This window comes from Paenibacillus jamilae (assembly GCF_050482105.1).
GTDB classification, from domain to species: domain Bacteria; phylum Bacillota; class Bacilli; order Paenibacillales; family Paenibacillaceae; genus Paenibacillus; species Paenibacillus jamilae_B.
Map to the genome: position 1 here is coordinate 346,030 of NZ_JBCNHI010000011.1, position 115,343 is coordinate 461,372.

At 47.6% G+C, this 115,343-nt stretch carries 62 protein-coding genes and 1 riboswitch (1 of these 63 running past the window's edge); of the genes, 58 read left to right on the forward strand and 4 right to left on the reverse strand.

Annotation, left to right across the window (positions count from 1 at the left end; translation table 11 throughout):
* The first annotated feature begins 62 nt into the window (after positions 1 to 62).
* Positions 63 to 509, forward strand: a complete 447-nt coding sequence (locus ABEW32_RS09010; protein ID WP_016821295.1) for a phage holin family protein — start codon at positions 63 to 65, stop codon at positions 507 to 509.
* 154 nt (positions 510 to 663) lie between these two features.
* Positions 664 to 1,626 carry a glycoside hydrolase family 25 protein gene (locus ABEW32_RS09015; protein ID WP_430186686.1) on the forward strand — a complete coding sequence of 321 codons (963 nt, stop codon included), beginning with the start codon at positions 664 to 666 and terminating at the stop codon, positions 1,624 to 1,626.
* Positions 1,627 to 1,804: 178 nt separating this feature from the next.
* Here ABEW32_RS09015 and ABEW32_RS09020 read toward each other — a convergent pair whose 3' ends face one another.
* Entirely contained in the window at positions 1,805 to 6,295 is a 4,491-nt protein-coding gene (locus tag ABEW32_RS09020; protein ID WP_430186688.1) for an amino acid adenylation domain-containing protein, read from the reverse strand.
* 588 nt (positions 6,296 to 6,883) lie between these two features.
* Here ABEW32_RS09020 and ABEW32_RS09025 point away from each other — a divergent pair.
* The 21 genes from ABEW32_RS09025 (at position 6,884) to ABEW32_RS09125 (ending at position 69,640) form a co-directional block, all read left to right on the forward strand.
* Complete coding sequence (locus tag ABEW32_RS09025) at positions 6,884 to 9,979, forward strand: cyclic peptide export ABC transporter (RefSeq protein ID WP_430186689.1); 3,096 nt, start codon at positions 6,884 to 6,886, stop codon at positions 9,977 to 9,979.
* A gap of 38 nt (positions 9,980 to 10,017) precedes the next feature.
* The gene (gene uvrA, locus ABEW32_RS09030) at positions 10,018 to 12,933 is read left to right on the forward strand and encodes an excinuclease ABC subunit UvrA (protein WP_430186691.1); all 2,916 of its coding nucleotides are present in this window, start codon (positions 10,018 to 10,020) and stop codon (positions 12,931 to 12,933) included.
* Entirely contained in the window at positions 12,930 to 13,961 is a 1,032-nt protein-coding gene (locus ABEW32_RS09035; protein WP_430186693.1) for a class I SAM-dependent methyltransferase, read from the forward strand. The genes uvrA and ABEW32_RS09035 overlap by 4 nt, the downstream gene beginning before the upstream one ends.
* Positions 13,962 to 13,973: 12 nt before the next feature.
* Positions 13,974 to 15,380: a condensation domain-containing protein gene (locus tag ABEW32_RS09040; protein ID WP_430186695.1), complete on the forward strand. Its 1,407-nt coding sequence runs from the start codon at positions 13,974 to 13,976 to the stop codon at positions 15,378 to 15,380.
* 2 nt (positions 15,381 to 15,382) lie between these two features.
* Positions 15,383 to 16,531, forward strand: a complete 1,149-nt coding sequence (locus ABEW32_RS09045) for an archaeosine biosynthesis radical SAM protein RaSEA (RefSeq protein ID WP_430186697.1) — start codon at positions 15,383 to 15,385, stop codon at positions 16,529 to 16,531.
* Between the two features lie 73 nt (positions 16,532 to 16,604).
* The gene (locus ABEW32_RS09050) at positions 16,605 to 24,227 is read left to right on the forward strand and encodes an amino acid adenylation domain-containing protein (protein WP_430186699.1); all 7,623 of its coding nucleotides are present in this window, start codon (positions 16,605 to 16,607) and stop codon (positions 24,225 to 24,227) included.
* On the forward strand, positions 24,224 to 29,146 hold the full coding sequence (locus ABEW32_RS09055; protein WP_430186701.1) for a condensation domain-containing protein: 4,923 nt from the start codon (positions 24,224 to 24,226) through the stop codon (positions 29,144 to 29,146). The genes ABEW32_RS09050 and ABEW32_RS09055 overlap by 4 nt, the downstream gene beginning before the upstream one ends.
* Positions 29,147 to 29,177: 31 nt before the next feature.
* Positions 29,178 to 30,389, forward strand: a complete 1,212-nt coding sequence (locus tag ABEW32_RS09060; protein ID WP_430186703.1) for a pyridoxal phosphate-dependent aminotransferase — start codon at positions 29,178 to 29,180, stop codon at positions 30,387 to 30,389.
* 5 nt (positions 30,390 to 30,394) lie between these two features.
* Positions 30,395 to 32,419 (forward strand): non-ribosomal peptide synthetase, encoded by a 2,025-nt coding sequence (locus ABEW32_RS09065; RefSeq protein WP_430186705.1) that lies wholly within the window; start codon positions 30,395 to 30,397, stop codon positions 32,417 to 32,419.
* A 3-nt stretch (positions 32,420 to 32,422) separates the two neighbouring features.
* On the forward strand, positions 32,423 to 36,457 hold the full coding sequence (locus ABEW32_RS09070) for an SDR family NAD(P)-dependent oxidoreductase (protein ID WP_430186707.1): 4,035 nt from the start codon (positions 32,423 to 32,425) through the stop codon (positions 36,455 to 36,457).
* A 42-nt stretch (positions 36,458 to 36,499) separates the two neighbouring features.
* A complete protein-coding gene (locus ABEW32_RS09075) occupies positions 36,500 to 38,137 on the forward strand; it encodes a carbamoyltransferase N-terminal domain-containing protein (protein WP_430186709.1) in 1,638 nt (545 codons plus the stop codon).
* Positions 38,138 to 38,174: 37 nt separating this feature from the next.
* Positions 38,175 to 45,308: an amino acid adenylation domain-containing protein gene (locus ABEW32_RS09080; protein WP_430186711.1), complete on the forward strand. Its 7,134-nt coding sequence runs from the start codon at positions 38,175 to 38,177 to the stop codon at positions 45,306 to 45,308.
* Positions 45,309 to 45,321: 13 nt separating this feature from the next.
* Positions 45,322 to 46,569: an ACP S-malonyltransferase gene (gene fabD, locus ABEW32_RS09085; RefSeq protein ID WP_019686391.1), complete on the forward strand. Its 1,248-nt coding sequence runs from the start codon at positions 45,322 to 45,324 to the stop codon at positions 46,567 to 46,569.
* Between the two features lie 33 nt (positions 46,570 to 46,602).
* Positions 46,603 to 57,918, forward strand: coding sequence for an amino acid adenylation domain-containing protein (locus ABEW32_RS09090; protein ID WP_430186713.1), 11,316 nt, complete (start codon positions 46,603 to 46,605; stop codon positions 57,916 to 57,918).
* A 4-nt stretch (positions 57,919 to 57,922) separates the two neighbouring features.
* A complete protein-coding gene (locus ABEW32_RS09095) occupies positions 57,923 to 61,792 on the forward strand; it encodes a non-ribosomal peptide synthetase (protein ID WP_430186715.1) in 3,870 nt (1,289 codons plus the stop codon).
* A 506-nt stretch (positions 61,793 to 62,298) separates the two neighbouring features.
* Positions 62,299 to 63,954, forward strand: coding sequence for an ABC transporter substrate-binding protein (locus ABEW32_RS09100; RefSeq protein ID WP_430186717.1), 1,656 nt, complete (start codon positions 62,299 to 62,301; stop codon positions 63,952 to 63,954).
* Positions 63,955 to 63,983: 29 nt separating this feature from the next.
* Positions 63,984 to 64,988, forward strand: a complete 1,005-nt coding sequence (locus tag ABEW32_RS09105; RefSeq protein WP_013369795.1) for an ABC transporter permease — start codon at positions 63,984 to 63,986, stop codon at positions 64,986 to 64,988.
* Between the two features lie 36 nt (positions 64,989 to 65,024).
* Positions 65,025 to 65,936: a nickel transporter permease gene (gene nikC / locus ABEW32_RS09110; RefSeq protein WP_430186719.1), complete on the forward strand. Its 912-nt coding sequence runs from the start codon at positions 65,025 to 65,027 to the stop codon at positions 65,934 to 65,936.
* 264 nt (positions 65,937 to 66,200) lie between these two features.
* Positions 66,201 to 67,616: a deoxyguanosinetriphosphate triphosphohydrolase family protein gene (locus ABEW32_RS09115; protein WP_430186721.1), complete on the forward strand. Its 1,416-nt coding sequence runs from the start codon at positions 66,201 to 66,203 to the stop codon at positions 67,614 to 67,616.
* 71 nt (positions 67,617 to 67,687) lie between these two features.
* Complete coding sequence (locus ABEW32_RS09120; protein WP_430186723.1) at positions 67,688 to 68,632, forward strand: MsnO8 family LLM class oxidoreductase; 945 nt, start codon at positions 67,688 to 67,690, stop codon at positions 68,630 to 68,632.
* A 21-nt stretch (positions 68,633 to 68,653) separates the two neighbouring features.
* Positions 68,654 to 69,640 (forward strand): TRM11 family SAM-dependent methyltransferase, encoded by a 987-nt coding sequence (locus tag ABEW32_RS09125; protein WP_430186725.1) that lies wholly within the window; start codon positions 68,654 to 68,656, stop codon positions 69,638 to 69,640.
* Positions 69,641 to 69,644: 4 nt separating this feature from the next.
* Here ABEW32_RS09125 and ABEW32_RS09130 read toward each other — a convergent pair whose 3' ends face one another.
* Entirely contained in the window at positions 69,645 to 70,601 is a 957-nt protein-coding gene (locus tag ABEW32_RS09130) for a D-2-hydroxyacid dehydrogenase (protein WP_430186727.1), read from the reverse strand.
* Between the two features lie 227 nt (positions 70,602 to 70,828).
* On the opposite strand from ABEW32_RS09130, the gene thpR reads away from it, so the two are divergent.
* The 24 genes from thpR (at position 70,829) to ABEW32_RS09250 (ending at position 102,497) form a co-directional block, all read left to right on the forward strand.
* The gene (gene thpR, locus ABEW32_RS09135; protein ID WP_430186729.1) at positions 70,829 to 71,395 is read left to right on the forward strand and encodes an RNA 2',3'-cyclic phosphodiesterase; all 567 of its coding nucleotides are present in this window, start codon (positions 70,829 to 70,831) and stop codon (positions 71,393 to 71,395) included.
* A 111-nt stretch (positions 71,396 to 71,506) separates the two neighbouring features.
* Positions 71,507 to 72,319, forward strand: a complete 813-nt coding sequence (locus ABEW32_RS09140; protein ID WP_430186731.1) for a cell wall hydrolase — start codon at positions 71,507 to 71,509, stop codon at positions 72,317 to 72,319.
* A 169-nt stretch (positions 72,320 to 72,488) separates the two neighbouring features.
* Entirely contained in the window at positions 72,489 to 73,172 is a 684-nt protein-coding gene (locus ABEW32_RS09145) for a metal-dependent hydrolase (protein ID WP_430186733.1), read from the forward strand.
* 468 nt (positions 73,173 to 73,640) lie between these two features.
* Entirely contained in the window at positions 73,641 to 78,239 is a 4,599-nt protein-coding gene (gltB, locus tag ABEW32_RS09150) for a glutamate synthase large subunit (protein WP_430186735.1), read from the forward strand.
* Positions 78,240 to 78,558: 319 nt separating this feature from the next.
* Positions 78,559 to 80,196 carry a sensor histidine kinase gene (locus ABEW32_RS09155; RefSeq protein ID WP_430186737.1) on the forward strand — a complete coding sequence of 546 codons (1,638 nt, stop codon included), beginning with the start codon at positions 78,559 to 78,561 and terminating at the stop codon, positions 80,194 to 80,196.
* Positions 80,197 to 80,312: 116 nt separating this feature from the next.
* Complete coding sequence (locus ABEW32_RS09160; RefSeq protein WP_430186739.1) at positions 80,313 to 80,957, forward strand: response regulator; 645 nt, start codon at positions 80,313 to 80,315, stop codon at positions 80,955 to 80,957.
* A gap of 285 nt (positions 80,958 to 81,242) precedes the next feature.
* A complete protein-coding gene (locus ABEW32_RS09165; RefSeq protein WP_013369812.1) occupies positions 81,243 to 81,986 on the forward strand; it encodes a YveK family protein in 744 nt (247 codons plus the stop codon).
* Entirely contained in the window at positions 81,970 to 82,608 is a 639-nt protein-coding gene (locus tag ABEW32_RS09170) for a CpsD/CapB family tyrosine-protein kinase (RefSeq protein WP_430186741.1), read from the forward strand. Before ABEW32_RS09165 ends, ABEW32_RS09170 begins: the two co-directional genes overlap by 17 nt.
* Positions 82,609 to 82,650: 42 nt before the next feature.
* Positions 82,651 to 83,541: a UTP--glucose-1-phosphate uridylyltransferase GalU gene (gene galU / locus ABEW32_RS09175; protein ID WP_025364257.1), complete on the forward strand. Its 891-nt coding sequence runs from the start codon at positions 82,651 to 82,653 to the stop codon at positions 83,539 to 83,541.
* A gap of 16 nt (positions 83,542 to 83,557) precedes the next feature.
* The gene (locus ABEW32_RS09180) at positions 83,558 to 84,256 is read left to right on the forward strand and encodes a sugar transferase (protein ID WP_430186743.1); all 699 of its coding nucleotides are present in this window, start codon (positions 83,558 to 83,560) and stop codon (positions 84,254 to 84,256) included.
* Positions 84,256 to 85,191, forward strand: coding sequence for a glycosyltransferase (locus ABEW32_RS09185; protein WP_430186745.1), 936 nt, complete (start codon positions 84,256 to 84,258; stop codon positions 85,189 to 85,191). The genes ABEW32_RS09180 and ABEW32_RS09185 overlap by 1 nt, the downstream gene beginning before the upstream one ends.
* A gap of 10 nt (positions 85,192 to 85,201) precedes the next feature.
* Positions 85,202 to 86,539 carry an O-antigen ligase family protein gene (locus ABEW32_RS09190; protein WP_430186747.1) on the forward strand — a complete coding sequence of 446 codons (1,338 nt, stop codon included), beginning with the start codon at positions 85,202 to 85,204 and terminating at the stop codon, positions 86,537 to 86,539.
* Between the two features lie 4 nt (positions 86,540 to 86,543).
* Positions 86,544 to 87,314, forward strand: coding sequence for a WecB/TagA/CpsF family glycosyltransferase (locus tag ABEW32_RS09195; protein WP_430186749.1), 771 nt, complete (start codon positions 86,544 to 86,546; stop codon positions 87,312 to 87,314).
* Between the two features lie 5 nt (positions 87,315 to 87,319).
* A complete protein-coding gene (locus tag ABEW32_RS09200) occupies positions 87,320 to 88,762 on the forward strand; it encodes an O-antigen ligase family protein (RefSeq protein WP_430186751.1) in 1,443 nt (480 codons plus the stop codon).
* 5 nt (positions 88,763 to 88,767) lie between these two features.
* Positions 88,768 to 90,147: a lipopolysaccharide biosynthesis protein gene (locus ABEW32_RS09205; RefSeq protein ID WP_430186753.1), complete on the forward strand. Its 1,380-nt coding sequence runs from the start codon at positions 88,768 to 88,770 to the stop codon at positions 90,145 to 90,147.
* A gap of 22 nt (positions 90,148 to 90,169) precedes the next feature.
* Complete coding sequence (locus ABEW32_RS09210; protein WP_430186755.1) at positions 90,170 to 91,009, forward strand: glycosyltransferase family 2 protein; 840 nt, start codon at positions 90,170 to 90,172, stop codon at positions 91,007 to 91,009.
* On the forward strand, positions 90,996 to 92,183 hold the full coding sequence (locus tag ABEW32_RS09215; protein ID WP_430186757.1) for a glycosyltransferase family 4 protein: 1,188 nt from the start codon (positions 90,996 to 90,998) through the stop codon (positions 92,181 to 92,183). The genes ABEW32_RS09210 and ABEW32_RS09215 overlap by 14 nt, the downstream gene beginning before the upstream one ends.
* On the forward strand, positions 92,180 to 93,328 hold the full coding sequence (locus ABEW32_RS09220) for a glycosyltransferase family 4 protein (protein ID WP_430186759.1): 1,149 nt from the start codon (positions 92,180 to 92,182) through the stop codon (positions 93,326 to 93,328). The genes ABEW32_RS09215 and ABEW32_RS09220 overlap by 4 nt, the downstream gene beginning before the upstream one ends.
* A gap of 28 nt (positions 93,329 to 93,356) precedes the next feature.
* Positions 93,357 to 94,457, forward strand: a complete 1,101-nt coding sequence (locus ABEW32_RS09225; protein WP_430186761.1) for a glycosyltransferase — start codon at positions 93,357 to 93,359, stop codon at positions 94,455 to 94,457.
* Between the two features lie 5 nt (positions 94,458 to 94,462).
* Positions 94,463 to 95,791 carry a UDP-glucose dehydrogenase family protein gene (locus ABEW32_RS09230; protein ID WP_430186763.1) on the forward strand — a complete coding sequence of 443 codons (1,329 nt, stop codon included), beginning with the start codon at positions 94,463 to 94,465 and terminating at the stop codon, positions 95,789 to 95,791.
* A 642-nt stretch (positions 95,792 to 96,433) separates the two neighbouring features.
* Positions 96,434 to 97,810, forward strand: a complete 1,377-nt coding sequence (locus ABEW32_RS09235) for a sugar phosphate nucleotidyltransferase (RefSeq protein ID WP_430186765.1) — start codon at positions 96,434 to 96,436, stop codon at positions 97,808 to 97,810.
* A gap of 156 nt (positions 97,811 to 97,966) precedes the next feature.
* Positions 97,967 to 98,048, forward strand: a riboswitch (cyclic di-GMP riboswitch).
* Between the two features lie 13 nt (positions 98,049 to 98,061).
* Complete coding sequence (locus ABEW32_RS09240; protein WP_430187037.1) at positions 98,062 to 99,663, forward strand: glycosyl hydrolase; 1,602 nt, start codon at positions 98,062 to 98,064, stop codon at positions 99,661 to 99,663.
* Positions 99,664 to 99,711: 48 nt separating this feature from the next.
* Positions 99,712 to 102,006 (forward strand): hypothetical protein, encoded by a 2,295-nt coding sequence (locus tag ABEW32_RS09245; protein WP_430187038.1) that lies wholly within the window; start codon positions 99,712 to 99,714, stop codon positions 102,004 to 102,006.
* A 308-nt stretch (positions 102,007 to 102,314) separates the two neighbouring features.
* Entirely contained in the window at positions 102,315 to 102,497 is a 183-nt protein-coding gene (locus ABEW32_RS09250) for a hypothetical protein (protein WP_430186767.1), read from the forward strand.
* 51 nt (positions 102,498 to 102,548) lie between these two features.
* On the opposite strand, the gene ABEW32_RS09255 is transcribed toward ABEW32_RS09250, so the two are convergent.
* Positions 102,549 to 102,917: a helix-turn-helix domain-containing protein gene (locus tag ABEW32_RS09255; RefSeq protein WP_430186768.1), complete on the reverse strand. Its 369-nt coding sequence runs from the start codon at positions 102,915 to 102,917 to the stop codon at positions 102,549 to 102,551.
* 327 nt (positions 102,918 to 103,244) lie between these two features.
* Between ABEW32_RS09255 and ABEW32_RS09260 the strand changes: the two genes are divergently transcribed.
* From ABEW32_RS09260 to ABEW32_RS09290, 7 genes are all read left to right on the forward strand, one after another.
* Positions 103,245 to 103,994 (forward strand): YveK family protein, encoded by a 750-nt coding sequence (locus ABEW32_RS09260; protein ID WP_430186770.1) that lies wholly within the window; start codon positions 103,245 to 103,247, stop codon positions 103,992 to 103,994.
* Positions 103,975 to 104,652, forward strand: coding sequence for a CpsD/CapB family tyrosine-protein kinase (locus tag ABEW32_RS09265; protein WP_430186772.1), 678 nt, complete (start codon positions 103,975 to 103,977; stop codon positions 104,650 to 104,652). The genes ABEW32_RS09260 and ABEW32_RS09265 overlap by 20 nt, the downstream gene beginning before the upstream one ends.
* A gap of 84 nt (positions 104,653 to 104,736) precedes the next feature.
* A complete protein-coding gene (locus tag ABEW32_RS09270; RefSeq protein WP_430186774.1) occupies positions 104,737 to 105,435 on the forward strand; it encodes a sugar transferase in 699 nt (232 codons plus the stop codon).
* A 34-nt stretch (positions 105,436 to 105,469) separates the two neighbouring features.
* Complete coding sequence (gene fcl, locus ABEW32_RS09275; RefSeq protein ID WP_430186776.1) at positions 105,470 to 106,408, forward strand: GDP-L-fucose synthase; 939 nt, start codon at positions 105,470 to 105,472, stop codon at positions 106,406 to 106,408.
* Between the two features lie 20 nt (positions 106,409 to 106,428).
* On the forward strand, positions 106,429 to 107,418 hold the full coding sequence (gene gmd / locus ABEW32_RS09280; RefSeq protein ID WP_430186778.1) for a GDP-mannose 4,6-dehydratase: 990 nt from the start codon (positions 106,429 to 106,431) through the stop codon (positions 107,416 to 107,418).
* A gap of 125 nt (positions 107,419 to 107,543) precedes the next feature.
* Entirely contained in the window at positions 107,544 to 108,887 is a 1,344-nt protein-coding gene (locus ABEW32_RS09285; RefSeq protein ID WP_430186780.1) for a flippase, read from the forward strand.
* Positions 108,874 to 110,142 (forward strand): hypothetical protein, encoded by a 1,269-nt coding sequence (locus ABEW32_RS09290; RefSeq protein WP_430186782.1) that lies wholly within the window; start codon positions 108,874 to 108,876, stop codon positions 110,140 to 110,142. Before ABEW32_RS09285 ends, ABEW32_RS09290 begins: the two co-directional genes overlap by 14 nt.
* A gap of 45 nt (positions 110,143 to 110,187) precedes the next feature.
* Here ABEW32_RS09290 and ABEW32_RS09295 read toward each other — a convergent pair whose 3' ends face one another.
* The gene (locus ABEW32_RS09295) at positions 110,188 to 110,400 is read right to left on the reverse strand and encodes a hypothetical protein (protein WP_430186784.1); all 213 of its coding nucleotides are present in this window, start codon (positions 110,398 to 110,400) and stop codon (positions 110,188 to 110,190) included.
* 445 nt (positions 110,401 to 110,845) lie between these two features.
* On the opposite strand from ABEW32_RS09295, the gene ABEW32_RS09300 reads away from it, so the two are divergent.
* The 4 genes in view from ABEW32_RS09300 to ABEW32_RS09315 are tightly spaced (at most 53 nt apart) and all read left to right on the forward strand, a layout consistent with a single transcriptional unit that may run on beyond the window.
* Positions 110,846 to 112,060 carry a glycosyltransferase family 4 protein gene (locus ABEW32_RS09300; RefSeq protein WP_430187041.1) on the forward strand — a complete coding sequence of 405 codons (1,215 nt, stop codon included), beginning with the start codon at positions 110,846 to 110,848 and terminating at the stop codon, positions 112,058 to 112,060.
* The gene (locus ABEW32_RS09305; RefSeq protein WP_430186786.1) at positions 112,057 to 113,298 is read left to right on the forward strand and encodes a glycosyltransferase family 4 protein; all 1,242 of its coding nucleotides are present in this window, start codon (positions 112,057 to 112,059) and stop codon (positions 113,296 to 113,298) included. Before ABEW32_RS09300 ends, ABEW32_RS09305 begins: the two co-directional genes overlap by 4 nt.
* Complete coding sequence (locus ABEW32_RS09310; RefSeq protein ID WP_430186788.1) at positions 113,273 to 114,085, forward strand: WecB/TagA/CpsF family glycosyltransferase; 813 nt, start codon at positions 113,273 to 113,275, stop codon at positions 114,083 to 114,085. Before ABEW32_RS09305 ends, ABEW32_RS09310 begins: the two co-directional genes overlap by 26 nt.
* Positions 114,086 to 114,138: 53 nt before the next feature.
* Positions 114,139 to 115,343, forward strand: the 5' portion of a protein-coding gene (locus tag ABEW32_RS09315; protein WP_430186790.1) for a UDP-glucose dehydrogenase family protein. The gene runs 136 nt beyond the window's last position; 1,205 of the gene's 1,341 nt are visible here — the first part of the coding sequence; the start codon lies at positions 114,139 to 114,141; its stop codon lies off the right edge, out of view.

Genomic DNA, 115,343 nt, shown 5'->3' on the forward strand with positions numbered 1-115,343 from the left:
TAATGCCCTTGGATCAACCAAGGGCATTCACTTTACACCTAGGTTCAAAAGGGGGAACAAACATGCATGAAAAAATCGATCAGATTTGGCTGGGGTTTTCCACGGGGACCTTGATCGGTTATTTTTTCGGGGGGTGGACTACAATGTTGACGTTGCTGTGGTGGATGGTCGTGATCGACTTTTTCACCGGATGGGCAGCGGCCTGGATTAATGGAGAACTGAAAAGCCGCCAAGGGTATTACGGTATTTTTCGCAAGGTTACCGTGTTTTTGCTCATTACGGTAGCCCATCTAATCGACGGTATTCTCGGGGATGCACATTACTTCCGGGATGCCGTCGTTTTCTTTTATTTAGCGAACGAGCTGTTGTCCATTATAGAAAATGTGGGCAGAATGGGAGTGCCAATGCCGGATATTTTGCGGAATGCGGTAGCCATTTTTGAGTCCAAGTCGAGTGGGGAAAAAATAAAGCCAACCGATCCTTCTGACAAGCAAAATAAAGCTCTATAAAGTGCTGACTGTTGCCATTACAAAAAAGGAAGACTACCTTTTCGCCCTTTTTCGGCATAAATGTGGAAAAGCCCAGACCGTTTCCTTGGTCCAAGCATATGGATAACAGAGACAGCGTGCTACAACATTATGAATGACAAGGAGGGAGCGCCTTATGCAAAACCGCAGCCCCAATGCTGCCGAAGGCATTGACGTGTCCCGATATCAGGGAACGATTGATTGGAAACGTGTGCGAGCCGATGGTAAATCGTTTGCATTTATTAAAGCAAGTCAAGGACAGCGGTACGTTGATCCGACATTTATTACGAATGCAAAAGGGATCAAGGCAGCCGGAATTCTACTGGGAGCGTACCATTTTGTAGATGCGACCAGTGTAAACGCAGCCAAAGCGGAAGCCAGACATTTCGCCGAGGTGCTGGATCAGGTGGGTGGTGCGAAAGCGCTGGACTTGCCAGCGGTGATGGATTATGAAAACAATCCGGGAAAGCTTAGTTCGGCTGCGATTCATGAGGTAGCGCTGGCATTTTTGACGGAATTTGAGCGAGTCAGTGGCCGTAAGCCGATGGTATATACAGGGAATGCTTTTGCTGCCCATTTTAAAGCCCCACTGGGTAGTTATAAACTGTGGATTGCGCGTTATAGTACACAGGTGCCTAATGACACTACAGCATGGAAGCGCTGGGACTTCTGGCAATACAGTGATAGTGGACGGGTTGAAGGCATTCAAGGGCCAGTTGATCTGAATGTATATGCCGGAACAGAGGCCGAGCTACGACAAGCATTTGCAGGAGAAGAGGGGGAAGAGCCGATGACAGCAGAGGAAAAAGCCGCATTTAAGGCCCTGCAGCAGCAGGTGGCCGCTCTTGAAAATAGCAAAGATGTGCTCAAGCAAACAATAAATGAACAGAGTGCTTATATTAAAAAGGTGGATCAGCGAGTAGCCGAACTAGAGGCACGTCAGGCTATGCCGGTACCGACCTGGGCCAAGGAAGCGGTGGCTGCTGCTGCAGTTAATCCGGCAAGCCCGATTGTGGATGCGAAACTGCCAAGCAGTTATGATTTTTATCGCTTACTGGTCGTGTTGAACCGTCTGGGTCTGTTTAAAACAACCAAATAACCTTCGCAAGAACTTATACACTGCCCATCCCACTTTTATATGAAACGAGTAAACAAACTACGCGCGAAGCCTAAATAGACAGGCGGTTAAATGCGGCCGCCTGCCCTTATGGTAAGTGATGTTTCTTATGACCTCCAAACAGGCTGAATCCCAAAAAGGGTAAATGCAAAGTGCACCTTTATTCGAATAGCAGTTCAATATCCTCCTGATTGATCTGAGCAGTTTCAAAGTCTGAAGGACTGAAATGGATATTCTGCTGACGAACCGTAAAATCAATGATCTGATTGATTGCTTGGACATACATATGCATAAATTCGGTTATATTTTCTGCTTCAAACATTTCCGTGCTGTACATCATATCGATTACTAATTGATCGTTAACAATCAGGCAGTTAACTTCGATGGCGGTCGTTAGATGATTGATGTTATCTACATTTTGATTGTCTATAGTATGCCTATATACATAATCTGAACTTTGACTTTCGTGATCGAACTGGCCCAGATAATTGAAGCGTATAGGACGAATGTCTGTATGCTTTTCAATAGCCCCTAGCATATATTTTAAGATGCCATAACCTATACCCTGATGGGGGACACGTCTTCGCAGTTCCTTGACATGTGCAAGGATACTGCCTATTTCTGTGCCCGGCATTTGAATACGTAAGGGATATAACGCAGTAAACCAGCCAACCGTTCTGGATACATCTATGTGATCTAGACTCCTTCCGTGATGCTCAACCTCATAAGTGAAATCGTCCAATCCGATCCATTCCTTGACACTTAGCGCCAAGGCAGCCAGCAGTAAATCTACAGGTTCGGTACGATAAGCCTGAGGCATCTCATGAAGCAGTTTGTACGTTTGGATAGGAGACAGATATTCTTCAACCACAGTGCATGAAGCATAATTTACGGCAGCGGATGGTAGGCTTGTGATGGATGCTGGAAAATGACGACTGCCTCCCTCCATTTCATGCCAAAAATCTAGCTCTTTCTGTAGATCCGCAGTCGTAGAATAGTGATATAGCTCCTTGGCAAAGGCTTGAACTGAGGCTGTTTTTCTTGGGAAATTTACCTCCTCACCTTCTTTTATAGCATGGTATGCGTTCAATAAATCCTCCAATATAATTCTCCAGGAAACTCCGTCTACAACCAGATGATGGGCAGTGATGAACAGTTCCCGAGTTTCCTGTCCGTGATCGAATAGAGTTGCACGGATAGGAAGACGGTGGGACAGATCGAAACCGGATTGTAGGTTATGCACCAGGTGATTGAATTCATGTTGCCGGGCCTCGGCTGAAATAAGCATCATATCGTAACAATCCAGCTTGAACGAGACGGTGGCGAGTTCTGGATTGTAGAATAACTTGCCATCGGGCTCCATGCTCATCCTCAAAGCATCGTGATGCTCGATCACCTTCTGAAAGGCCTTTTCCAAAGCGGAACGATCCATTTCGTTTTTCAGCAGAAGCATGATCGATTGATTATAGTGATGAGGATTGTGAAATGTCTGCGCCATAAACCAACTGGAGATAGGAGTAGGCAGAATTTCTCCGCTGGCTGGAGCTGAATCGTATAGCTGACGCTTTGGACGTGTATAATGAGCAAGCTCCGCGATATTGGGATGCGCTAAAATATCCTGTACGCCTATCTCCAGATCATAGTTATTTAATTTGGATGTCATTTGGATCGCCTTAATAGAATCTCCGCCCAGTGCGAAGAAATTATCATGGATACCTATATTAGGTACCTGAAATAGCTCTTTCCAAACCTGCACGAGAATATTTTCAACCTCATTATGAGCTTCCTCATATTGGCTGGTTAACCCGGAGGACAAGTCTGGTACAGGAAGTTTTCGCTTGTCGACCTTACCGTTTGACGTAAGTGGGACGGTATCCAGCCTGAGTATATGGTTTGGCACCATATAATGGGGAAGACAAGCATGTAAATAATGCTTAAGAAGCTCGGGAGAGACAGTAGCATCTGATACATAATAGGCATATAACATAGGCTGACTATTATCTTCATCCGATTCCACCACATTGACAACAGCATGCTGGATACCATGATATGAAGATAACGCACCTTCAATTTCGCCCAGTTCGATACGAAATCCTTTGATTTTGACTTGGTGATCTTTCCGGCCAAGGTATTCGATCAGGCCATTTTCCAGCCGTATTCCCAAGTCTCCGGTTTTATACATTCGTTCTCCAGGAATAAAGGGATTATCGAGAAATCTTTCTTTTGTGAGTTCCGGTCTATTCAAGTATCCTCTCGCCACACCATGACCGGAAATGTAAATTTCTCCTTTTACCTGCACAGGAACAGGCTTTAAGTACGCATCCAGCACATACACAGCCACGTTATCAGAAGGGACGCCAATAGGAACGGATTTTCGAATATCCCGGCTGACATCATAAATATGGATCATGCAGCCTACAACGGTTTCCGTTGGCCCGTACTCATTGTAGAGAGTAACATTACCGCCAAATATGTCATGAACGTTCCGGGCAAGACTGACTTTGAAATCTTCTCCACCTACAATGAATTTGCGGACGTTCGATATACGAATATCCGACTCTTGGAGAAGGGACAAATGCGCGGGAGTAAGCTTCACAATGGTTGTGCGCTGGTCTTTTAGAATGCGAAATAATACAAACTCGCTGGAATCATCATCCCTGTAGAGGCTCATGGCATGACCGCTAATTAATGGGGTGAATATGGAGGTGATGGTCAAGTCAAAGGCTATTGACGAATAACAGGCAAAGACCTCACGCACGCCGGAAAAGTAGGTTTTACTTGCCCACCATATATAATTAACAAGTCCCTTGTGGTGAACTGCGACTCCTTTAGGTTTGCCTGTGGAGCCTGAGGTATAAATGACATAAGCGAGTTGATCCGGTCCGGTTTGCGACTCCAAATTGGAGTCATCGCCATCATACAGGGATGCATCATCCATACGATAGGCTTCTCCGGAAAAAGAGATATTACCATCCAATGGTGCGTCGGTGAGTAGCAAGGCAGCCCCGGAATCCTCCAGCATAAAGCTAATTCGGTCAGCCGGATAGTGAGGATCTATAGGCAGATAAGCTCCGCCTGATTTCAACACAGCTAAGATCGAAATGATAAGTTCAAACGAATGCCTCGCCATGATTCCGACGATTCTCTCTTGTCCAACCCCCCTGCTTTTTAAAAACCTCGCCAGTTGGTTAGCTTGTTCGTTTAATTCACGATAGGTTAACGTTTGCTCTTCAAAGTAACAGGCAATATCATTAGCTTTTTCTACGACTTGCTGCTCAAATAATTGAGTAATGGTTAGGGACGAAGGATAAGGGGAACGAGTTTGATTCAGCTCATAGATCAGCTCATTATGTTCCTGCGCAGACAGCATTTCAATTTCCGCAATTGAAGTGTGTGGCTGCTCGATCATCTCGCGAACCATATGCATAAGATGCTCAAACATTTTGGCGATCTGCAGCTCGCTGAAAGCATTCACTTTATAATCAAAATCCAGCGTAATTCTTCCGCTCCCCTCCCAATCACGTATAACCAATTGTAAGGCATAAGGCTGTAAACCACTGAATACCTCCTGAACTTCATAGGGGCATCCATCAAATTGGGGACTAAATTTCATATTGTAATAATTAACACACATATCAAACAGACCGTCATATCCTTTTTGGGCAAGCTCCAAATCACCAGCCAGAAGATCATAGGGATATTTTTGATGAAAGTAAAAATTCATTAGCTCTGTTCCCACCTGCTTTATCCAGGAGCAGGCATCTAAAGCTTCATCCACTTGAATGCGTACCGGCATTGTGCTGGTGAACATACCAAACGTATTTTTTTGTATTTTTCCTGATCTGTTCAGGACAGGTGTCCCGATAACCACATCAGTTTCTTGAGTCGTTCGATAGATGTAAAGCAGAAGGGCGGATACGAATAACACATTTACAGAAAGTTTGGAGCTTTGGATAAAACTCTGAATGATGCGAGAGGTTTCACTGTCGATGGCAAAGGATGACCGGACGGCCGATATATCTTTACTTTTGTTGATGGGTATCATATCAGGTAAGGTTCGAAACTTTTCATTCCAGAACATTTTATTTTTGATAAAACGTTCTGATGCTAGATAGGCTTGTTCTTGATCAATGATAGGTATGTAGGAGTATTCTTCATTAACAGGGAGAGGACGGTGGTTGACTAATAGAGAATAATACTGCGAAATTCGTTCCGACACGATATGTAAAGCCCAACCGTCTGCAATAATATGATGAAATTTACCCAAATAACCAACATCATCAGGTCCCAGCCGAAAGATAACAAAAGAATATAGCTTGGAGTTCAACAGAGGCATCGCTTGTCCACTCACGACCTTTAGCCATTGTTCAAAATGCTGTAAAGGATCAGTCTCATGACTAAAATCCAGATATTCGATATTCTCCTTTTCATAGGGCTTAACGTATTGTACGGGTTCTCCATCTTGCTCTTCGATCCGGATACGGAGGCCTTCAGTTTTGGAAATGAAGAGCTGAATTGCATTCTCCAGTGCATCAAGCTCGAGTTCCTTTTGAATGCGTACTAGTCCGGTCAGATTATGCATGGCCGTCGTGCCATGTATTTTTTCGTTATACCAAATTCTTTTTTGAGCATGCGTCAATGCATAGAACATACATTAGCCTCCTTATACATGCAGATTTTGAAAAAACGTAGAGCCTACATAAAAATGATGCTATCCGACCAAATAAAAACAATCAAGCAGAAAAAATGCATTTTTATGTGGAAAATAAAACGGATTTTCGACAATTGTATACCAATTTAAACATACCAGTTCCCTTTAAAAGGTTTTTGTAGGATTACTATGGAATTTTCGAAAAAGTGTGAATTAACTCACTACATTTGAACCGGGTGAAATGTTAAGGTGTTAATACAAATTCAATTAAATTGATAATTATTAGTTTATTACGTATTTCTGGCAATTGACTCTCCGAATTAAGATTAATACTTGGTATTCTCCCGATTTTTCGTCAAATCAAACCCATTCCTAATTAATATATATTCATTATAAATTGCTTAAATATCCATAAAATAAATATAAAAATTACGCATATTTATACGCCATATTGAATGCTTCGTTTTGAACACTATTTATCCTAGTGTTTTTATATAATTACTAGATAATTAGTTTTACATATATTGGTCAAGCATGCTTTGATTACATATTACAAAGAAAGCTGGAGCGATTATGGAATGTAAAAAGATGAACATGAGCACAATGGCAGCGGTTATTCTGATTTTCGCTTTAGTGGCAGCATGTATTCTGCCCAATCGCGCTGAAGCTGCAGCAGGTTTGGATCAAGCCACAACTCAACGTCTAGAAGCATTTATTCATGAGAAAATGCAGGAGGGTCATATCCCTGGAATGACAGTAGTGGTAGTTCGGGGAAAAGAAACGGCTTACCTCAAAAGTTTTGGGTATGCAAATGTGGACAAGCAAGCACCTGTTACACCTGAGACAAGCTTTGAAATTGCCTCTTGTTCTAAAGGATTCACAGCACTTGCCGTACTGCAGCTACAGCAGCAGGGGTTGTTGAAGCTGGATGATCCTGTTTCGAAGTATTTTCCATGGTTCCAAGCCAGGTACAAACACCAAAATGTCGAGATTACTTTGCGACAGTTGCTACACCACTCCAGCGGCATTCCATGGTATACGATTACCGACATCCCGATCTCCAACCGTGTCGATTCACTCGAACAGGTCGTGAGGAATGTGAATGGCTTAGAATTACATAACCGTCCTGGCGAACGCTTTGAATATGCCACCATTAACTATGCCATCGTGGGGGCTGTCATTCAAAAGGTCACAGGGCAGCCTTATGAAGATTATATGAAGGCCCACATTTTTCAGCCATTGGGTCTGCATAAGACCACTCTTTATCCCACAGAAGCCGCACCCACACTGGCAACAGGCTACAAGAACGGCTTTTTTCAAGCACGTGAATATCAATCCCCTGTCTTTAGGGGAAATCGTCCTGCTGGTTATATCATGATGGACGGTAATGACCTCGCTACCTGGCTCAAGTATCAACTGGGCAGCCTGAAATCTCCTATGACTCCATTAATTATGGAAACGCATGCGCCTGACCGCACTGTCGCTCCGAGCAAGTTTGATATGTCGTCTTATGCTATGGGCTGGGCTGATTATCAAAGCGGAAATGGAGAGGTGTCGAAGGCTGGATTAAATCCGAATTTTTCTGCATATATGGTTTTTCGCCCTCAAGATCAGCTCGCTGTAGGGATCATGGCGAATAACGGTACCACTTTAACGTATATTACGGGTCACGGCCTGATGGATATTTTACGAGATCGTCAACCTGTGTCTCCGTATGAACCGGATCAGAAAACAGATAATGCATGGTCCGTCATTACGATTATGCTGGCATGTTATGTGCTGGCTGTAGGAGTTCTGCTGCTTACAGTTGTACGGGATATCATCCGCAAACAACGTGTTTATAAGTCTTTGAATCCAAAAAAGCTGCTCACATGGCTGGTGTTTTTACTTTGCAGTACACCGTTTTTGTATGGAGTTTATCTGGTTCCTACTGCGATGCAGGGGGTTTCCTGGACAACTGCGATCGTCTGGTCTCCGTTTAGCTTTCCGTTTGCGATTGGAGCCTTAGGATTGGGATTGCTCTTGAGTTTTGTCTACTTGGTGCTGGGTACGCTTTTCCCTAACGCAGATGAAACTAGACGTTCGCTTCCTTTGTTGGTGATGATGAGCTTGCTGAGCGGTGCGGCGAATGCCTTTGTCATTTTTATCGTCAATTTCTCGATTGGCAGCGAAATTCCGCTCAAATACCTGCTGTATTATTTCGGGCTGGCGCTGGCAGTGTATATTTTCGGACGCAAGCTGATTGAAACCAAATTAGTGAAGATCACCTACAACATGATTTATCGAAAACGGATGGAACTCATTCAACGAGTGCTGCACAGCTCTTATGACAAATTAGAGCGCATGGACAACGGCAAAATTTTAGCCACTTTAAATAATGATACGGAGATGGTCGGCTTCTCGGCTAATGTGGCGGTCGGGTTCGCAACCAGCTTGCTGACTGTCATCTGCTGCTTTGTTTATCTCGGTACGATTTCGTTTTGGGGAACAATTCTCTCGCTGGTCGTGATTGCGGTGATTGCCGCATTTTATAGCCTTGTCAGCGGTACGGCTAACCGTTATTGGGAAGAGGCGAGGGATACCCAAAACGTATATTTGGGGTTTATCGATCACATGCTCAAAGGCTTTAAAGAGCTTAGCATGCACGGACGCAAAAAGGCGGAGTTCGGGAGCGATATTCAGGATAGCTGTGAACAGTATCGGCAAAAACGCTCGGTGTCCCGTATTAAATTTACCAATGCGCTGGTACTGGGCGAAACGCTGCTGATTTTAATTTTAGGTGTAGTAACCTTCGTGTTCCCGACAATTTTCCCGAACATAAAGGATTACACATTAATTCAATTTGTTGTCGTGTTTCTTTATTTGATTGGACCGATCAACGGCTTGCTGCAGGCTGTGCCGGAGTTGTTCCAGATTCGGACCTCCTGGCGAAGAATTAAAGCCTTTATTGCGGAAATGCCAACTAATGACAGTGGAGAAGTGCATAATACTGCGAGTGTGGTGGATGAAGAGGTTGCTGTGGAACGCATTGGTTTTCACAATCTTAGCTTTGAGTACAGCAACGTGACTGGAGAGTCCAGCTTTGTGGTCGGACCTATTACGCTGGAGGCCGCTAAAGGACAGATCATTTTTATTACAGGCGGCAACGGCAGTGGTAAAACAACGCTTGCCAAGCTAATGACCGCTCTTTATCCGGCACAAACGGGATACACCACGATCAATGGAGAAGTCATTGACCCACGTACCTCGGGCGAGTATTTCTCCACCGTTTTCTCTGATTTCCATTTGTTTGAGCGTTTGTACGACATTGATTATAAGGAAAAGCAATCTGATATTGAGCGTTATCTGAAAAGGCTGGGATTGGAGGATAAAGTAACGGTTAAGGATGGATATTTTAGCACGCTCAAGCTATCTGGCGGCCAGCGGAAGCGGCTTGCATTGTTAATCTGTTATCTGGAGAATCGACCTGTATATTTGTTTGACGAATGGGCTGCGGATCAAGATCCAGAGTTCCGAAAGTTCTTTTACCATACACTTCTGCCTGAAATGAAGGCGGCAGGCAAAATTGTTTTCGCCATCACGCATGATGACCATTATTTTCACAGCGCAGACCGCCTGTTGAAGATGGAAATGGGACAGATGAAGGAACTGGAAGTACTGAGCGCTGAAGTCAGTGGCTCATAACCAATCCATTAAAATTCATAAAAAAGTGTGGGCTTAACATGCAAAACTACATTGTTGTCAAAGGCGCCAGACAGCATAACCTGAAAAATATCTCTTTGCGGATTCCGCGGGATCAATTGGTCGTCTTCACGGGAGTAAGCGGCTCAGGGAAATCGTCACTTGTCTTCAATACACTATATGCGGAAGGACGGCGACGCTTAATGGAGTCGCTGTCCGCATATGAGCGAATGGGCTTGCGAAAAACGGAAGAAGCGGATGTGGACTTGATCGAAGGGCTGTCTCCGGCAATTGCGATGGAGCAAAAGACGTTGTCGCGGAACCCAAGGTCTACGGTGGGAACATTGACCGAGCTTTCTTCTTATGTGCGGCTATTGTTTTCACGAACAAGTCAGGCAGTTTGTCCCTATTGCCAGGAAGCATTGTCTGTTCAAAGCAGAAAGAAAATCACAGAGCAGGTGCTCCAATATCCATCTGATACATCTATTGATGTATATGCGCCAATTCTTTCCATGCCACATGGCGGGCCTGTAGCGTTGCTGAAGGAAATACGAAAAAAGGGCTACACCCAATTAAATTGGAACCAAAAATTGCTGGATGTACAGCAAGCAGAAGTTTTGTTCTCCAGCATATCTCCGCAGGTAGTACACCTAGGAAAAGAGTACAACCAGCTGGAGGTACTGGTTGGTCGAGTGACGATTTCAAATTCCGTGGAGCAAGTCAAAGATATTCAAGCTCTGGTAGACAAGGCGCTGGATGTGGGAGACGGATGGATGAAAATTCGATCTATGGTTGATAAACGATCTGCAAGTAATCCAAATTCCGGGTGTTGCTGTTGCGGCATGATGGTCAGTGAAATCTCGGCAGGAGCTTTTTCATCCAATAATCCTCTGGGTGCTTGTCCGACATGTACAGGACTTGGCACACATTATGAAGTGAATCTGGAACGTGTGATTCCTGATCAATCTAAAAGTTTGGCTGAAGGAGCGATTCACCTGCTTGGCTGGCAATGCGAGAAAGAGAAATTTCATAAAAATCGAAAAATTCTAGAAGGACTGGCGAGCCGGTATCATTTTGATCTGAATACGGCGGTAAAAGACCTGCCGGATGAGGCGTTACACGCTGTCCTATACGGTACTCAAGGAGAAAAGATTGCCATTGAGAACCCTGCTACAGGTGGCAAGCCGATGCATGAAAAATTTGCAGGCATTGTAAATCTCATTTATGAGCGCTTCAACGCTAATGCCAAGGACGATATGAGTGCTATGAAGGCGGAAGATAAGGAAGTCATGAGAGAACAAGTGTGTCCCAGCTGCGGAGGAGCCCGCTTGAAGGCAGAACGTCTTCTCTATCGTGTAGGGGGTCAGACGATCCGTGATTTTTCGAATATGCCGTTAGTTGAGCTGCACGCATACTGCGATGAACTGCTGCAAGCTGCACCTCAATTTTTCCACAATCTTGCGGCTGTGGCACAGCCTATTTTACAGGAAATGAAGACTCGTCTGGCATTGCTGCTCGATATGGGGCTGGACTACTTAAGTCTGAACCGCCCGGTGACGATGCTCTCGGGTGGTGAATCGCAGCGTGTACGCTTAACGACTCAACTAAGCTCGGGACTGATGGGGATGATCTACATTTTGGATGAACCCAGTGTCGGCTTGCACCCGAAGGATACTGGAAAGATGATAGCCATGCTTCACAGGCTACGAGATTTGGGAAATACCATCTTGGTCGTCGAACATGATGAAGAGATTATGGCTCAAGCGGATTATCTTGTAGATATCGGACCTGGTGCAGGAGCGCTTGGTGGTGAAATTGTGGCACAGGGGACGGTGGAACAAGTCATGGGCAATCCCAATTCTTTGACGGGCCAATATTTGGCCGGCCGGCGAGGTATTCCATTTCTCTTAAGGCGGAGAAAGGCCCGTGACGGGAAGTATCTTGAGGTGCTGGGAGCGAGGGAGAATAATCTGCAGAATCTGAACATACGCATACCGCTCGGTTGCTTGGTTTGTGTCACAGGAGTATCCGGATCAGGAAAAACCACACTGGTTCATAACGTAATATATGAAAAATTGCGTGCCCATCTGGATGGTCAGCCAGCATATCTGAAATATGATGTGGAGCTTAAAGGAGAGACGTGGATCGACCAAGTGATTTGTATTGACCAGAAGCCGATTGGACGGACGCCGCGCTCCACTCCAGCTACCTACATAGGCGTATTTGACGCTATCCGCAAGCTGTTTGCCAGAACAGAAAGAGCTAGACAGCTGCGACGAAAGGATGCACATTTTAGCTTCAATTCACCGGGTGGACGCTGTGAAGTATGTTCAGGGCTCGGAGTGATCGTAACTGAAATGCAGTTTATGCCTGACGTTGAAATGGTGTGCGAGACGTGCCGGGGTAGACGCTACAGCGAGGATATACTGACCATTACATATCAAGAGAAAAATATCGCGGATGTATTGGAAATGAGTGTTGCAGAAGCTGTAGTTTTCTTTGCCGACCAGCCTGTTATTTACAACAAGTTGAAGCTTATGAACCAACTGGGTCTTGGTTATATGAAGCTGGGTCAGTCTGCAACGACATTATCCGGCGGGGAAGCCCAGCGTATTAAGCTGGTGGAGGAGCTAAGTCGGTTAAAAAAAGGGTGCAGCCAGTTATACATTTTGGATGAACCGACCACGGGCTTGCATCCTGACGACATCCAGCGCCTGCTAACCATCCTTCAACAACTCGTGGATGAGGGCAATACCGTCCTCATCATTGAACATAATTTGCATCTGATCAAAACGGCAGATTATGTATTGGATCTTGGTCCCGAAGGAGGGACCAGGGGGGGACAACTGGTGGTGGCTGGGACACCTGAGCAGGTTGCAGCGTGTGGGTATTCCCATACCGGCTCATTTTTGCGTAACGTCGGAATGGATTTCAACGAGGACGAGGTGAGAGCATGAGTAACAGATTGGAACATTTACGAATTCTCCCGACAGGCCCCTTAAATTATTATTTGCAAAAGCGATACAACGATCTGCCATGGGTGCAAAAGTTTGGCTTGGATCATATCAAGGTGAAAGGTGATTTTCTGCTCATTCATGCATGGAAGCCTGGATATGTGAAGCTAACACGGGAGCAGGCGAGTTATCTCAAAGCAGCCATTGAAAAAGGCGAGAATCCAGAGGACAAGCTTCCGGGGTTGCCGGAAGCCTGGTTAGTGGACGGGGAAGATGAACCTGATGTAGAAGGACTTTTGGCTAAGGTTATTGTGCCCGAGTTGTTCGAACTTCTTTCCCCGGAAAATCTTAAAGAGGACGTTACGAGTCCGCAATCCATCCGGTTAAGAGCTATTTTGGAGCATGTCGCTGAGCATGTACCTGTTTTTCCAGCCATTCAGAATCCCTATGAGCTGCGTCATTTTCTGGAGGTCGTGAAGCGCCAAAAGCCTAAAACAGTCGTTGAAATCGGAACAGCCAGCGGCGGCGTATTTTATTGCTTGAGCCAACTGGCCGATCCAGAAGCCCTGCTCGTCAGTATTGATTATCCGGGTGGGCCGTATGGAGGTGGTCAGGATGACAATGAGGTACAGCTTTACTCCAGTTTCGGCAACGCGAAACAGCAGTTTTCTTTTATTCGCGATCGTTCATTTCACTGTTCGACCAAACAGGATTTGAAAAAGGTTCTGGGAAATCGCCAGATTGACCTTCTATTTATTGATGGAGATCATTCCTACGGTGGTGTGAGTTCGGATTTCCGCATGTATCAAGAGTTGGTGGCGCCGGGCGGTATGATTGCTTTTCATGATATCAGCATGCGGCCTGAAACGTGGGGAAGAGGTTATGATGTTGGCGTTTTTTGGGATGAAGTGAAACAAAGCTATCCGTCCTTTCAGGAATTTGTAGACCCAACGGGCTGTCGAGAACCGTTTATTCGTCACCCGCAAGAGGGACTGTTCGCATATGGGATTGGCACCATCATTCAAATGTAAGGGGGAACGACCATGGCCCACCGTCCTTTGAACAAAACACATGTGGAGGATGTTATTGGTTTGACTCCCATGCAGGAAGGAATGCTCTATCACTATTTGCGGGACAAGGATACAGAAGCTTATTTTGAACAATACAGCTATACGCTACGTGGTCAGCTTGATCTATCTGTCTGCTGTGAGGCGTGGAAATGGACGATTCAACAGAATGAAGTGCTGAGAAGCGTATTCCGCTGGGAAAAGATCCAGAATCCGGTTCAGATTATCTTAAAAGGACGCGTACTATCTTTCGCGTTCCATGACCTCACAGAAATGGCAGAGATGGAGCAAGAGGTGGTATTGCAGGAGCTGCGAGAGGCGGATCGCGCCGTAGGGTTTGACCTGTCCGAGGGCCCACTATTGCGGATTACAGTGTTTAGGCTGACGCACGATCGTCATATCATGATGGTCAGCAATCATCATATTGTGATGGATGGCTGGAGTAATGGTATTGTGCTGGGTGAGTTTATCCACGCATATCGTACGCTGCGTGCAGGCCGAGAACCGGAACGGATAAGCAAGCCGCATTTTCGAGAGTACGTGAAATGGCTTGGAAAGCAGAATAAGAGCGGAAGCAAGGCATTTTGGCAAGCTTATCTGGCTGGATATGAAGCTCAGCCCCTGTACCTGCTTAATACCACTTCTGCCCCACAAATAAGCGATACGGCTTGCGAATCGTATATATTGCCGCCAGATCTGGTGAGTGAGCTGGAAGCTGTTGCGAAGGAAGAATCAGTAACAATAGGTACTCTTTTTACTACGGCTTGGGGCGTTCTGCTGCAAAAGGTTAGCGGGCGTCAAGACGTGCTTTTCGGCACAACGGTATCTGGCCGCTCCAGTAGCTTGCCTGGAATTGAACGAATGGTGGGCCTTCTGATGAACACGGTTCCTATGCGTCTACAGTCTGGGAATAGCGATACGTTACAACAAGCGCTGCTCGATGTTCAGCAAGCGAGTATAGCGAGGCAGCCTTACGAAACAACACCGCTTGTGGATATACAAACTTACGGAAATTTCAGAAGCACAGAGCCTCTATTTGATACATTGCTCGTGATTGAAAATTATCCGCTGGAGATCAATGAGCAAAGTGAATTGACCCTGGAATCCTTTGCCGGGCATAGCGTAACGGATTACTCGCTTCTGGTGAGTATTCATCAACTGGAGCAAACAGCCATTCAGATGATGTATCAGCCTTCAACATATGAACCATCGGCAATAGAACTGTTATGTGAACGTTATGTCGCTTTGCTCAGGCTGATGGTTACAGAAAGAGATTGTACTATTCAGGATATTCACTCCTTGACGGAGATGGAAAAGGGACTGCAAGAGGTCTGGGCGATTGAATTCGATTATAGCCCGGATACTTTGAAAAGGGGTGTATGAAGATGAGAAAGCCGAAAGCCTGGGAACAAATGGATTCCTATCAATGGATGACTACGAAAGAAACTGCCCACTATTACCGACTCATCGCTAATTTAATGAAGGAAATTCACGCCAAAATTCCAGATGAACAATATCATTTGGACAAAGTAGCGACAGAAACGGATATTCGTGAGGAAAACTTTCAGGGGAAAAACTATCAACGCGCAGTCATGTATTTAATGTCGAACGGATGCGAGTGGGCTCTGAAAAACGGAAACGGCTGCACTATGTGCGGTCATTTAGCCAAGCAAACACGCAAAGATGGCCCTCTATCCGCCCATTATTATTTGGAGCAATTTCGGAAGGAGTTCAATCGGATTGATTTTACCAAATATCCTTTACTCAATCTGTATAATAACGGCTCCATCCTCAACGACAATGAAGTTCCAACTGAAGCATTGTGGGAGATCATACGCATGGTTGGGGAAAAGCCAGAGATCAAAATGCTGGTTATTGAAACCAGACCCGAGTTTGTAACGAAGGAAAATATGACGGAAATTAAGCGCCTTTTACCAGATAAGCATGTGGAAGTCGCCATGGGACTTGAAATGACTGATGATTTTTTACGGTATGTATGCATAAACAAAGGTTTCTCATTAAAGCAATTTGACAAGGCCGCCCGCTTGGTGACTCAGGAGCTGAATTTACGTAGCTATGTGTTGCTGAAACCGCCTTTTATTGCGGAACAAGAGGCTATCGAGCATGCCGTACATACGATTGAACATGCTTTTGAGATCGGTACGACGACCGTTTCACTGGAAAGCTGTACCGTACAGGATTATACACTGGTGCAGTATTTAAGTGATCAAGGGGCCTATAAACCGGCATGGCTCTGGAGCATCGTTGAGGTGGTAAAACGAACGGCGCATTTGGGCAAAATCATCGTTGGGTTGTTCCAATTCTATCCTTCTCCTGTTGGGGTACCTTACAATTGCCCGCAATGCAGTGATCGAGTGATGGAGGCGTTGAAGGAGTATAATCACACTCTTGATCCAAGCGTCCTGGAGCATCTGGATTGCAGCTGCAAGGCGGAATGGGAGAAAGAATTAAAACACGTACATCCTCCTTTTGAGGAGAGACTGAGTATTTTGAGTAGTGAATTAATCAAGTAGTCCATCAAATAAAGATCATGTGGATTCGTCAGCTCATAAAGGCCGGAAGCGGTTGACAGAGAGGGGAGTGTGTATGGACAAGAGTACGCATCTGAAAGACCGGATCATTGAAGAATATTGGATGAAAAAATGGTCTCAAGATCTGCCACGGGAATTATTGCCTGTAAGCAAAAGCAAGTCTAACTATCAACCAGGAGCACGCAGGGAAACGCTAGAATTGGTTATTCCCAGGGAGACAATTCGCCAACTGGATCAAATGTCGAAAGGCTCGGAGTTGGGACGTTTTATTTTGTTCCTGACGGCGCTGTCTGGGCTGCTTCATCGCTATTGGCAGTCAGAAGATATATGTATTGGGACGACGACGCTTGTGCAGGCCCAATCCGAGCCGGGGAATCTGCTTTTTCTCAAGCAGCGGGTTCATGGAAGTCGAACGTGGCGTGAGCTAAACGAAGACATGAAGGCCGAGTTTTCCCGAACATTGAACCATCAGGCGAATTCATTGTCCCTTCTCTATGACAAGTGGACATCTCTTCATGGGAGAGAGCTGCAAGAACTGTGGCAACTGGCATGTGTCGATGAGGGATTACAAACGGCTGTTGATGACCTAGATCGATTCGATCTGATAATTAAGTTTGTACCGAACGAAGAAGAAGGTCGGATACTGCAACTGGTTTATCGACCTGAGGTGTACTCGTTGTCCTTGCTTGAATCCTTTGCTGCCAACTTGCTGTATGTTCTGGTTCAATGGCCTAAGAAATCAGCGGTTTCTCTGGAGGATGATGCGGCAAATATGCTGGCTCCACAGCAACGAGAGCTTCTAGTAAAGGGCTTAAATCAGACGGCTGTAGAACTGACGGATGTGAATATGCTGCATCAGTTGTTCGAAGAACAAGTGGTACACACGCCTGAGCAAGCTGCTGTAGTCGAAGCAGATTATTGCATTAGTTACAGAGAGCTAAATGCAAGAGCTAATCAACTAGCCCGTGCTTTACAACGTCATGGAGTGGGTCCAGATGATATTGTCGGCATCATGACTGAGCCGACGGTGGAAGTTATCGTGGCGATCCTGGCGGTACTAAAGGCAGGAGGGGCGTATTGTCCGATAGATCCGGCGTTTCCAGCAGAGCGGGTACAGCAACTTTTTACGGATAGTCGGATGGAGTTGGTGATCTCACCGCCACAGTATGTGGATGCCCATCCTTTTCAAGGAACAGTGCTTGATCTGTCCAATCCCGCCTTCTATACAGGCGAGACATCCAATCTGCCAGTTCAAGGCAGACCTGATCATATGGCGTATGTCATATATACATCAGGCTCGACTGGAACGCCCAAAGGCGTGATGATAGAGCATCAACATATTGTTAATCAATTGGCTGGGCTGAAACATAGCTATGATTTCCATGAAGAGTTGAGGCATGTTTTGATGGCTCCATTCACATTCGATCCTTCTGTGCAGCAGATTTTTTTGCCTTTAGCTACCGGAGGGACGTTGTACTTGGTTCCAAAAGAAGCCAAGACAGACCCAAGCGCCTTTTGGGGACTGATACGGAAGGAACGGATTAATGTGTTAAATACCGTTCCTTCACTAATGGAAGTGCTATTGGAGCAGGCACCGGATATTGAGCATCCCTTTGCTTTTATCATAATGGCAGGTGAGGTTTGTAGCGGGCAACTGGTACAGCAATTACGCGATAAGCTGAACATAGACAAGCTGTTTAACATTTACGGCCCGACAGAAGCGGCTATTAATACGACTTTGTATGAATGCCAACCTGTAGAGCAACGGGCAACTCTACCCATAGGCAAGCCGCTATTAAATTATCAGGTGTATGTTCTAGATCCACAGCAACGCTTGCTGCCCTTTGGGGCGACTGGAGAGCTGTTCATCGCTGGAGCTGGATTGGCGCGAGGATACTTATACAATCCACGCTTGACGGACGAACGCTTTGTGCCGAACCCGTTTGGAATCCAAACAGAGCGGATGTACAAAACAGGCGATCTGGTGAGATGGTTGCCAGACGGTAATTTGGAGTTTGTCGGCAGGTCGGACGACCAGGTTAAAATCCGAGGGATGCGTGTGGAACTGGGGGAGATTGAGACTATTCTCAGAAGTCATCCGTCCATCAAAGAGGCTGTGGTCATTCCACATGGATTAGAGCATACCAAGGAGCTTGCAGCCTTTTATACATTGAAGAGGCTGAAGATCTTGAAGGAATCTCCTTTAGGAGCCAATGATATCCAATTGTATCTGAAGCAATATGTACCGGACTATATGGTTCCGGCACATGTAGTTTGTCTGGAGTCCATGCCTGTCACGGCAAATGGCAAAGTGGATAAAAAGGCGCTGCCTTTGCATCGGATTGGAGTAGTCCATACTCGTGCATATGTGGCACCACGTAATGAGTTGGAAGAACAATTGGCAGATATCTGGAAGAAGCTGCTGTCCGTGCTTGTCGTTAGTGTGGAGGACAGTTTTTTTGAAGCAGGGGGTAACTCGCTGTCTATCGTGCGACTGCAAAGCAGAATCCACCATCTGCTAGGGATTCAGCTGACCATTCCGCAGCTTTTTACACATCATACGATCGCGATGCAGGCCCAAATCATTCAGTCCGGCGGTGTAGAGAAACCTATCGAACCCCTTCGCGAAATGGATACAAGACGGCAACATATCCACAAGACTGAGCTTGGAGACAAGGGACGACACGGTGATGTTGCTGTGATTGGTATGGCTTGTCGCTTTCCCCTGGCGGACAGTTGCGATGCCTTATGGGACAATCTGTGCCACGAGGTTGATGCTGTTCGCGACATTCCAGCTCATCGGTTACAGGATATAGTTCAAGGTTCAAATGATGCAGCAGGACAGTTAGGGCAGTTACCGCAAGGGGCATATCTGGAGCGAATTGATGGCTTTGATGCATCATTTTTTCATATAACTCCCAATGAAGCACGAATGATGGACCCGCAGCAGCGCCTGCTGTTACAGGTGGTTTGGGAAGCAATGATGAATGCGGGATACTCGGAAAAAGAGGTGTACGGGTCGAAGACGGGAGTATTTGTAGGAACAGGTACACCGCAATATTTGGACCTGATGTCACAGATTGAGCCCTCTGCTATACCGGGGAATTTACAAGCTGCGATTGCCGGACGGATTGCTTATGTTTTTAATTGGACAGGCCCGGCAGAGGTCATTAACACGGCCTGTTCCTCTTCACTCATGGCTGTGCATCATGCGGTACAGGAAATCACGTCTGGTAGCTGCGAAATGGCTGTGGCTGGCGGTGTCAATCTGTACCTGTCGATGGTAGATGAAAATCTCTTCAACATGGGAATCGCCGCACCTGATGGCAAGACGAAAGCGTACGACGCATCGGCGGACGGTACAGGTGGTGGCGAAGGAGTAGGTGCTGTTGTACTCAAGTCACTGGAGCAGGCTGTGGCTGATGGTGATTATATTTACGCAGTGATCAAAGGAAGCGCGGCCAACTCGGATGGGCGATCCAACGGGATGACCGCTCCTAATGCCGCTGCGCAGGCTGATGTGATTGAGGAAGCCTGGAAGCGCGCGGGGATTGATCCACAGACAATTTCATATATCGAGACACATGGAACAGGCACCAAGCTAGGCGATCCTATTGAAATGGAAGGCATTGCGCGGGCTTTTGGACGTTATACAAATCGTAAACAGTTCTGTGCCGTAGGCTCGGTCAAGAGCAATATCGGGCACCTGGATTCAGCAGCTGGCATTGCTGGGTTTATGAAGGCAGTGCTGGCCATGACCAAACGTCAGATTCCAGCATCCCTTCATTTTAAAATGCCTAACCCGCATATTGATTTTGTTAATTCTCCGGTTTATATCGCTCCGTCACTTCAGGAATGGATGCCTGAATGCGGGATTCGTCGTGCAGGTGTAAGCTCATTTGGTCTGAGCGGGACGAACTGCCATGTTGTATTGGAGGAATATACGCTCCAAAGGGAAGTTCCGCCTCCGGGCGAAGAATATTTGTTCACTTTGTCAGCCCGGACCGAACAAGCGCTCTACGCTTATGCCGAAAGGTTTGCGGCTTATTTGGGAAATAACCACGAAGCTTTGGCAGACATTTGTTACTGCACCAATATCAGTCGTGGAAACGATGCTTATCGTTTGGCTACCGTCGTCAGCTCGCAGGAAGAATTACAGCGTAAACTCAAGCTGTTTCCAGAGCAGGGCGAACAAAATGCGGCTTCCATATTACTAGATCGCGAACGAATATACGTAAATACGATAGCCGAGACAAGGAACAGTTCTGCGCCATACAGAGTCCAGCCTGCGGAATCATTGGAACGTATGGTGGAGGCTTATATGCAGGGCAGTGAGCTAGAGTGGGATGACTATTATCGCGGACAGAACCGGGTGCGTGTCCCTCTTCCAGGCTACCCGTTTGAAGAGAAGCGCTACTGGATCGAACCTAAAGTTCAGCAATCACCGGATGTACCGGCCAGTGCGGAATTGATTGCTGACACGCAGAAGGAAGAACCTGATTTTTGGCAGGCTACCGAGACGGTTTTTCAATTCGGTGAACGGTTATTGGAGGAGAGCGGATTCGCGGTAGTCCAGGGATATAAAGAGGCGGTTGATGAATTTGCGGCCCAGCTTATTATCGGACTATTCAGGCAATGGGGGACGCTCACGGAACCTGGAAAAGTATACAAAGAGTCTGAAATGCTGCATACGATAGGAATCACCTCCACATATCAGCGTCTCTTCCGGTTCATGCTGCGTTTCGTTGAGAAGCAAGGCTATGTCCGCTTGGACGGTGAAAATATCATGCTGACCGTTGATCTGTCAGTTCCCGACCTGTCGGTGTTATGTACCCAATACATCGAGCAATATCCGGCATTTGCTGGAACCTTCAAGGTGTTGAAGTATTGTCTGGACGCCTATCCGGCTGTATTAACGGGGAAAAGATCGCCTTTAAGTGTACTGTTTCCCGATGGCACACCGCAATTTCTGGCGGGGTTTGCCAATCAGGGACGTACCCTGGGCGATCTGTGTGAGACGATGGCGCTGGACGCATTAAAGCAGCATATTTTAGCACAAGCGGGAAAACGGCTCCGCATTCTGGAAGTCGGGGCTGGCTCGGGAACGGTGGGTAAGGTGCTTTTTCCAGCCATAGCAGGTCTCCAAGTGGAGTATTGCTATACCGATTTGGGACGAGGCATCATTTTGGAAGCACAAAAGCAGTTTGCAGCGTATCCGTTTGTTCAATATCAAACTTTTAATATTGAAGAGGATCCTTTGGCGCAAGGCTTTGTGCCAGAACAGTTTGATATCATTATTGGTCTGAATGTGATTCATGCTACGAGCCGTTTACGAACCTCCTTGTCTCAGTTGAAAAAGGTACTTGCCCCTGGTGGAGCCCTGTTTATGATCGAAAAGGTGCAGAATGAGCCTGCAGAAAATCTCGTGTGGGGAATGACAGAGGGATGGTGGCTGTTCGAGGATCAGGATATACGAAAGGATTCTCCACTGGTTCCGACGGAAACATGGGAGCAGTTGTTGAAGGAAGAGCAATTCACGGAAGTACGGACCTTCCCTGTGCGTTTGCCAAACCGGGACAAGGCAGAGACCGCATTGATTATCGGTCGAATGAGTGAACAAGCACAGGTAAGTACAATCGAAAATTTAATGTACCGTGTTCGCTGGACTCCAAAAGAACTGAAGAAGACAAGAGAAGGTGCACTGGCTCAGGGAAACTGGCTAATCTTTAAAGACAAGCTGGGGATTGGTGACGAGCTGGCGCTTCGCTTGACGCATTCTGGTCATCAGGTGGTGATCGTAGAGACGGGGCAAATGTTTGAAAAACTGAGCCATCATCAATACACCATCCGGGCAGGAGTAGAAGCAGATTACCTTCAACTCGTGAGTGAACTGAGACAACGGAATCAGCGCTTGAACGGTATCGTTCATTTCTGGACCTGCACAGATCCCCCTTCAACTCCAGTCGATATTGAAACTGTGGATGTTGCTTTGGAGTCAGGTGTTTATAGCCTTTATTTTCTGACAAAAGCATTACTGCATCAGGGCTTACATGAAACGCTCGATTTGCGAGTGGTTTCGAACTTTACACAGCGGATCTCGGATGAACAGTATATATCACCTGAAAAATCTGCGATTCACGGTTTAGTCAAAGTCATTTCTCAAGAGCATCCACAATTGCAATGTTTCGGACTGGATGTTGATACGATCCATCACACAAGGGAGCAAGTTGCGGATCTGATCATGACCGAGCTGCAAGAAAATAAAACAGACTCGTTCGTTGTCATCCGTCAGGAACGATATATCCAAGGCATGGCCCGTCTGGAATCGGACATGGTAAGCACCCCGGATACTCGGAATCATCTGAATACTCCACCTCGGCGTTCCGTCACCATTCGTCCGGGTGCGGTGTATATCGTGACTGGTGGCGCAGGAGGCTTGGGGCTGGAGGTCTGCCGGTATTTGTCCCAGCAAGCTCCGATCCATCTGGTCATTCTGAATCGGACGGAGCTGCCGGAAAAAGAGCATTGGTCACAAATCATACATGATCCGGTGGAAAGACAAGCTGATACTGCAACTTATCGTAAGTTGTCAGCCTTTGTAGAGATGGAGAAACACGGCTCACAGGTCCATTACTACACGGGAGATGTGTCTGATTTTAGGCAGATGCAGCTGGTTTTTGACGATGTACAAGCTCGTTTTGGTCCCATTAAAGGAGTGGTTCATTGCGCAGCAGCCAGCGGCGATACCAGCCGTCCACTGGAATCTCAGAATAAAGATGACTTTGAAAAGGTACTTCGACCCAAAATTCATGGCACGTTAGTATTAGACAAACTTCTTGCTGAACAAGAGATGGATTTCTTTGTTTTATTCTCTTCGGTAGCTTCGCTCTGGGGCGGAGCTGGCGGTGGTGATTATGCGGCTGCCAACACTTTTATGGATGCCTTCAGCGCACAACGGAACACGCTGGGGCAAACGACACTGGCGATCAACTGGTACGCATGGGAAGGACTTACAGGACCAGGTTGCATGGATTATATGCCTATACCGGATGCACTGGCTGCTTTCCACATGAGCTTGTCTTGTCCGCTGGATCAAGTGGCTATCGGCAAGTTTGATACACAGAAGCTCCGTGAATGGGCGCCGATGATGAAAATTCAGCTTGCACCGGATATGCTGACGGATCGGCATCGAGCTGTACCGCAATCCGCCAAGGAGGTAGGAGCTCCGTCATTCGTCAAGCCTAACCGTTTGGTGGCAGATGTGAAGGTCAGTCTGAAAGGGAAATCGACAGAACCTTACACAGAATTGGAACAGCAGATTGCTCAAATCTGGGCCGAGGTGCTGGGATACGAGGAAATTGATGTGGGTCAACATTTTTTTGAAATCGGTGGGGATTCCCTGCTTATTTTAAAAGTGCTGAGTCTTCTGAATGAACGGGTTGATTCTGAAGTGGAGGCCGGAGACCTGTTCTCATACGGTACAGTTTCACAGCTGGCGCAATTTATAGAAGGCAGGCTTGCTGCCAGTACGAGAGAAGTGATAACCCAAGGCCCGCAATCACCGGTCAAAGCTTCTGACCTTGACTATGCGGACGAGGATTTACGAAGTCTGATCAAGCGGGTAAAGGAGGACGCTATTTCAGTGGATGAGGCTATGAAAGGATATGAAAGCATATGAGGGATACGTTTGTTGAAGCCATTTTGCAACTTGTAGCCAAACAGGAATTATCCGAAGAGCATGCGTATTCTCTGATCAAGCAATATCAAATTCAGCTCAAAGCTGCGTCATCGTCTGCAGTCCGCGAGGGAATATATCGCAACAGGGATATAGCCATTATCGGCGTAGCTGGACGGTTCCCGCAAGCAGATACCAAGGAGCAATATTGGGACAATCTGGTTCATGGTCTGAATGGGATACGAATGTTTCCAAGCTCACGTTTGGAGCAGGTCCGTCCTTTTTTGGATGAACACAATCAAGGGCCGTTTATGCCAGCAGGTTATCTAGACGAAATTGATACGTTTGACGCTGCATTCTTTAATATCCTTCCAGGGGAAGCCAAATATATGGACCCGCAGCAGCGTATGTTTATGGAAACCGGTTATGAGGCCATTGAGGATGCAGGTTATGGCGGAGAACGTATCCGTGGCTCACGGGTGGGCGTATATGTCGGCTATAGTGAAGCGAGGTACAAGGAGCTGATCGAAAGTGATTCATCCACTGCTTTTGTCGGGAATTTTCCGCCTGTTATCGCAAGCCGTCTGGCTTATGCCTTGAATCTATCTGGGCCTGCGCTCAGTGTAGCGACTGCCTGCTCCTCCTCCCTTGTCGCTTTGCATCTTGCATGTGAAGGATTGCTTGCTGGAGATTGCAGCATGGCTTTGGTGGGCGGAGTAGCCATTGGCGCTTTACCCACCAGATTGGAACCGGGAGGGCTTGGGATCACCTCGTCGCAAGGACAATCACGCAGCTTCGACGCTGATGCCGATGGTACGGGATGGGGTGAAGGTTGTGGCGTTGTTCTAATCAAGCCACTGGAACAAGCTGAGAAGGATCACGATTATATTTACTCGGTGATTAAAGCAAGTGCTATCAATCAGGATGGTGCTTCCAACGGATTGGCATCCCCGAATGCCCGAGCCCAGGAAGAAGTGATTGTAGAGGCTTGGAAGCGTGCAGGCATTGATCCGTCGACGATCTCTTACATTGAGGCTCATGGAACAGGGACCAAAATTGGCGATCCGATTGAAATCAAAGGGATTACAAATGCTTTTCGCAGGTATACGCAAAAAAGACAATTTTGTGGAATCGGCTCAGTCAAAAGCAATATCGGTCATCTGGATTCGGCCTCGGGCATGGCAGGGCTAATTAAAATGATTCTGGCTTTACAGCATAAAAAACTTCCGCCTACCCTGCATTTTGCGTATCCCAATCCGTTGATGAACTTGCATAGTTCTCCGGTCTATATTCATACAAAGCTAGCTGATTGGCGAAGTGAGGACGGGATTCCGCTGAGAGCGGGTATCAGTTCATGGGGACTAAGTGGTACAAATTGTCATGTGGTGCTGGAGGAGTATCAGGGCAGCAGAGCCTCACTATCATCGTCCTCCGATGCACCCTGCGGTGAGGAACGAGTATTTACGCTTTCGGCATATAGTGAGGATTCACTGCGAAGATTGACTGCCCGATATATTGATTTTTTGGAGAGTGACGATATTCCGTCTTTGGAAAATATCTGTTATGTCCTGAACACGGGCAGAGAGCATCATGCTTATCGATTGGCAATTCCAGTTTCGGATCGGATCAGTCTTTGCTCAAAGCTGCGCCAGGCTTATAACGCATTGCTCTGTCAGGATGGAACAGGGCTGGAGCAACAGGGGATTTTTTGCACTATATATAGCGAGCCCCTGCCCCTGGCAGAAATGACACTGGATACAGATGCACGAATGATTGCCCGGCGATATGTTAACGGAGAGAACAGACGCTGGTCGGAGGATTATTCGGCAGACGGATGTGTCAAAGTTCCTTTGCCTGCATACGCCTGGGACAAGCAGCGCTACTGGGTAGAGCCGCCGATTCAACGTCGAAGTCGTGGTCGTAACGAACAGTTGCCAGCCTATAACGAAGTACGTGTTTCCTTTCGTGATGGGTATGTTCCGACGGAAACGGAAGACAGGCTGGCACGCATTTGGGGGCGGATTTTGGGTATTGACGAGCTCTCTATAGATGCTGATTTCTTCGAATTGGGTGGAGATTCACTGCTGGCTACGGATCTGATTACAGCCATCAGTCAGGTGTTCCACACGAGAATTACATTGGTTGATTTGTTTGGACACCCTTGTATTCGTGAGCTTGCCAAGCTTGTTTCAGGAGGAGAAACAACGGATTACCCGTCTATCGAACCAGTGGCTCCACAAGCATTTTACCCCGTATCCAACGCACAGCGGCGTCAGTTTATTCTGAAGCAGCTGGCAGAAGATAATTTGAGCTACAACATGCCCGGAGCGGCTATGATCACTGGGCGTTTGGATGTGGAGCGCTTAAAAGACGCATTTGCTGCGATCATTCATCGTCATGAATCCTTTCGGACGGTGTTTGATGTCGCAGAGGATGAAATTGTGCAAAGTGTTCTTCCGGAAGCTGAGCTTGCGATATCACTGGGAGTGGCTTCAGAAGAAGCCGATGTGCAAAAGCTGATGGAAGAATTTGTACAGCCGTTTTCCTTGGGAGAGGCGCCTTTACTTCGTGTGTGCTTGCTGCGATTGACGGATCAGCGTAATGAAGAGGACAAGCATTTGCTGATGTTTGACATGCATCATATTGTTTCAGATGGTGTTTCCATGGAAATCCTCATTCGGGAATTTACCAGTCTTTATAGCGGGCAGAGCTTGCCACCGCTACGTATTCAGTATAAGGACTATGCAGTATGGCAAAATGCTTTTCTGCACAGCGAGGAGATGCTGAAACAGGAGAAATTTTGGCTGAAGACGTTAACGGAAGGGCGGGAGGCAGGACTACCGATTCTGAATCTGCCCAGTGATTATCCACGGCCGCCTGTGATGTCTTTTGAAGGGGGCATGTATTCGTTCACGATTGACAAGGTAGCTGCTGACCGCTTGCGAGCCCTGGGACAAGAACACGGGGCTACACTATATATGACGCTTCTGGCTGTATACAATGTGCTGCTGTATCAATACACAGGGCAGGAGGATGTCATTGTAGGTTCTCTCATTGCTGGAAGACGTTATACGGGGGTAGAGCATACGATAGGTCTTTTTACGAACTATTTGCCTATTCGTAATACTCCGGCAGGAGAGCGCTGCTTTACAGACTTTTTAAAGGAGGTGGCTCATCGGACTATAGCTGCGTATGATCATCAGGATTATCCATTTGAAAAGATGGTGGAGCACCTGGATCAGAAACGTGATCTTTCACGCAACCCTATTTTTGACACCATGCTTATTTTACATAATCAGGGGATGCAGAGGACCCAATTTACGATGGGAGATGTGACGCTGGACATGGTGGACTGGGCCAAACACAGCTCAACCATGGATTTGAAGCTCGACATTTTTCAAGGGATGCAGGGAGAGCTAAATTGCACCTTTGAGTATTATTCCCGGTTGTTTCACCAACAGACAGTCACTACACTTGCAGGACACTTGCTCAGCCTGATCGACCAGATTCTGGACCAGCCTGAACAAGCTTTGGCGGAGTACCGGATTTTTTCACCTGAGGAAGCGGACAACATGAAGCGGAAACGACGAGCAAAGGATTCCACTTTTGCGATTCCTCCGATTTGCCCGGCACCAGAGACTGAGTGGCATCCTTTATCTTTTTACCAAAAACAGTTATGGCGACATCGTGGGTCCGCTCCTTATATGATCGTTCGTGCAGCGTGGACAGGTAAGGTGGATCAGGCGTTATTTGTTAGAGTGCTAGAAGAACTGCAAGCCGAACACAGCACACTCCGAATAACCTTTCACGAAGAGGAGCAAGGACCAGTTCAGCAGGTACAGGGACACTTACCGTTGGATTACAAATTCACGGATGTCATAGAGGAGGATGCAGCTTTTTGGGCGGACTGTAGTGTAGCTTCCGAGTATCGGAACCCGTTTGAGCTACAACAAGGACCGCTGTACCGGGTGCGCTTGGGGTGTGACACCAATGAACAGTGCCAATTGATCGTCGCTATTCATCCATTACTAATGGAATGCCTGGACATGAAAGGGTGGTTGGAACGACTGTTTATTCGATACTCCGCCGCTGTTACGGATTCAGTAGTGGATGCAGTCTACACGTTTCAATCAATCCCGCAGATTGACTTTACCTATTGGCAGCACCAGTTGTTGCAGTCGGGATATTTGGAGCCGCAAAAGGCGTACTGGACAGAAGCTTTACGAAATCCGCTTCCTCAAATCGGATTGCCGTTCAAACGGGGAGAAGATGCTTCTGCAACGTCTGAGTGGGATTCCATCAAGTTGACCCTCGCCACACAGGAGGCCGAAGCTCTGCACGCTTTTGCCTCCAGTCATGATAGTAGTGTTACAGACATTTTATTCGCCTGTTATTTCCTGCTGCTGCGGCAATTGACGCAAGCGGAGGAGCTTTTGATCCATGTCGTTCATCCCGAGGGACATCCGGTGCAGGGGAGCGAAACACCTTTACGTATTCAGCATCCTGTGCCAGTCAGAGTTTCAATGGAGGGGCTTTCGTCGTTTAATCCTTTGCTAGACAAAGTGAAAGACAGTCGTCAAGCTGCACTTCAAGCTGTTTTATATCCGTTTCATTTGCTGCTGGACCCTAATGTGTCGAAGAGCGGGGCGGAGGGTTCATCCCGTTTTAACGTCATATTTTGCGAAGAGGACTGCACGAGCTCTTTACCGATGGTAGGGGAAGTGAGATTGCGTGTATATCCTGCAGAACCAGCAGCACTGCAACTGTCAGTCGTGAGATTAACAACCGGACTGACCTGTTCCCTGAGGTGGAATACCACTTTGCTGGAATCTTCCTATGTTCACTCTATGTTGGAGAGGTATCACAAAATAATCAAGACCATTGCGGGTAGTGTGTCCAACCTGTCCAAAGTATCCCATTAACGTGCGTTTCATTCAAAGGAGGCAATTACAAATGGAATTGAGATCATCTATTGAATTTTATGACAATCGGTTTTTAATGTTCGTTCTGGATCAAATGGCTTATGAATTTGAGAAAAACGGCTCCAAGGAGGTCATTCGAATGACCTTGGGAAAATCCGAGCTACCTTTGCACGAGGATATTATTCAGTCGATGAAGGATGCATTAGATACCTTTGAAAAAAGCTCACTTGTATTCCCACCGGGCTTGCCGGAATTAAAGGAAGCATTGGCGGAGGAATACAAGAAAACCTACGATCTGGACATTAACCCCAACAATATCTTGATTAATGTGGGCACCAGTGCCTTGTTCCGGAATTTATTTTATTTATTAGCGAAAGAGGGGGATGAGGTACTGCTGCCGCGTCCGTATTATTCCCTGTATCATTTCTGCGCTCAATTGGTGGGGGCGAACGTTCGCTACTATGATATTAATCTGGATACGCTGGCACTGGATCTGGATTCCTTCAGGGAAAACTTCACGGATAAAACCAAAATTGTGGTGATTAATTCGCCCGGCAACCCGTTAGGCAATATTTTAACGAAAGAAGAACTGTATGCCATTGATGAAATCATCGACGGTCAGGCTGTGGTCATTAATGATGAGATTTATGCCAATGTTTGCTTCGATGAACGAAGCACCTCGGTGCTGGAGTTGACGGATACCAAATCAGCTTTTATTACGACGAACGCTTTCTCCAAAGGATACCGTATGTATAGTCGGCGCGTTGGCTACTGTATCGTCCCTGACGAGCTGGTCACACCGCTTACGGTCATACAGCATCATACCTTGTTGACAGCTGACCCTGTCGTGCAGTTTGGCGCGCTCGAAGCATTGGCGCATCCCGAAGAGATTGAGCAACTGGTCAGCCTGTACAGAGCAAGACGGGATTATACGGTGGACCGATTCAATGAGGTTCCACTCGTACGTGCCATTCCTGCTCAAGGTAGCTTTTACTTCACACTTGATTGTGAGAAATACATGGACGAGCACGGCATTGAGACAAGTTTGGAGCTGGCGGAACAAATAATGAGAGCCAAACAAGTGGCGACAGTGCCGGGTTCTGATTTTGGATTACCGAAAATGCTGCGTCTGTCCTACTCTACAACGCGATACAACGAAGGCATAGACCGATTAGTGGACTTTTTCACAAATAGCTTGGTAGGTCAATCGGCTGGATCTGCTGCAATTCCGGTTCAGGAGTAGCTCCTATGGATCTGGATTTTGATGCATTTGAAATTCTATCGGCAGATGAGGAACGCGTCATTGCGGAGATGAATCAGACCAGCAAGGCTTATGAGGAACAGCTGACGATTCCTGATTTGTTTGTCCGTCAGGTCGCGAAAACCCCTCAGCATACTGCTATCGAAGAATATGGTTCTTCCATCACATATGCCGAATTGGAGGAACAAGCGAACCGAATGGCCCGCCTGCTGTACGCAGTAGGAGTGCGGCCTAATCAGCGGGTAGCGGTGGTAGCGGAGCGGGGGATTGAGCTTTTGGTAGCTGTTTTCGGTGTATTAAAGGCAGGTGCAGCCTATGTACCTATTGACCCGGATTATCCGAAAAAACGGATTCAATACATGCTGCGCGATAGTGCCTGTAGTGTGCTGATTACCGAGTCTGCCAAGCTGCAGGCGATGCTGGAAGATTTGCCAGAGAGTATGACGACCGCTGTCTGCCTCGACGAAACAAAGGTGCAAACAGATAAGCTGACTGTGTATCAACGGTCGGATTGGGAGCGCCAGGGAAAGGCTTCATGGCACTGTCCTGCCTGTGAAAATGATTTGGCATATCTGATTTACACCTCAGGCTCCACGGGAGATCCCAAAGGAGTCATGATGACGCACAAGGCAGTGCTGAACACGCTTTTTTGGTTGCAGGATACCTTCTGTCTGACCGCAGCAGATGTGATTGCGCAGAAGACTTCCGCCAGCTTCACCGATTCGGTATGGGAGTTCTTCTGGCCCTTGATTTACGGAGCCAAGCTGTCCATTTTCAGTTCGGATACGGTCAAAGATCCACAAAGGCTCTATGAACAGCTGCGAGATGACAAGGTTACCATTACCCAGTTTGTTCCAGCCCAGATGAGTCTCTTTTTGGATGCGATTCCGATCGATGAGACAGACCATCCGCTGCCAGAACTAAAGTGGGTATTCAATGGAGGAGAAGCCTTGCTCGTCAATGGGGTGCGAGACTGGTACAGCACGTTCCGTGAAGCCAAGATTGCCAACATTTACGGCATGACCGAGTCGGCTATTTATGCAACCTGTTACCTGATTGACGCATCTCCGGCTGAAGGAGAGTTGAGTATTCCATTGGGCAGGCCGCTTGCGAATACGAATGTCTATATTTTGGACAAGGAGGGGCAGTTGTGCCCCTTTGAGGTCAAAGGCGAAATCTGTATCGGCGGCATTGGTCTGACGTCGGGGTACTGGAATAAGCCGGAAGCCACCGACAAGGCTTTTACCCAGCATCCCAAAACTGGTGAAAGATTATATCGTACGGGAGATCTGGGCTTGTTACGGCCAGATGGCATCCTGGAGTACAGCGGACGTAAGGACGATCAGGTTCAGGTGCGAGGATATCGCGTAGAGCTGAAAGAAGTGGAACGGGCTGTATCTGTCTTTCCAGGGATTAAGGAAACGGCTGTAGTTGCCCAAACTGATGAGTTTGGTGTAACCAATCTTTTATGTTATTTTACATCGCTGGAAAAAGGGCTTGAAGTGGATGATCTGACAACTCACCTGCGTGAATTATTACCTGAGTATATGATTCCGGGATTTTTCATGGAATTGCTAGAGATGCCACTTACTCCTAACGGAAAGATTGATCGCAAAAATCTGCCACAGCCGGAGGGGCGAGTTCATCGTTCAACCGCATATGTGGCGCCCCGTAACGAGAGAGAACATATGCTGGCCAAAATCTGGGCCGGAATTTTAAATATAAGTCCGGAGGACGTCGGCATCCATGACAGTTTTTTTGAAATCGGCGGCAACTCCATCTCGATTGTTCGACTGCATCGTAAGATGCAACACGCGCTGGGCAGCAAGGCGACGGTCGCTGAGCTATTCTCCTATCCTACGATTGCGGCGTATATGAATCATTTTGAAAATCAGTCCAAGGATGACGAACAACTGGATCAGGATCTCATGAGCCTGCTGGATCAAATTGAAGATGGCTCACTGGATGTAAGCCAGTCTATACGGGCGCTGGACCATCTGAAGGAGGGATAACATATGAAACGGGTTCAGAATTACTTGCTAGGCCAGGTGGCTGCAAAACATCTCTCCAAAACAGAAGCTCTGCCGATGCTAAAAGAGCTATTCGAAAATGAATCCAAAACGGTAAAAGTCGATGATATTGCTGTTGTGGGGATGGCTTGCCGTTTTCCAGGGGCGAACGGAACGGATGAATTTTGGAATAATCTCGTAAACGGCATGGATGCTGTAAGAGAATTCCCGGAAAGTCGCAGAGCAGATGTAGATCGGCCTATTCGAGATTATTTTAAAGGCAAACGATATGCGCCTGAGATTAAGTATCGCAGAGGAGCGTATTTGGACCATATTGACCGTTTTGATGCGGAATATTTTAATATTACGCCAGCGGAAGCCCGTTGTATGGACCCTTTGCAGCGCATTTTCCTCGAAGTTACCTGGGAAGCACTGGAGGATGCTGGATACGCCGAAAAGGAATTGTATGGCTCACGGACCGGGGTGTACGTAGGGGATACGGATGCTGACTACTTGCAGTTGATACAGAACATGGAGCCTTATGCTTTACCCGGCAATACCATTTCGGTCGTAGCCAGTCGGGTGGCCTACTTGCTGAATCTCGCCAGCGGCAGTCATCTGATTGATACTGCTTGCTCGGCATCTTTGGCCGCTGTACATCATGCGGTTAAAGGGCTGATGACTGGAGATTGCGACATGGCTGTAGCTGGAGGACTAAACCTAACCTTGTTTCCTGTAGATGAGGGGCTGGTGGATATCGGCATTGCTTCTCCTGATTCTGTCGCTCGTACCTTCGATGCTGCAGCGAATGGAACCGTCTGGGGCGAGGGATTTGGAGTCATTGTACTGAAAACGCTGGAAAAGGCCAAGAAGGATCGGGATCATATCTACGCCGTTATCAAAGGGAGTTCCATGAATTCAGATGGAAAGTCCAACGGTATTACCGCCCCAAGTGCCTTGGCTCAGACGGAGCTGATGAAGGAAGCTTGGCGCAATGCGGGCATCCCCCCTGAAACGGTAACCTACATTGAGGCTCACGGTACAGGAACTCGTCTAGGTGATCCGATTGAGATCGAAGGCATTACCAATGCCTTCCGCAGCTACACGGACAAGCGGCATTTTTGTGCTCTGGGTGCGGTAAAAACAAACATCGGTCATTTGGACACCGCAGCTGGTATTGCGGGTCTGATCAAAACGGTGCTGCTATTGCAAAAGAAGGAGATACCGGCAACGCTTCATTTTAACGAGCCGAATCCGCACATTAATTTCATCGAATCGCCTGTGTATGTGAATACAGAGCTGATTCCATGGGAGACGGAGACAGGAGTACCACGGCGGGCGGGGGTCAGTGCTTTTGGTCTGGCAGGGACCAACTGCCATGTCATTTTAGAAGAATATGAGCAGGACGAGCAGAGCCAAATCACCAGTGGGGTAGACGTGCCGTACGTATTTACGTTGTCTGCCAAGAGCAAAGCTTCCTTCAATGCTTTGGTTGACCGTTACCGTACATTTTTGGACTGTACAACTTATACACTGCCAGATATTTGTTTTACAAGCAATCAGGGACGCGGGCACTATGCCTATCGGCTTGCAATTGTAGCTTCAAGTCTTGAAGAGCTGAAGGGGGGCCTGGAGCGTTTTGCAAATACAGATGAAGCTGTGCGTTCAGCTTTGGCAGGAGAGAGAATTCATTATAACCGTCTGACAACCCGTGAAGAGAAAAGCTTCAAGGTGCAGCCTGATACCAGTCTGGACAGGGTTGTAGATGAATATATGCAAGGTAGCGAGATCAATTGGCCTGCCCTGCATGATTTGGAGCAAAGGCGCCGTGTTCCTTTGCCTGTATATCCATTCTCAGGCAAGCGGCATTGGGTGGAGTATATTCCCGAGCATGCGCTAGAGCACGAAGTGACTTCTCCAGCCATGAAATCTGAACCGGAGAAACAGGTAGATCATTGGTTTTATGAACTGAATTGGATAGCCAGTCCTCTCCCGGCTTCTACCCTCCCAGAACGCCGTACTACCGGAAAGTCATGGCTTATTCTGGCGGATGAAGAAGGGATAGCTGATTCACTTGGCGAGTTCATGAAGGCCCAGGGAGAAACGCCGATCTTTGTAGAGGCTGCATCTGATTTTTCGGCCGTAGACCCGGGACATTACCGGATTCGTCCCGGCTTTGCGGAGGATTATACCAAGCTGCTTGCAGCCGTGGCAGAGTCCGAAACGCAAGGTGGAGCAGAGCTTACCGGGATCGTGCATCTGTGGACATGTACCGAAATTCGCAGTCGCATGCGGAAACTTGATGATTTGAATGAAAGTCAGCAGCAAGGAGCTTTAAGTCTTTTTTATTTAATGAAGGCGGTGCAAGCAAGTTCGATTCATCGCTCGTTAGAAATCAAAGCCGTCTCAAACTACGCACAGCTGGTCGTAGCGGAGGATACATATGTGTTCCCGGAAAAAGCGCCTCTGTGGGGATTGATGAAGGTCATTTCACAGGAATATAGCCAGCACCGTTGTAGCTGTATGGATGTAGAAACGATTGGACGGGAGAACTCTGACATTGCTCGGGGAATCATGTTGGAATTGAATCAGGACGAAGCAGATCAAGGTTCAGCATGGCGTGGCGGTCAGCGGTATACGCAGCAGCTGGAACGGATGCGGCTTGCAGCCCTTCCACACCGCAAAATTACGCTACGCGAGGGCGGTGTCTATTTGATAGCCGGGGGAGCCGGTTCGGTAGGACTGGAGACTTGCCGCTATTTTGCCCGCCAGGCCAATGTAAAGCTAGTGCTGGTCAATCGGACAGAGCTTCCAGACCGGGAAACTTGGCAGGAACGAGCTGTGGGACCGGACACTTCTGCGGTTGCGAAGAAAATCCGCCAAATGTTGGAGATTGAAAGCCTTGGCTCCAAGGTTAGCTACTACGCAGCTGATATCACGAACCTGGCTTCCATGAAGAAGGTCGTTGAGGATATACATGCACGTTACGGTCCAATTCATGGGGTTATTAATGCCGCGATGCATTTGGAGGAGGTTCGTCTGGAACAGATGGATACCGCCGCATTTCAGCGAACCATGGAAGCCAAGGTGACCGGAACATGGGTGTTGAACGAGGTGACCAAGGAGCAGACGCTGGACTTTTGCATACTGTTCTCGTCAGTAGCTTCGCAACTGGGAGGCGCAGGTTTGGGCAGCTACGCAGCTGCGAATGCATTTCTGGATCAGTATGCCCACTATCAGAGCCGTCGCGGCATGGAGATGATGGCGATCAACTGGTCGGATCTGGAGATGGGGGATATACCGGACGAGCTGATGGATCAACGGAAGTTATCGCAGCCGATTTCGTCCGAGGACTATGGAAAGCTGTTTGATCGGCTTTTGCAATATAAGCTGACCCAAGCGGTCATCGCCAACATTCGCAGCCAGGAGCTGGCTCAAGTGCTGACGCTGCTCAAGGTTCGCTTTTCCCCAGACTTAACAAAGGAAATTACAGAGCAAGCACAGGGACATGACGAGCAAAAGCCAGAAGCCTACAGCCATCTGCTGGAGTCCTATCAGGAACTGAAGCAATTCATTACTTCTAATGAAGATCTGAACGATATGATTCAGCGAAATGTGAAGCTGGGTGCTAAATTTGTCTCCTTTGAAGAAGAGCTATTTCATACACTACAGCCGAACTCAAAGCTTGCCAACACTGGAGTGCATATGCGGCCTCACATCCAAGTGACCTTGATCGGTCGTGACGGAGAGGTCTATTCGGAAACGGAACGGCAGCTAGGTCAGATTTGGGGCGAGGTGTTAGGACATGAGGAAATTAGCATACACCAGGACTTTTTTGAAAATGGAGATTCACTGATGCTGATGAGTGTCATTGCTAAAATCAAAGACCAGCTGGCCATAGATGTGCCGATTCAGGTCTTTTTTCAGGAGCCGACGGTGGCCGGGCTGGGAAGTTGGATCGATGAATCCAATCGCAGCAGTTCTGAAGAGGAAGATATCATTCCGGTATTACCACGTCATTTTGCTGAGGCTGAACAATAAAACGGATTTGTGTTGGGCTAACAGGTGAGGAGTGAAAGGAACATGTTATTCTGCGGACTGAAATTAACGCATGATGGTAGTGTAGCCTTGATTGAGGATAACAAGCTTATTTTTAGCTATGAAGTTGAAAAATTCAATAACAACAAACGCTACAGCGAAATTCCTGATTTGGATTTTGTTGAAGAAGCACTTAACCTGCATGGCTATACCTCGGCAGATGTGGATCGGTTTGTTATTGACGGCTGGGCCGGATTGAAGGAAAGCAGGGTGGATACGCGTTCTCATGGGCAGGAGTTGTCCCTTTCGGTTGCGCCTTACCGCGAAGTATCGCTTTCAGCGGACGCACTCCAAGCCTATTCGGGCAGTGGACTTGTTATTGGAGAGAAACCCTTCAATTATACCAGCTATATGCATGCAACCACACATATCGCCAGCACCTATTGTGCGAGCCCTTATGCGGTGAACAAGGAGCCGTCTTACGCGCTTGTATACGATGGAGGTATGTACCCTCGTTTTTATTACTTTGATCCAGCGAACGGAAAATTGGAAAACCTGGGCCCTCTCTTCATGTACATCGGCAACATTTATTCACTGTTTTCGCTGCATTTTGAGCCTTTCCTTCGCGGAGGGCAAGGACCACGTGTGGATGATCTTTCGGTAGCGGGCAAGGTTATGGCCTATATAGCCAAGGGACGGGTACGTCCAGAGCTGCTCGAACAGTTTGAGTTGACGTATGCGCGGCATTTTTCACCCTCCATGGAGTTTAACTGGACCTTTTCCCAGGAAATCAAGCGATATGTAGATGAGCATCATATTCCGCATGCAGACGCTTTGGCGTCTTTCCATCAGTATTTGGAGCAGCTTCTCGTAACCTCGCTGGAGGCGAGTGTGGCCAAGCATGGGCGCAAAACAAAGAACTTTTGCTTTATAGGAGGCTGTTCTCTGAATATTAAATGGAACAGTGCGATTCGAGAAAGCGGGTTATTTGATGATGTGTTTGTTTCTCCATTTACGAATGACACAGGCTCGGCCATTGGTGCTGCTTGTTGTGAGATGATTCATCAGACAGGTCATCCCCATTTGAATTGGTCTGTATACAGCGGGCCGATGGTCATTCAAAATGATCCAGCGGAAGGCTGGGAATCACGTGCTTGTACGGTGTCACAGCTCGCAGAGCTGCTGCATACGACAGATGAGCCGGTTGTCGTGCTGAATGATCGGGCGGAACTGGGACCACGTGCGCTGGGGAATCGCAGTATACTGGCAGCTGCCGTTCGACCGGATATGAAAGACCGCCTGAATGCCATTAAGCAACGGGAGGACTATCGTCCGGTCTCACCAATCTGTATAGAGGAGCATGCGCCTGCTATTTTTTCGCCAGGAACCCGCGATCCGTATATGCTGTTTGACCATATGCTGAATGACGAATGGGTGGAACGCATTCCGGCAATCCGTCATCTGGATGGCACAGCACGCTTGCAAACAGTAAGTCGGGAGGACAATCCGCTAATTTATGATTTGCTGCATGCGTACGAAAAATTAAGCGGCATTCCAGTTCTGTGCAATACCAGTGCCAATCTGCTCGGCAGCGGCTTTTTCCCGGATGTGCGCTCTGCAACGGAGTGGAACGGAACCCGGTATGTCTGGTGCAATGAAACGTTATATGAAAAGCAGCAGTAGCCTATCCTCAGATAATGTACAAGATGGAGGTTTAGACATGGGAGAGAAGCAGGCCTATGATCTGTCTCATGGGCAGAAGCGGTTCTGGGTTCAGTCCCAACTGGACGCTCAGAGCAGCGCCTTTAACCAATCGGTAGCCGTTCGGATCAGACAAGCCGTGAATACCGCGTACTTACAGCAGGCCCTCCATATCATCGTTGAAAGGCATTTTATCCTTCGTACGGTGATTACAGTGGTCGAGGGTGTACCGAAGCAAGTGGTGCTGGAGCAAATGACCTTAAACGTGCCTGTCTCGGATGTGTCGGACATAGGGGAAGAAACAGCGTGGTCAGAGGTGCAAAAAGAAATACAGACCGTGATGAATCAGCCTTTTGATCTGGAGCAAAGTCCGTTATGGCGGGCACAGATCTATAAGCTGGCGGAAGACGACTATATTTTTCATATTTGTATGCATCACATGATTGAAGACGGTTGGTCTATGGATCTGTTTTTTCAGGAACTATTCCATATTTATCAGGCGTTGGAGCAAGAAACAAGCCTCCGTTTGCCAGATTTGCCAATTCAGTATATTGATTATGCACACTGGCAAAATCAGCAGGTGCTTACCGGAAAATTAAACTCACAGGAGCAATACTGGAAATCCCGATTGGACGGCGAATTACCAAGCCTTCAATTACCACTGGATTTCCCGCGTCCAACCGTCCGGAATGCACCGGCAGCAGTAGAAAAGGTCACTCTGGATACGGATTTATGCACGGGCTTGGAGCAGTTGAACCGCAGGTACGGAACCACCATGTTTATGTCGATCGTGGCCAGTCTGAATGTGTTATTGGCTCGACTAACTCAGCAGGAGGACATTATTATCGGTACTCCTGTGGCGGGGCGTAATCAAAAGCAGGTGCGCAATCTGATTGGTTTTTTTGTAAACACACTTGTGCTTCGGAATCGAATTTCACGTGATATTACTTTTTCCCAATTGTTACAGCAAGTCAAAGATGAATGCGCAGGAGCATATGCCCATCAGGACTATCCTTTTGATCAGCTATTGCAGGTATTGAACCGTCCGCGTCGCTTGAATCGTGCTCCGCTGTTTGATGTTCTGATTAATTTTGCAGCTGGGTCTAAAAGTGAAGAGAACTTCGGGGGAATCCCGATGGAACGAATCAAGCTAGGGAATGGTGCGGAAGCGAATGAATTTGACTGGACTGTGATTGTGGAGTCGGTGAACGACCAAATGGTCATTTCACTCAGCTATGGAACGGATCTGTTTACACCTTCAACGATGCGCAGGATTGGAGCATACCTCCGTAATATTATTGCAGGTGTCATTCAGGAGCCGGAGCAGCCCGTTTGGAAAATGGACTATATCGGGATAGAGGAACGGAGTGAAATGAATCGCATTAATGATACGCAGAAGACGTATCCGGCTGGAGTCACGATTACATCCTGCATCCAGGAGCAGGCTGCCCGTACCCCTTATGCAGTTAGTGTCGTGGACGGTAGCAAAGCGGTGACCTATGAGGAAGTGCATCTTCGTTCCAACCAATTGGGCCAATTGTTTAGCCGTTATGGAGTTCGTCCCAACTCGCTGGTTGCCGTTATGGGAGATCGGGATGTTCCATTGCTCACCGCTATTTTAGGGATTATGAAGGCAGGCGGGGCCTATGTCCCAATCGATCCCGATTATCCGCAATCACGAATAGAGTATATGCTCAACGACAGCTCGTGCCGCGTGCTTGTTACGGATTCACGCTATTTCGGGCAGATGTTAAGCCATTTGCCCGCCAGCATTGAAACCGTCATTTGTCTGGATGAAACGGTATGGGGAGAATCGGAGTGGATCGTTAGGCTGCGTGAGGTGCGAGGACAGGAAGCTTCATTTGTTCCTGTTAAGGTACAAGACATTCCCGTTCATGAGCTAGATTCGGAAAACATTCCAGGTGAGGATAATCTCGCTTATATCATGTACACTTCCGGCTCGACGGGACAGCCCAAAGGGGTGATGATGACCCATAAAGCTGTGCTGAATACATTATTTTGGCTGCAGGATACCTTTGCGCTGGGTGCAGACGATGTCATTGCGCAGAAGACGTCTACCAGCTTCACAGACTCGGTGTGGGAATGGTTCTGGCCGCTGATGGTGGGAGCCAAATTAACCATTGTACCCACCGATATCGTCAAGGACCCTGCACAGCTATATCCATTTATGAAGCGGGAAAAGGTAACAGTCACTCAATTTGTTCCTGCGCTTATGAGTGTTTTCTTAAGTGCTGTCCGCAGTGCGGGAGAAGCTCATCCATTGCCCAATTTAAAGTGGATTTTTAACGGGGGCGAAGCACTTCCGGTGAACGTCGTGCAGGAATGGTATTCCCTTTTTCGTACAGCTAAAATTGCCAATCTGTACGGCATGACGGAATCGGCTATCTATGCGACCCAGCATATCATTCAGCGCAAGCCAGATGAAGGTACATTACGTATTCCGCTGGGATTTCCGATTGCGAATACTCGTGTGTATGTGCTGGATCAGGACGGACAGCTTGCTGGGTACCATGTTCAAGGCGAAATTTGTATCGGCGGAACAGGACTCGCGAGCGGATATTGGGGCAAGCCGGATTTGACAGCCAAGGCCTTTACTACGCATCCTTTGACTGGAGAACGGCTCTATCGGACAGGAGACTTGGGCTGTCAGACGCCGGACGGACAATTCCAGTATTTTGGGCGTAAGGACGACCAGGTTCAGGTACGTGGCTTTCGCGTCGAAATGAAAGAGGTTGAGCAGGCGCTGGTCAGACTTCCGTGTATACGCGAGGCAGCGGTAATTGCACATATCGAGGAAACGGGATTAACCGGGTTAATCGGCTATTACACATTGCAGTCGCCCGAAATAACGGCAGAAGAGGTGCGCGAATATCTAAAGGAACGGCTTCCGGACTATATGGTTCCCGGTCTGTTGGTCCCGCTCGAAGCTATGCCTTTGACCCCTCACGGTAAAATCGACCGTAAGCATATGCCAGAGCCTGAGGGAAGAAGTCTCGCAGGAACAGAATATGTACCCCCAAGGGACGATATGGAGCAAGAATTGTCCGCTATTTGGGGAGAAATTTTGGACATAGCGCAAGTGGGTGTGCAGGACCCCTTTTTTGCATTGGGTGGACATTCGCTCAAGATGGCAAAAATGATTTACCGGATTCAGGAGCGCTTGCAAGTGAATGTGACGTTCAAAGAACTTTTTGACCATCAAACGATTCGTGAACTGGCAGATTTACTTCGTCAGAAGACTTCTGTTCATGCAGCTTCTATCGAACCGTTGCCTGAGCAGGAATATTACCCCGTTTCTGCCGCTCAAAGACGATTATATGTACTGCATCAGCTGGAAGGAGAAAGCTTGAGTAATCACGTGTTCACTGCCTGGCAATTGGAGGGTGTGATCCAACGAGAGCAGCTTGAGCGTATTATTCATACATTACTACTCCGCCATGAGGTATTTCGGACAGGTTTTACCTTGCTGGAGGGTGAGGTAGTACAACGGATTCATTCAGACGTGGCTTGGAAAATGGAATATACCGAAGGGTCGGCGGCTGATATGCCGCGAATTCAGCAATCGTTTTTACGTCCGTTTGATTTGCAACAGCCCCCGCTTTTACGTGTAATGCTTGTTCGACTCGCAGAGCAGAGCCATGTGCTGTTGCTGGATGTACATCATATTATTTTTGACGGTATATCTGCGACAGTACTTATTGATGAGTTCATCTCCCTAATGGAAGGAAGCCATCTGGAGGTACCGCGCATTCAGTATAAAGATTTTACTGCATGGCAGCATACACAGCTCAGCGGGGAACATTTGAAAGAACAGGAAGCATACTGGGTGGGATTGTTCGATGAGCAGCACACTGGACAGGAAGTCCCGCTTCTGAATCTGCCAGGAGATTATCCAAGACCAAGGCAACGGAGCTTTGCCGGAGGCTCGTTGGAATTTAGCCTTCCTTCAGCAAGTGCAACAAGCTTGCGAGAGCTGGCCATGGAGAGTGGCGCCACGTTATTTATGGTTTTGCTTGCAGCATACAATGTATTTTTGTCCCGCTACAGTGGACAGGAGGACATCGTGGTGGGTACGCCAGTAGCCGGGAGATCACATGTTCAGCTGGAACGGATGCTCGGTATGTTTGTGAATACACTTGCGTTACGAAATGCTCCCGTACAGGAGAAGACCTTCCGGCAGTTTTTGAACGAGGTTAAAGACAATGCATTGAATGCGTTTGAACATCAGGACTATCCCTTTGATATGCTTGTCAATCGCTTGCATCTTCAGCGGGATTTAAGCAGAAATCCGCTGTTTGACACCATGTTTCGGCTGCAAAACTTTATGGATGTCAGCAGGGAGATACCAGGGCTACAAGTAAAGCCTTATCCGCTGGAAAGCTCTTTTGCTTCATTTGATTTGATGCTGACTGTCGTGGAGCCAATCGCCCAGAATGAAGGCAATGATGGACAGGCTGGACTACATTGTACCTTTGAATACAGCTCGGAACTGTTCAGCGAGCAGACTGTTCGCCAGATGGCGCAGCATTTCATTGAATTGGCGGCTCAACTGGCTTCACAGCCAGACCGTCCTCTATATGCTGCCAGCCTGCTGACTTCTGCGGAGGAATCGCATATTCTTGTCGCTCGCAATGCGACTGAGTTTGCGTTTCCGGCTGACAAGCTGATGCATCATCTGTTTGAAGAGCAGGCTGCACGGATACCGGATGCCATAGCGGTAGAATGTGGGGACCGCCGTATAACCTATGGTGAGCTCGATATGCTGTCCAATCAGATGGCGAGAACCTTGCGTAGCAAAGGAGCGGGCGTGAATAGGGTGGTTGCCTTGCTGCTGGAACGATCAGTAGATTTGCTGATAGGGATGCTCGGGATCTTAAAGGCAGGAGCCGCCTATTTGCCGATCGACCCCGATTATCCTGCAGCGCGCATTGCCTACATGCTGGAAGAGAGCGGAGCGCAATGGCTTATAAGTCGGGACACGTTACTGAAAGGACTTGATTTTAGAGGCGAAGTCATTTCATTGAATGATGAGAATATATACCGACAGGATGGAAAAAAACTAGAGATTGCACAGCCGAGTCCGAACGATTTGGCGTACATGATTTTCACCTCAGGCTCGACCGGAAATCCGAAGGGCGTAATGATTCGTCAGGAAGCTATCGTTAACTTGATCTATGGGATTACCGAGCGTATTCCGTTTGCTGAAGGGCAGACCTTCTTTTCGGTAACGACGGCCGCGTTTGATATTTTTGTATTGGAAACGTTGCTGCCTTTGGCAAAAGGGCTAAGGGTAGTGCTATCTACAGCAGAAGAGCAGGCTAATGCTGAACTGCTCCTGGAAGCTATTCGCCGAACAGGCCCGCATTTGCTGCAAATGACACCTTCGCGGCTCCAGCTTTTGCTTATGCACCCGGCAGCCCAAGAGGGTCTGCACACATTGCAGATCATGATGGTGGGAGGCGAGGCTTTACCACAGTCGCTGCTACGTCAGACACAGGATATGACGACTGCACGCATATTTAACATGTACGGCCCAACTGAAACTACAGTCTGGTCAACTGTGCAGGAGCTTACCCAGTTGGAGCGAGTGACCGTAGGTACGCCGATAGCGAACACACAAGTATATATCCTGAATAGTCAGTTCCAGCCCGTGCCTGATCTTGTAGCGGGTGATCTCTGGATTGGAGGCAAAGGGCTGTCAGCCGGTTATGACAAGCGTCCTGAACTGACAGCGGAGAAGTTCAAAGCTAATCCGTTCCGATTCGGTGAGCGACTGTTTAAGACTGGAGATCTGGCGCGGTGGCTGCACCATGGCGAGCTTGAAGTATTGGGCCGCATGGATGACCAGGTCAAAGTCCGTGGTTACCGGGTAGAGCTAGGGGAAATTGAACAAGCGCTGCTGACTCATCCCAGCATTCGGGAAGCTGTAGTCATTCAGGACAAATCGGATGAACAGGGGAGCAGTCCTCTTAGTGCCTATTGGATAGGTGAACAGACTTTATCGGTGAGTGAGCTGCGTAATCATTTGCTTGCCCGACTGCCGGAATATATGATTCCGTCGCATTTTATTATGTTGTCGGAGATGCCTTTAACGCCGAATGGAAAAATAAACCGTCGAATGCTGCCTAAGCCGGATCATAACCGTCCTCTTCTCGAAGTGGAATATGCGTCACCTGCTACAGAGGTGGAATTGCAGGTCAGCCGGATTTGGGAAGAAGTATTGCACAGAAGCGAACTTGGCATCCACGATAATTTCTTTGAGCTGGGGGGCAATTCGGTGTTGCTCATTCAAATGAATGCTCGTCTCCAGCAAATCTATCCAGGGAAAATCAATGTGGCGGACTGCTTCGCCTATCCGACGATTGCAAGACTTTCCGATTTTCTGGAACAGCAGCAAAAAGAACAAGCATGGACGGATGCAGAACAAGAACGCTATGAGCGTCAGGAGCACTACTGGCGTCGTTATTTGGTCGAACCGTTACCTTCTATTCCGTGGAATGAAGCGATGCGAGCTGCTGGAGGGGCAGATGGTCAGGCTACGTTCACTTTTACCTTACCTACTGACCTGCTGACCGTGTTACAGAAAGCCGTTTGGCGTCAGGATTTTGCCCTATCAGACTTGCTACTGACCGTTTACACGTATGTATTGTCACAAATGACAGGCCAGTCTGAGCTTATAGTGCTTATCGGGGAAGGACACCCATATCCCAATAAAAAACCATCAATGCAACGTGAACCTTCTGTTTATACGGCTGTACAGCCTACCGGGGAGAGCTTGTATCCACTGCGTGTACGATTGATGGAAAATGATGATTTTAGCGTCCTGTGCAAAGAGGTTGCGAGTCATCGCCAAAAAGCGAAAGAGACAGACCTTTACCCGATCCCTGTCATGTTGCCGAATGGAGAAGGAAACGCCGATCCATCTGCTTTTCACCCTTGTGTGTTTTTGAATCACACGCCAGCGGGACATGAAGTGACCCGACAATTGGACTGGGTGATTTATATGGATGTGCGTGCGGAGCAGGTACGGTTCCTGTGCGAATATCAAGCTGGAAAACTAAACAAGACTTGGGCGGAACAATTGATGAAGGCCTATGTCCACGTCCTGCACAAGATTGCTGACCTACTATAAGGAGGATGGAACGATGAAAAAATTAGGTTTTTTATTCCCGGGACAAGGCTCCCAATATGTAGGCATGGGTCAAAGCTTATACGATGAATATTCAGTAGCGAGAGAGACCTTTGAAGAGGCCGAAGAAGCACTGGGGTTTGATCTGAAGTCCCTATGTTTCACAGGTTCCATGGATGAGTTGACTCAGACCGCTAATGCGCAGCCCGCCATTTTGACCGTGAGCATTGCTGCTTATCGGGTATTGATGCAGGAATTGAAGCTTGCGCCATCCCTGGTAGCGGGTCACAGTCTGGGAGAATTTTCGGCATTGGTCAGTACAGGGGCGCTTGCTTTTTCGGATGCGGTGAAAATAGTACGTCAGCGAGGTATTCTGATGCAGGAAGCCGTCGCCCCTGGTGCAGGAGCGATGCTGGCGGTAGTCGGGAGTCATGAGCGTGAGGTGGAGGAGGTGTGCCAGCAAGCCTCTTCAGGTGGTGTGTCGGTCGGCATTGCAAATTATAATTCCTCCGAGCAGCTTGTTATTTCGGGCCATACTCCCGCGCTGGAGAAGGCCGAAGAGGAATTAAACCGTAGAGGAATCAAAACGGTTCGTCTTAAGGTGGGCTTTCCGTTCCATACGAATTTAATGCGGAGCGCTGCGGGCAAGTTTCGGGATGAGCTGGAGAGATATGATTATGGCCGTTTTCAATGGCCTGTGCTCTCTAATGTTACAGCGACACCCTATACAGATCGTCGTTATATCATATCTAACCTAACGTCGCAGATGGCCCAGCCTGTGCAATGGTATAAAAGCGTTCAATACATGTTGAATCAGGGCGTGAATCATTTTATAGAAATCGGTCCCAAAACTGTGCTGAGAAATTTAATGACAGGTATCACTTCCACAGCTCAATCCTTTGCCTTTGAGCATCCCTCCGGTCTGGAATTGCTACGGAATGCTGATATGGAGTGCAAGCCGGATGGGTTGGGGCTTGTGACCTCCTGCATCGCGATTGCTGTTTCAACCCAAAATCGGAACTGGAACAATGACGAATATGAGCAGGGTGTAGTTGTTCCATATAAAGAATTGCAAAATATGCGTGAACAATTGATTGCGACCGGGACCGAGCCGACGATTGAACAAATGCAGCAAGCTCTGGACAAGCTAAAGTCCATTTTTGAAACTAAATTAACGCCTGCGGAACAACGGGCTGAGCGGTTTGAGCAAATTTTCAGCAATACGCATACACGCGAATTATTTCCCGCGTTTCAGGTCAGCTAATTGCAGCGAACATGAGGAACGGAAGGGGGTACGATGATGACAAAAACAGGATTCAATCTGGCGGCTCTTCAATTTAGTGAACAGGATTTTCTGGATGCAGGTCCGATCGCGGTCAATGAGCTGCGAGATTCGGATATTGCAGTCATCGGAATGAGCTGCAAAATTGCCGAAAGTGAAAATGCAGCTCAGTTTTGGGAGCTTCTGCGGGCGGGGCAGGACGCTATACGTCCTTTTCCTGCCAGTCGCAAAAAGGAGCTGGAGAGTCTCTTCCAAGTCGGACTGTTGAATGAACAAACGGCACTAAATGAAGGTGGGTTTTTGGAGGAGATCGACAAGTTTGATTATCCCTTTTTTCAACTTTCTCCAGCAGAAGCACGGTTAATGGACCCGAACCAGCGCTTATTTTTGGAGTCTGCTTGGACTGCACTGGAAGATGCAGGATATGGTGGCAACAAGCTTTCCGGTAGCCGGACGGGAGTCTATGTCGGCTTCAGTAGTGATTTTGGCGAGGAGTACAAGCGTTTTGTTGCAGAAATGGCACCTTCCTTAGCTTCCTCAGCGATTCCAGGCAATATCCATTCCATGATTGCCAGTCGAATCGCCTATCTATTGGACTTAAAAGGACCCAGTCTGTTGGTGGATACAGCGTGTTCTTCTTCTTTGGTGGCTATTCACCTGGCCTGTCGGGATTTGCGGCACGGGGATTGCGATACGGCGATTGCTGGGGGAGTAAAAATTACACTTGTACCTGTAAAAGAGGGAAAAGGCGGGGGGCTCGGTGTAGGCTCCTCGGATGATCGAACGAGAACATTCGACAGCATTTCGGATGGCACAGGTGGGGGAGAAGGTGTGGCCGCAGTTTTGCTCAAGCCCTTGAAGCGGGCCATTCAGGATCACGATCATATTTATGCTGTCATTAAAGGAAGTGCTGTGAACAATGACGGAACTTCCGCCGGGATTACGGCGCCCAATTCGCTGGCCGGAGAGGATGTCATTGTACAGGCCTGGAAGGATGCTGGGATTGACCCAGATACCATTACATATATTGAAGCTCACGGGACAGGCACCAAACTGGGTGACCCAGTAGAGATTGATGGTATACGGAGAGCCTTTCGGCAGTATACCGACCGGAAGCAATTTTGTGCTATAGGCTCAGTCAAAACTAATGTGGGTCACTTGGATAACAGTGCGGGAATCACGGGCTTTTTAAAAGCAGTGCTCGCTTTGAAGCATGCAGAAATCCCGGCGAGCCTGCATTTTACCTGTCCGAACCCGGACATCAGCTTTATTGATTCACCTGTATATGTGAACGATAAGCTGCAATCTTGGCCCAAGGAGGATTTTCCGCGGCGCTGCGGAGTAAGCTCGTTCGGCCTGAGTGGTACGAACTGTCATGTCGTTCTGGAGGAAGCTCCGGCATGGGCTGACATGCAGGACGGTGGTCAGTTGGGGCAGGGAACCGCAGAGACGATTCAGCTTTTTACGTTGTCTGCCAAAAATGAAACCGTGCTTGCAGCCTATGTGAAGCAATATCAGCAATATGTCACAGAACCCCAAGCCTATCCGTTACGCGATCTTTGTTACACCGCCAATACGGGACGGGGGCACCATAGTTATCGTTTGGCGATTTTATGCCGGGACTGGGATGATCTGGGGGCAAAACTGGCTCAGATTCAGATCTCAGCCTTTGGCTCCAGCGGACAAGCACAACAAGGAGAGCTGGTACCGGGCGTATATTTTGGACGTCATAAGGTGATATCTGCACAAAAGGAAAAAGAAGCGGGTGAGCTTACGCTGGAGGAAGCCAGAAATCTGACAGCTTCAGCCCAAGAGAAACTGACCCAGTCCCCAATCGAACTTCACACCCTGGATTCTCTGTGCCGTATGTATGTTGAGGGGGCAGATGTGGAATGGGGGAGGATATATGAAGACAAAGCTTGCCACAGACGAAGCATTCCCACCTATCCTTTTGAACCTAAACGATGCTGGGTGGAAGTAGAGGAAAAGGCTATAGTCTCGCAAGCTTCCCAAGTTCGTAAATTCACAGAGTTGGAAAAAATGCACCCGCTTTTGGATCGTTGTTTGGCAGAAACCGAGGGACAGGATATTTATCTGACACGCTTCTCTGTGGGGAGTCATTGGGTACTAAGCGAGCACAAGATAATGGAAAGCTGTATTGTACCGGGAACCACTTATCTGGAAATGGTTAGAGCAGGGCTGGAAAAATACAAGCGTCCAGGCAAGGTGCTGGAACTGTATGACGTTCAGTTTATTTCTCCGCTCATTTTGGAAGTGGAGGAAGAAAGAGAAGTACACACCATTTTGCAGCAGGAAGGTGAGACGTTTTCGTTTAAGGTGATAAGCCGAACGGGACTCTCAACTCAGCCGTGGGAACAGAATTGGGTAAGGCATGCACAGGGGCGGGCGATGTTTGTACAGGCTAGCCACCCTGTTATGAATCTGGACGATATTCGGACTGAATGTAACGATCAGGAAGTAGTAGTGGGCGAGAATCATGCTGAAGCAGCAGATGCCTTTTCATTCGGTCCGCGATGGGAGACATTGCAGACGATTGCAATTGGAACAGACCAAGTGCTGGCTAGACTGGAGCTGCCCGCAGCCTATCATATGGACTTGAGACAATACGTGCTCCATCCGGCTTTGTTGGATGTGGCAGTCGGGGTAGCAAGCCAGAGCTTGGGAAATGGTCTGTTCTTGCCATTTTCATATCAAAAGCTGCGTATTTACGACTCACTCCCACAGCATTTTTACAGCTATCTGCGTAAAAAAAGCAAGGTTAGAGAAAGTGGAGAAATTTTAACGGTAGATGTGCTCATTTTGGATGCTGAAGGTCAGGTACTGGTGGAAATTGAAGACTATGCTGTCAAACGTGTACACGAGGCGGATTTCAAACGAAATCGGTACACAGAACATCATAAATATCATCAGCTTGTATGGAAAAAGAAAGAAGAAGCACACGCCAGGCAAGAAGCAGATACAGTAACCCGGACCACAAATGATTCGGTATTCCCCACGCCGCTGGAAACGATTTTATTATTCACAGATAACCGTCCGATCGGTGTAACGCTGCGTGGACAGTTGGCCCAAGAAGGGTATGATGTGGTCGAAGTAAAGCGGGGAGCCAGCTTTGCTAAACTGTCAGACCATGCTTACTTTTCTAATGGTACCGAGGAAGATCATATACACCTGTTGACAGAGGTGCGATGCCGGAACGCTAAGAAACTGATATATCTCTGGAGCGGGCAGTCTATGGTTCAGCTATTTCATCTGGCCAAGGCAATCACACAGATCAAGCCTGCTGTTCAGGAACTGACAGTGATCGCTGAGCAGGCTTATAAAGTGAACGGATTGGAAAATGAATTAAAGCCGGAACATGCGGGCTTGTTTGGACTGGCCCGGGTCATCGGTCAGGAATATCCCGATTTGACTTGCCGTTGTCTTGATATAGATACGAGCACCCGGATTTCCGACATCACTCACTCCTTATGGCACGGAGATAATGATACATTTCTGGCCGCTTGGCGTAACGGAGAACGTTATGTAGAGCAAATTGAGCCCGTGGATTTGACGGAAAGTGAGGCTGACCCGATTACGATCAGACCGCAGGGAGTCTATGTTATTACTGGTGGTACTGGCGGGCTGGGGTTGGCAGTCGGCCAATGGCTTGCTGCTAAAGGGAAGATCACACTGGGATTACTGGGCCGCACTCAATTGCCGCCCAAAGAGCAATGGGAAATCATTGCAAACCCAGACTCGAACATCAGTCCAAGCTTTAGGCAGAGTTCAAAGCCGAATATGGATACAAGAATGCTGAATACGATTACCGTCTTACTGGAATTGGAACGGCAGGGAGCTCAGGTAGAATACTATGCCGTCGATGTAGCTGACGAGGCGGCAATGAAGCAAGCTGTGAATGAACTTCGCCACAAGTATGGGGCTATTCACGGTATTATCCATGCTGCGGGTGTGGCTGGAGACGGTTTTATAGCGCGCAAGAGCCAGGATCGCTTCAACGAGGTATTGGCTCCAAAGATCACAGGTACACATGTGCTTGACCGAATTACGGCTGCGGATACACTGGACTTTTTTATTGTATTTTCATCCGTCACTTCACTGATGGGTGGACCAGGGCAAAGCGACTATACGGCGGCCAACGCCTATCTGGATGCCTTTGCCGAATGGCGGAATCAGTCTGGTCGTCGCACACTTTCTATCAACTGGGCTCCTTGGCGGGAAATCGGGATGGCTTTTGAGCACAAGGTTGATTTCCAGGAGAGCCTATTTCGTGCTCTGTCTACGCAGGAAGGACTGGCTGCTCTTGAGCAATTATTGCTTCATCCCGTTTCACGTGTCATTGTGGGTGGCTTGCAATACGCTCAGGTGGCCGCATTCGATTCTGCTGCCATTCCTTTCGGTTTATCTCATGAAATGCGCGCTATTTTGGAACGTCATCGTCGACTTCTCCATAACCATACGGTCATGTCATCCGATGCTGTGCGTCGTCCCGTACAGTTGCATGGTCGAGGAACAGGAGAATACAGCTCATCGGAAAAGGTGATCGCCAGCATATGGGCGGATGTGCTGGGACTTGATGAGCTGAACATTTATGACAGCTTTTATGAACTGGGAGGAGACTCCCTGATTGCCAGTAAAATGGTGGGACAGATGAATCAAAGCTTGTCTACAAAAGTAGATATCAGCGATATTTTCAATTATATGACAGTTCACGAATTAGCCCTATATACAGATAGAGAAGCAAAGCAGCCCCTTGTGTCGGAAACGGAGTTGCCTTCACTCCCATCAGCCAGCCCAAATCTGATCATTCATCGCTCGCAACAACGTGAGGTGTATCCTTCTTCATCGACACAGCGTCGATTTTATATGATGCGTCAGATGGCAGGGCACAGCACCTTGAACAACCTATGCAGTGCGATGACCATCACGGGTAATCTAGATCATCATCGGTTGGAGGAAGCCATATATGCGGTGATTCGGCGTCACAGCTCTCTGCGCACCGCTTATGAACTGCGGGATAACGAACTGGTACAGATCGTGTACCCAGAGGTAGATTTTTCGCTGGAATATAGCGAAGGGGACGGGCGCAAGCTTGAGGCGTATGTGGACGAATTTATCCGTCCCTTTGAGCTGAACCGTGCACCGCTTTTAAAGGCAAAGCTGGTACGGCTGGAGGAGGATGTTCACCTCTTTTTGTGTGATATTGACCATATTGCAGCTGATGGAGCCTCGATTGGAATTTTATTAAGTGAGATGATACGGGGCTATTCAGGATATGATCTGCCGCAACTGCCTATCCAATATACCGATTATATACTTTGGCAAAATCAGCGTCTGGACAGTGCCGAAATGAAAAAGCAGGAGGAATACTGGCTGGACGTATTTAAGGGGACGCTGCCTGTACTTGATTTGCCTACAGATGAGCCGCGGGCCGCGCAAATGAGCAACGCCGGGGATGTTTATACATTTGATATAAGCGAGGAATTAACAGCTTTGGTTAAAGAAACAGCGGTACAGCATGGAGTTACGCTCTTTATGCTTCTGTACGCTGCTTATAGTACATTATTGGCGAAATATGCAAACCAGGAAGAAATCATTATTGGCACGCCAAGCGCAGGTCGTCAATCCGAAGAGACTCAGCACATGATTGGGCTGTTCATCAATACGCTGGCCCTACGGACTGCTCCATCTGAAGATAAGCCGTTCGCAATGTATTTGCAGGAGGTTAAGACACACGCGCTTGAAGCATATAAGCATGAGGATTATCCCTTTGAAATGCTGTTGAATCAGCTTGACGTGCCGCGAGATCGAAGCCGGAATCCGCTATTTGATGTTCAGTTTATTTCCCAGAACTTTAAGGGTGAACCGATGAGCATCGACGGGCTTTGCTTTACTCCATTGGAAGCTAAAATGGAGGCTGTACAGGTCGATTTAACGGTCATATGGCTTGAAAATGAAGATAAGCTGCGTTTTCACTTTGAATATGCGACCCAATTGTTCAAGGAAGAGAGCATACGGCGACTTGCCACGTATTACGAAAATCTTTTACAAGAAATCGTTGCGGATGCTTCACGCCCGATTGGCCTCATTTCCATGAATCATGCGGAAGAAAAGCAGCGATCCCTGTACGAGTGGAATCAAACCCAGGTGAATTATCCGCAGGAAAAGCTGGTTCACCAGTGGTTTGAAGAGCAGGCTGAACAGCACCCTGATCGGATTGCTGCCGTTTATGGACAGTATTCATTGACATACAGTCAATTGAATACTAGAGCTAATCAGCTAGCCCGGCACTTGCTTACCTATCAGTTGGCACCAGACCAAGCGGTTGGTATTTTGATTCCCCGTTCGCTGGATATGCTGACCAGCATGCTAGCTGTGCTCAAGGCAGGAGCAGCCTATGTCCCAATGGACCCTGAGCATCCAGCGGAGCGGGTGGCCTATATGGTGGAGGACAGTGGCATAACTGTGCTCCTAACTTCTGCGGATAGCATCAGCATAACCTCACCTCGTTTTACAGGGGCTGTCGTTGATGTAAGTAATCCGGCCTTGTACACCGGAGATACGGATAATATAGCTTTGGCGGGCAATGAGCCTCTGGCCTCCCACCATCTGGCGTATATTTTGTACACGTCGGGATCATCCGGTAAGCCCAAAGGTGTGATGGTAGAGCACAGAAATGTAACGAATTATATCACGGCTTTTCAGCATGAGTTCCACTTAACAGCTGAAGACGTGGTGCTCCAGCAGGCAGCCATTACCTTTGATGCATCCGTGGAGGAAATATACCCTACATTGGCAGCAGGCGGAACGCTGGCTATGGTTTGTCGGGATGAACTGAAGGACATCCAATTGCTCAATCATTTCATTCGCCAGCAGCAAGTGACAGTGGTCAGTGCCTCGCCATTTATTTTGAATGAGCTGAATCAACTGCCCCCTTTCCCGCATATTCGTGTTTATATTAGCGGTGGGGATGTGCTGAAAAGTGAATATGTTACCCGCTTGCTGCGCTCCGCAAAGGTCTACAATACGTACGGACCGACAGAAGCGACCGTCTGTGCGACCTATTATCGTGTGCCCGATACTCCAGATGTTCATCCGCTGCCTATCGGACGACCTGTTGCCAATGCTGCGGTATACATCATGAATCGCAATAGTACGGATGTTATGCCTATCGGGGTACCCGGTGAAATCTGTATCTCAGGCCGAGGGGTTACACGCGGCTACATGAATCGCCCCGAGCTGACGGAGCAGCAGTTTGTAGCAAACCCATGGATATCGGGCGAACGGATGTACAAAACGGGTGATCTGGGCAGATACCTCGAAGATGGGCAAATTCAATTTTTAGGAAGAAAAGATCAGCAGGTTAAAGTGCGGGGCTATCGTATCGAACCGGGCGAGATTGAAAAATCGTTGCTCCAGCACCCGCATATACAAGATGGGGTTGTGCTGGTGCAGGAAGCCCTACCAGGTATGCAAGAGCTATGCGCCTACATCGTGACAGATCAGGAGTTATCGGTGGCAGAACTGAAGGCCCATCTGTCGGCAACCTTGCCTGATTATATGATTCCGTCTTACTTTGTTCGAGTCGATGCAATCCCTTTAACACATCATGGAAAAATCGATCGTCATGCTTTACCGCAGGTAAATGAAAGCATCAAGGTCGGCACGACCTATGTACAGCCAGCTACACCTCTGGAAGAGCGCCTGGTTGAGCTTTGGTCGGAAATCCTGCACCGGGAGCAGATTGGTACACAGGATGATTTTTTCCTGCTGGGTGGACAATCCTTACTGGCAACCAAGCTGGTCTATCTTATTAATCAAGCATGGAATGTAAATCTGTCGCTGCGTGATTTCTTCCGGGCAGGCACGGTTCAAGGGTTAGCGAAATACATCGAGGAAATTCAATCGGGTCGTGAACTCGGAATAGTAGTGGAACAAAACGGATTAATTAAGCCCTTTAATCTCCGACAAAAGCCATTGTTCCGCATTCAGGTTATTCACCAGCCCGCAAACCGTCATTTGCTGTTCATTGATATGCATCATATTATTACGGACGGTCTTTCTCAAGAAATTATCGTTGAGGAATTTGCTCGTTTATACGGTGGCATGAACTTGCCGGAATTGACGATCCAGTATAAAGATTACGCTGTGTGGCAACGTGAGTTTATGAACAGTGCGGAATTCCGGCAGCAGGAGCAGTTCTGGCTGGAGCTTTTTCAAGGGGAAATTACAGAACTGCAATTGCCTACGGATTATTCACGCCCCGATGAGAGAAGAGGTGAGGGACGAGCCGTTCATTTTGAGCTGGATCAGGAATGGACGTGGAGATTAAAACGCTTTGCCCTGCAACACAATGCCACAGTATTTATGGTTTTATTGGCGGTCTACAACCTATTGCTGGCCAAAGCCAGCGGGCAGGAAGATATTATCGTCGGTATTCCGGTATCCGGCAGAACCCATGCAAGTCTAAGTCCCCTGGTGGGTATGTTCGTCAATACGTTAGCCCTTCGCAACACGCCGAAGAAGGACATGACGGTGCAGGAATTTTTAATGCAGGTCAAGGAACATTCTCTTCAGGCTTTTGAGCATCAGGACTATCCATTTGAGCAACTGGTTGAGAAGCTGAATTTGGCTGGCCGAACAAGCCATAATCCGCTGTTCGATACCATGTTTGCAATATTGAACGAGTCTTCCCGTACCATCGTGGAATTACCTGGCCTGAAATTGACCCCATGTGATGAGGTGGAATATACAGGAGCACAATTTGATTTAACATTTACCGCAGCCATGACCGACCAGCATGTCGAATGTATCCTTCAATACGATGTAGATCTCTTCACTGAGAAGACGGTTGAACGCTTGAGCCGGGAATATGTTCAAATCTTACGTTCGATCCTTATCGATCCACAGCAAAAGATTGGAGAGCTTCGAATAGAAGAGGTGGCTGTTAACCCGAATGAGCATTACCAAGAGAAAGAACTTGAGCCCATAGGTGTCCATAAGGAAGAGGCTTGGACGAATGAGCTTGCGGTTGCACTTTCGGATTCGGTGAGTGAGGCAGAATGGAAGACGCTCGTCCACGATTTCAACCAGACAGAGATGGATATGGGATCTATAAAGCTATTGCATCAATACTTTGAGGATCAAGCAAGTCGTAACCCTGAACAGATCGCTCTCATTTCCGGTCAACAGCAGATCAGCTACCAGGAAATGAATCGGCGGGCGAATCTGGTCGCACATACTTTACTGGACTCCGGCACCCAGCCAGAGCAAGTAGTAGCTATAGTTATGGAGCGCTCACCGGAAATGATTGTTGCTTTGTTAGGCGTGTTAAAAGCAGGGGCGGCATATCTTCCCATCCATCCAACCGATCCGAAGGAACGGATTCGCTATATCCTGGTAGACGCTGGTGCCGAGTGGATTCTGACCCATCAGCGCTGCCATGACAACTGGATGGATGAAGAAATTCAGCGGGTCATCGACGTTGATTTATTGTGTCAGGATCAGCGAGAATGCGGTAATCCAGAGCTTGTCATTGAGCCTGATCATCTGGCCTATGTCATCTTTACCTCCGGCTCAACCGGGCAGCCCAAAGGGGTAATGGTGGAACACCACGCCTTTAGTTCACGAGTGGTATGGCTGGCACAACAGCTTGAATTAAGTGAGCAGGACACAGTGCTGCAAAAAGCATCCTATACCTTTGATGGTTCCATCGTCGAACTGTTCAGCTGGTTTATGGGCGGAGGACGATTGGTATTACTGGAGGCTGGTGGAGAAACGGATACCCGTCAAATGCTGGATACCATTCACATGCATCAGGTTACGGTGGCTTTCTTCATTCCTACTGTGCTGCAAATGTTTTTGTCAGAGCTTTCAGTCGAGGATACGCTTCAGGCAGCCACTTTGCGTTGGGTCATGTCAGGAGGCGAACCGTTAGGCCAGGAGCAAGTGCGAAACTTTAATCTGAAGTTTCCGGAGGCAAAATTACTGAATCTGTATGGACCTACGGAAGCCAGTGTGTTTGCAACAGCCTATACGTGTACATCTGTATCTTCGGAAGGTCCAATTTCCATCGGACGACCCGTGGGCAATACTCGGGCCTATATTCTAAACCAGGAACTGGCATTGGTAGGTTTGGGACAGGTAGGAGAGCTTTGTCTGGGAGGGCGCCATCTGGCACGCGGGTATGTACATCTGGATGAACTTACGGCAGAGCGTTTTATTCCCAATCCTTTTGTACCAGGTGAGCGAATCTATCGTACAGGCGATCTTGCCCGTATGCTACCTGACGGCGAGCTTGTTTACTTGGGACGGTCGGATCAAATGGTGAAAATCGGGGGCTACCGGATTGAAACGGGCGAGATTGAAACAGCTCTTTTGCAACATACGGCTATTCAACAGGCGGCTGTGCTGGATTGGACAGATGAACAGGGCAACAAGTATTTGTGTGCTTATCTGGTTATGCAAAGCGACTGTACCGTTCGAGATTTACGGGCATTTTTGCTGGAACGATTGCCAGAATATATGATCCCTTTACGTTTTATGAGGGTCGATAACATGCCCCTTGGTTCCAGCGGAAAGCTGGACCGTAAGGCGTTAGATACCTTGGGGATTGAGCTGTCTTCCGGTAAAGAACATACACCGCCACGTGACGAAATGGAACAGAAACTGGTCCTGTTGTGGACGGACATTTTCAAAACAGGCGCAGTAGGTATAGATGATCATTTCTTTGAGTTCGGTGGAGATTCGTTGCTGGCTCACCAATTCATTTTGCGTGTGCGTCAAACGTTGGCTATTGAGATGATTTTAAAGGATCTTTTTGCAGCTCCGACCATTCGACAACTTTCGGATCTCATACGCTCCAGAAGAGTTGAATGCCATCACGGGGTTGAAGAGACGATCTGTTCTTTGATCCCTGCTGCCGCTCCGAGTGCCTATTATCCAGCCTCATCTGCTCAAATGCGTCTTTTTATGATGCACGAGCTGAATCCAGAGGATCTGAGCTACAATCTACCAGGCGCCATTATGCTGGAAGGAGAGCTGGACATCGCCAAACTTCAAGAAGCCTTCCAAGCGCTTATCCAGCGGCATGAAGCTTTTAGGACAACATTTGATGTGATCAACGGTGAAATTATCCAGCAGATTCATGAATTTGTTCCATGTAAAATTGAGTTTTTCAAAACAGAGGAAACGGAGATCAGCAACATACTACGGGGCGATGGAAAGCTCACAAAGGAAGTCGTCCCTGTTCAGCAGCATGCACTGTCATCGGTAAAAGTAGAGAAAAAAGAACGCCGACGGAGGGAGATTTAGCATCATGCATTATGAAGGATATGAAACATCTTCGGCGCAAAAGCGGCTATATCTGATAGATGATCTTCTCGGACCTAACATTATCTATAACATGCCCAGCATTCGAATGATCAAAGGACAGCTGAAGCCGGAGCAATTGTACAGAGCATGGTGTAGGCTGACAGAACGTCATGAGGGCTTGCGAACATCGTTTCTACAAAAGGACGGCGAGGTTTTGCAACTCGTCCATGAATCCATTGACGTATCCATCCCCTATAGAGAACATTCGGATCAGAGCACGGATATGCTTGTTAACGAGTTTATCCGTCCATTCAGTCTGCATGAAGCCCCTCTATGGCGGGCAGAGCTTGTACCCTTGGCTGATGAGGAGTTCCTGTTCCTGTTTGATATCCACCATATCATTGCGGATGCGGTAACCATCAACATTATATTTGAAGAGCTGATGGCTCTGTATCACGGGCAGGAGCTTGCTCCATTAGAGTTTCAGTATGTTGATTATACGATCTGGCAAAACGATCAATTAAGCGACATTCATATTCAGAAGCAGGGTGAATTTTGGTTGAACCAATTTACAGAGGATGTCCCTCTGCTGTCGTTGCCTACGGATGGAAAAGGCCTAAGATCTGATTACAGCGGCGGGATCGTATCGTTTTCTATTAAAGCTGATACAGCTCACTCCTTGCGGGCATTATGCTTGCAGCACAATGTTACGTTGTATATGGTTCTACTCGCCGCATACAGCATTCTTCTGTCCAAATATGCCGGACAGGAGGATCTGGTCATCGGAACACCTGTCGCTGGAAGAACTCATTCAGAGTTTGAAGGGATTGTGGGTATGTTCGTGAACACGCTCGCTTTGCGCCAGAAGCCGCTGGGAAGCAAGCTGTTCTCTGCTTTTCTGGAAGAAGTGGCGGACCGAACCTTTGCTGCGTTTGATCATCAGGATTATCCGTTTGATATGCTGGTGGAGCAGGTTAATCCTGAGCGAATCAGCGGCCGCAATCCCTTATTTGATGCGTGCTTTGTATTGGAAAATGTACCGCAGCCTGTCGTGCAGGCAACAGAGGTCACGTTTTCTCCTTATACCTTTGAGCATACAATTTCAAAATTTGATATCACCTTGTATGCATATGAAATGCAGGATGGTATAGGGCTGGAACTGGAATATCGCAAAGCTTTGTTTACGGAGGAAAGCGCCTGCCGTATGCTGCGGCATTTTGCCAGAATTGTCGAGATCATTGGCGAACAACCCGAGATTCGGATTGAAGATATTGATATGGTTACAGAAGAAGAACGCACTCTTTTACTTCATACTTTTAATCAGACCAGCAGCAAAAATGCATACGAAAAAAAATCGCATGGGGTACCCATCCATCGTCTGTTTGAACAGCAAGTGGTACGGACGCCTGACCATCCAGCTGTGAGCTGGAAAGAAAAACAACTGACGTATGACGAATTGAATGAACGTGCTAATCAGTTAGCTCGGGTTTTACGGCAAAAGGGGGTTCAGGCTGAGGATGTAGTTGGTATTTTAGCTACGCCTGCGCTGGAGATGATTGTCGGTATATTGGCTATTTTGAAGGCGGGGGCTGCTTATTTACCGATTGATCCGCTCTATCCAGATGAACGGATTCAATACCTTTTACAGGACAGCCAGGCGAAAATATGCCTTCTACCAACTGTCAGCACTAGACGCTTTCCTCAGGCAGAAATGCTACTGCTCACAGACCAGAGTCTGTATACAGGAGATTCCTGTAATCTGGAGGACAACAATCAGGCGCGCAATGTGATGTACATTATTTATACTTCAGGGTCAACAGGACAACCGAAGGGGGTAATGGTTGAACATCAATCTTTTGCCCGCTTGGTACTGGAGCCGGGACCGCTGGTAATTACGCCAGAGGATCGAATATTGCAGACGTGTTCCCTGGCCTTTGATGTGTCGGTTTATGAATTGTGGGGAACGCTGCTAAGCGGAGCAACCCTGTATCTCATTGAAAAAGAAGAGCTATTATCTGCCGACATACTGGGAATGAGGATGGCACAGTATCAAATCACGATGGCATGGTTTACAGCCCCGCTTCTAAATCAGCTGATTGATGACAAACCATCCATCTTCACCGGACTTCGTCTAATCATGACTGGAGGAGACGCCTTGTCTCCCCAGCATATGAAGCTCCTTCGCGCCGCACAGCCGAATTTAACGATTGTGAATGCGTACGGTCCTTCGGAAAACACAATTTTTACGTCGTTTCATACGATTCAAGAAGACTATGACCATAACGTGCCGATTGGCAAGCCTGTTGCCAACACGCAGGTCTATATCTTGAACGCGTCCAATCAGCTACAGCCCATTGGTGTGCCGGGTGAGCTGTGTATTGGCGGTGAAGGACTAGCGCGTGGCTATTTGGCTCGTGAGGAATTAACAGCAGCCAAATTTGTTACTCATCCCTGGTTGCCGGAAGAGCGAATGTACCGTTCCGGAGATTGCGCTCGTTGGCTGGCTGACGGAACGCTTGAATTTTTGGGTCGCATGGATCACCAGGTCAAAATTCGGGGCTTCCGTATTGAAACTGGCGAGATCGAGGTTCGGCTTGCGCACATCGAGGGGATTCAGGAAGCAGTCGTTCTTGTTCGCCAACACAACGATGGGATCAAATACCTCTGTGCTTACTTTGTCTCCGATGCAGAAATGTCACCAGCGGAAGTTCGATCGGAACTTGCAACGTATTTGCCGGATTACATGATTCCTACCTGTTTGATTCGGCTTCCTCGTTTGCCGCTGAACGTGAATGGCAAAGTGGATCGGAACGCTCTGCCGGAGCCTGATCTTGAAGCACTGCGAGAAAATGAATATGTACCTCCTTGCAACGAACTGGAACAGGAGCTGGTTCGCATCTGGTCGATGGTTCTGCCCTCGAACCTCCCCATGGATCGCATCGGGGTAATGGACAATTTCTTCACCCTGGGAGGGAGCTCGCTCAAGGCGACCAAGCTGGTTTCACTGGTTTTGCGTGAGCTGGGCATCGACCTGCCACTTACCAAATTATTTACTTACCCTACCATTCGTCAACTGGCAGATGTATTGAAAGGAAGGGCGAAAAGTGTGTTTCCAGCCAGACCAGACACGCTAGTCCTCTTAAAGCCTGGTACATCGCAGGATAAACATCTTTTTTTCATCCATGATGGAAGTTTGGATGTCAGTTGCTACATGGAATTGGTAAACGAACTTACGGCTACATGGAATTATTGGGGAATAAAAATGGATGCTTCGATTCTTGCGGGAAATAAAACAGCTGGAATGAAGGAAGCCGCACATCGGTATGTAGGTCAAATCAAAAGTATTCAAGAGAAAGGTCCCTATTATATTGCCGGGTGGAGTATGGGGGGAACGATTGCTTTTGAAATGACCCGCCAATTGGAAGAGCAGGAAGAACGTGTTGAGCTCTTGACGATTCTGGACACACTGCCGCCTTTGAAGTATGGCAAGGAAGATCATTGGGACCGTCATATTCAAGAGCTGGAAAGAATGGACGAAGATTTGGATTTATCGCTATGGAAGCGAGCATTTCCAGACAGTGTACTTCCCTTGCTGCCTGAATTCAATGAGTTGGGACGGAATGAATTACTAGAACGCTTTAAAAGCGTAAATCATTGGGTGAAAATGCAGCATGTTTACCAGCCAGATCGAGCTGTAACAGCCCCTGTATGTTTGTTTATTTCAGAACATACCTGGGAATTGGGATATAAAGGGTGGGAAATGTATTGTAAGGGGGAAATGTGTACCCATAAAGTGCCTGGCGATCATTTTTCCATCGTAAAAGGGGCTCAAGCTGTGTCTGTAGGTTTGGTGCTGAATACATTTTTGAGGTAAAAACATGCTCCTGCTTGGAGGTTGAGGACCACAAGCAGGAGCTTTTGTTTAATATGAACATGTGAGTTGATTTGTAATATTAATTAACATGATGCATAAAAAACATATGGTAATGTATGAAAAACCCCCTTGTCTGCTTCCAAAATTTATAGTAAAGTATCCAATAATCAACTTTGTATGAAACTAATATTTACTATCTGTGAGTATTTATCACACATTCTCCATGACCTAACACAATCCTCTTCCCTTTTATGACATTACATCTATTCCATTATCCTACTGCATCTCTTACACCACTAGATTATGAATGCTTTCTGTGCCTGTCTGTATTCTTCAAAAAAAGCCTGTCCAGAACCTCCATACCTTCCCTACTACACACCTATTTGATGAACTCGGAACTTGGGACTACAGCTTGAGGACAAGCTTGTCATGCCAATCCAAAGGAATTGGTATTCATCCGGTATCAACGAATTAACAATATATAAGGTGTGAAAGGGGTTCGCTGCATGAGCAAAAAGTACGTAAAACACAAAATCTGGACCGTACTGCTGGTACTTGCGCTAGGAACTGTTTTGGTGCTTTCCGGTTGTGGGGGATCAGGTGAAGGTGCAAAACCAGAGGCAGGAAAATCGCCAGGTGGAGCGGGAAAAGGCGCTCAGGACACCTTGATTTATGGGCGTGGCGGGGATTCCGTGGCGCTAGATCCTGCCATTGTAACTGAAAGCGAGTCGTTAAAAATTGGAATGCAGGTGTTCGATACACTATTGGAATACAAGGAAAGTACCACGGAGATTCAGCCGGGGCTCGCAGAGAGCTGGGAAGTATCACCGGACGGACTTGTCTATACGTTCAAGCTGCGTCAGGGCGTAAAATTCCATGACGGAAGTGACTTTAACGCAGAAGCAGTTGTATTTAACTTTGACCGCTGGGTTGATCCGAAAAGTCCATACAAATTTGAGGGTGACTCGTTTGATTATTATGATTCTATGTTTGGGCCAGATGGAAGCAGAGTGATTAAGGAGGTTAAAGCGGTGGATGCGAATACCGTCCAGTTTACACTGAACAAGCCGCAGGCTCCTTTTTTACAAAATATCGCTATGCCATCCTTTAGTATTGCAAGTCCCAAGGCTATTAAGGAGAAAAAGGCTGATTTTAAAAATAATCCGGTCGGCACAGGGCCGTTTGTATTTAAGGAATGGAAACGTAACGATACGATCACCTTGGAGAAGAATCCTACTTATTGGAAAGAAGGACAGCCAAAGCTGGCTAAGGTCATCGTTCGTTCCATCCCAGACAACACTGCGCGATTTAATGCTCTGCAAAACGGGGAAATTGACCTGATGGAAGATTTGAATCCGGATGATGCGAAGCAGTTAGAAGGTAACAGCGAGTTGGTAAAAATTGAACGTCCCTCCTTTAATGTGGCGTACATTGGATTTAATTTAAAGAAACAGACATTTAGTAATCCCAAGGTACGGCAAGCACTGAATCACGCAGTGAACAAACAAGCCATTATTGATGCATTGTTTGCGGGCGAGGCCAAGCCTGCGGTCAATCCGATGCCGCCTACGTTATGGGGATACGATGAAAGCATTCAGGACTACACTTATGATCTGAATAAGGCTAAATCTTTGCTAGCGGAAGCGGGTTTTCCTAACGGACTTCCAGAGCCGTTAACCTTCTATGCAATGCCTGTATCTCGTCCATACATGCCTGACGGCAAAAAGGTAGCAGAGGCCATTCAAGCTGATTTTGAAAAAATAGGAGTCAAAGTCAACATCCAATCTCCAGAATGGGCTACGTATCTGGATGATCTTAAAGCTGGAGAGAAGGATGATCTGTACATGCTGGGATGGAATGGGGACAATGGCGACCCGGACAATTTCCTTTACACATTGCTCGACAAGGACACAATCCCAGGCAATAACCGCAGTTTTTATGTGAATGAGGAACTTCACAAAATACTGGTAAAGGCGCAGGTTGAGGTTGATCAAGATAAGCGTGCGGAATTGTATAAACAAGCACAAGTCATTATTAAACAGGATGCGCCTTGGATTCCCTTGGTTCACAGCACGCCGTTGATGGCAGGCAAAGCCAATCTTAAGGGTTTTGTACCTTGTCCGGCAGGTATTGAAGCGTACGGTAATATTTATTTTGAATAGCCTAAACGCAAGCAGGCGGTGAATAGCATATGAACTCATATATTGTAAAAAGGCTGGCCATATTGATTCCCGTATTGCTGGGGATGACGCTTATCGTGTTTTCGATTATTCATGCTATTCCTGGTGATCCGGCAGAAACGATACTGGGGGACAAGGCCACGGAACAGTCCAAACAGGCGCTGCGTGAGCAACTAGGGCTGGACAAGCCGTGGTTACAGCAATATGGGACCTATCTAAGTGAGCTGGCACGAGGGGACTTGGGCGATTCCATTCGCACCCGGCAGCCGATTGCCCGGGAAATGGTCCCTTATCTGGCGGCTACGCTGGAGTTGACGGTAGCAAGCATGTTTTTTGCCGTTGTCGTGGGTATGAATGCAGGCATCGTAAGTGCCTGGAAGCGAAATTCCTGGTTTGACTATGTCAGCATGGTCATTGCCCTGGTCGGAGTATCGATGCCGATTTTTTGGCTGGGCTTGATGGAGCAATGGATCTTTGCTAATAAGCTGCATTGGCTTCCTTCCATCGGACGTATGAATTCCCGTGATCCGGTGGAAGCTGTGACACATTTAGCCGTGATTGATGCGTTCATAGGTGGACGTATGGACCAGGTGTGGACCGTCATCAAGCATTTGATCCTGCCCAGTATCGCACTGGGAACGATTCCAATGGCGGTCATAGCGCGTATTACCCGTTCCAGCATGCTGGAGGTAATGGATGCGGACTATATCCGCACGGCTCGGGCGAAGGGGCTGGCATCTTTTCAAGTCGTGTACAAACATGCGCTTAAAAATGCTGCGATCCCTGTGCTTACTGTCATCGGTCTTCAGACCGGATCGTTACTGGGAGGCGCCGTACTGACAGAGACCATATTTGCGTGGCCCGGCATCGGACGGTACATTTTTGAAGCGATCAGCTCGCGTGACTATCCAGTTATCCAAAGCGGAATTCTAATCATTGCGTTCCTGTTCGTCATCATTAATCTGATTGTCGATTTGCTGTATGCTGTTCTCGACCGGCGTATTCGTTATCAGTAAATCAAGTCATCAGTTGGTCAGAGGGGAGATTGTCCGATGTCACAATTTTCAATGGAAACCAATAACATACCAACGACACGCAGCACACTGGCGCATTTGCCGGTGGTATCAGGCCCTTGGAGAGATGCGTGGAGAGCTTTCCGTCACAATAAAATGGCGTTCGTCGGTCTCAGCATTATTATCTTTTTTGTCATCATTGCTTTGATCGCGCCCTGGATTGCTCCTTTTGACTATAAAGAGCAAAATTTGGTGAGTCGCTTGCAGTCTCCTTCCGCAGAGCATTGGTTCGGTACCGATGATCTTGGTCGTGATTTGCTGACTCGTACGCTGTATGGCGCCAGAATCTCATTATGGGTCGGTTTCTTGTCCGTTATTGGTTCCATGATTGTAGGAACTGCCTTAGGATTAATTGCCGGATTTTATGGAAAATGGGCTGATATGATCATCTCGCGCCTATTCGACATCTTACTGGCATTTCCTGGGATTTTGCTGGCAATTGCTATTGTGGCCATTCTAGGGCCCTCGTTAGAAAATGCGTTATACGCCATTGCCATTGTCAATGTGCCAACGTATGGACGTTTGGTTCGCTCCAAGGTGCTGAGTGTCAAAACGGAGGAGTATATTACGTCTGCGAGGGCGCTTGGAGCCAATAATCGGCGAATCATACTCCGTTATATTTTGCCTAATAGCCTGACGCCGATCATCGTACAGGGAACATTGGGGATCGGAACGGCCATTATTGAAGCGGCAGCACTCGGATTTCTGGGCTTGGGTGCACAACCTCCTGAGCCTGAGTGGGGCAAAATGTTGTCCGATTCACGGCAATATATCCAAAATGCGCCGTGGACGGTCATTTTTCCGGGGATATCAATCATGCTGACCGTATTGGGTTTTAATCTGATGGGGGATGGCTTGCGGGATGTTTTGGACCCAAGAGCGAAGCGTTAGAACTTCGTTTCGTGTTTCTAATATGTTTTTACAAGTTTAGAGAATATACTTCTATTTTAATAGAAGAAAAAGAGGTGTTCCCTGGTCTGAATATGTGGCTGGAGGACACCTTTTTATTATGATATTTCTCGCTGTTTCGGAAACACCATCTGACTGAGCAATGGTGCTAAAAGTAACCTTTACTTGCTGAAAGTCATGTAAACTTTCCTGAGGCGTGAAAAAAATGTATAATCACTCCAATTGAGTACGTAGGGAGTGGGCTTTATGACATGGCAAAATAAAAGAGAGCATCGACAATTTGCGGAGCAAACACGAAGCGACGCTTCACGGGCAGCCTATGAACGGGATTATTCCCGATTGATCCATTCACCGACTTTCCGTCGGTTGCAGGGTAAATCGCAAGTATTTGGCGCAGGCACAGGCGACTATTATCGCACACGGCTGACACACTCTTTGGAGGTAGCGCAAATTGCGCGTGAGGCAGCACGAAGCTTGCTGCGCCGTCATCCCGAGGTAGAGTTGAAACAGGCGGATAATGCAGGATTGATCATTGATCCCGAGGTGGTAGAGTGTGCGTCGATCGCACATGACTTTGGGCATCCACCGTTCGGGCATAAGGGAGAAGAGGTGCTCGACGGGATTTTGGATCAACTGATTGAGACGAAGGTAGAAAAGATATCAGCTGCTGGTGGCTTTACGCCAGAGTCCAAGCGTGGGCTTGAAGCCTATGCGCGTGAGCGACGAATTTATGAACATTTTGAAGGGAATGCGCACAATTTTCGGCTGATTATGTTTTTAGAGAAGCGGGAGAATGTGGATGGGTTGAATTTGTCGGACGCAGTATTGCTCGGAATTAACAAATACCCGTATCCAGGAATTCTGAACAAAAAAGGGTTGTACCTGCATGAGTGGGAATATATACGTTCTATCCGCGAGGATTGGGGCATCCCTGACGGTAAAAAAACGCTGGAGGCTCAGCTCATGGATTTGTGCGACGATATTGCTTATTCCGCGCATGATCTGGAGGATGGGATTAAGGCAGGGAAAATTGAGGTGCACGAGCATTTCTTATATGACCCATATTTAATTCGTCTGATCACGGAAAAAATCACTACGTTGGAGGATAGCTTCTGGCAAGGCTGGCAACTGGCTGAGATTGAGCAGAAGGTCGCAGCGGTGCTAAGCGAATTTTTGAAGGTGTGGAATGGGAAGATGCCGATATGCGAACATGACTATTCTCGCACCCGCCGTGAAGTGAAGGCATACTGGGTCAGCCTGTTTGTCAGCAGCTTAGGTGTAATTGATGATGGAAACTGGAAAAAGGTAACCTTCGTACGGGATGGAAGCGAAGATTTGGATATGCTGCGCACGGTGAGTGTATTGAAAAGCTTTGCTTGGGTCACCATGATCCGCGATCTGCGCGTACAGCGTCTGCAAAAACGCAGTGAATGGATGCTCAGACGGTTATGGCTGGCTTTTCTGGACCCTAAAACATCCAAGTCCATTATTCCGACCGATTGGCTCCAGCGTTATGAGCGCGACCAGGCCAAGGCCAAGCCGATCTGGACATGGGAGCATATGGTCATCGATTATATTGCAGGCATGACCGATGCTTTTGCTGAAAAAATTTATAATGAGTTATATGGCCTCAAGGTGGGCTCCATCTATGATCTGGACTAACGCTTTCATTTAACCCTATATAATAGTAGAAATTTGTTTAGAACGGACAGAAGAGAGGAGGGGAGGTCTAAATGCAACCTCAATCTTTAGCTATAAAATCGTTGAATCTCGGCGTGCTTGATATGGTGCCGCTGCTGCCCGGTAACCGCCCCGAGCAAGCAGTTCAATGGGCGGTAAAGCTGGCGAGACAGGCGGAGACGTGGGGATATACACGCTACTGGACCTCTGAGCATCATGATATGGAGGGGCTGGCTTCCTCCAGTCCAGAAGTGCTGTTGTCTCATATTGGGGCGATGACGAGGACAATTCAACTGGGTGCGGGGGCTATATTGCTCCCGCACTATAGTCCAGTCAAAGTCGCCGAATGGTTTCATCTGCTGGCCGCACTATATCCGGGCAGAGTCGAATTGGGTCTCGGAAGAGCCCCTGGTGGGGGGCCTCATGCTTCGATGGCACTAAGCGGCAATTTTCTTCAACATGTGACTGAGCTGCCCCAAAAAATGGAAGCTCTATTGGCTTTGTTGGAAGGCACATATGAATATGAACAAACCCCCGTGTTTGCCCGTCCGATGCCAGAACAGCCGCCAGCGCTGTGGATGCTGGGTACCAATCGAAAAAGTGCCGAATATGCTGCACAGTATTCAACAGGCTATGTATTCGGCCAATTTATGAGTGAACAGCAAACGGAAGAAATGCTAAGCATTTACCGCTCCAGCTTTCAGCCGTCCACACGGATGGACAAGCCTCATACTATGGTTGCTGTAGGGGCAGTATGTGCCTCGACAGATGAGTTGGCGCAGCAATGGGCTGCTCAGATTTCATTAGGTGACCCGGCGATCCGAGCCAGTTGGCTGGTGGGCACACCATCGGTTATTGCCGAACGGTTGCGTAGCTTGCAGGTCAAATATAATAATGATGAGTTTCTGCTAGTCACCCCCATTCCCGATTATGAGCAGCGCCTTCATTCATACCGATTAATAGCGGAGGCTGTAAATGGTAGTCTTGATTCCAAATGAAAAGATGAAAAGAGAACTGACATGAATAAACACAAAATAGATACAGATAAAATGAAATCTCGCTACATATATACGTATGCTTGTCATGAAACCGAGCGTGAATTATGTCTATTGGAACTAAAATGCTTGTTCGGTCAGCAGCCTGTGCATAGCTCCATGCTGTTGTCCCATCTTCGGCTGGAGCCGGGGACCAGTCCGTTTATCCATCTCCGTCTGGATATCATCATCGATGCGGACACGCTGGAAGAGCTATGTGAAGAGGCTTCCATGTTACAGCTTGAGGAAGGAAAGACCTTTAAGGTGCTATGTCTTAAAGAAGGGGACAATGAGGCTGATTATGCTGAGCGGCGCGGGATAGAACGCCAGATTGGCGCACGTATTCACGGGCAGGCGCAAATGAAGATACCTGAGGTCACCTTAGGGGTCATACGGGTAGGAGACCGGTGGCTAATGGGCATTTGCGAGTATAGCGACAGGTCGTGGCAGGAGCGTCGTCAGAAGCCGCAAAACTATTCTACTGGACTACCCGTACTGGTAGCTAGAGCACTTGTGAATTTGGCAGCAACGGATCTAACGACATCTAAGGGAATGTCGGACTCCTTGAAACTGCTGGACCCGTGTTGTGGTATGGGCAATGTGATGATTGAGGCATTGAGTATGGGCAAGGATATTCACGGCTGTGATATCAACCCGTTGGCGGTACGTGGGGCACGCGTAAATTTACGTCATTATGGATATGAAGAAGATCTGGTGAAACTGGGGGATATGAATATGCTCACAGGCACATACGATGCGGCTATATTGGACATGCCCTATAACCTGTGCTCCGTGCTCCCTGCCGACGAACAAAAAAAGATGCTGCGCAGTCTGAGACGTCTGGCTACGCGGGCAGTGATCGTGAGCACGGAGCCGATGGCAACATTGCTATCCGAGTCAGGCTGGACCGTTATGGAGCAATGCCGGATCTATAAGACAGGTATGAGTCGGGAAATCTGGATGTGTAAGTAGCTTGTTAATACTGAGTTTTGTAGTTAACCAAATTCAGCGGCAGCTCCTGACCAGTAGCATAGGCCTGCAAATTAGTAAGAAAAATATCTACCGCTCGTTCAGCATATCGGTCTGTATCCCCTGCAATATGCGGCGTAATCAGGACTTGCTCCAGGCCCCACAGTGGATGTGACGCAGGTAGCGGCTCTTCCTCGAATACATCCAGGCCGGCAAAGGCAATATGTTTCTGCTCCAGGGAGCGTACCAGCGCATCTGTCTGAACAGTCTTGCCGCGACCGACATTAATGAAGAAGGCGCCTTTACGCATCGCTGCAAACGCTTTTTCGTCAAAGAAGTGATGGGTCTCTTCAGTGAATGGCAAAATATTAACCACAATATCTGCCACGCCCAACGCTTCATGTAGTTGTTCGTTTGTGTACATATGTTCTACATGGGGAGCTTCCTTGCCGGAACGGCGAACCCCGATCACCCGCATGCCAAAGGCTTCTGCAATCCGAGCTGTTTCACGGCCAATTTCGCCAACGCCTGTAATCAACAGCGTTTTGCCACGTAATTCCGTTAGTTGACCTTCCGGTGGCTGCCATGTTTTCTGACGCTGCAAGAGAGCCGCTTGCTGTAAATAACGGGTATGCGATAGCAGCATTCCGAAGATCTGCTCTGTAATTGGAATCGCATGCACACCACTCGTATTCGTAAGTGCAATGTTGCGCTTTTCCAGCTCGGTAAGCGGGAGCTTATCAATCCCAGCCGACCAGGTTTGTATCCACTTTAGCTTGCTATCTGGATGTAATGCTTCCTCGGCAATATGCTTGGACCAGCCTAGAATAACCTCGGCCTCACGGATTTGTTCAGACTTCAATTCCTGGGCTTTGCCAATAACCAACTCGTAGCCCGGAGCTGCATCACGAACCTGTTTTTTTTGATCTTCCGTCAGTTGGTGTAAACTTAAAATGCTTCCCATGATTCATAGCCTCCTCGATGTTTGATTCCTTGGAGTTTCCAATATATTCTGGCGAACCATCCCTTCAAGGATAACAGATTGCCGGAAAAATTGCATAAGAAGGGTAGAAACAAGCTTGTAGTGTCACTATATATAACAACAAGTGGCTTTACCCTGATTAGGGAGCGACTAAACAGCTACTTTTTGGGATATCCACGGGATATTCAATAAGAAAGGAGAAGAGGTTGATGAAAGATGAATCGCAAAGACTTTTTACAGCGATAGCTCTTCCGGACGAGCACAAGAAGAAGTTACGTCGTTGGGTAGAGCAGGATTTGGATCATTTGTCTTTTCGCAAATGGAGTGACTTCAGAGATTACCACGTGACACTTCAGTTTCTGGGTGATCTGGCGATCTCGGTAATTCCACAACTTGAGCAGGCTTTAGCTCATGCTGCAGCTGAGCATCATCCGTTTACGCTCGGCATAGGTGAAGCAGGCTTTTTTGGACGTGAACAATTTCCGCGTGTACTGTGGAGGGGGGTGACCGGGCAGCGAGAGTCGCTGGATCAGCTGTACCAGTCCATAATTCGGGCTACCGAACCGCTGGGTTTTAAACCCGAGGAACGGCCTTATCGACCTCATATCACCGTAGCACGTTCGTATACAGGAGGGGAGCCTGTTTCAGCGTCTGTGTGGCAGTCAGATGACCGAAGCGTCGAGCCTTGGGAAGTGGGGGAATTTGTGTTATATGCAACACGAATGGGGCAAAAACCAATGTACCAAATAATTCAAACATTCCCATTAATGAGGTGAAACCCTTGATCTATCAGCGAATTTAGTGATATAGTGTTTCAGCGTTATTCAAAAAGCGCATTTTGGGTTACATATCTGAGGAATGTGCTTAAAGTTAACGGGAGGAACATTATGGAAATCGTTAAAGAACATCGTTGGTTTGCACCTCTTTTGAGTGTGCTGCTTGTTTGTATATTGGGGATAGGCCTCTACGCTGAGGTTCAGCAAACACAGAATAATCATAAAAATGCACCTATGAAATCTCTGAGCTGGTCAGGGAACAATTCAGTTCCTACATATGGCGACAGGATGGGGACCCATAACGGGTCAAACAGGACAAGCCCCATCTTTGTCGCTGCTCATGGGCAGCCAAGCTGGAAAGAAATCATGCCGACTCCGTTACCCGCTTCCCAGATGAAGCAGGTGGAACAAGCTCGGAATAACGTTGCTACAGGCAAAAACAAGCCTGAGGTCCAGCATAGCAAGTCCGCAATCCTAACCCCTCCTACAACCATCTACTTTACGAAGACAAAAATGCTCACTCAGGATGACAAGGCGTTGTCTACCTGGAGCTATCCTGTCTCCGCTAAAGAACTGCTCCTGCTGCAAAAAATAGTGATGGCAGAAGCAGAAGGCGAACCGTACGAAGGCAAAGTGGCAGTTGCCAATGTTGTCTTAAACCGGCTGCGGTCAGCCTCATTTCCCGATACGATTCAGGCAGTGATTTATCAAAAAGCGCAATTTAGTCCGGTTGCGAACGGGCGTCTTCGTCGTGTTCAGCCTAACCAGGATTGCATCCGTGCAGTTACGGCCGCTTTGAATGGTCATAAAGCCGTGCCTGATAACACCTGTTTTTTTCTGTCGCTTACGTTGGCCCAGGACCTCACGGTTCATCATTCGCGTACCAAGGTGAAGACAATCGGTCATCATACCTTTTATAAATGATCATTTGGTATAAATCCCAAAAGCGACAAATAACAGCCTTTTCTAAACAACAGGATGCAACTTTGTGAGCGTATTTTGTGTGCGCAGGTGAAGCTGGTATGCATAAGAGGTATAATAGGTAAAGGAAAGTAACCTAAATAATGAAAGTGACAAAGGAGGCGTAAATGGTATGAAAATCACATATTATGGACATTCAGTTGTGTTGGTGGAGGCAGAGGGGAAACGGATTATTATTGATCCTTTTTTGACGGGAAACCCTAAAGCAACCGTACAGGCCGAAGATATTCAGGTGGATGCAGTGCTGTTGACACATGGTCATGCCGATCATTTTGGTGATGCAGTCGAAATTGCCAAGCGCAATGATTGCCCTGTGATCGCGGTGGCGGAACTAGCTGAATATTGTTCATCCTTGGGAACCAAAGCCCACGGTATGAACCTGGGTGGTGGTCACCAATTTGATGGTTTTCACGTGAAGTTTACGCTGGCGTTCCACAGCTCCTCTTTGACGGTGAACGGACAAACCATCTACATGGGAGAGCCAGCGGGGATTTTATTGACCATGGGAGGCAAAACATTTTTCCATGCAGGGGATACGGGCTTGTTTGGCGATATGCGTCTCATTGGAGAAACGAATTCTATCGATGCCGCAGTATTGCCGATCGGAGACGGTTATACAATGGGACCGGAGGATGCCTTGCTGGCAGCAAAATGGCTGCGGGCAAGCCGCGTGATACCGGTGCATTACAATACTTTTCCTGGCATAGAGCAGGACGGAGACGGCTTCTGTGATCGGCTTCATAAAGAAGGCATTGAAGGGAAAGCATTGAAGCCAGGCGAAAGTCTCGAATTTTAATACGTATCATCGATTTGCGGAAATATACATGATGGTCCGTATGACATCAAAATTCAAAATTCCTTTGTCAGCCGTTTCTGTTCCTTGTTGAATAGAAAAGGCTGACTTTTTTAATGAATATTTATACATAAAAATGATATATTATTGCATTGTTACGTTGAAGCTGTAATGTAAAAGATTTATTATCACAATCATAAAAACTTTGAATTGCTAACACGATAGGTCAATGATAAAATGATAGAACTAATTAGATTCATCAGTGGAATCGACGTGTTTTTCAAGTCAAGCCATTGCATAATTATTGAAAAACATACGCATTCGGCGGACCGTACCGCCTTGAATACGTCTTATGTTTTTGTCCCCCATTCCTCGTAGTTGTTCTTTGATTTACCTCTTGTTGCCACTGTCTTCTATTCGGTCGCCTGTATATCAGGCCAGCATGACTTTATAACAGAAAGGTTGCGTTCCATGAGACAGACAGGTTTACCACCCAAACAGGGACTATATGATCCCCAATTCGAAAAAGACGCCTGCGGCATGGGCTTTGTTGCCCACATCAAGGGAAAACCATCGCACGATATTGTAAGTCAGGCTTTGACCATGCTCGTAAACATGGAGCATCGGGGCGGTCAGGGAAGTGAGCCAAACTCCGGTGACGGAGCGGGGATCATGATTCAGGTTCCTCATCTGTTCTTTCAAGAGGAAGCGGAGCGATTGGGCTTTAAATTGCCAAAGGCCGGACAATATGGCGTGGGTATGCTTTTCGTATCCAATGATCCAAAAGTTCGTGAGATGCATGAGCAGAAGCTTAGAGAAATCATTGTGGACGAAGGCCAAAACTGTTTGGGCTTTCGCGATGTTCCAACTTATGACGAAATGCTGGGTAAATCGGCAAAAGCAGCTAAACCTGGCGTACGTCAGGTGTTCATCGGTCGCAGTAGCGATTTGAAGGAAGAACTGGACTTTGAACGGAAACTGTATGTCATTCGTAAACGTGCAGAGCTTGCTATTCGGTATAACCAAGAAGATATGAATGGTGAGTCGTTCTATATTCCAAGTTTGTCATGTCGCAAGGTTGTATACAAAGGAATGCTGACAACCGAGCAGGTAGGCAAATTTTATTTGGATTTGCAGGATGAGCGGGTGACATCGGCGATTGCGCTGGTCCATTCCCGTTTTAGCACGAATACGTTCCCGAGCTGGGACCGTGCGCATCCTTATCGTTTTATGATTCATAACGGTGAAATTAATACTATGCGCGGCAACGTCAACTGGATGCATGCGCGTCAGGCACAGTTTGAAAGCGAAGCGTTTGGCAACGATATCAAGAAGGTAAAACCGGTCATCAACCCGGATGGCTCGGATACAGCCATGTTTGATAATACGCTGGAGTTTCTGTATCTGAGTGGACGTTCGCTTCCTCATGTAGCTATGATGATGGTGCCTGAGCCTTGGAACAAACATGAAACCATGGACCCGAAGAAGCGGGCATTTTATGAATATCACAGCACCATGATGGAGCCGTGGGACGGACCTGCTGCGATGGCGTTTACAGACGGTATTCAAATCGGGGCAATTCTTGACCGCAACGGCCTGCGTCCTGCACGTTACTATGTGACCAAGGACGATCTGATTGCACTGTCGTCTGAGGCGGGCGTATTGGATATTGCTCCTGAAAATGTACTTTATAAGGATCGTCTCCGTCCAGGGCGTATGCTACTGGTGGATACCCAGGAAGGCCGCATCGTTTCTGATGAAGAGTTGAAGGAACGCATCGCATCCGAAGAACCTTATCAGCAGTGGCTGGATGAGCATTTGATTGATTTGGAAGAGCTGCCTGAAGCACTGGAACAGCCAGAGCCGAAACATGAAAATGTAAATCAACTGCAGCTCGCTTTTGGATATACATTTGAAGAGCTGTGCAAGCTTCTGGAGCCGATGGCACTTACAGGTGCGGAACCGATTGGCTCAATGGGGTATGATGCTCCACTGGCAGTATTGTCTGACCGTCCGCAACGTTTGTACAATTATTTTAAACAAATGTTTGCTCAGGTTACCAACCCGCCGATTGATGCCATTCGTGAAGAAATAGTGACATCAACTGCAACGACGATCGGACCAGAGCGCAATTTACTGCATCCTGAACCGGAAAGCTGTCGTCAGATTCGGTTGGATTCGCCAGTGCTATCAAATGAAGAGTTTGCCAAAATTCGTCATGTACATCGTCCAGGCTTCAAATCCATGACCATTCCGATCTTCTTTGAAGCAAAAGAAGGTGCTGAGGGCCTACGCAAGGCGCTGGAAGGACTGTTTGAGGCGGCTGACCGTGTCATTGACAAAGGTCATAATATTTTGATTCTGTCTGACCGTGGAGTGGATGCAGAAAATGCGGCCATTCCGGCGTTGCTGGCTGTTTCCAGCCTGCATCACCATCTGATTAAGCAGGGTACACGCACACGTGTGAGCATTTTGCTGGAATCCGGAGAGCCAAGAGATATTCACCATTATGCGGTGCTTTTGGGCTACGGTGTGAGCGCGGTTAATCCATATCTGGCGTTTGAAACGCTGGATGTTATGATTCAACAGGGCTTGCTGCGCGGCATTTCGCACGAAAAGGCAGTTAAAAATTATATTAAAGCGGCAACTAAGGGTGTCGTTAAAATATTATCCAAAATGGGTATTTCCACGATTCAGTCGTACCGTGGAGCGCAAATTTTCGAGGCCGTAGGTCTAAAGCAGGATTTTGTTGACCGTTACTTCACCTGGACACCTTCCCGCATTGGCGGTATTGGTCTGGAGGAAGTGACAATGGAAGCACTGGCCCATCATAACCGTGCTTTTACCGACAAGGATGGCAATGACAAGGTGCTCGATTCGGGCGGCGAATACCAGTGGCGCAACGATGGAGAAGAGCATTTGTTTAACCCGCAGACGGTGCATTTGCTCCAGCAGTCCGTTCGCTCAGGAGACTACGAGCTTTACAAGAAGTACACCAAGCTGGTACAGGGTGAATCCGAACAGTATTTGACAATTCGCTCTATGCTTCAATTGAAGCCTGCTGGAGGGCCTGTGCCGCTGGATGAAGTGGAATCTGCTGCATCGATTATGCGCCGCTTTAAAACAGGAGCTATGTCCTTTGGCTCCATTAGCCAGGAAGCACATGAAGATTTGGCGATTGCAATGAATCGGATTGGTGGCAAAAGCAACACGGGTGAGGGCGGGGAGAACCCTGCGCGTTTCATCCCGGATGCTAATGGTGATTCACGTCGTAGTTCGATCAAGCAGGTAGCGTCAGGACGTTTTGGTGTAACATCAAATTATTTGGTGAACGCTGATGAAATTCAGATCAAAATGGCGCAAGGCGCAAAACCGGGCGAAGGTGGACAATTGCCAGGACGTAAGGTATACCCTTGGGTCGCCGAGGTACGCGGTTCAACGCCAGGCGTAGGCCTGATTTCGCCACCGCCGCATCACGATATTTATTCTATCGAGGATTTGGCAGAGCTTATCTACGATCTCAAAAATGCCAATCCACGTGCTGACATTAACGTAAAACTGGTATCTGAGGTAGGTGTAGGCACCATTGCGACAGGGGTAGCCAAAGGCCGTGCTGACATTATTCTGGTCAGCGGTTATGACGGTGGTACTGGCGCTTCCCCGCAAGGCTCCATCCGCCATGCGGGTATGCCGTGGGAGCTGGGGCTGGCTGAGACGCATCAGACGCTTATGCTGAACAACCTGCGCGACCGCGTGGTACTGGAGACAGACGGTAAAATGCTGTCTGGACGTGATTTGGTCGTAGCTGCCCTGTTGGGCGCGGAAGAATACGGCTTCTCCACAGCGCCGCTCGTGGCGCTGGGCTGTATTATGATGCGGGTATGCCAAATGGATACTTGTCCGGTGGGTGTGGCTACGCAGAATCCCGAGTTGCGCAAAAATTATATGGGTGATCCTGCCCATGTGGTGAATTTTATGCGTTTCATCGCAGAAGATGTCCGTGAAATCATGGCGGAGTTGGGCTTCCGCACAATTCAGGAAATGATCGGTCGTACGGATTGTCTGGATACCGTGAACGCCGATACGCACTGGAAGAAGAAGGGCGTAGATCTGAGCTTGCTGCTGCATGTTCCTGAGTTGGAAGATGGAAGTGTACGTTACCGCGTACAGCGCCAAAACCACGGACTGGAAGAAACACTGGATATGCAGAAACTCGTACCGATGGCTGCGGAAGCACTGGAGAGCGGAACGCCTGTGGAGGGTACCTTGCCTATTACTAACGTGAATCGGGCGGTAGGTACGATTCTGGGCAGCGAGGTTACACGTAAGTATGGAGCGGCGGGTCTGCCTGAGGATACGATTCGCTTTAACTTCATTGGATCAGCAGGCCAGAGCTTCGGAGCGTTTATTCCAAAAGGCATCACGCTCAGCGTGGAAGGCGATAGCAATGACTATGTCGGTAAAGGGCTATCTGGCGGTAAAGTTATTGTAAAGAAATCTCACAAAGCAACCTTCAAGGCAGAAGAGAACATTATTATCGGCAATACAGCCTTGTATGGAGCGACCAGTGGTGAAGCTTATATTAGCGGAATCGCAGGCGAACGCTTTGCCGTTCGCAATTCCGGCGCACGTATTGTTGTGGAGGGCGTTGGTGATCATGGCTGCGAATACATGACGGGCGGACGTGTAGCCGTATTGGGCGGAACCGGACGGAACTTTGGAGCCGGGATGTCTGGAGGTATTGCATACGTCTATGATCCTGAGGGAACGTTTTTGAGCCGTTGCAACCTGGAAATGGTGCTGCTGGAAGATGTGGAAGACCCTGCAGAAGCAGCGGATTTACGCGGCATGATTCAGCGCCATGTCACTTACACGGGTAGTGAAGCGGGTCAACGTATTTTGGATGAGTGGCAGACTGCGATTCAGCAATTTGTACGGGTAATTCCAAAGGATTACAAGCGTATGGTTGAACAGATCCAAAAAGAAGAGGCAACCGGTTTGAGCGGGGATGAGGCTCTACTGGCAGCATTTGAAGCCAACATGCGTGAATTGGCGCGTGCCGGGGGCTAAAAAGTAGATTCCCAAATTTACGAAAAGGACTTGCTGAATACCACTGTTATCATCGCGGCGGTACCAGCAAGTCTTTTTTAGGTTTACGAAAATGTGATTTATTACCTTGACAAACGTTATAAATTCTGACATTACCCCCAAAATGTTTTCCTGAAACGGTAAATATGTTATAAAAAGTACCAAATTTTTTGGAATGTAACCGTTTACGTAAGAGTTTATGTCTTGTTATTTATTTTTGGATTGGTTATGATTTTTTTAGAGTACACAAACAAACCTAATATGCCCATCGTCCCTTCAAAACACAGAATAGGGTGACAGGATGAAGTTGAAGAAGTCAGCAGAAGACAAAATGATTTTTTTATACCGTTATGTATCATTATCTTTAACGTCACTTGTTTTTCTGTTCGAAACATCTAGATTAATGGTATGGCAGAAGCTAATACTAATTGTTTTTCTATTTTTATCCGTTACAGCATTTACTTGGATTTACCGTAAATACAGACTTCATGATATGGTATTGAAGTGCAGTATTGCACTAGAAACCGCAGGGATCATTTTGCTATTATTCCCGACCGGAGGGATCAATAGCCCGTTCAAATGGTATGTGATTACTCCCATGCTGGTAGCTTGTGCTCATCTATCTATGAGGTACAGCTGGACGCTCCTACTTTCTTATATCGGTTTGGTGCTCACATTTTGTTATACCTTTTTTACACCAGGTCAATATTTTTTGTGGGATCTTATATTGCAGAACATTAATTTGTTCCTAGTATTGATCGTCACCACAATGGCAATGCAGGTTATTCGCGTCATGAAGGACGAACTGAAGGTGGCCAAAGAACAAGCCAATGAGACGATGGATCATATCAAGTCGATATACCATATCATGGAGACGACCAGCCATAATGAGGCATTAAATTTGGGGCAGGTCATCTCGGATTATACTGTCAAGCTAACCAAGCAGAGCCGTGCATTTTTCTGGCTGGATAGTCAGGAGGAAGATGCACCGGCAAGCAGCCAGACAGGCTGGACGGTAGAGGAAGAAGAGCAGCTATTCGAAGAATTGGTGAATTATCGGGAGGAGTTCAGGGAAGAACGCGAACCATTTTTTAGACATCTGCCGGAATGGGGCGACTTTCTCATGATTACCGTACCGATGACGACCCGCTTTGTAGCGACAATTGGTCTCAAGCTGGGACCGGATCAAAGTTTGACGGGGAGACGCTGGCTCGTACAACAACTGATATTCTTGGCTGAGCTGAGTGCTGTGTTTTTGGAGCGCTATGAGCTGGAACGTATTGAGAACCAGTTGATTGTGACGAATGAGCAGAACCGGATTGCAAATGAAATGCATGACAATGTGTCACAAAGTCTTTTTGGTATTGTATACGCAACACATTCTCTCCGGCAGACTTGGTGCCATCAGCCTAAGGAGCAGGTGGAGGAACAAATTGATTTAATTCAGCAATCGGCTAACCAAGCGGTTAGAGAGCTGAAAGGGGCAATTCATAGTCTAAGCTCGAAAAAAAGCGGAGGCTCAACTTGGTTAGGTACGGTGAAAAGTCATCTGCATACACTCTCCAGGCTGAACCATGTACAAATTGATTTTGACATTCATGGTGATCATTATTCACTTCCGTATTTGTACCAAAAGGCTTTGTTCCGCATCATTTCCGAAGCGGCGGGGAACGCAATCCGTCATGGATTGGCCAAGCGAATTGATGTGAAGTTAAAATTGACGCCCCAAGTGATTAGACTGTCTATTCATGACGACGGAGTAGGATTTGAGACGGCGAGAATGGTAGCAGGAGGTGAGGCGGTCAGTGCAGGCGGGGGCCTGGGCATGATGAATATGGAATATTTAGCTCAATCGATGGGAGGCGAATTTGATATTTCAAGTCGGATCGGAGAGGGAACACAAATCCGATTGTCCATTCCGGTAAATACTTATGAATGAGGGTTATACAAAATCCTTGAATACAATGTGTGAACATTCTGCAATACAAAATCTGCGGTAACAATCGGATACATAGGGATTATGCAAATCCTGAACTGTAGACAGGAGGCCGAATCATGAAAATTGTCATTGTCGATGATCATCCTTTAGTACGGAAAGGACTCGCTGCGGTTATATCCATGCAGCCCAATGTTCAGTTCGCGGGAGAGGCCCAGAATCAACAGGAAGCACTTGTAGTGATCGAAGAAACGGATCCGGATTTGGTGCTGCTGGATTTGAAATTAGCTGATGAATCAGGTCTGGATATTATCAAGATAGCGCGCGGACGCGGGTTTAGAAGTAAATTTATTTTGCTAACCTCTTCTGCAACACGTGAAGATTTTCTAAAAGCTGAGGAAGCCTCGGTGGACGGTTATGTGCTTAAAGAGGCTCTGCCTGAGGAATTAATTTACGCGATTCATCTTGTCAACAAAGGACGCAAATATTATGATCCGGCTATTCTCGAAAATAAGCTGCGTGAAGATGCGGGCAATCTCACAGACGACCTGACACCAAAGGAAAAGGAAGTGCTGGTCGAACTGGGGCAAGGGGCTTGCAATCGTGAAATAGCATCCAGGTTGTTTATCAGTGAGTTCACCGTCAAAAAGCATGTCAGTCAGATATTGGCCAAGCTGCGACTGGCAGATCGTACGCAGGCAGCATTGTATGCCAATGCGATTGGTCTGGCGAAGTATGAGCCAACAAATATGATGATGCGCTAACCCCATAGGCTACGCAATAATTTTATATGCGAGTGGTAGGGGAAAAGTAGAAAAAGCCTTGAAATCACCAAACTTGGTGGTTTTAAGGCTTTTTTGCTTTTATTTTTCCACAATCGACAAAGTATGGTACAAAAGTATACCATGCCGTGTCCAAAAGTATACATCCCCCTTCCCCTGTAGTGAGGGAGAAAGTGCCGTCCGGTTCCATGTCGTCCATACAACGGATTGTTACAATTAGATCATACTTAAAATAAGAAGAGAAATCGTATGGGAGGGAGGATTTTTGTGGAGAAAACCATTTTGGATTATCTAGTCCTGATCAAAAAAAGATTGTGGCTGATTGCGATTTTTGTCATTCTCTCATGCGTAACAACTTACATTGTGAGCGACAATGTCGTAAAGCCAGTCTACTCCGCCTCAAGCCAACTGCTGGTGAATCATATTTCCGCCAAGCAGGGGAGTAACAATCTGAATGACGTCAACACAAGTCTTAATTTGGTGGAAAGCTACAAGCAAATTCTCACTTCGCCTAAAATTATGGACGCTGTGGTAGCGACTCATCCTGAGTTTAATTTGACGTCGCAAAAGCTGGCAGAGAAGCTGCAAATTAAATCCTCGGATAAAAGTCAGGTAATCGGCTTGACGTTTGAGGCAGGGAATTATCCCCAGGCCGCAGCGGTTGTAAACGCAGTAACCCAGAAATTCGTGCAGACGGTTCCGGGATTGATGGAATTAAATAATGTGAAAATTTTAAATGAAGCGGACCCGCAAGCCAATCCTGACCCGATTAATGGGAATCCGCTCATGAATATTGCGATTAGTTTTCTCGTATCGCTGATGATTGCGCTGGGCACGATTGTGTTCCTGGAAAGCATTAACGGCACGCTGCGCACGGAAAAAGAAGCGGATGCAGACATCGGCATTCCGGTAATTGCATCGATTCCCGTCATTCGCAAGAAGGACATCGATGGAGTGGCCGGAAATTCCAAAGAACGGGTAGGGGAGCGTAAATATGCTGCGATTGAATGACATGTTGATTACAGAAAGTAATCCATCATCGTATATCTCGGAATCATTTCGATCCCTCCGTACATACATCCGGCAGCAGGTGGTCGGGCAAAAGGACCGTGGGACGGTTCTTTTGTTAACCTCGCCGGAAAGCGGAGCGGGGAAAACAACACTGATTGCCAACATCGGAGTTTCCTTTGCCCAAGAAGGCAAGAAGGTGGCTCTGGTGGATTGCAATCTGCATAAACCAGCGCTGCACGAGATATTCGGAATGGAGAATGCCGGAGGTCTATCGGCTTATTTGCGCGGTGGGGCTTCTTCCAAATCTATCGTTAGACATGGTGGACTGGAGCTATCGGTTGTTCCTGGTGGGGACAGTCTATATAACGCGGCAGATCTGCTCGGTAGCGAACGCATGGCAGAGCTGTTGGAAGAACTCAAACGTGAATATGACATCATCTTGCTCGATTCGGCGCCAGCGCTGGATTATACGGATGCTCGCCTGATTGCAGGCTTGACGGATGGTGTGATTCTCGCTGCCAGACATGGCCGAACCAAACGGGAAGATCTACGCAAAACCAAGCAACTCATGGAGCAGGCCAGTGCGACGCTGGTTGGAATTGTGATGAATCAGGTGAAGTAAGCAACACCAAAATTCGATGAAGCAAGGAGAATGAGTGCGATGATGAAAAAAGTGAAGAAGGCCATTATTCCAGCAGCAGGTTTGGGAACGCGCTTCCTCCCTGCTACCAAAGCAATGCCTAAGGAAATGCTTCCGATTATCAATAAGCCCACGATTCAATATATCGTGGAGGAAGCCATTGCTTCCGGTATCGAGGACATTATTATCGTTACGGGTAAAGGTAAACGTGCCATTGAGGATCACTTTGACAACGCATTTGAACTGGAATCAAAACTGCTCGAGGACGGTAAGCTGAAGCTTCTGGAGGAAGTACAGCGTTCTTCGGGAGTAGAAATCCATTACATTCGCCAGAAAGAACCCAAAGGCCTTGGACATGCGGTATGGTGCGCAAGACGTTTTATCGGGGACGAGCCATTTGGTGTGCTGCTGGGCGATGATATTGTAACAGGTCAGAAACCTTGCCTGCGCCAACTGATGGACCAATATGAGGAAACACAAAACTCTGTTATTGGCGTGCAGCGGGTACCACAGGAATTCACGAACCGGTACGGCATCATTGAACCGGATCAGCAGGACGGACGATTGTACCGAGTAAATAACTTTATTGAAAAACCGGCTCCAGGCACAGCCCCATCCGATTTGGCTATTATGGGTCGTTATGTGTTCTCACCGAAAATTTTCAAATATCTTGATCTTCAGGAAAAAGGAGCTGGCGGCGAAATTCAGTTGACGGACGCAATCCAAAAGCTGAATCAGAGTGAACGTGTGTACGCCTATGACTTTGAAGGCACACGCTATGACGTAGGTGAACGTCTTGGATATATTTTAACCACTCTTGAATTTGCGCTTGCCAGCGATGATTTGAAGTATCCAGTGATGGAGGCCATGAATGAATGGCTGAAAAAGACCGAGAAAGCAACCACAGCGGGTTGAGAGGAGGTACGTCAGCATGAGCATGGAAAATTTACCGGAGGATGGCGAGGCTGTCATGTCAGGTAAAGCGTTTTACATGCCATACGGGAATACACAAATTCAGGATAAAACGTCCTACCTGGTCACAAAACGCCTCCTTGATATGCTGCTGTCTTTCGTGGGCTTAATCGTCTTGCTTCCACTTTTTGCAGTAGTGGGCATTTTGATTAAGCTCGAAGACCCAAAGGGAAGTGTATTTTTCAAGCAAATTCGGGTGGGCAAGAATGAGAAGTTGTTCAATATGTATAAATTCCGTTCAATGGTGTCCAATGCCGAGGAACTGAAAAAGGACTTGATGGAGCTGAATGAAGTGAGCGGCGCCATGTTCAAAATTAAGAACGATCCTCGGATCACGAAAATTGGCAGTTTTCTGCGCAAGACGAGTATTGATGAGATTCCGCAGCTATGGAATGTGTTGGTTGGAGACATGACTTTAGTCGGTCCGCGACCGCCGTTGCCTAGCGAGGTCGAACAATACTCTGATTATGACAAGCAGCGCCTGATTGTAACACCGGGGTGTACGGGTTACTGGCAGGTGAGCGCACGTAACAGTGTAGGCTTCGAAGAAATGGTGCAAATGGATTTGAAGTATATTCATGTTCGCAATACGTGGCTCGATCTGAAAATCATCATGAAAACAGGCGTTAAGATGCTGTTCTCGAAGGATGCTTACTGATGGATGCATTCAAGCGATTTCCCGCAGTGTCCGTTGTTATTTGCACCTATAACCGGGCGGACCTGCTGGAGAAAACGTTAATGTCTTTGCTGAAGCTGGAAGACCTTGCACTGGCTGAGATCATTGTGGTCGATAATCGTTCCACCGATCATACAGCAGCGACGATCAAAAGATTTACCGTTGCGCATGGTCAAGACATTCACCTTCGGTATCATTATGAGCGCGAACAAGGATTGTCTGCCGCTCGTAATGCGGGCATTACGTTATCAAAAGCAGACGTCATTGCTTTTCTGGATGATGATGCAATTCCGTGTGTTACATGGCTGCAAACAATTATGTCGGCCTTTGGCAACAATCCCGAGCTAACAGCTATGGGTGGGAAAATTGATCCTATGTTTGAGACGGAGCGGCCGAGCTGGTTGACAGGCCCGCTTGAACTGCCTTACACGATTATTGATCTGGGGAAATCCGTCTGTGAATATCCGGCGGGACTGAATCCGTTTGGAGCGAATATGGCTATGCGCAAAACGGCTTTCGCCGCCGTCATGTTCCCGCTCCACCTGGGTAGAAAGGGAGATATCCTATTATCTGGTGAGGAATCGTGGGTATTCGAGCAAATCCGTAAAAATGGTGGAACGATTATGTATCATCCGCACATGGCTGTAGAACATTTTGTTCCGGCTTCACGATTAACGAGAGAATGGATTCTGAACCGCTACTATTGCCAGGGCATGTCTAATGCTGCTCAGGCTGTTGGTCTACGCGGCAACGCAATGCTAATGGCGAAAGTGGCAGCTAAAGTGTTATACATCACGGTGGATTCCCTGCTGGCACGTACTGAGGGCAGGAAGCTGTTAAACCGGTGCAGGCTTGAAAATATCCGCGGAACGCTGGATACACTGCGCAACCGGAAAAGCGAGTCAGCTGCGGGGTGAAAAATTAAACATGAGTAACTATCCTTGGACTTCTAGAATAAATACCATACAGCATGTTTTTATTTTTCTACTGGGCGCTCTTGCTGTAGGAATAGCGGCTACCTATCAACCTGTGGTCAGTATTGCAGCGGTATGCTTGCTGCTTTTGTTGGCTGTTTCTATCCATCATCCTGAGCGCATTAGCTATGCAGTTTTGCTAAGCACAGCAGTCTCAGTCGATTCTCTGTATCAGGGCGGCGTGTTCGGCATTGAGATATTGTCATTGTACAAATTGGGCATTTTGGCTCTGCTAGTGCCGTGCATGCTCGTATATGGCATTCGTCTCAAGTTCAGCTATCCGGTCTGGGCATTGGTGATCATGCTGGGGATTACATTTGGATTTTCAGCATGGCTGCCTTTGTTAACGACCTCGATTGCCGTGAAGGCGTTCGTGGGACTTTCACTCCCCTTCTTTTTTTTACTGATTCAGTGGAAAAGGGATGTGGCAGAAAAGCATATTCGACTGATTAGTCTGTTGCCGATTATTAGTGTGGTCATTGGATTAGGCTTACAGGTTTTAGGGCTGCATTCGTTTACAGATGTGGAATTTACGGGCGCAGTCAGAGTACAAGGAGCGAATATACCGCCGCATTTGGCAATGCTCTCCTTTCTCGGAATTGCCGTCTCTCTGATTGAGGTCAAGCGCAAACCTAGGCAAGCTGCTTTTTATTACACGGTGTTGGCCCTGAACTTTCTAATCCTGATCGCCACCGGTACACGTGGGCCGATTCTGGCATTGCTATTAATGTTTGCTGTGTATCTGTTTGATATTGCCCGTCAGTACCTCAAGGGAAAAGTCAATTATTTGCTACCGCTGGCCGGATCGTTTTTGGTTGCTCTGGGGGCGGTGGCCCTACAATGGAACAATTTAAAAAAACGCTCCTTCGAACGGGAGACCGACACAGGCATTGACCTATCGGGACGCTCGGAGGCATGGGAATATTTTTTGAACAGAGTACATGATTACCCTTGGTCAGGCAGAGGTCTTGGCGCGGTAACGGTTGCGAACGACGGGACGTTATTCAATGGTTTTGTTGTACCGCATAACGAGTATATACGATTTTATTTTGATACCGGATATATCGGTTGCGGGCTATTAATGCTGTCATTACTGATCGTGTTCGCTCTTATTTACCGGTCACTTGCCAAGTCTATCAAACCTTATTTTGCAAGTTTAATTGCAGGTTTTCTGATCTACTCGTTTTCAGATAATACGTTGTCGACGGTTCAGATGATTATTCCGTTTTGCTGGTATTTGAACGCATTATACCAGACATCTACTCAAACCGATTTTCGCAAAGAGAAGTGATACGATGAGCAGAGTGAACATGTTCGATGTCAACTTTGATAATTACGATTTTAATGATCTACTCGAATTTATAGATACTTCTATTGAGCATCAGCGTCATTCCTACATTTTGACCTGTAATGTCGATCATGTGATCAAGCTTCGCAAGGATGATGAATTCCGCAAGGTTTATTCGGATGCCGGAGCTGTAGTGGCCGATGGTATGCCTATCATTTGGGCGTCCAAGTTACTGAAAAAGCCCCTCAAACAAAAGGTGTCAGGGTCCGACTTGTTCACCCGGCTTGGAGAGGCTTTTGAGGATCGAGGCTATCGATTATTTTTTCTGGGTGCAGCTGACGGTATTCCTGAGAAGGCTATGCTCAATCTCCAGGAATCCTATCCAAACATGAATGTAGTAGGCTGCTATTCTCCCTCTTATGGTTTTGAGAAAAACGAAGAGGAGAACAAATACATTATCCAGTTGCTTCAAGAGGCTCGCCCAGACATCGTTTTTGTAGGGGTAGGAGCACCGAAGCAGGAAAAATGGATCTACCGATATTATGAGACTTACCGTGCTCCAGTTTCGATTGGGGTGGGAGCGACCTTTGATTTCCTGTCGGGAAATGTAAAGAGAGCACCGGAGCTGATGCAGAAGACAGGATTTGAATGGTTTTGGAGGTTGTCTCAGGAGCCTAAACGATTGTGGAAAAGATATCTGATTGAGGATTCCCAATTCCTCGTTCTGCTGTTTAAAGAGATGTTCAAGCGGAAGCGGATGAAGGGAGGCCAGGGGTGAGAAACATGAGTCGGTTGGCAGATCAGCAGCTTTCCTTCTGGCTAGGAAATCGGCGTGGAATCGGCATGATCGGGCTTGGGGTGCTGGCTTGTATGCTGCCACTCGCCATCGGATTTGCCAGCGCCAAAATGAATCCCACCATGAGCCAGCAGGCGGCTATATTGCTGGCGATCGTTTTTCCGGCCTTCCTGCTGGCGATCTTGCAATCACGGCTTCTGATTCCTTACACACTGGTGGTGTGGGCAGTAGGCCCGGAAATCCGCCGTATTGCAGATTGGTTGGAGGGAACGTATCACTCGGTGTCCTTGCTGAGCGTGGCGCCGCTGCTAGTAAGCAGCATGTTGATTATTTCTGTGCTGCGGGGGATTCATCTGGCGGAAAAGCCATTAACCCGAATTGCTGTATTTTTTGGCATAGAATTGGCCTACGGAAGTGTGGTCGGGTTATTTAAAAATGGTATTGTTTTTGCTTATGATTTGGCCAACTATGTGGTCCCTTTGCTTCTATTGCCTTATCTTGCGATTAAGCCTATGAAAGCAAGGGAGCTGGACCGACTACTGTATTCATACGCCAACATCGCTGTTCTTGTAGCGATATACGGCATTATTCAGTACTTGACGGTGCCTCCTTGGGATGCATTTTGGATGAATCATGTGGAAATGAATTCCATTGGTGTGCCGGAACCGCTTCAAATCAGAGTATTTTCTTCCATGAACTCGCCCGGTCCATGCGCTATTTTCCTGGCAATGGCACTTGTACCGATGCTGATGGAAAAACGGTGGCGAGGCACTTTGGGATGGATTGGAATCCTGCTGACAGTCGTTTGTCTCTTGGTCACGCTCGTACGTTCAGCCTGGCTGATTGCATTCGTCATGTTGCTGGCTTATATTCTCAGCTCATCCTCCAAAGGAAAGTGGAAGACCCTGTTTCAACTGGCTATCGTCGGCCTTCTTCTCTACATCATCGTTCCAAAACTTCCGGGGGCAGAAGGTTTGGTGGCTCGCATGCAGACGTTGACAGATATTCAACAGGATCATTCGTATAACGAACGTTTGGATTTACTGCATACGATGCTTCCGGCGATTACTAGCAATCCGGTCGGGCAGGGGATCGGGAGTGTAGGAATCGGAACCAAGCTTGATAACGGCGGCGATCTCGGTGAACTTGGGATTATGGATAATGGATATATTGCCATTTTCCTCACCTTCGGTATTTGCGGAGCATTCTTTTTCTTCGGTGGTCTGTTCGTTATCATCAAGCGCCTTCTCGTCCGTATTGCCGAACGGAATTCCAGTCAGCCTTATATCAGACTGGCGTTGGCTACATGGGCCGGAGCTGTAGCCAGTCTCATATCGGATAATGGTTTTCCCGGTATGCGCGGCTATTTGATCTGGATGATGATCGGAATAGGACTATGGGCAAAAGACGTCATCGCGGAAAGAAGGTAAAGGCTGTGCAAAACTTACAAGCATTATCCGCACCTGTCCGGACACTATGGTCCACGGTGATTCGGTTTGCCAAAAGCAAGGATAACAGCTCTGCAGCAGTAAAAACGATGATATTCAGTATGCTGATTCTCGTTGTGAATATGCTGACTGGTGTGCTGACGGCACGATTCTTGGGTCCTACTGGACGCGGGGAACAGACAGCGATGGTGAACTGGTCCCAATTTCTTGCCTTCTGCATGAGCTTCGGTGTTCCGTCTGCATTGATTTACAATGCCAAAAGGAAGCCTGAGGAAACGGGCAAGCTGTATGGCTTGGCCTTGCTGCTGGCTACGGTGTTCGGGGGGATGGCGACACTCATCGGAGTATTTCTAATTCCTTATTGGCTGCGCTCTTTTTCTGCATCGGTCATACTTTTCGCGCAGTGCTCCATGATGATGTGTCCACTCATAGCGATTTCACAGATCAATAATGCGTTGCTTCAAGTTCGCTCGGAATATAAACAGTACAATTTATTCCGGTATCTGGTACCCCTAAGTACGCTGCTGGGTCTGGTAATTCTGATCCTGACGGGGACTATGAATCCGTACACCTCAGCATTAGCCTACTTACTGCCAGGCTTGCCGATCTATGTCGGCGTCACGATACGAATGATTCGGCTGTACAAACCGAAGGTGAAGAACAGCTGGACGCAATTTAAGAATCTCTTTACCTACGGTATGGGCTCATACGGGAATGATCTCATGGGGCAGGTGTCCACTTATATTGACCAGATTTTGATTGCGGGTCTGCTCAGGCCCGCTGACCTCGGTTTATATGCGGTAGCGGTCAGCCTGGCCCGGATGGTGAATGTATTTTCAACCTCAATCATTGTCGTACTGTTTCCCAAAGCCTCCGGTCTGGATAAGGAAGAGGCGGTGGCCATCACATTTCGGGCATTTCGAATCACTTCAACGGCAACCTTTTTGGCTGCGGTGATGTTAATGCTGATTGCTCCGTTCGTATTTACATTGTTATATGGCCAAGAGTTTAAACAAGCGCTTACGGTATTCCGGTTTCTAGTGCTCGAGGTTGCTATCAGTGGAGGTACCATGGTGTTGGCACAACAATTTATGGCGTTGGGTAAGCCCAAGCTGGTTACCATTCTACAGGGTGTCGGATTGGCGCTCGTCATTCCATTGCTGTCCATACTTGTGCCGAGATATGGATTGACGGGTGCAGGGATAGCAATGCTGTCTTCGGGGATTTTACGGTTCGTTTTCATTTTATGTAATGTTAAATTCGTTCTGAAAATGAAAATTCCAAGACTGCTTATTTCCAAACAAGATTTTCAATGGCTCCGATCAACGATGTCTCATTACATCCGGAAAAAGCCAGTTAACGGTTAGATTAAGAAGGAGGCACCCGCTAATGAACCACATGTCTAGCGTTCCCGCGGACAACCGGATATCCGTAGTTATTATCGCTCAGGATGATGGCATTCGAATAACAGCCGCCATTAAATCCTGCCAGCCCTTTGCGGACGATATCGTCGTCATTGACGGAGGGAGCAAGGACAATACGATTCAGGTAGCTGAATCATTGGGCTGTAGGGTGTTTTCTAACCCATGGCCCGGTTATGCCAAACAGCGCATGTTTGGTGTTGATAAAGCGGAATTTGATTGGATATTTCTGATTGATACAGACGAAGTAGTGGATGCAGAGTTGCTTGGTGAATTGTTGAAGGTAAAGGAGACACTTCACGATCCGGCCAAAGCCTATTCCGTATTTCGCATTGGTGATTTTCTCGGCAAATGGATGAACAAAGGCGAGTATTTGGTTCGTCTGTACAATCGGCAAATTTATGGCATTACGAATAGTCTCGTTCATGAAATGCCAGATGTAGCCTCCTCCCAGATTATTAATCTGGAGGGCGTGTTATGGCATTATGGCTTCCGTAGCATCAGCGATCATATGACCCGTTTTAACAAGTATACGGATCTGGAAGCAGAGACGGCATTTAACAAAGGGAGATCCTTTCGGATTACCAGACTGTTGTGGAGGCCTCCCGCCCGCTTTGTACAGAAGTATTTTGTTCAAGGTTTATACCGCAAGGGATTGGCGGGTTTTGCCGTAGCGGTTTTCTGGGTGATGTATGAGTTCCTCGTCTGCTTCAAGCATTATGAGTTAACCAAACGGCGAAAAAAGATAGAAATCGTGGATGACGGACAGACCGAGCAGAAAGGAGAAACCAGCTATGTCGTACAATAACGGATTTCGTATTGCGGCAACGGGGCTTAGCTGGCCTTCCTTGCAGCCAGGAGGGCTCAACACATATTTTAAATCCATCTGTGAGCAGCTTACGTTAGATCACAATACGCTGGATGCTCTAATCTGTAGTGATGAGCAGCCACAGACGCAAAGCCGTGTTCGAATTCATTCGATTGGCAGCAAACAGCAATCCATCTGGAAGCGCAGAGATCTGATGCAAAAATATGCAGCAGAGCTGTTCGACAAGCAACCGGTCGATGTGCTGTATTCCCACTTTGCACCCTATAGTGTCGGACCGGCACTGGAGGCGAAAAAAAGAGGAATCCCTGTCGTTACCACTTTCCACGGACCTTGGACGGAGGAAATGAAAATTGAGGGACAGGGAATTAAGCATTTTCTAAAAACGACGTTGGCCAGATCCATCGAAATGAAGGCTTATGGCCTGGCGGATAAATTTATAGTGCTAAGCGAGACTTTTCGGGATATTTTGCACGAGCACTATAAAGTACCACTTAGCAAAATTCATGTTATCCCCGGTGCGGCGAATGTAGAAAGGTTCCATCCGGCAGAGGATCAGGAGGCCGTACGGAAGCGGCTGAATTTGCCGCAAAATGCGACGATTGTGCTAACTGTTCGTCGTCTTGTTAATCGCATGGGACTGCTACAGCTGCTTGAAGCATGGCGACGTGTAACCGAGCGACACCCCGATCATCTGCTGCTAATTGGTGGGAAGGGCCCCTTGATGGAGGAATTGGCTTCCAAGGTGGCGGAATACAACCTTCATAACCAGGTAAGGCTGCTTGGTTATGTGTCGGATGAGGAGCTGCCCCTGTACCATCAAGCATCGAATTTGTTCGTTGTGCCAACACAGGCGCTAGAGGGTTTTGGTCTGATCACAGTCGAGGCGATGGCCTCGGGACTACCCGTGCTGGCTACTCCGGTAGGCGGCAACAAGGAAATTTTAAGAGGATTCCGTCCTGAGCTTTTATTTCAGGGAACGGACAGTGAAGCCATTGCTGCAGGGCTGCTGCGTGTGCTGGATCATCGTGAACTTCTACCAAATGCACGGGAATGCCGGGACCATGTCTTGAGCAGATACACATGGGGACATGTAGCGGAGCAGGTGGAAGAAGTGTTCCGGCAGGTCCTTGACAGAAAGGCGGCGGCGAAATGATGAGAGTAGCTTATATTGACCATACGGCAAGATGGAGCGGCGGTGAAGTCGCTTTGTATAACATCCTGACGAATATCGGAGAACATATCGACCCGCTCGTTATTTTGGCGGAGGAGGGCGATTTGGCGGATCGACTTCGGCAGCGCGATATTGATGTGCGCATCGTTCCACTAGATGATTGGATTCGCAATCGGGGACGGAATGCCGTTAATCTGGGTGCGCCTGCAGCAGCCTTTCGCTTGCTGGCTTACGGCAGAAAACTCGCGCCGTTGCTGCGTGAGGAAAAAGTCGTGTGTGTACACACGAACTCGCTCAAGTCTGCACTGTATGGTGCAGTAGCCGCCAAATCAGCGAAGCTGCCATTAATCTGGCATATCCGTGACCACATCGGTCCGCCTTATCTGAAGCCGATTGTAGCCAAAGGGATTCGGCTGATGTCCCGCTTTTTGCCCAACGGAGTGATTGCCAATTCCAAATCTACGCTAAGTGCATTGGAATTACCCCCGGACAAAAAGACGCTCGTCGTCTACTCCGCTTTTGCCAAAGCGATTACGGCTCGTGATTCGGCTGCACATTTGCGTGGCGATGACTCGTTTAACGTCGTATTGGTTGGCAGATTGGCGGAATGGAAGGGACAACATATTTTACTGGAAGCGGCCCGCTCTTTTTTACCAGATCAGCGTGTGAAATTCTGGCTGGCTGGAGATGCGTTGTTCGGAGAAGAGGAATACAAGCAACGATTGGAATCCACGATGCGCGAATACGGGTTGACCAACGTCAATTTGATGGGACACGTCGATGACATCCAGGGTCTGATGCAGCGCTGTGATTTGCTCATTCATACCTCCATTACACCGGAACCATTCGGTCAGGTCATTATTGAGGGTATGGCCGCAGGTTTGCCCGTGATCGCTTCAAACGAAGGTGGTCCCAAGGAAACGGTAGTACCCAATGAAACCGGGCTGCTCATTGAACCGGGAGACCCAGCCAAGCTGGAAGAAGCCATCCGCTGGATGCTGGAGCATCCACAGGAACGTCAGCAGATGGGTGAGAAAGGGATGGAACGGGTCAAGAAGCATTTTGTCATCGAGAACACTGTTAAGGATATAGTTCATTACTATAAGGGTTTGTTGGCAGGAGTCTGACCGACATTCGCGTTAAAGGATGATTCAGATGAAAATAGCGATAGCACATGATTACTTAATCCAAATGGGCGGAGCGGAAAGGGTAGTGGAGGTATTCCATGATATGTATCCGGAGGCTCCCATCTTCACAACAGTGTTCAGCGATGAGCGTCTGTCGCGTAACTTGAAGGATGCGGATATTAGAGCCACTTGGCTACAAAACATCCCAGGAGTGAAGTCCAACTTCAAAGGAGTGCTGCCGCTGTATCCCATCGCTATCCGTGATTTTGATTTTAGGGATTTCGACATTGTTTTAAGCTCCAGCAGCGCATTTATGAAAAGCATCCAGGTACCCAAGCATACGTTTCACATTTGTTACTGCCACACACCGATGCGGTTTGCCTGGGATTACGATACATATATGGCCCGGCAGTCCAAATCCAACCTGCTCAAAAATATGCTCAAGCTGTACATGAACAGGCTGAAAACATGGGATGCCAAAACTTCTCGCAACGTAGACCAGTTTGTCGCCAATTCTTCTGTCGTCAAGCGGAGAATTCTGCACTATTACCAACGGGAGGCAGATGTTATTTTCCCTCCTATCAATACATCTCGTTTTAAACGTGCTACAAGCATCGGTGACTATTATTTGATCGTATCCCGATTGGTGTCCTACAAGCGCATTGATCTTGCGATCGAGGCATTCAAACGGAACGGTCTCAAGCTGCGCATCGTTGGTGAAGGACCGGATCGTAAACGACTCGAAGCCATGGCTGCCCCGAACATTGAGTTCCTCGGCAGACTTGAGGACGAAGAGGTTAACAAGCTGATGGCGGAATGTCGGGCGCTCGTTTTTCCAGGGGAAGAGGATTTTGGTATTACGCCTTTGGAGGCGAATGCGGCCGGACGGCCAGTTATCGCTTTTCAGGGCGGGGGAGCGCTGGATACGATTGTTCCTCATGTGAACGGCGTATTTTTCCGCAAGCATCAAGTAGACGATGTGCTGGAGGCCGTCGCAAAGGTCGAGCAACATGCATGGAATGTGGACGATATCATTACCCATGCTCGCAAATTTGATGAAGATAACTTCAAGGATCAATTGAAAAAGTATGTAGAACAAGCCTATGTGAACTTTCTAAAAGGAGGATGAACGGAATGAAGCTGGCTGTAATCGGTACTGGATACGTTGGGCTCGTCTCGGGTGTATGTTTTGCGCAAAAAGGTAATGAGGTAATTTGTGTCGATCTGGAGCAGTACAAAATCGATATGTTGAACCGTGCGGAATCTCCGATTTATGAACCAGGTATTGAAGAATTGATCGCGTTGAATCTAGAAGCTGGTCGTTTGGAGTTCACCTCGGATTTGGCTGACGCGGTACGTCGATCGGATGTTGTCATTTTAGCGGTAGGTACACCTTCACTGGCTAACGGCGAGGCGAATTTGTCTTACATTGAACAGGCGGCCGCTGATGTCGGGAAAGCTATGAATGGGTACAAGATTATTATGACCAAGAGTACCGTACCTGTCGGAACGAACGAAAAGATTAAGGATGTAGTGGCTCGTCATACGAGTCTGTCTTTCGATATTGTATCTGCGCCAGAGTTCCTGAGAGAAGGTTCGGCCATCAATGATACGCTTCATCCGGATCGCATCATTATTGGTTTGGACAATACAGGATTGCGTGAGACGATGGTCACCCTGCATCAGGTATTCACAGATAAAATCTATGTCACGGATATCCGCAGTGCTGAAATGATCAAATATGCCTCTAATGCGTTTCTGGCAACTAAAATTTCGTTTATTAACGAGATTGCTAATATTTGTGAAAAGGTTGGTGCGGACGTTACTTGCGTGGCTGAAGGTATGGGCATGGATAAACGGATCGGTTCCTCTTTCCTGCAAGCAGGGATCGGATACGGTGGCTCTTGCTTCCCGAAAGATACGAATGCGCTCATCCAAATTGCGGGTAATGTAGACTATGAATTTAAGTTGTTAAAATCAGTGGTCGAGGTGAATACCGACCAGCGCTTTATGATTGTATCCAAGCTGCGTGAATCGCTGGGTCAGCTAAACGGCGTATCGATTGGCATTTGGGGCCTCGCCTTCAAGCCCAATACAGATGACATCCGCGAAGCACCAGCCTTGGAAATCGTAGAAACGCTCATTCAGGCAGGAGCTATTGTCAAGCTGTATGATCCGATTGCAATGGATAAATTCAAGGAGCGCGTGGATCATCCGAATATTGTATGGTGCTCCTCCCCGCAGCAAGCCGCCGAAAAAAGCGATGCTGTGTGCCTGCTGACGGATTGGGAAGAGTTCAAAAAAGTTGACCTCGTGCAACTGGGCTCCATTCTACACAAGCCTGTTCTGATCGACGGTCGTAACGTATTCACCGAGGAACAGATTCAAGGCTCTGGACTGGAATACTACTCCGTGGGTCGTCCGCGGATGAGTGGGTGGAACAGAGATAAAGTGGAAGCTTAAAAAGGACTGTAGTGGTGGGGGAGGCGCTGCGCGTGCAGATTGTTCTTCCGATTGCTGTTATCCCCGGATTTTCTGGATTGTATAAAACATTCAAAGGTTAAAATCCGGGGATAAAGGCAAACGCTGACGCTTCTTCAGAACAATTCTGCCCGCTCCGCTGCTTTTATCGCACAGAGTCACGATTTTTAATCTCCCATCTTAGGGGATGGGAGTAGGAAGGTCGGATCAGAAGGAGCGGCACGGTTGAAGCCGCTCCTTCTGATCAAGGACGCCATTGCGGTTGTTGAGAGGTAATCTTGGCAAGGCGTTAAGAATCCTTGATTACTTGGAGTTTGCAAGCACAGCAGGTAAACGCCAAGCGTGAGATTTTTACAGGCTGACCGGACTTAATAATGTCCGGTCGTGCCTTTTGCACCACAAGGTATGATCGATATGATGCATTTTTGAGTAGCGCAGGAATGGATTTGAATCTGGAGAAGCGGAGCGGTCGCCTTTGACTTGGGATTCTTACATATAAATGTCTTACACAATCCGAAGAATCCCACGGCAACAGCGATCGTAAGATCAAATGCATTTCGTAGCGGGTAGTCAATTCATCATCAGAACGATCACCCAACCAATATAGAGAGGAAGTGGAGAGTTATGAAGCTCGTACTTTTGTCTGGTGGTTCCGGTAAAAGATTATGGCCGTTATCTAACGATTCCCGTTCCAAACAATTTTTGAAGGTACTGGAGAGCCCGGAAGGGATTTCGGAATCCATGGTGCAGCGGGTATGGAGACAATTGGGAGACAACGAATTATCTGAATCCTCGTTTATTGCAACAGGGAGAGCGCAGGTCGAAATGATCCAGAGCCAAATCGGATCGGATACGCGCATCATTGTTGAGCCGGAACGCAGAGATACCTTTCCTGCGATTGCACTGACAGCGACTTATCTATATTCCATTGCGGGTGTTTCGCCTGATGAAATTATAGCTATATTGCCTGTAGATCCATACGTAGAGGATGCTTTCTTTGCTTCTGTAGCCCAATTGGAACATACACTTCAGGAAAGTGAAGGCAAGCTTGCATTAATTGGGGTTGTCCCTTCCTATCCTTCAGAGAAATACGGTTATATTATTCCGAAAAACGATGCCACTAAAGGTAGCACAGGCTATCGCGAAGTGAGCCATTTTCAAGAGAAACCCGACCGGGAGCAGGCGGAGCGTCTAATGGAACGCAATGCTCTATGGAACTGCGGGGTTTTTGCATTCAAATTAAGCTATTTGCTGGATATCCTGGCGTCCAAGGGTCTGCCGCTGAATTATGAAGAAATGCAAAAGCAATACGCGTCTCTGGAAAAAATCAGCTTTGACTACGAGGTAGTCGAGAAGGAAAAAGACATTGTTGTTCTTCCATACGATGGTTTCTGGAAGGATCTAGGCACCTGGAATACACTTACAGAAGAGATGTCTCATCAGCAAGTGGGTAGAGGGGTAGTTACGGAGGATTGTGTCAATACAAGTCTTATTAATGAACTGGACATTCCTGTGGCGATCATTGGAACAAATGATCTGATTGTAGCCGCGAGCCCAGACGGTATTCTTGTGACCAATAAGGCAGAAAGCCCACGCATCAAGGAAGTGCTCAAGGCTCATGATCAGCGTCCAATGTATGAAGAACGTCGTTGGGGACAGTATCGAGTTGTGGACTATGTAAAATATGACGAGGGTAATGAGGTACTGACCAAACGCATCCGCGTACGTAAAGGTAAAAATATCAGCTACCAGCTTCACTTCAAACGAAGCGAAATCTGGACTATTATAAGCGGCGAAGCGGAAATTATTCTGAATGAGAAGCTGCACAAAGTGAAGGCCGGTGACGTGGTCCGTATCCCTGAAGGGACGAAGCATAGTATTTTGGCTGTGACGGATGTGGATTTGATTGAAGTGCAGACTGGCTCTGAGTTGGTTGAAGAGGATATTGTACGCTTTTGCATGGATTGGAATGAAATTTCTCGTCATCAATTTATCTCATAATTATTTTCGTAAAAACGTAAAAAAAGAAGATTTGATGAAAAGTCATAGCCCAAACTGTCGAAATTGGGCGAAAACCTGTAAATTCATGAACATGACCTATTAAATTTTGGTAAAAAAAAGTCGATACTTAGGTTAAGAAGGAATCCAAACTCCTTCCAACGATAAACGCAACCCTGTCGAAAGGCAGGTACGCAAAGCTAAAGGGCCTTCCCGTAAGGATGGCAGCCTGGCTACCGAAAGGAAGAGCAAAAGTGAGATTCAATTTTATTCCTCTGTATCGACTGATACGTCATGTCCTCCCCGTTGTTATGCTTTTTTCTTTGTTGCCCGTCGGATTTGGTGATTCTCTGTCTGTGGTAAATGCCGCTTCATTACAACCTGTAAATTCGGACGCTTCTACTCAGGCCCGTGAACTATACAATTATTTACTCAGCATCTCTGGAAAAAAAACAGTCACCGGTCAGCATGATTATTTGGAAAGTCCAGATGAATTGAGCAACAAGATCCAAAAAATCAGCCAGGCGTATGTCGGTCTACACGGCTATGAGATGGGAGCCATCTCTGGTCAATCTGACACTGTAGAAGCAGCACAACGCAAAAATGTCGTCGATAGCGCTATTCGTTGGAGCAGATCCGGTGGTATTGTGACGATGACTTTTCATGAAGCACTGCCGGGAAGACCGCTGACTTGGGCCAATGTGCAGGCAAAAGTAAGCCAGGCAGAGTTCAATAAATACGTGACGCCAGGCACTACGCAATATAACCTCCTTATTGCCGATCTGGATAAGGTCGCTGTATCGTTGAAGCAGCTTCGTGATGCAGGGGTTCCAGTATTGTGGAGACCTTACCACGAAATGAATGGCGATTGGTTCTGGTGGGGCAACAAAAATAATTTCAATCAGCTATGGAATATCATGTACGATCGTTTTGTAAACACACATCAATTGAACAATCTGCTGTGGGTGTGGAGTCCCAATGCTCCCAATTCCTACACTGTCCCGTACACCCCGAAATATCCGGGGGATGACAAAGTGGATATTTTGGCAGTAGACATTTACAACAATGATTTTAAGCAAAGTCATTATGATGGATTGCTTGGGTTGGCACGGAATAAGCCGATTGCCATTGGGGAGCACGGGGAGATGCCTAGTTCTGAGGTGTTGCAGGCTCAGCCGAAATGGGTGTATTCCATGACTTGGGGCAAGATGCTGACCGAAAATAACACAACCAATCAAATACAAGATTATATGAATGATTCGAAGAGTTTGACACGGGATGATGTGAAAAATGGGCTGGCAGCAATTCAACAACCGGGGACAGATGTACCGACCTTACCGGATGAGGGGCAAAGTGAGCCTATCCCGGTTCCGCCAGTAGTGATCGTGCCCCCAGCTCCGGCCCCTCCTTCCGTGCCTGATACGGTATATGTGAACGGGCTGCGGGGTGAATATTTCAACAATATGGATTTGAACGGCAGTCCTGTATTGACCCGTACAGATAGCAAGTTGGATTACAACTGGCGCGCCGCTGCTGCTGATCCAAAGGTAAATGCCGATCAGTTCTCAGTTCGCTGGACAGGTAAAATCAAACCACAATACAGCGAGACCTATACGTTCACAACCATATCCGATGACGGTATTCGTGTATGGGTAGACGGCAAGTTGGTGATTGACAGTTGGTTCAAACAAAGCTGGACAGAGCGAAAAGGCAGTATTGCTTTGGAAGCAGGTAAAATGGTAGATCTAAAAGTGGAATACTATGATGAAAAAGGCGACGCAATGGCACGTCTGATGTGGGAAAGTCAGCATGAAGCGAAAGCGGTGGTTCCCGGAAACGCTTTGTTTCTTCCTTGATAGATACTCTTTCCCGGTCAAAAATTTTGAGGAGAGAGGGTGTATCGTATAATGAAAAAATGGTTGACCCATAGGTATACGGTCGTATTATCCGGACTACTAGGTGTCGCAGCTATAGCCATGATCGCTTGGTTATTATACATGCCTTCAAAAAGCGTAGAATTGCAGTCGGATCAGGTAGCGGCGGCCAGTCCAGTATGGAAGCTGGGTCAGAGGGATGACTCTTCAGCGGAATTCAAAGGAGTTGTCGGTAGGGATAATATCGATATTTCTGCAGCAGCAGCTTCTGCCGAATCCTCTGCTAAAGGAACATTGTCGGCAATGTCAGTAGCAGAAAATTCAACAGTTCCGGTATTGCTCAGCAGTGGAGATATCCCTCCCGGTTTGAATGCATCCACGAATCCTGAATTGACACTCCAGTATAAGCTGAATCAGATTCCTCCCAATGGTATGATATTCCGCGTTCGGATTTTGGATGCGGGCAAAGCTGTGCCGCAGATGGCTGTTTTTTCAAATCATCAGCTGTCCGGAATTATTCAGATTGCCGGGGTATCCGGTACTGGAAGTACCTATAATTTCAAAAATAACTACGAGCTGTATATTCCCAAAGAACAATTGCAAAGCGGTGTTAACGTACTCAAGCTAAAGACAGCGCGCTGCCTATACTGCTCCTCTGCAGAAGATAAAAATGTGTGGTGGACTTGGGATGACTTGAGCTTGGAGACGTTAGCTTCCCCTGCGACCGAACCGGTACATGGTAAATATATACTGACTGGTACGAATGTAAACAATAAAGAATTTTATTATGATCAGGGTGCAGTTAAGCATCTGCCATACGTGCTCAAATGGCTGGGAATTGCCTATAGCGGCAACGTCATGAGGGTCACCTGTGCCAGTAATGTGGGCAAGGCATGCACAGACGTGGATGATTACTATCAAACGTTGAAGCAGTATAATATGCAATCGTCTGCTTTGTATCTATATACAGGTGATATTAAGCTGCAAAAAGATGGTACTCTGCCAGAGACGGCCAAGCAAAAGCTGCGCGATTATGTAAAAAAATATGGTTCATACCTTCAATATTATGAAGTAGATAATGAGCCTGGATTGTTTAACCGTTCTAAGGCAGTAGACCTAGCTGTGGCTAAGTGGTTGAATACGGAAGGCAAGCAATTGGCACCGCATCTCAAAACCGTAGCGCCGGGCTGGGCCTACTGGCCGACATATTCTACCAAGGCGTGCAAAAATCAAACCGGAGGTACGCAGAAATGCGGTGATCCAGATGGATGGGAACGGGACCCAGCGCAGCGTAAACAGTTGGAAGAAGTCACCGACCTGACCAACGGACACGCCTATGGTGAATCGTATATTGAAGAGGGCGGAGGCAGCTTCGTTCAAAATTTGAGAACCTTTGGTGGTTCGAGCGACGGACTGGCGAAAAAGATGCTAAATACGGAGTTCGGTACTAATGATACGCATCGAGATAATCCCGATTACGGAGCTAGTCAGCCACAAGCTGCCGCATTCGATCGGATTATGCGTTCGCAAATTGGGTTTGCCGACATGTTTATCCAGCATGCTGCTTTTTATAAGGATTACACGCTGTTTAAAACAGGCTTTGATCTGCAAAATCACAACCCTGCTAACACGGAAATTTATCCGTTTGGGCAAGGACAGGACACTCGCGTTAAGATCATGAGACGCTTGAGTCTAGCCTATGCCACGCATGGTAAACCGCTGACTTATACCCTACTGAATCCAGAGGATACCAAGGATAAGATGGTGTATGTTCGCGCGGTCGATACGTCCAAGCTTAAACCGTTGGCAGGTAGCGGCGCTACCTCGAACAAATTGCTGGTGAACCTAGTGAATTTCGAATCCACCACGCAGACAGTTCGCGTACGGGTGACGATGCCAAAAGCTGGTTTGTACACAGGGGAACGCTTTGGAGCGGGTTCTACCTACAGTCAGGCACAGCGTTCCATATCAGGACTGAAGGCTTCTCCTGCCCTTGATTTTGAAGAAAAGCTGGGGCCTGGCGAATCGGTACAATATATTTTGGAATTAAAAAGTACAGATCAGACCGCAGCTATTGCCCCAACGGGGGTTAAAGCAGCCTCTACTCAAGACGGAGCGGTCAAGATTAATTGGCTCCAAGCAGAAGGCGTATCCTCCTATGATGTGCTGCGTGCTGACCGGACTGACGGTGCCTACCAGGTGATTGCCTCGCAAGTAGTAGGAAGCACCTATACGGACCGCACGGTCAAAGACGGAGATCATTACTTTTACAAAGTCCGAGCGACCGGAGGTACTCAGGTTTCTCAGGCAGTCGAGGTCGCTTAAACACACTGGATGCATATAGGACCTTACCTAATGAATATCTAACATCATTTCGGAAAAAAACAAAAAAGAACCTATCAGGAAAAAATAGGACCTGACAGGTTCTTTTTTATTTGTAAATCGTTCTGAATTGCCAATACTTTACGTATAATGGAGAAAAAAATAAGAAAATCCTTTTATATTCTCGTCATAAGACGACAACATTGCAGCTATGTATTCATATATAATAGTTTTGTTCATGACTATACATACATGGTTTGTAAGGAATTTCTTTCCGGTGACCAAGAATAATAAAGTGAGGTTAATGCTGAATGAATAAGGAAACAGAATTAGGGGAGAACAGTCCTCTTATTCAAAACAACGCACGAAAAGCAGGCAAAGCGGCTATCCACTTGGACATACGGAACATTTTGCTCCAATGTGGGATCACGACACCGGAATGGCTGAATGGCGATGCAGATGACACCAAGTGTCGGAAGGACAAGCGCATGTAAATTTCAGTTGCTGGTCCTACTTGATCCAAGCACCGAGCAGCAGCGCTTTCATTATTCCATCATTCGTTCCATTCGAACAAACGCGATAAAGCGCTTGGCTTCTTCCTCAGTCAAGGTGCGTCCGTCAATCGTCAGGTTAAAACGTTGCAGAATATCCTCGTCGGACAGTTCAAGCTGATCCACAAATTCCCTCACATCTGAATCTAATATGGCTGTCGGCTGGCTCGTACGTCCCACCAAATAATCGATGGTTACCCCGAAAATATCAGCGAGCTTGGTCAGGATCTCAAAGTCTGGCTTGCGTCTATTTTTTTCATAGTGAGAAAGAGCCGCCCGCGTAATTCCGAGGGATTGTGCTAATTCCTCTTGTTTTAATCCCTTATGTTCTCGTAATTCAGCGATGCGGGTTCCATAATTCATCTGTTTTTCCTCCTGAAGGCAAGGTTAAGAAAGGTAAAAAGAGCAATTTTACGCTTGACAAGATACAATTTGTATCATAAATTAATTATGTAGGTTACATAACGTATCTGTATTTCATAGTTTTCACTTATATCTTCATTAATATACCCTAAGAGGCCACCGATGATTGAGCATTCTGTGCTTATTCGCTGGCTAGACCTTCTATGCGCTATTATACAACATTTTACTATAGATTAGAGGGTCATGCATCGTTCTTTTCCCGTTATGCAGAGGATCAGTACAAGCGTTATTGCATCGAAAACAAGTCAAACAGGGAGGACTGGTCTTGTGCAGTTGAAAGAGTACATCCGTTTGATCCGAAAGAGAATGTGGTTGATCAGTAGTATCGTACTGCTGGTGTGCGCTGTAGTAGGCATAAAAAATGTATATTTTACCCCGCAGGTTTATGAAGCTACCGCAAAGCTCATTATCAACCAGACGCCACGACCGGATCGTGCAGGTGTCGTCGATTACAGTGTCGTACAAACGAATATAGCCTTAACAAACTCCTATAAGCAAATTATGATCTCCTCGGCGATTATGGATCAGGTGGTCGCCAGCTTCCCCGATCTTAAGGTTACTCCGTCAGCTTTGGCGCAAAGATTAAGAGTAAACACCGCAGGTGATTCACAGGTCATGGATGTTACAGTGCGCGACTTATCATATACGAAGGCTGTGAAAACCGTCAATGCGGTAGCCAAAGTATTCAAGCGGCAAATTCCCTCTATCATGAAAATGGACAATGTCACCATTCTAAGTGAAGCCAGCCTAAATGATCCAGCCATTCCCGTGAACAATAATCCCGCTATTCAGATTTTTATAGCTTTTGCCATTTCTTTATTGCTAGGAATAGGCTTAGCGTTTTTGCTGGAGGTATTGGATGATACATTTAAGAATGAAGAGGATATTGAAAAAGAACTTGGCCTGCCTACCCTATCCCTAATTACAAAAATGAAAAAAGAGGATAGACGCTCTGACAGTTCTACTACAACTCCTAAACAGGTAGGTGAGGGACAATATGCCGCAATTAATCAATAATCAGCTCGTTACATCCTTACATGCTCAGTCTTCCGTTTCGGAGGAGTACCGCATGCTTCGCACCAACATCCAGTTTTCTTCTATAGACGAGCCGATTGAGGTGATGATGGTGGCGTCCGCTCAAGCGGGTGAAGGCAGAACTGTCACGATTAGCAATTTGGCTGTAACCTATGCACAAGAGGGGAAAAAGGTGCTGGTTATGGACATGGATCTGCGTCGCTCCTCTTTGCACCATATGTTTGGTTTGCGCAATCATACAGGACTGACACGGGTTCTTGCCAATCAACAGACCTGGCAGGATGTGGTTCAGGAAACCGGGATTGATCATCTGCATGCAATCACAGCTGGACCGAATCCACCCAATCCGTCCGAGATGCTTAGCTCCCGTAGGATGAAGGCCCTGCTGGTTGAGCTAAAAGAGCATTATGACGTGATTCTAATGGATACGCCTCCACTGCTTTCTTTTCCGGATGGACTCATTGTAAGTGCCATGTGTGATGGTGTCATTTTGGTAGTGCAGGCAGGGAAGGTCAAAAAGGATGTCGTTAAGAAGGCAAAGGCAAATTTGGAAAGGGTAAAGGCGCGCATTCTGGGGGTAGTGCTCAATAACGTGAAACGCCGCACCGAGCGTGGTATGGAAGAACGCAATCTGACATGAATAAATCGGAGGAAATAAAAGTATATAAAATTCTTATAACAATTAATTAGTGATATTTATTAATAAGGAGCGAGGTGATGAGACGTGTCTTCTTCCCGCTCGAACGAGGCCGAAGTGTTGGGCGCGTCAGTGGATGTATATTCGGTCGCTCATGGGCTTGAACGACGACAAGGATGGAGTGTATATCCGTTTGTGAAGCGAAGTATGGATATAATATTGTCTTTTATTGGAATCATCGTACTGTGCCCGGTATTTCTGCTCGTCATTTTGTTGATCAAGCTGGAAGATCCCAAAGGTAGTGCATTATTTTATCAGATTCGTATTGGTAAACATGAGCGACCATTTCGTATGATCAAATTTCGTTCGATGGTGTCTGATGCCGAAGCCAGATTGTCTGCACTGCTGGTGGAAAATGAAATTGAGGGGGCAATGTTCAAAATGCGAGACGATCCCCGAATTACCCGTGTGGGTCGATTTCTTCGCAGAACGAGTATCGACGAGCTGCCGCAACTCTTCAATGTATTGCGTGGGCATATGAGCCTTGTAGGACCCAGACCCCCATTACCAAGAGAAGTCCATGATTACACCATGAGGGATAAGCTGCGTTTGACGGTTACACCGGGCTGCACCGGACTATGGCAGATCAGCGGTCGCAATCATCTAAGCTTTGACCAGATGGTAGAACTGGATTTGGAGTACATATCTAGACGCAGTTTCCGCACGGATATGATCATCATGTTGAAAACATTTCGTGTGCTGCTGGGCTCCAAGGATGCTTATTAAAGTCAATTTTAATAAAGAGGGGTAGGAGAGAAGGATGGAGCTTCATTCCAACATCTATGTGGCAGGACACAATGGGCTGGTGGGTTCCGCTATTGTTCGAGCGCTTCAGAAAGCGGGATATTGTCATATTACTACTCGCACAAGCCGTGAACTGGATCTGCGCAATAAAGAGGCCGTAGATCATTTTTTTAATACAGAGCCTGTGGATTATGTATTTCTGGCAGCAGCCAAGGTAGGCGGAATTTTGGCAAATAACGAATATCCAGCCGATTTTATCCGTGACAATTTGCTTATACAAACGAATTTGATTGATGCAGCATATCGGAAAAACGTAAACAAGCTGCTATTCCTGGGCTCTACCTGTATTTATCCCAAGTTTGCTCCGCAGCCGTTGCGAGAAGAATATCTGCTTACAGGTGAGCTTGAGCCTACCAATGAGGCTTATGCGATTGCTAAAATTGCCGGAATCAAAATGTGCCAGTCCTACAACCGTCAGTATGGAACCCGTTTTATTTCGGTGATGCCGACGAATTTATATGGTCCAGGTGACAATTTTGATCTCCAAACCTCTCATGTGCTGCCTGCGCTGATCCGCAAGTTTCATGAGGCTAAGCTGAATCACTCTCCGACTGTAGAGGTATGGGGCTCCGGTACGCCCCGCCGAGAATTTCTTCATTCGGATGATTTGGCCGATGCCTGTCTATTCCTGATGAATAACTATGAGGAAGATGAGATTGTCAATATTGGCGTGGGTGAGGATATTTCCATCCGTGAGCTGGCTGAGCGAGTCAAGAATGTAGTCGGCTATGAGGGCGAAATTACTTTTAATACATCCGTTCCTGACGGAACGCCGCGTAAGTTGGTAGATGTATCCCGGATTTCCGGGCTGGGCTGGTCGGCGCGTATTTCACTAGAAGAAGGATTAAGGTCTGTGTACCAGGCGTTTCAAGGTCTGGATCTGGTTGAACAATAATTAACAGTGGGGGAATTGGAATGAAAAAAGCGCTGATCACAGGGATTACCGGGCAAGACGGGTCTTATCTGGCTGAGTTGCTGCTGTCCAAGGATTATGAGGTGTATGGGATGCGCAGACGAACCAGCACACCGAACTTTGAAAATGTATCGCATATTCAAAATGACATTCACTGGCTTTCCGGTGATATGACTGATCTGGCTTCGCTGATCGAAGCCGTTCGTCAGTCTGACCCGGATGAGGTCTACAACTTGGCCGCTCAATCCTTTGTAGCTGCCTCATGGCCGCAGCCCTTGGCTACAGGGCAAATTACAGCGTTATCTGTCACCAACATGCTGGAGGCGGTTCGGATTGCCAAACCGGAAGCACGCTTTTATCAGGCGTCAAGCAGCGAGATGTTCGGTAAGGTGCTGGAGACGCCGCAGACAGAAACGACTCCGTTTTACCCACGCAGTCCTTATGGTGTTGCCAAAGTGTATGGTCATTGGATTACTGTCAACTACCGTGAAAGCTTTGATATGTTTGCTTGCTCCGGTATTTTGTTCAATCACGAGTCGCCCCGCCGAGGGCTGGAGTTTGTAACACGCAAAGTGTCGGATGCAGTGGCTCGTATCAAACTGGGATTGCAGCAGGAGCTGCGCATGGGGAATTTGGATTCACTGCGAGATTGGGGTTTTGCAGGAGATTATGTAAAGGCGATGTGGCTGATGCTTCAGCAGGATCAACCCGATGATTACGTCATTTCCACGGGAGAAATGCATTCTGTGCGTGAACTGCTGCACATTGCTTTTTCTCATGTAGGTTTAAATTACGAGGATTATGTCGTGATTGATCCGCAATTTGTTCGACCAGCAGAGGTTGACTTATTGCTCGGCGATTGTGCCAAGGCGAAAGAAAAGCTGGGCTGGCGCTTGGAAGTCGGCTTCGAACAGCTCGTTCGTATGATGGTGGATACAGACTTGGAGCGTGTAAAAAGGCAGGCTGCAGTCGAAGCTTCTGTCGTTGTGTAAAAAAGGTGGAGAGACCGCCCGCCTGGCCGGGGGGTCTCTTCAGTGTATATGATTTCAGCTGCATCCACAGATCAACAGGTCAGAAGGCTATGTTCAAGGTCATTTTTTAAGATGGAGTAAAGCATATGACATTAGTCAAGAAACGTGCCAAACCACGCAGAAGCTTGCTGGTAAATACATCCTGGCTATTCGGAGACAAAATGATCCGTATGGTGTTTGGGCTGGCAGTCAGCATCATCATGGCGAGGGTGTTGGGACCAGAGGAATTGGGAAAATGGAATTATGCGGAATCCTTTTTTGGGATGTTCCTAATTTTCACGACCCTTGGCTTTGATTCTATATTAGTTCGCGATCTTGTCAAAGATCCCAAGGATGAGCACGAACTATTGGGGACAGCGGTTCTGCTGAAGTTGTTAGGTACTTTGGTAGCCATCGTATTGTCCTATTCCTTTATTTCACTGCTCAGACCGGAGGACAGCTCAGTACGGTTAATCAATCTAATCCTGGCTACAGCCTCGGTATTTCAGCTGTTTGATATTATCGACTACTGGTTCCGTGCACAGATGTTGTCCAAATATACGGTCGTTGCCAAGAATACGGCCTTTATCCTCGGTTCCACTGTCAAAATTATTCTATTATTGTCCGGTACTCCGATATGGACGGTGGCATTGTGTGCTCATGGTGAGTTTCTGCTGGGGAGTCTGCTGTTGCTGTATTTCTTCCATAAAGAAGGACAGCGTGTGAACAAGTGGACGTTCCGCTTCACCACTGCTCGGCGAATCATGAATCATAGCTGGCCGCTTATTTTGTCATCCTCCGCTGTATATGTACAGGCACGGATTGATCAGGTCATTATCGGTGAGCTGCTGGGGAATGCTGCGGTCGGGCAATACTCTGTTGCACTCCGGCTCATCGAAGTGCTGGGCTTTATTCCGGTCGTTCTAACGACAGCTTATGCCCCGGTGGTGACACGTTCCAAGCAGATAGGAAGCGATGAATACAGACGGACGTTGTCTAATGTGTATCGTCTGATGTTTATATGCTTTCTTGTGACTTCGGTTCCCTTATTTTTTCTATCCCAATGGGTAGTAGTTGTGCTGTATGGGAGAGAGTTCACTGAAGCAGGCTCGCTGTTGTCACTGTTTGCGATTCGTCTATTTTTCACCAATTTTAGTGTCGCCAAAAGCTTGTTTATCACCAATGAAAATTTGTTCAAATACACGCTATTGACCTCGGTGGTAGGTGCGGTTACGAATATCGCCTTCAACTACGCGCTGATCCCATGGCTTGGTGTTCGAGGGTCCTTGGTGGCGACGATCTTGTCCTTTACGATATCTGTATTTTTATTGGATTTGTTGTTCAAGGAAGTCAAAGCCAATTTGGGCTGGATGATGAAGTCAATCCTGACCTTCTGGCATGTTCATATTACAGTACCGAAAGTTGGAGAGAACAATCATGATACCCATTAAACCGTTCGTTCGGCATGAGGAACAGTGTCCGCATTGTGAAGGCACGTTGCGTGGTGGAGAGGTGCTGTGGCAGGGAATTCACGTATGTGTCAGCACTGTTTGCGAGGGTTGTGGACGTGAATATCTTGAGGATATGAGAGTCGGTCATGCAACGTATTCCCCTTATCGTGTAGAAATGCCTGACTATATCCTGACCGGTGATGTGAAGTCAAGAAAATGGCTCGGAGAGCCTATGCGGCAATCGTTGATGAATCCTTCCTATGATTTAGCAGTCGGCATGACCGTGCATAAAAAGAAAGCTTCTTCGCGTGTCATCATTATCAACACCATAGATTATTTGTACGGCCATGCGTTGCTCAAGCTGCTGAATGTTCAGCGCGAATACGAGCAATCGCCGGAAATGGGGATTATCGTTATTGTGCAAAAGTCGCTGGAATGGATGGTACCAGCATATGTATCTGAAATTTGGACGGTTGATGTGCCGTTCAGCAAGGCACGAAACTTTTATCCTATACTGCATCATCGCATGATTGAAGAATTGATGCGCTTTGATGAGGTGTACGTCAGCCCGGCATATTCACATCCCAGCCAGTTTGAAATCGAGCAATTTACAGGTGTTTCACGTTATGACGAGCAACGTGAGTCGAGCCCACGCATTACCTTTGTATGGAGGGAAGACCGCTTGTGGAGCGGTAGCCATCATATTGCCAGAGCGGTGCAAAAATTTCCACAGCTCAAACGTGGGCTAAAACCACTGATTTTTCATCAACGCAGCAAAATAATTGGACTGTTCCGCAGGTTGAGAGAAAGCTTTCCTGATCATCGTTTTACAGTTGCGGGACTTGGACGAACAGGAAGCTTCCCTGCATGGATTTCTGACGAACGTGTCTCACGCTTTGACCGGGAAAGTGAGCTGCGAGTATGCGAGGTATATGCAGCCAGCCGATTAGTTATCGGCATTCACGGCTCCAATATGCTGCTGCCTTCTGCACATGCAGGCATGACGATTGATTTGATGCCCAAGGACCGATGGGGAAATTATGCTCAGGATATTTTATTTCACGAAACGGATCATCGGCTTACAGCCTACAAATATCGCTTTGTACCGATGGAATCGAGCGTGACCTTGGTAGCGGATATGGCAGCCGCCCAGCTAAAAGGGGCAGACCATTTTAATATGCAGATGATGGAGGAAAGACAGCGGCAGGGGGAACATCCAAGCTGGAGGGGGAAGGCCGCTTCGGGACGGGTTTGATCTTCCGATCGCTGTTGACGTGGGATTCCTTGGTTTGAATAAGCCCTATAGAGGGCGGAATCCCACGTCAAAGGCGAACGCTGACGCTTCTTCAGATTCAAATCCTTCCCCTCCGCTACCCACCGCCGCCAAAAAGAATTTTCCCCAGCCCTTAAGGTGGGGGGAAGAGCCGTCTGGCGATAGCTTCGCCCTATCGCCGCGAACTTCACACTGGGCATGTATGCCAGTGTAATTAATGCTCTGTATCGTTCTTCTCAAGCTGAAAGAGCTTGATGAATAGTACTCACGGCAAGCAACAATCAAGCCTGGTTAAGGCATCTTGGTCAGCCTAGCGGTAGTATAGCTAGGCTTGCTTGTGAGCATGCCATAACGTGCCAAACTTACAAATTGTTTGACGAAATCACGCCCTGTATATATGTATTCGCACGCGTATATCGCGTAGCGATGGCATGTTATGCCCAGCATTCCCTTTTTTAAGATGGGGTGACTTTATGGAAACGGCGGTCAGCAGCGGAGTGGATGGAATCGTTCTGAAGAAGCGATAGCGTTCGCCTTTATCCCCGGATTTTACCCTTTAAAGGGTTTATATAAATCAGATGAAATCCGGGGATAACAGCGATCGGAAGAATGATCCATCCGCGTAGCGGACTCTAACCCCCGCGTGCCATAACTCACCCAATATGAAATGGCAGGAGCACTGATGATGATTCCAAAAATATTGTATCTTCGCAACTTTGCCAGCAAGGTGAATGGAGCCTCATACAATTTGCAGGAAGTCGGCTTGGGTAAAGCGCTCGTCCGTAAAGGCTACGATTGCGATATTGTTTACTACAATGATAGTAAGGAAACCCATTTGGAGCAGATCTACCGTCACGAAGGCTGTACCTTGCGCATTATTTGGCTGCACGGGTTCAAGTTTCTTAGCAACAGCATCTACAGGGATGTTCTCAAAGATTCTTTTCTAAAAGCTTATGACCTGGTCATTACTACAGAATACAACCAGATTATGACCTACCTGCTTTCCCGCAAATGCCCCGACAAGCTTGCGTTGTATCATGGCCCATACCGGGATAACACGCATGCGCTAATCCGCAAACTGTACGATGTTATGCTGCTGCCTAAGGTGACGAAGTCTCTACGTCGAACCTATGTCAAATCCGACCTCGCCAAGCGTTATCTGGAGAATAAAGGCTTTGACAACGTGAGAACGATCGGAGTCGGACTGGATCGCAGCAATGTAGAGAGAGGATTCAACAGTGACGACAACAGCGGAGCGCGTGAGGAAAACCGTGAGGTTGCGAATGAGCTGCGTCGGATCGGAAATCGCCCGGTGCTGCTGTATGTCGGTGTGCTGGAGGAACGAAGAAATATACGTTTTATGCTGAATACGTTCAAAAGAGTACTTCAAAAGCATCCTGGTTGCCTTTTGTTAATGGTTGGGAATGGACGGGAGATAGATACGGATCGTTATTGGGCATATGCCCAGCAACTGGGGTTGACGGATAGCATTATACATTTTCCAAGAGTAGAGCAACGTCATCTATGGCAGATCTACGGAGCGGCGGATGTGATGCTGTTTCCTACTCAATACGATATTTTTGGCATGGTGCTGCTGGAAAGCATGCTGTTCCGCGTCCCGATTATTTCTTCGGTGAATGGTGGCTCGGTCACCTTGATTGAGGACGGAGTGAACGGAGTGATGCTGAGAAGCTTTTCGGAAGAGGAATGGACGGGACGTATCGGCATGTTGCTGGAGGATGCTGAACTTAGACAAAGCCTGGCCGAGAAAGCATTTCTTACGCTCGAGCGTATGTCGTGGGATCGGATTGCAGGTGAAATCGTAAGCCAGCAACGACTCCAACCCATGAGCTCCAATCACGCTATGCAATCAACACAGGAAAGTGGGGCGGCCACGTGAGTCAACAGGTTAGCAGACGAATGACCCCGCCTGTAAGCAAAGTACTGATTATCCATAACTTTTATCAGCAAAGTGGGGGAGAAGACAAGGTTGTCGAGCAGGAATCGGCTATGCTGCGTTCCAGAGGAATAGAGACGGAGCATTACTATGTGCATAACGACAGCATTCAAAGTAAAGGATTAGCCAATATGGCTAAGCTGGCGGTGGAGGCAGCCTGGTCCTTCCCGGAATTCAAAAGGATCAAAGCGCTGCTTTTGCGGGTGAAACCGGATGTGGTACATGTGCACAACTTTTTCCCAGTTATATCTCCTTCGGTCTATCATGCCTGCAAACGGCTGGGGATTCCGGTTGTCCAAACCCTGCATAATTACAGACTGATTTGTCCGGCGGCAACTTTTATGCGCGGGAATGAGGTTTGTGAAAAATGCCTACACGGCACGCTGCTGCATTCCATCCGTCATGGATGTTACCGAGGCTCACAGCTGCAGACGATTCCGGTGGCGGCGATGATTAAATTCAATGAGCTGATCGGCACATGGCAGCACAAGGTCAGTCGCTATATCGCGCTGACGGAGTTTGCACGGGACAAATTTGCCGAAAGTGGCATTCCGCTGAACCGCATCGCAGTGAAACCGAATTTTATCCATCATCAAACGGTGAAAGCCAAGTATGACCCCAATGATCGTTATTTGTTATTCGTGGGCCGGATTTCAGTTGAAAAGGGGGTTCGCAATCTGCTGCAAGCCTGGTCACAGCTGGAAGATCGGGGCGGATTGAGACTGGTCATCATCGGAGATGGTCCGGAAAAGGCTAAACTGGCTGCTGCTTATCCGCAGGAAGATATTCGGTTTCTCGGCAAGCAGGATGGGGATGCGGTGCTGGACTGTATGAGCCGCGCCATGTATGTGATGGTGCCTTCCATTTGGTATGAAGGTTTTCCGATGACGATTGTAGAGTCCTATTCCGTTGGAACGCCAGTATTGTGCAGCCGAATCGGCGCACTGGAGGAAGTCGTGGAGGACGGGGTGACAGGTTTCCATTTTCAACATGATGATCTGGAAAATATAAAGTCTGTGATTCGCCATGCAGTAGCCTATGAGAACTATGCAGCTATGCGGCAGAAGGTGGCGGAAAACTATGCCGCGCACTATACGGAAGAAGTGAACGTGAAGCAACTGCTGGCGATATATAGCGAGGCCATGGAGGAATGTGATGATGAAGCAGCTGCCCCAGTATAGAGTCGGTAGGATTGCGAGCACAGATGTTGCAGCGCTGACATTTCAGGAGACGGTACATACGCTGGAGCAATGGGCAGTCGGACGAAAGGACAGCTATGTATGTATTTGCAATACCCATTCCATTGTCACCGCCGGGGATCTTCCCGAATTCCACGAAGCGCTCACTCAAGCTGACTTGTGTACTCCAGACGGTATGCCACTGGTATGGGCCCTCAAGCTGTACGGGTTTGAGCATCAGGATCGGGTGGATGGCCCCAGCTTAATGCTCAAGTTGTGCGAACGTGCGCCGCAAACCGAGGTGAGCGTATATTTTTACGGAAGTACGCCCGATACGCTGGATAGCTTAAAAGACAGGATAGGACAGGATTATCCTGGAATTCGTATCGCGGGCAGCTTTTCACCGCCATTTCGTGAACTTCAGCCAGATGAGGAGAAGCGGATCATTGAGGAAATCAATGCTTCAGGTGCACAGATCATATTCGTCAGTCTGGGCTGCCCGAAGCAGGAAATCTGGATGCATCGCAACAAGGATCGCATTCGAGGCGTGATGATTGGAGTAGGGGCTGCCTTTGACTATATTACAGGCAAGGTTCGCAGACCGCCGCTAATGATACAAAGGTTGGGACTGGAGTGGCTGTACCGTCTGCTCTGTGAGCCAAAGCGTTTGTGGAAGAGGTATGCCTATAACAATCCAATGTATATCTATCGTTTTCTCAAATCCTATCGGCATAATAAAAGGCTCACGCTCTATCATAATCGGCATACAGGAAGAGGCATAGAGAAGTAAAGCGGGGCAAAAGTACAGCGAAATTGAGACAGTATGTAAAAGGGGGAATTGCTTTGAAGCTATGTGTTATTGGTGCGGGGTATGTCGGACTGGTATCAGGAGTCTGTTTTGCCGCGCTTGGGAATACCGTCGTCTGTATCGATCAGAATGAAGATAAAATTCGTCAGTTGTGTGCAGGCGGGGTACCGATTTATGAACCAGGCTTAAAGGCTCTAATTAAAGATAATGTGGAGCAGGGCCGGCTGAGCTTCACAACAGATACTGCAACCTCGGTGCAGGCAGCTGATATCGTTATTTTGGCGGTAGGTACACCTTCATTGCCGAGCGGGGAAGCCAACTTGTCCTATATTGAAGAAGCAGCGTGCGAGGTGGCAGACGCCCTGAATGGCTACAAGATCATTGTTACCAAAAGCACGGTGCCTGTCGGAACGAACGAGCGTATTCAAAACCGCATTGCGAGTCGCACGAGCTATCCTTTTGGGATCGCTTCAGTTCCTGAATTTTTACGAGAAGGCTCGGCGGTCATAGACACCCTCCAACCAGATCGTATTGTCATCGGAGCTTCTGACCCGCATGTGGCGGCAGTGCTAACTACTCTGCATGAGCCGCTGACCACGAATATTTTGACCACAGATATCCGTTCGGCCGAGATGATCAAGTACGCGTCGAATGCTTTTTTGGCGACCAAAATTTCATTTATTAATGAGATTGCAAATATTTGTGAAAAGGTGGGCGCAGACGTTACACGTGTGGCACATGGTATGGGGCTGGATCAGCGGATCGGTTCCTCCTTTTTGTCTGCTGGTATCGGCTATGGTGGTTCGTGTTTTCCCAAGGATACGCAGGCTTTAATTCAAATTGCAGGCAACGTGGATTATGAATTTAAGCTGCTGAAATCCGTGGTAGAGGTGAATCAGGGACAACGTTTTAACGTGATTCGCAAGCTGAAAGAGGCGCTGGGTGAGCTGGAAGGAACAACGATTGGCATATGGGGGCTGGCATTTAAACCAAATACAGATGACGTAAGAGATGCCCCGGCGCTGGATATCATACAGTCGCTGCTGGAGGCAGGGGCGCACATTCGTGCATATGATCCGATCGCTACCGCTAACTTCCGGCGTTTGCTGGACAGCCCGGACATAAAGTGGACTGATAGTGCGCGGGAAGCGGCAGCAGAATGCGATGCATTGTGTCTTTTGACGGAATGGGAGGAGTTTGGTGAGGTCGGACTGGGTGAGCTGAACGAACTGATGAAACA

Bases quoted from the DNA above. Each gene is read 5' to 3' on its own strand.
- ABEW32_RS09200 (WP_430186751.1), top strand. From the start codon at position 87,320: ATGAGTCGGTTGGCAGATCAGCAGCTTTCCTTCTGGCTAGGAAATCGG.
- ABEW32_RS09035 (WP_430186693.1), top strand. From the start codon at position 12,930: ATGAGTAACAGATTGGAACATTTACGAATTCTCCCGACAGGCCCCTTA.
- ABEW32_RS09230 (WP_430186763.1), top strand. From the start codon at position 94,463: ATGAAGCTGGCTGTAATCGGTACTGGATACGTTGGGCTCGTCTCGGGT.
- ABEW32_RS09180 (WP_430186743.1), top strand. From the start codon at position 83,558: ATGAGCATGGAAAATTTACCGGAGGATGGCGAGGCTGTCATGTCAGGT.
- ABEW32_RS09055 (WP_430186701.1), top strand. From the start codon at position 24,224: ATGAGGGATACGTTTGTTGAAGCCATTTTGCAACTTGTAGCCAAACAG.
- ABEW32_RS09060 (WP_430186703.1), top strand. From the start codon at position 29,178: ATGGAATTGAGATCATCTATTGAATTTTATGACAATCGGTTTTTAATG.
- ABEW32_RS09155 (WP_430186737.1), top strand. From the start codon at position 78,559: ATGAAGTTGAAGAAGTCAGCAGAAGACAAAATGATTTTTTTATACCGT.
- ABEW32_RS09285 (WP_430186780.1), top strand. From the start codon at position 107,544: ATGACATTAGTCAAGAAACGTGCCAAACCACGCAGAAGCTTGCTGGTA.
- fcl (WP_430186776.1), top strand. From the start codon at position 105,470: ATGGAGCTTCATTCCAACATCTATGTGGCAGGACACAATGGGCTGGTG.
- ABEW32_RS09215 (WP_430186757.1), top strand. From the start codon at position 90,996: ATGTCGTACAATAACGGATTTCGTATTGCGGCAACGGGGCTTAGCTGG.
- fabD (WP_019686391.1), top strand. From the start codon at position 45,322: ATGAAAAAATTAGGTTTTTTATTCCCGGGACAAGGCTCCCAATATGTA.
- ABEW32_RS09095 (WP_430186715.1), top strand. From the start codon at position 57,923: ATGCATTATGAAGGATATGAAACATCTTCGGCGCAAAAGCGGCTATAT.
- ABEW32_RS09310 (WP_430186788.1), top strand. From the start codon at position 113,273: ATGATGAAGCAGCTGCCCCAGTATAGAGTCGGTAGGATTGCGAGCACA.
- ABEW32_RS09210 (WP_430186755.1), top strand. From the start codon at position 90,170: ATGAACCACATGTCTAGCGTTCCCGCGGACAACCGGATATCCGTAGTT.
- ABEW32_RS09050 (WP_430186699.1), top strand. From the start codon at position 16,605: ATGGACAAGAGTACGCATCTGAAAGACCGGATCATTGAAGAATATTGG.
- ABEW32_RS09265 (WP_430186772.1), top strand. From the start codon at position 103,975: ATGCCGCAATTAATCAATAATCAGCTCGTTACATCCTTACATGCTCAG.
- ABEW32_RS09045 (WP_430186697.1), top strand. From the start codon at position 15,383: ATGAGAAAGCCGAAAGCCTGGGAACAAATGGATTCCTATCAATGGATG.
- gmd (WP_430186778.1), top strand. From the start codon at position 106,429: ATGAAAAAAGCGCTGATCACAGGGATTACCGGGCAAGACGGGTCTTAT.
- galU (WP_025364257.1), top strand. From the start codon at position 82,651: ATGAAAAAAGTGAAGAAGGCCATTATTCCAGCAGCAGGTTTGGGAACG.
- ABEW32_RS09250 (WP_430186767.1), top strand. From the start codon at position 102,315: ATGAATAAGGAAACAGAATTAGGGGAGAACAGTCCTCTTATTCAAAAC.
- ABEW32_RS09010 (WP_016821295.1), top strand. From the start codon at position 63: ATGCATGAAAAAATCGATCAGATTTGGCTGGGGTTTTCCACGGGGACC.
- nikC (WP_430186719.1), top strand. From the start codon at position 65,025: ATGTCACAATTTTCAATGGAAACCAATAACATACCAACGACACGCAGC.
- thpR (WP_430186729.1), top strand. From the start codon at position 70,829: ATGAAAGATGAATCGCAAAGACTTTTTACAGCGATAGCTCTTCCGGAC.
- ABEW32_RS09020 (WP_430186688.1), bottom strand. From the start codon at position 6,295: ATGTTCTATGCATTGACGCATGCTCAAAAAAGAATTTGGTATAACGAA.
- ABEW32_RS09065 (WP_430186705.1), top strand. From the start codon at position 30,395: ATGGATCTGGATTTTGATGCATTTGAAATTCTATCGGCAGATGAGGAA.
- ABEW32_RS09160 (WP_430186739.1), top strand. From the start codon at position 80,313: ATGAAAATTGTCATTGTCGATGATCATCCTTTAGTACGGAAAGGACTC.
- ABEW32_RS09025 (WP_430186689.1), top strand. From the start codon at position 6,884: ATGAACATGAGCACAATGGCAGCGGTTATTCTGATTTTCGCTTTAGTG.
- ABEW32_RS09080 (WP_430186711.1), top strand. From the start codon at position 38,175: ATGGGAGAGAAGCAGGCCTATGATCTGTCTCATGGGCAGAAGCGGTTC.
- ABEW32_RS09115 (WP_430186721.1), top strand. From the start codon at position 66,201: ATGACATGGCAAAATAAAAGAGAGCATCGACAATTTGCGGAGCAAACA.
- ABEW32_RS09220 (WP_430186759.1), top strand. From the start codon at position 92,180: ATGATGAGAGTAGCTTATATTGACCATACGGCAAGATGGAGCGGCGGT.
- ABEW32_RS09145 (WP_430186733.1), top strand. From the start codon at position 72,489: ATGAAAATCACATATTATGGACATTCAGTTGTGTTGGTGGAGGCAGAG.
- ABEW32_RS09090 (WP_430186713.1), top strand. From the start codon at position 46,603: ATGATGACAAAAACAGGATTCAATCTGGCGGCTCTTCAATTTAGTGAA.
- ABEW32_RS09185 (WP_430186745.1), top strand. From the start codon at position 84,256: ATGGATGCATTCAAGCGATTTCCCGCAGTGTCCGTTGTTATTTGCACC.
- ABEW32_RS09125 (WP_430186725.1), top strand. From the start codon at position 68,654: ATGAATAAACACAAAATAGATACAGATAAAATGAAATCTCGCTACATA.
- ABEW32_RS09290 (WP_430186782.1), top strand. From the start codon at position 108,874: ATGATACCCATTAAACCGTTCGTTCGGCATGAGGAACAGTGTCCGCAT.
- ABEW32_RS09225 (WP_430186761.1), top strand. From the start codon at position 93,357: ATGAAAATAGCGATAGCACATGATTACTTAATCCAAATGGGCGGAGCG.
- ABEW32_RS09140 (WP_430186731.1), top strand. From the start codon at position 71,507: ATGGAAATCGTTAAAGAACATCGTTGGTTTGCACCTCTTTTGAGTGTG.
- ABEW32_RS09040 (WP_430186695.1), top strand. From the start codon at position 13,974: ATGGCCCACCGTCCTTTGAACAAAACACATGTGGAGGATGTTATTGGT.
- ABEW32_RS09130 (WP_430186727.1), bottom strand. From the start codon at position 70,601: ATGGGAAGCATTTTAAGTTTACACCAACTGACGGAAGATCAAAAAAAA.
- uvrA (WP_430186691.1), top strand. From the start codon at position 10,018: ATGCAAAACTACATTGTTGTCAAAGGCGCCAGACAGCATAACCTGAAA.
- ABEW32_RS09075 (WP_430186709.1), top strand. From the start codon at position 36,500: ATGTTATTCTGCGGACTGAAATTAACGCATGATGGTAGTGTAGCCTTG.
- ABEW32_RS09120 (WP_430186723.1), top strand. From the start codon at position 67,688: ATGCAACCTCAATCTTTAGCTATAAAATCGTTGAATCTCGGCGTGCTT.
- ABEW32_RS09235 (WP_430186765.1), top strand. From the start codon at position 96,434: ATGAAGCTCGTACTTTTGTCTGGTGGTTCCGGTAAAAGATTATGGCCG.
- ABEW32_RS09255 (WP_430186768.1), bottom strand. From the start codon at position 102,917: ATGAATTATGGAACCCGCATCGCTGAATTACGAGAACATAAGGGATTA.
- gltB (WP_430186735.1), top strand. From the start codon at position 73,641: ATGAGACAGACAGGTTTACCACCCAAACAGGGACTATATGATCCCCAA.
- ABEW32_RS09300 (WP_430187041.1), top strand. From the start codon at position 110,846: ATGATTCCAAAAATATTGTATCTTCGCAACTTTGCCAGCAAGGTGAAT.
- ABEW32_RS09070 (WP_430186707.1), top strand. From the start codon at position 32,423: ATGAAACGGGTTCAGAATTACTTGCTAGGCCAGGTGGCTGCAAAACAT.
- ABEW32_RS09105 (WP_013369795.1), top strand. From the start codon at position 63,984: ATGAACTCATATATTGTAAAAAGGCTGGCCATATTGATTCCCGTATTG.
- ABEW32_RS09170 (WP_430186741.1), top strand. From the start codon at position 81,970: ATGCTGCGATTGAATGACATGTTGATTACAGAAAGTAATCCATCATCG.
- ABEW32_RS09195 (WP_430186749.1), top strand. From the start codon at position 86,544: ATGAGCAGAGTGAACATGTTCGATGTCAACTTTGATAATTACGATTTT.
- ABEW32_RS09100 (WP_430186717.1), top strand. From the start codon at position 62,299: ATGAGCAAAAAGTACGTAAAACACAAAATCTGGACCGTACTGCTGGTA.
- ABEW32_RS09015 (WP_430186686.1), top strand. From the start codon at position 664: ATGCAAAACCGCAGCCCCAATGCTGCCGAAGGCATTGACGTGTCCCGA.
- ABEW32_RS09190 (WP_430186747.1), top strand. From the start codon at position 85,202: ATGAGTAACTATCCTTGGACTTCTAGAATAAATACCATACAGCATGTT.